The following is a 108,502-nucleotide window of genomic DNA, read 5'->3' as shown; positions in this document are numbered from 1 at the left end:
GCATCGGCATCCATCACGAGCGGCTGCCGCCCGGGCGCCGCACCTCCTACCCGCATGCCGAGAGCCATGAAGAGGAGTTCGTCTACGTCATCGAGGGCACGCCCGATGTCTGGCTCGACGGCGTGCTGCACCGCCTCGAGCCCGGCGACGCGGTCGGCTTCCCGGCCGGCACCGGCCAGTGCCACACCTTCATCAACAACACCGAGTCCGAGGTGCGGCTGCTGGTCGTCGGCGAGACGTCGAAGCCGGAGAACCGCATCTATTATCCGCGCAACCGGGAACGGAAGCCGATGCGGACCGACTGGTGGGACGACGTACCGCCACGCCCGATGGGCGACCATGACGGCCTGCCGGACAAGGTCCGGGCCCGGAAGGCAGGCAAGGCATAGGCCGCCGGCTCTCCGCTCACCGTACGGCGACCTGCACCCTGTGGATCGCGTTGCGCGCCCCCTCTTCCGGCTGTGTCGCCCCCTCGGCGTCGAAGGCGCGGGCACAGAGCTGCAGGGTGCCTCGATCGGCGGGCTGCCACGGCAACGAAAAGCGCTGCCAGGCCCAGCCGCGCCTCGGCTCGAGGGCCGCCTGCCGATAGCTCGTGCCGCCATCGACGCTGATCTCGACGCGCGCGATGCCGCGGAAGGACCAGCTCCAGCCCCAGATCTCGGCGGGCTCGTCCGCCGCAACCACCGTGTCGGGCGCCGGCGCCACGATGATCGCCTCCGGTGCGATCGCCCAGACCGGGCGCCGCGCAGGCCTGCCGGCGGCGATGTCCGCCGCGTCGCTCGCATCGTTGTAGAGGGTGGTCGCGAAGAGACCGTCCGCCCGATCCTCGGCGAGGTGCAGCCGCCACAGCCATTTGACGCTGTTGGTGCCGTAATAGCCGGGAATGACGAGCCGCGCCGGACACCCGTGCTCGGCGGGCAATGACGCGTCGTTGAGCTCATAGGTGATGAGGACACCGCCTGCCGACAGCCGCTCGAGCGGCAGGTCCTTGAGGTACCAGTCGCAGGCGGTTCCCGCGAAGTCGCCGCCGTCGAGCCCGTAGGACCAGAGAAACCGTGCCCTCGGGTCGACACCGATCTCGTCGAGCAGCGAGGCGAGATCAACGCCGCCCCAGCGGACATTGGCGACGCGGCGGGTCGGCACGTGCGGCTCGAAAGGGCTGCCGCAGCATTGGTGCACCGCCTCCACCACCGTCTTCGGGCGGGCCTTCAGATCGTCCAGACCGAGCGTGAGGGCCCGTCCGACCAGCCCGTCGATCCGGAGCGACCATGACTGGGGCTCGATATGGGGAATGCCGAGATGAGCGATGACCGGGAGGTCGTCCGTGGAGGTCACCGGATCCGTCATCCCGTGCGGCGGGAGCTTGATGCGACGGACGCCCTCCGCCGGCTCCATCGGCGGTCGCGCCGGCGCGGCGACATGGGTGTGATTGCGGTTCGGGGGCATGGCTCGCCTGCTTCAGTTGATGCGAGTCATGCGAATTGTAGTCTGCGATCAGCGAACCCGCTGTGACCTCGGTCTCTCGGGCCGTCGCCGCGGCGCCCGCTCACCCCATCGGCGGCTGCTCGCGCACCTCGATGCTGCCCATGGCGGCCATCGGCGATTTCGCGGCGATGGCGACGGCCTCGTCCATGTCGCGGGCCTCGAGCAGGATGAAGCCGCCGAGATGCTCCTTGGTCTCGGCATAGGGGCCGTCGGTGACCGAGAGTTTCTCGTCCCGGCGGCGAACGATCCGGCCGGTCTCCGGCGCGGCCAGCGGGCCGCAGGCGATGATGTGGCCGCTGCGGCGGTATTCGTCGTCATAGGCCATGCAGCGGCGCGTGAGGTCGCGGCCTTCCTCGGGCGACAGCCGGCCGGTCAGGGCGGGGTCGACATGGACAATCAGCAGATAGCGCATCCCGGGCCTCCGTTGGTTCCGCCCCCTGGTCGTCCGGCAGACGCGAACATCGACATCGCGCCGTGTTCCGCGAGCCGACACCTCCGGTGATGCGAAGGCAAGGATTCAAACGAAATGATATTAATATATTGTCGCCGAAACCTTTAAATGATATTCTAAAGGTTACGATAACACTATATGCACAGATCGGATCTCCCGTTGTGCGCTCGAAATCTGCGCGCTCCGCGGCCGGATCTGTTGCATCCGCGAAACACGATCCCACAAACCGGCGAGTTTTGTTCGCCCATCAGATCGTGCTTCGCGCAATGAGGCGGGCTGAGGGCCTGCGCGGAGCAATCACGAGTCGTTGAGGGGGCATACCCCCTTTTTGTCTGCGCGGATCCACTCGCGCGGCTGCCGAGGTCTGTATCGCCCGGACAGCGAACCGCGTGGTCGCGCCGGTGAGACATCCGCCATTCATCGAAGTGATTGAATGGGAGGAAACCATGGTTGCCATCTTCGGCACTCTCGGAAACGACGTCCTCTTCGGATCGGCCGTCGCCGACATCATCTGGGGGCGCGGCGGCAACGACAGCATCTTCGGCCTCGCCGGTAATGATGTCCTGATCGGCGGCGCCGGCAACGACACCCTCAACGGTGGTCTCGGTGCCGACACCCTGATCGGCGGCGACGGCAACGACACCTATATCGCCGACAACGGCGCGGACGATGTCATCGAAGGCGGGACCGGGATCGATACGGTCAACGCCTCAGTCTCCTTCAGCATCGCGGCCGATGCGCTGGTCGAGAACCTCACCCTGCTCGGCGGCGCGCTGGTCGGTGTCGGCAACGCCCTCGGCAACGTGATCCAGGGCAATGCCGCGAACAACACGCTGAGCGGCCTGGGCGGCAACGATACCCTTCTCGGCCTCGGCGGCAACGACAACCTGAACGGGGGCGAGGGCAATGACCGGCTCAATGGTGGCGCCGGAGCCGACCTGATGACCGGGGGCAACGGCAACGACACCTATGTCGTCAATGCCGCCGGCGACAATGTGAACGAGACCGGCACCGGGATCGATACGGTCGAGAGTTCGATCAACTTCAGCCTGGCCGGCGACGCACTGGTCGAGAACCTGACCCTGCTCGGCGGCGCGTTGGTCGGCATCGGCAACGGCCTCGGCAATGTGATCCGGGGCAATGCCGCGAACAACACGCTGAGCGGCCTGGGCGGCAACGATACCCTTCTCGGCCTTGGCGGCAATGACAGCCTGAACGGGGGCGAGGGCAACGACCGGCTCGACGGCGGCGCCGGCGCCGACCTGATGACCGGGGGCAACGGCAACGACACCTATGTCGTCAATGCCGCCGGCGACAATGTGAACGAGACCGGCAGCGGAATCGACACGGTCGAGAGCTCCATCAACTTCAGTCTCGTCGGCGACGCACTGGTCGAGAACCTGACCCTGCTCGGCGGCGCGCTCGTCGGCACGGGCAACGGCCTCAGCAACGTGATCCGGGGCAATGCCGCGAACAACACGCTGAGCGGCCTGGGCGGCAACGACACCCTCCTCGGCCTCGGCGGCAATGACAGCCTGAGCGGAGGCGAGGGCAGCGACCGGCTCGACGGCGGCGCCGGTGCCGACGTCATGACGGGGGGCAACGGCAACGACACCTATGTCGTCGACGCCGCCGGCGACAATGTGAACGAGACCGGCACCGGAATCGACACGGTCCAGAGCTCGATCACCTTCAGCCTCGTCGCCGATGCGCTGGTCGAGAACCTGACCCTGACCGGCGGCGCCGCGATCAACGGTACGGGCAACACCCTGAACAACACCATCCTGGGTAATCTCGCCGACAACGCGCTCAGCGGCGGTCTCGGAAATGACGTCCTGTCCGGTGGCGCCGGCGACGACGACCTGCTGGGCGGCGCCGGAAACGACACCCTGTCGGGAGGTGCGGGGGTCGACGTGCTCACGGGCGGCTTCGGCTCCGACCTGATGACCGGAGGGGCGGGGCCTGACAGCTTCGTGTTCACCAGCATCGCGGACTCGCCGGTCGTCGGCTTCGACGTGATTACCGACTTCGTCGAAGCCGGCGACGTCGATTTCGTCGACCTCTCACAGATCGACGCCAACACCACGGTCGCGGGCAACCAGGCGTTCACCTTCGTGGGACTGGCCTTCCCGAACGATCCGGGCGAGGTGGGATTCGTCCAATCCGGCGGCAACACCTTCGTCCGCGGTAATGTAAACGGAGGCGCCGCGGACTTCCTGATCCGGCTGAATGGCCTGCACACCCTCACGGCGGCGGATTTCATCCTCTAACAGCCTGGTGAGTGCCCTTTGCGGAGGCCGGCGTTGCGGCCGGCCTCCTGAAGCGGGAAAGGCCCGCTCTCCTCGCCCTACTCCGGCAGCCCCGCCCGGCGCAGCGCGTCGAGATAGCGCTGCATCACCTCAGGCGGCTTCCACGGCACGCCGGCGCGGGTGCTGGCGATGGTGGCGCCGGGCGCCACGGCCAGCAGGCCGGCCAACGCCGCCTTCGCCTCCTCGGTCCGGCCCAGCGCCGACAGCGCCGCCGCCAGCAGCCGGTGGGCCACCGGGAGGGCCGGGTACAGGTGGAGCGCTTGGCGCGCCTGCTCGGCCGCTCGCTCGTCGTCGCCCTCAGCGAAGGCGGCCAGGCCGAGGAAGGCGTAACACCAGTGGTTGGCGGGGTCGCGCGGGCTCAGCCGCAGCGCCGTGTGCAGCGCCTGCCGCGCCTTCTCGCTCTCGCCCGACAGGGCGTAGTGGCCGCCGCCCAGCATATAGGCGAAGGCCAGGTTCGGGTTGATCGCCAGCGCCGTCTCCAGCCGCCGCTCGGCCTCGTCGAAGCGGCGCAGGAACAGGGCGACCATGCCCAGCACCGTCTGCGCCTCCGCGTCGCGCGGATCCAGGTCCACCGCTTGGCGCGCCATCGCGTCGGCCGCAGCCAGCGACCGGCCGGGATCGGCGCTGCGCCCGAACAGCACGTCCCAGACGTCGCACATGGTCTGGATGGAGCGGGCCCGGGCCAGGCCGGGGTCGAGGGCGATCGCCTGGGCGGCGAAGGTGCGGGCCTGGGCGCCGTCCTCCGGCGTCAGGCGCCAGGTGTGCCAGGCGGCGCGCATGACGCAGTCCCAGGCGTCCATCGCGGCCGGGTCCAGCCGCCGGGCGCGGCGCATCTCGGCGCCGATCAGCTCCGGCGCCACCACGCCGACGATGCTGTCGGTGATTTCGTCCTGCACCGCGAACAGGTCGTCGATCCGGCGGTCGTAGCGCTCGGCCCAGACATGGGCGCCGGTCACGGCGTCGATCAGCTGGGCGGTGATCCGCATCCGGTCGCCGCCCTTGCGCACGCTGCCCTCCAGCACGTAGCGGACGCCCAGCTCCGCCCCCACCTGCTTCACGTCGACCGCCCGGCCCTTGTAGGTGAAGGAGGAGTTGCGGGCGATCACCAGGAAACCGTGGTGCCGCGACAGGCCGGTGATGATGTCCTCGGCGATGCCGTCGGCGAAGTATTCCTGGTCGCGCTCGGCGCTCATGTCCTGGAATGGCAGCACCGCGATCGATGGCCGGGCCGGGGCGCCGACCGCCCCCGGCGCGGCCTCCGCGGCCCCACCCGCCGGCTCCAGCCGCACCCGGTACACCCGCACCGGCTTCTGGATGTTCTTGAGGTGCTGCTGGCCGAGGTCGTCGAAGGCCAGGTCCAGCTTGCCGATCACCTGGTCAAACACGCTGGCGGTGATCGAGATGCCGCCGGGCTCGGCCATGCCTTCCAACCGGGCGGCGATGTTGACGCCGTCGCCCAGGATGTCGTCGCCGTCGATGACGATGTCGCCCAGATTGATGCCGGCGCGGTACTGGATGCGGCGCTCGGGCGGCTGCCCGGCCTCGGCCTCGGCGACCGCGCGCTGGATCCGGACCGCGCTGTCCAGCGCGTCGACGACGCTGCCGAACTCGACCAGCATGCCGTCGCCGGTGGTCTTGACCACGCGGCCGCCATGGCTGCGCAGCGCCGGCTCGATCAGCTCGCGGCGATGCGCCTTCTGCCGGGCGATGGTGCCGGCTTCGTCGGCCTCGACATGGCGGGAATAGCCGACCATGTCGAGCGCCAGGACGGCGGCAAGCCTGCGGGTCACGCGATCGGTGCTCAAGACGGGTCTCAGCCTGGTGCGCGCGCCCGAACCTTACCGCCCGGCCCCTCAATCCGCCACCCCGTCCCGGCCCTCGATCGCCATCAGGGTCGCGGTGAGAAGCGCGACCAGCTTCTGGGTCCCGGCCGTCTCGGCGAAGACCTCCGTCTGCGCCACGGTCAGCGTCCGGCCGGCCTTGACGACGCGCCCCCGCGCCACGATGCGCTCGCCCGCCGCGGGGGCCAGGAGGTTGATCTTGAACTCGGTGGTCAGCACCCCGGCGCCCGGCGGCATGAGGGTGAGCGCGGCATAGCCTGCGGCGGTGTCCGCGATGGCCGACACCGCGCCGGCATGGATGAAACCATGCTGCTGCGACACCGAAGGGCTTGCCGACAGCGCGATGTCGACCACCCCCGGCGCGATGTGCAGGATCGATGCACCGAGGGTGCGCATCAGCCCCTGTTTTTCGAAGCTCGCCTGGATGCGGGCCCGAAAGGCCGGGTCCTTCGGGATCAATGGGCTCAAGACGGATCCGCCTTTCAGTCCTTGTTGCTGACCCCGGCCTGGGCGAAGGTCGCCATCCCCTCGTGGCAGGCCAGGGCGCCGCGCACCAGGCCGATTGCCAGCGCAGCGCCGGACCCCTCGCCGAGCCGCATGCCGAGGTCCAGCAGCGCGCTGCGGTCCAGCCGCTCCAGCAGCCGGCGGTGCCCCGGCTCGGCCGAGACATGGGCGATCTGGCAATGGTCCAGCGCGTGCCGGTCGGCAGCCCACAGCACCGCCGCCGCGGCGGTGCAGGTGTAGCCGTCCAGCAGCACCGGGATGCGCGCCATCCGCGCCGCCAGCACCGCGCCCACGATCGCCGCCAGCTCCAGCCCGCCGAGATGGCGCAGCACCTCGAACGGGTCGGTCATCGCCTTGCCGTGGGCGGCGATGCCCTTGGCCACCACCTCGGCCTTGCGCGCGAGGCCGGCGGCGTCGACGCCGGTGCCGGGGCCGACCCAGTCCGCCGGGTCGCCGCCGAAGAGGGCGCAGGCCAGGGCGGCGCCGGAGGTCGTGTTGCCGATCCCCATCTCGCCCAGGCACAGCAGGTCGATGCCCGGCTCCACCGCCATCATGCCGTAGGCCATGGCGCGGACGCAGTCGGCCTCGCTCATCGCCGGGGCGATGGTGAAGTCGGCGGTCGGGTGCTCCAGGTCCAGCTCGTAGACGCGCAGGTCGCTGTCCGCGGCCTGGCACAGCTGGTTCACCGCGGCCCCGCCGGCGATGAAGTTCTTCACCATCTGCGCCGTCACCGCGACCGGGTAGGCGGAGACGCCCTGGGCCACGGCGACGCCGTGATTGCCGGCGAACACCGCCACCCGCGGCCGGCGCAGCTGCGGCGGGTGCCGGCCCTGCCACACCGCCATCCACTCCGCCAGCTCCTCCAGCCGGCCCAGCGATCCGGGTGGCTTGGTCAGCTGGCGGTCGCGCTCGCGCACCGCCGTGCCGGCCTCCAGGTCGGGGCCCGGCAGGTGGCGCAGCAGGGCGCGGATCTCGTCGAGGGTGTCGGGCGGGGCCGAAGGCGTCTGGATTTGGCTCATAGCGGGCGTCCGGTTGCGGAAGCGCGGACCCTGCCACCAAAGCGCCCCGCCGTCAAAACCGCCTCGGTCCGAGCCGGCTGCGGCTCATTCGGCGGCCTTGGGCGCCGCCAGCCGGCGGACGAAGCCGGCGACCAGGTCGCGCAGGCCCGGCTCCTCCAGCAGGTCCAGCGCCTCTTCGGGGGCGAGCCACCGGGTCTCGCGCTCGTGGTGCTCGGGCCAGGTTCTGTGCTGCCGCTCGACCTTCAGGGGGAAGACGCTGACCTCGCAGGGCACGCTCACCCCCTCCTCCAGCCATTTGTCGTAGACGAAGCTGCCGATCGGCTTCGACCCGACCGCGCCGCGCACCCCGGCCTCCTCATAGGCCTCGCGGGCGGCGGATTTGGACGGCTTCAGCCCCTTGATCGGCCAGCCCTTCGGGATGATCCAGCGCCGCGTCTCGCGCGAGGTGACGAGCAGGATCTCGATCACGCCGTCCGGCCCGACCCGGTAGGGCAGGGCCGCGTGCTGTACGCGGACGGCTTTCCTCTTGCCCGGCATCACCTTCCTCCGCCACCGCGCCCGGCCTTGATCGGCCCGACCAAATCGGGAACCATCCAAATGTTCCCGCCGTTCCGATCATCCGGCCTCGACGCGGCCCGCCCGATCCAAGCTATGTGAAGACAAGAACGGAGGCGACTGCCTTTCGAGGCCCGAGGATGGTCCGCGGATGAGTCTTCCCATCACCCTGATCGACCTGGCCGGCTTCATCGCCCTGCTGCTGTGGGGCACGCATATGGTGCAGACGGGCATCCAGCGCACCTTCGGTCCGAAGCTGCACGCCATCCTCGGCAGCGCCTTGAAGAACCGGTTCCGGGCCTTTCTCGCCGGCATCGGCGTCACCGCGGTGCTGCAGAGCAGCACGGCCACCGGGCTGATGGTGGCGGGCTTCGCCGCCGGTGGCCTGGTGGAGCTGGTGCCGGCGCTGGCGGTGATGCTGGGCGCCAATGTCGGCACCACGCTGATCGTGCAGATCCTGTCCTTCGACGTGGCGGCCGCCGCGCCGGTCCTGATCCTGATCGGCTTCCTGCTGTTCCGCCGCGACAGCAGCACCCCGACGCATGACCTCGGCCGGGTCTTCATCGGGCTCGGCCTGATGCTGATGGCGCTGCACCAGCTGCTGACGCTGATGACGCCTTATGAGGACGCGCCGAATCTGCGCCTGCTTGTGGCCGCGATCTCGAGCGAGCCGGTGCTCGACGTGCTGCTGGCCGCCGCCTTCACCTGGGCGGTGCATTCCTCCGTCGCCACCGTGCTCCTGGTGATGTCGCTCGCCGCCAACGGCGTGGTGCCGCCGGAAGCGGCCTTCGCCCTGGTGCTGGGCGCCAATCTCGGCACCGCGATCAACCCGGTGATCGAAGGGGTGTCGGGCGACGATCCCGCCGCCCGGCGGCTGCCGGTGGGCAATCTCGTCAACCGCGCGATCGGCGTGGTCGCGGCGCTGGCCCTGCTGGGCCCGATCGGCCAGCTGATGGCGATGATCGATACCGACAGCGTCCGCGCCGTGGCCGATTTCCACACCCTGTTCAACCTGGCGCTGGCGGTCGTCTTCTTCCCGTTGCTCACGCCCTACGCGGCGCTGCTGCAGCGCCTGCTGCCGCGCCGTGTCGACCCGGCCGACCCGTCGCGGCCGCTCTATCTCGACGCGGCGGCGCGGGAGACGCCGATCGTCGCCCTCGGTGGCGCCGCGCGCGAGGCGCTGCGCCTGTCCGACGTGCTGGAATCGATGCTGCACGGCGCCCGCGACGCGCTGCACAAGGGCAACCGCAGGCTGATCGCCGAGACGCGGCGGATGGATGACGTGCTCGACCACCTCAACACCGCGATCAAGACCTATCTCACCTCGATCGACCCGGAATCGCTCAGCGAATCCGACCACCGCCGGCTCGACGAGATCCTGAACTTCGCGATGAACATGGAGCAGGCGGGCGACGTGGTCGACAGCAACCTGCTGCCGCATGCGGCGAAGCGGCTGAAGCGCGGGCTCATGTTCTCGCCCGAGGGGGAGGCGGAGCTGCTGGCGATGATGGAGCGCCTCGTCACCAATCTGCGCATCGCGGCGTCGCTGTTCATGACCGACGACCGCCGCGCCGCACGCCTGCTGGTCGATGAGAAGGTGGCGTTCCGCGACCTCGAGGCGGCGGCGACGCAGTCGCATTTCGAGAGGCTGCGCGCCGGCCGCCGCGACACGGCGGAAACCAGCGCGCTGCATCTCGACATCCTGCGCGACATGAAGCGGATCAACGGCCATATCGTGGCGGCCGCGGCCTATCCGGTGCTGGAGCGCGCGGGCGAGCTGCTGCCCAGCCGGGTCGCCGACGGCAACGGCGGCGGCGCCTGATGGCGGCCGATCGGGGTTCTGATACCAGCCATTCTTGGCTATCCGACGGCATTGCCCGGATCCCCCTCACCCTCCCGCCGCCTTCGGCGTCGGGCCCCTCCCTCTCCCCGAGGAGAGGGGAATCGACGCGGCGCCTCATACACCTCTCCTTGGGGAGAGGTCGAAATCGCGCCAGCGATTTCGGGTGAGGGGGCGGCTCCGGCCCGTCTGCTGGGCTCGGTGTCTATGCGAGATCCGACCGCCCGGCACCATTCCTCCAGCTCCGCCGACACCGCCTCGGGCAGCCGGCGGCCGCGCTCGAAGCCCCACCACAGCACCGCGCCCTGCCACTGCGCCGCCATCAGCCGGCCGAGATCCGGCCGCGGGCCGGAGCCGTCGGCCAGGCGCCGGCCGAGCGCCGCCGCCAGCGCCTCGCCCCAGGCGGCGCCGCGGCGGCGCAGCGCCGGGTCGCGCAGATCCTCGCGCAGCACCAGCAGCCCCTCGGCGTAGGCGTCGCCCTCGCCGTAGTCGCCGGACAGCGCGACCAGCAGCTCGACCGCCCCAAGCGGGGTCGGTGGCGCCGCCGCATCGGCCGCGGCGGTGCGGGCGTCCAGCAGGTCCCAGGCACGCAGCAGCGCCGCCTGGACCATCGCCGCCTTGCTGCCGAAGCGCTGCACCAGCGTCGCCGCCGACAGCCCGGTCTCGGCCGCCACCGCGGCGAAGGTCATGCCCTCCGGCCCGGCCCGGCGCATCACCGCCAGGGCGCCGTCGAGCAGGGCTTCGTCGGGAATGGTGCGGGGCCGGGGCATGGGCTCGTCTTTGTAAGTGAACGGCTATTTATATAAGCGCAGAGCCCGGCGTCACCGAAACCCGAATGCGACGATTTTTACCCGGGTGGAATTGACGAGCCATTTTCACCCGGGTATAAAGCGCCGCTTCCATCGCGCCGCAGGGAGGGGCGCCGTGACCCAGAACACCGATCCGTCCGTCCCGACCTGCACCGCCTTCCAGGGCGTCCGCCGCATCGCCTCCGGCCCGCTGGCCGAGGTGGCGCTGGCGGTGAAGCGGGCCGCCGATCGCGACGATGCCATTCCGGTCCTGGTCTTCGACGACGCCACCAGCCGGCCGGTCGAGCTCGACCTGCGCGGCAGCGAGGCCGAGGTGCTGGCCCGCCTGCCGCGGGCGGCGGAGCCCGAGGCGCCGCGCGGCCCCGGCCGGCCGAAGCTCGGCGTCGTCGCCCGCGAGGTGACGCTGCTGCCGCGGCACTGGGACTGGCTGGCCCGCCAGCCCGGCGGCGCCTCGGTGACGCTGCGCCGCCTGGTGGAGGAGGCGCGGCGGGCCGGCGAGGGGCAGGACCGCAGCCGCCGGGCTCAGGAGGCCGCCTATCGTTTCATGGCGGCGATGGCCGGCGACCGGCCCGGCTTCGAGGAGGCGGCGCGCGCCCTGTTCGCGCCGGACCGCGACCGCTTCGTCGCGCTGACCGAGGCGTGGCCGGCCGACATCCGCGACCATGCCCGGCGCTTGGCCGTCTCCGCTTTCGACGCCGCGAAGACGGCCTGAAGGGGATCATCATGTCGAACGCGACTGGCCGCGGCGCGGCCGCCACGGGCCCTGTCGCCGCGGCGCCGCCCCTGTGGAGGGCGTTCCTGCTGTTCCTTGGGCCGATGATGCTCAGCAACGTGCTGCAGGGGTTGTCCGGCACCGTCAACAACATCTATCTCGGCCAGATGATCGGGGTCGGCGCGCTCGCCGCCGTCTCGGCCTTCTTCCCGATCCTGTTCTTCTTCATCTCCTTCATCATCGGCCTCGGCGCCGGCGCCTCGGTGCTGATCGGCCAGGCCTGTGGCGCGCGGGAGCCGGAGAAGGTCAAGGCGGTGGCCGGCACCGCGCTCACGGTCACCATCCTGGCCGGTCTCGTCGTCGCGCTGTTCGGCGGCGCCTTCACCCGGCCGCTGCTGGCCGCGGTCGGCACGCCGGCCGACATCCTGGCCGACGCCACCGAATATGCCCGGATCATGCTGATCGCCATGCCGGGGCTGTTCGTGTTCATCCTGATGACCTCGATGATGCGCGGCGTCGGCGACACTGTGACGCCGCTCCTGGTGCTGGCGCTGCAGACGGTGATCGGCCTGGTCCTGACCCCGGCGCTGATCCGCGGCTGGGCCGGGCTGCCGCAGGTCGGGGTGCTCAGCGGCGCCTACGCGTCGATCGTCTCCTTCCTCGCCGCCCTGGTCTGGCTGGCCTTCCACCTCCGCCGTCGCGGCCACGCCCTGGCGCCGGACGCCGTCCTGCTGCGCCATCTCTGGATCGACCCCCGTATCCTCGCCGGTGTGCTGCGCATCGGCCTGCCCTCGGGCGTGCAGCTGGTGCTGGTGTCGCTGGCCGAGGTCGCGGTGCTGTCCTTCGTCAACGGCTTCGGCTCCGACGCCACCGCCGCCTATGGCGCGGTCAACCAGGTGGTCAGCTACGTCCAGTTCCCGGCGATCTCGATCGCCATCACCGCCTCGATCTTCGGCGCCCAGGCGATCGGCGGCGGGCATGTCGACCGGCTCGGCGCCATCACCCGCACCGGCCTGCTGCTCAACCTGGCCGTCACCGGCGGGCTGGTGGCGGTCTGCTACCTGTTCTCGCGCACGCTGATGGGGCTGTTCCTGACCAGCCCGCCGGTGATTGATCTGGCGCAGAACCTGCTGCACATCACGCTGTGGAGCTACATCGTCTTCGGCGTCGCCGGCGTGATCGCTGCGGTGATGCGGGCCAGCGGCACGGTGCTGGCGCCGACGGCAATCTCGCTCTTCGCCATCCTCGCCGTCGAGGTGCCGGTGGCCTGGCTGCTCAGCCGCCGGATCGGCATCGACGGCATCTGGATCGCCTATCCGGTCGCCTTCATCGTCATGGCCGCGGGCCAGGCCGCCTTCTACCGGCTGGTGTGGCGGAAGCGGGCGATCCGCCGCTTGGTATGAACGGGCGGCTTGCCGCACGCCGTGCGGCGGGCTAACCCGGTCCGCATGGACGATCTGCTGCGCGACCTGCGCATCGCCGCCTGCTTCCTGACCCGGCTGCCGATCCGCTGGCCGCAGGACGCGCCGGCCGACGCGCTGGCCCGGTCGATGCGGATCTTTCCGCTGGCCGGGGCCGGCATCGGCGCCGCCGCCGGCCTGGTCTGGGCGCTGGCGCTGTGGCTCGGCGCGCCGCCGCTGGTCGCGGCGCTGCTGGCGCTGGCGGCGCAGATGCTGCTGACCGGGGCGTTGCACGAGGACGGGCTGTCCGACGTCGCCGACGGCTTCGGCGCCGGGCGCGACCGCGACCGCACGCTCGAGATCATGCGCGACAGCCGCATCGGCAGCTACGGCACCCTGGCCCTGGTGCTGTCGGTCGGGCTGCGCGCCGCGGCGCTGGCGGCGATGGCCGTCCCCCCAGCTGGCGCCCCCTGGGCCGGGATGGCTGCGCTGGCCGCGGCCGGGGCGGTGTCGCGGGCCACGGCGCCGGCCCTGTTGGCTTGGCTTCCCGCCGCCCGGACCGACGGGCTCGGCGCCGGCGCCGGCCGGCCGCCGCCGGAGGCGGTCCTCACCGCCCTCGGCCTCGCTGTCTGCTTCGCCCTGCTGCTGCTCGGGCTGCGGCACGGCCTGGCGGCGCTGGCCCTGGCGGCGCTGGCCAGCTGGGCGCTGGCCGGACTGGCGCGGCGGCGCATCGGCGGCCAGACCGGCGACGTGCTCGGCGCCGCGCAGCAGCTGGCGGAGGCCGCGGTGCTCTGCGCCGCGGCGGCGGCATGAGCACGACCCGCTGGTGGTGGATTCGCCACGCCCCGGTGGCGAATCCGGACAAGCTGCTCTACGGCCGGCTCGACCTTCCGGCCGACACCGCCGACGCGGCGGCGATCGCGGCCCTGGCCGCCCGGCTGCCGCACGGGGCGGTCTGGCTGCGCACGCCGCTGCGGCGCACCGGCGACACCGCGGCGGCGCTGCTGGCGGCGATGGGGGAGGCGGCCTCGCCCACGATCGAGACCGAATTGATCGAGCAGGATTTCGGTACCTGGCAGGGGCGGCCGAGCCGCGAGGTCTATGGCGCGCTGCCGCCGGACGACCCGTTCTGGTCCGATCCGGCCGGCCATGCCCCGCCTGGCGGCGAAAGCTTCGACGCGATGCTGCGCCGGGTGCAGCCGGCGATCCGGCGCCTCTCCGAGACCCATGCCGGCCGCGACGTCGTCGCTGTCGCCCATGCCGGCACGATCCGCGCGGCGGCGGCGCTGGCCCTCGATCTCGACGGCGATCGCGCGTTGCGGCTCGCCATCGACATGCTGTCGCTGACCCGGATCGACCGCATCCGGTCCTCGGTCGGCGCCGAGGCCTGGCGGGTCGTTGCCCTGAATCTGCCATTTGGAACGGAAAAGATGTATTGATTGTTGTGCGCTACACCGCGATTCTTCATGCGGAATCTGAGGAGAGGCCCGGCCATGATCGACCGCCGCATGTTCCTTCGCCTGACGGGCGCATCGGCCGCCGGGCTGACGCTGTCGGGTGTCCTCGCCGGCTGCGGCTCGAACACCGCGACGCCGAGCGAGGCGCAGCTGCTGGTCGATGAGAGCCGGATCGCGCTGCAGACGCTGCTCGCCTCGCGGGAGCTGACGCAGCTGCCGCGCTACATCCGCGGCGCCAAGGCCGTGCTGATCGCGCCGGAACTGCTGCGCGGCGGCTTCATCGTCGGCGGCCGCGGCGGCAATGCGGTGATGCTGGTCCGGCTGCCGGATGGGAACTGGAGCTACCCGGCTTTCTACGGCATCGGCGGCGGCACCCTCGGCCTGCAGATCGGCGGCCAGGTCTCGCAGCTGGTATTGACGATCATGACCGACAAGGGCCTGCGGGCGGTGGAGCAGAGCAGCTTCACCGTCGGCGCCGACCTGTCGGGCTCGCTGTTCACCCTCGGCGCCGGCGTCGGCGCCTCGACCGGCCTGAACACCAACGCCGACATGTACGCCTTCTCGCAGAACAAGGGGCTGTTCGCCGGCGGCACGCTGGACGGCACCGTGATCAGTGAGGACCAGGGCATGAACGACGCCTATTACGGCTTCGGCACCCCGGCCCGGATCATCTTCCAGGGGCAGAAGAGCAACCCGGGCGCCGAGCCGCTGCGCAGCCTGCTGCCGCGGTGAGGCCGCCGAGGCATCACCTTTTCCTGTCATGCCCGGGCTTGACCCGGGCATCCAGAAGGTCTCGACGCTCTCTGGATTGCCGGGTCAAGCCCGGCAATGACAAGAGGAGGAGTGGCGCGGAGGGATCACCCGTAGCGCTGCTCCCGCCAGGGGTCGCCTTCGTTGTGATAGCCGCGCTCCTCCCAGAAGCCCGGGCGGTCGGCGGCGGTGAACTCGATCCGCTTCACCCATTTGGCGCTCTTCCAGAAGTACCATCGCGGCATGATCACCCGCAGCGGCCCGCCATGCTCGACCGAGATCGGCTCGCCGTCGTGATGCGTGGCCAGCAGCACGTCCTCCTCGGCGAAGGCGTCGAGGGTGACGTTGGTGGTGTAGGTGTCGTAGCTGTGAAAGACGACGTGCCTCGCCTCCGGCTTCGGCCGCACGACCGACAGCAGGTGCCGGGCCGAGACGCCGCGCCAGCGGTTGTCGAAGCGCGACCAGGCGGTGACGCAATGGATGTCGGAGACGTCCTCGAACTCCGGCTGGGCCAGGACGTCGTCCCAGCGCCACACCGTCGGGGCCTCGACCAGCCCGTCGATGGTCAGCCGCCATTTGTCGAGCGGAATCTCCGGCTGCACGCCGAGATCGAGCACCGGCCAGTTTTCCACCAGGCGCTGGCCCGGCGGCAGCCGGTCCCGCTCCGGATCGCCGGCGGCGCCGGTCAGCAGCCGGCCCTCGCGCGCCCAGCGCCGCTTGCTCTCGACCAGCTTCGGCCGGACCGAGCCGAGGTCACCGTCATCCGCCATCTTCGCCTTCCCTTGCCCGGCCGCCGTGGCCGCCTGCCGTTCCGCGTGAGGACGTTTCCAAGATGGCCTCGACGGATGGGTTGATCCAGAGGGCCAGGAAGGGAAGGATCGGATCGGCCGTCCAGCGCGACGCCGATCCGGACCGCCGCCCGTCCACAACTGGCCCGAGCCGATGATCCGCCTTCTCCGCCCGCTGCTCCTTCTCCTTCTGCTGCTCGCGCCCGGCCTCGCCGCCGCCCAGGTGCCGGGAACATCCACCACCGCCCCGGAGACCGCGGCCGATCGGCCGGCGGATCCCGAGCGGGTCAAGGCGCTGATCGCCACGCTGCAGGACGACAAGGCGCGGACCGAGCTGATCGACCGCCTGCAGCTGCTGCTGCAGGCCCAGGCGCCGCAGCCGGAGGAGCGCAGCGCGCTGGAGACGGTCGGCAGCCAGGCCCTGGTCGTGGTCTCGGACAAGGTGCAGGACGTCACCGGCGCCGTTGCGGCGATCGGCGCCACCCTGGCACGGCTGCCGGAGCTGGCGACCTGGACCCAGGACCAGCTCTCCGATCCGGCGGCCCGGTCGCGCTGGGCGGCCGTCTTCCTCAACGTGGCTGGCGTCATCCTCGCCGGTGTCGCCGCCGGCTGGCTGGTCCGCCTGGTGCTGCGCCGGCCGATCGCGGCGCTGGACCGGCGGGCTCCGACCACCCTCTGGGGCAAGATCCCGCTGCTTCTGGCCCGGGCGGTGCTCGAATTCCTGCCGCTCCTCGCCTTCGTGCTCGGCGCCTATGCGATGGCGGTTGTGCTCGACCCGCCCTGGTTCGTCCGCACCGTGGTGCTGGCGCTGGTCAACGCCGTGATCATCAGCGGCCTGGCCTTGATGCTGATCCGCCTTGTGCTGACGCCGGAGTATCCCGGCCTGCGGCTGCTGCGGGTCGGCGACGAGACCGCCGGCTATCTCTATGTCTGGGCCAAGCGGCTGATCTACCTCCTGGTCTTCGGCTATCTCGCGGTCTCCACCGCCGTGGTGCTGGGCCTTCCCGCCGGCAGCCTGGCCGCGCTCAAATACCTGATCGGCCTGGCCGTCGCGGCGATGGTGGTGGTGCTGATCCTGCAGAACCGGCAGCCGGTCGCCGACTGGCTGCGCGGGCGCCGTCGCCGGGCGGCGGAGGGCGAAGAGGCCGGCGTGACCCGCGCGGTCGGCTCCGCCCGACGGCGCTTCGCCGAGGTCTGGCATCTCGTCGCCATCGCCTATGTCATTGTCACCTTCGCGATCTGGGCGCTCGGTATCAATGGCGGCTTCGTCTTCATCCTCCGGGCCACGCTCCTGACCCTGCTGGTCCTGGCCCTGGCGCGGCTCGTCTCGGTCTACGGGCCGCGGCTGATCCACCGCGCCTTCTCGATCGGGCCGGAGCTGAAGGACCGCTTTCCTGGCCTCGAACAGCGCGCCAACCGCTACCTGCCGATGCTCGATACGGCCTGGAGGGTCCTGGTCGCGGTGCTCGTGGTCCTGGTGCTGCTCGAGGTCTGGCAACTCGGCGGCATCGCCTGGATGGAGACCGAAACCGGCCGGTCCATCCTCTCCAGCGGCGGCTCGATCCTGTTCATGGTCGTGGCCTCGCTGGTGGCGTGGGAGGTGGTCAGCCAACTGATCGAGCATCAACTCAACCGCTACGACGCCTCCGGCAACCTGGTCCAGCGCAGCGCCCGCGTGCGCACGCTGCTGCCGCTCCTGCGCAACGCCTTCCTGGTGGTGCTGATCACCGTCGCGACCCTGATGATCCTGTCCGAGATCGGGCTCAACATCGCGCCGCTCCTGGCCGGCGCGGGCGTGGTCGGCCTGGCCATCGGCTTCGGCGCCCAGACCCTGGTGAAGGACGTCATCACCGGCCTGTTCATCCTGTTCGAGGACACGATCTCGATCGGCGACGTGGTCCAGATCGGGTCCGACAGCGGCGTCGTCGAGGGGATCACGATCCGCACCATACGCCTGCGGGACCAGACCGGCGCGGTCCACACCCTGCCGTTCAGCTCGGTCACCTCCATCGTCAACATGACCAAGGATTTCTCCTTCGCCGTGTTCCGGGTCGGCGTCGCCTACAATCAGGACGTCGATCACGTGATCGAGGTGCTGCGCGACCTCGGCCGGGAAATGCAGCTCGATCCGGAATGGGCGCCGAACATCCTGGCGCCGATCGAGATCATGGGCCTCGACAGTTTCGGCGACAGCGCCGTGACCATCCTGGCCCGGATCAAGACGCCGCCGATCAAGCAGTGGGGGGTGATGCGGGAGTTCAACCGTCGGATGAAGCGGCGCTTCGACGAACTCGGGATCGACATCCCGTTCCCGCACCGGATGGTGCTGACCCGCAGCCTCGACCAGCCGGAGGCCGCGGCCGCCGCCGCTCAGGGCGCGTCGTCGTCGGGGTCGTAATGGGAATCGTGCTTCTTGCGGGCGAGATGCATCAGCCCGAGGTTCAGGGCGATGATGCCGACCACGGCGATGCCGAGCGCGATCCAGCCGTGGATGCTCATCTCCATCGCCGTCCTCCCGCTGCGCTGCGGCGCATTTTCGGATGCCAAGCGCCGCGCCGATCTGTAATCTCTCTAAATCCGCCAATGGTTCCGCGGCTAAAGAGGGCTTGAGCCATGACGCTCGAGGAGAGGTGCATCTCCGCCGGCCTGAAGATGACCGATCAGCGTCGCGTCATTCTGCAGGTGCTGACCGAATCGCTCGACCACCCGTCGGTCGAGACCGTGTACCACCGGGCACGCGAGATCGATCCGTCGATCAGCATCGCGACCGTATACCGCACCCTGCACCTGCTCGATGAGCTGAATCTGGTGCAGCGGCACGATTTCAACGAGAACTACTCCCGTTTCGAGGTCAATCTCGAGCACCACCACCACCTGATCGACCTTGAAACCGGTGAGGTCATCGAGTTCAAGGATCAGGAGCTGGAGGCGCTGAAGGAAAAGATCGCGCGGCGGCTCGGCTACGAACTCGTCGATCACAGGCTCGAACTCTATGGCCGGAAAAAGAAGGCCTGAGGGCTGCGGCTTCGGCGACCAGCCCTTTTCCGACGGCGCCTCGGACTGCCGCTGCCAGCAGGCGGTGACTCGCGCCTATAGCGAGCTGGTGGCACGCGGCGCGCCGCGCTCGGTGGCGCTCGAGGCGGCGGTCCGCGTCTTCGTCTATCATCATCCCGAGGTCCCGGCCTTCCGCGCCCATGACACGGTGGAGACCTGGGTCTATTCCGGTCCCTTGAACTGACCGACGTCCTTCGCAGCGTTGAGGCACCCGGACTGCGGGCCGGGGCATTGCTGCAAAAGCTGCGGCTGCCGAGCGGGCTGGTCCTGCTCGCCTTCCTCGCCACCCATCTGATCAACCACGCCGCCGGCCTGGTCTCGCTGGACGCGATGGAACGCGGCCTCGGTCTGTTCATCCTGGTATGGGAGAAGCAGCCGGGCCTGACCGTTCTCGCGGCCGCCTTCCTGATCCATGCCGCCAACGCGCTGGTGTCGATCTGGCAGCGGCACAACTTCCGGCTGAAGCCCTGGCAGGCGGTGCAGCTCGGGCTCGGCCTCGCCGTGCCGCTGCTGCTGGCGGCGCATGTCTTCGGCACCGTGGTCGCCTTCGAACGGTTCGGCGTCGGCACGCCCTACCGCTACGTGCTGTCAGCGATGTGGACCGGGAACGGGCTGATCGCCCTGCAGCAGACCGTGCTGGTGCTGGTCGCCTGGGGCCATGGCTGCATCGGCGTGCACTACTGGCTGCGGCTCAAGCCCTGGTACCCGAAGGCGCTGCCCTATCTCTACGCGGCCGCCCTGCTGATCCCGGCGCTCGGCCTGGCCGGCTTCGTGTCCGCCGGGCTGCAGGTCCGGGCGCTGACGATGCAGCCGGGCTGGCTCGAGGACCTGCACCGTTCGATCAAGCTGACGCCGGAGGCGCAGGCCTTCGCCGCCCAAGGGGCGCTGTGGACCCGGGTTGCGATCCTGGCGCTCGTCCTCGCCGCCTTCGCCGGGCCGGCCCTGCGCGCGGCCCGGGCCCGCCGCGGCGGGCCCAAGCTGTACTACCGCGACACCAGGGTGCTCGACATCATCCCCGGCGCCACGGCGCTGGAGATCATCCGCGCCGCCGGCATCCCGCAGGCCATGGTCTGCGGCGGCCGCGGCCGCTGCTCGACCTGCCGGGTGCGGGTCGGGCTGGGGGCCGAGCACCTGCCGCCGCCCGCCGCCGACGAGGCGCGCGTGCTGCAGCGGATCGGCGCGCCGGAAGGGGTACGGCTGGCCTGCCAGATCCGGCCGGTGACGGATCTCGAGGTGACGCCGCTGCTGCCGCCGACGGCGACCGCGCGCGACGGCTTCCACGGGCCGGGCCACCGCCACGGCCAGGAGCGCGAGGTCGCGGTGCTGTTCGCCGATCTGCGCGGTTTCACCCGGCTGTCGGAGCACCGCCTGCCCTATGACGTGGTGTTCCTGCTGAACCGCTATTTCGCGGCCATGGGCCAGGCGATCGAGGGGGCGGGCGGCCGGGTCGACAAGTTCATCGGCGATGGGGTGATGGCCCTGTTCGGGGTCGAGGCCGGGCGCGACGCCGGCAGCCGCCAGGCGCTTGACGCCGCCCGACGCATGGCGGCGCGGCTGGCCGAGCTGAACGAGGCCCTGGCCTCCGACCTCAAGGAGCCGCTGCGCATGGGCATCGGCCTGCATGTCGGTCCCGCCATCGTCGGCGAGATGGGCTATGGCGGGGTCAAGGGCCTGACCGCGGTCGGCGACACGGTCAATACCGCCAGCCGGCTGGAAGGGCTGTGCAAGGGCTATGCGGCGGAGCTGGTGGTCTCGCAGGACCTGCTCGACCATGCCGGCGCCGACCTGTCGGCCTTCCGGGCCGAGCGGGTGGTGATCCGCGGTCGGCGCGAGCCGCTGTGCATTCGCGTCGTCACCCGGATCGCCGACCTGCAGGAACAGACGGCTTGGGTACCGCGCCGGGCCATTTGAGCCGCATGCCTCTTTGTTGTCATTGCCGGGCTTGACCCGGCAATCCAGAGGGTCTCGACAATCTCTGGATGCCCGGGTCAAGCCTGGGCATGACAGTTTGGGTACTGACGAAGCCAGAGTCGCTGCCTCAGGTCTACGCCTGGGTTCACATCAGATCGTCACGCCCAGCAGCGTCTCCAGGAAGGCGCGCAGCGCGGCCCAGAGGGCGGCGGAGACAGCGGCGAGGATGCCGGCCGTGATGGCGGCGGCGGCCCAGCCGACCGAGACGGCGATGCCGTCGCGCTCGATCAGGCCGATGGCGAAGGCCGAGATCGCCAGAGCCGGCACCATGTTGCCGAGCGGGATCGGCATGAACAGGACGATGGCCAGCAAGAGGCAGGCGGCGCCGATGAAACGGTCCGGCACCGGGCCGATCAGGATCGACAGGCGCGGCCGCAGCAGCCTTTCGGCCTTCGCCAGCCACGGCACCATGCGTGCGACCAGCCGGGCGAAATCGGCCCGCGCCACCGACCTTTGGGTGATCAGCCGCGGCAGCCACAGCACGGGCCGCCCGATCATCAGCTGCGCGGTGATGAACAGCAGCGGCGCGCCGAGGATGGAGGAGGTGCCGGGCGGCGTCGGCAGGATGTTGGGCGCGGCGAAGACCAGCATCAGCGCGCCGAAGGCCCGGTCACCAAAGGCGGTCAGGATGTCGGCAATGGCGATGCGCTCGCGGTCGCCTGCTGCCAGGTCCTGCAGCACCTCCGAGAAACGCCGACGGCGTTCGGCGCCGGCGATCGGCACCGCGCCGGGTTCGTTTTTGTTCTCGGGCTGGCGGGCGTCGGGCAAGGGGCTCGTCCGGCGTGGTGGGTCCGCCCTCGTGTTACCGATTCCCTCGTGACAGGCGCAAGCGCGCGGTTGTCTCAGCCCTCCCGCGCGGCCCACAGCAAGCCGCGATGCAGGATGGTCCGCATCGACCGGTTCTCGAACTCCTCCACCCGGTGGCCGAGCGAACTGTAGAACACCCGGCCGGCGCCGTGCCGGCGCTTCCACACCACCGGCATGGTGTGGCCGGCGATCCAGGGCGCGTGCTCGCCGGTGAAGGTGGTCTCGGCCAGCACCTCGTTGTTCGGGTCGACATGCATGTAGTACTGCTCGGACCGGTAGTCGAAATCCTCGATCCCCTGCATCACCGGGTCGTCCGGCCGGGTCACCCGCACCCGATAGTCGATGATGTTGCCGGGATGGGCGACCCATTGGCCGCCGGTCATGAACTGGTAGGCCACCTCGTTGCGGAAGGCGTCGCACATGCCGCCGTGGAACCCGCCGAGGCCGACCCCGCTTTCGACCGCGGCGCAGAGGTTGGTCACCTCCTCCTTCTCCATGGTCGACATGGTGTAGATCGGCACGATCAGGTGCATGTCCTTCAGCGCCGGGTCGGCAAAGGCCTCGGTGGTGTCTTCGATGAACACCTCGAAGCCGTCGCCGCGCAGCATGCCGGCCACCAGCTCCGCGCATTCCTTCGGGGTGTGGCCGTTCCAGCCGCCCCAGACGATCAGCGCCTGTCTCATCTTCCGTCTCCCTCTCGCGTCTCAGGCGGCCCGGCCGAAGGCGGGCTCCACCGGCATCGGCTGCGGCCGGTCGCAGCGGCTCTCGATCTCGATCGGCCGGCCCTCGCGGCCGGACCGCTCCACCGCCTCCATCACCTCCAGCACATGGAAGGCCAGCTCGGCATTGGCGCGGTGCGGACGGCCGGCGCGGATGGCCTGGGCCAGGTCGGCGACGCCGATGATCCGGTAGTTGCCGTCGCCATAGGCGTGGCCGGTCGCCTCGGCTTTCCACTCGGTGCGGTCGAGCGAGACCAGAACCTCGCCGCCGAAGGTGTTCGGGTCGGGCACGCTCAGCGACGCCGTCTCGCCATAGATCTCGATCGGCGCGTGGCGGTGGGCCGGGATGTCGAAGCTCATCACCATCGTCACCACGGCGCCAGAGGCGAAGACCAGCGTGCCGGTGATGTGGGTCGGGGTATCGACCGGCACCACCTGGCTGGCGCGCGGCCCGCTGGCGATGCGGCGCTCGGTGTAGGCGGCGGCGACCGTGCCGGTCACCCGCGCCACCGGTCCCAGCATGTTGACGAGAGTGGTCAGGTAGTAGGGGCCCATGTCGAACAGCGGCCCACCGCCGCGGGCGTAGTAGAAGTCCGGGTTCGGGTGCCAGCGCTCATGCCCCGGCACCATCATGAAGGCGGTGCCGGCGACCGGCCGGCCGATCCGCCCGGCATCGATCAGGGCGCGCGCCGTCTGCTGTCCGGCACCGAGGAAGGTGTCGGGGGCGCAGCCGACGTGCAGGCCCTTGGCCCTGGCGGCCTCCAGCAGCGTGCGGCCCTCGGCGACGCTGACCGCCAGCGGCTTCTCGGAATGCACATGCTTGCCGGCGGCGATCGCCTGCAGCCCGACCGGCACATGCGCCTGCGGCGTGGTCAGGTTCAGCACGATCTCGATCTCGGGGTCGGCCAGCAGCTGCTCGATGCTCAAGGCCGCGATGCCGAACTCGGCGGCCCTGGCCTGCGCCGCCTCCGGGTTCAGGTCGGCGCAGGCGCGCATCTGCAGGATCGGGAAATGCGCCGCCGCCTTCAGATAGGCGCCGCTGATCACGCCGCAGCCGATGATGCCGATGCCGACGGGTTTGTCGCTCATCCGGGTGTCCTCTCCGCTATCGGGGCATGCCCTGGCCGTTCCAGGGCGCTTCGTAGAGCTGACGCAGCACCAGGCTGGCCGCGCCGCGGGCCCAGGCGTCGTCGCTCCATTCATGCAGGATGATCTCGGTGCCGCGCCGGATCGGGGGCGGCACGACCCGTTCGATCGCGGCCAGGAGGGCCGGCTCCATCAGGTCGCGGGCCTGGATAGCGCTGCCGGCCACGATCACCTTGGGCGGACTGTGCAGCGTGATCAGGTTGCCGACAGCAAAGCCCAGGATCGCGCCGGCCTCCTCGAACAGGGCGCGGATCTCGGCCCGACCGGACCGCGCCATCTCGCGCAGCCGGCCGATGGCGCGCGGGTCGTCCGGCGTGACCGCCGCGGCCTCGGCGCCCAGCAGGGCGCGGGCGCGGGTGACGATGCCGTGGTCGGAGACATAGGCGTCGATGCAGCCACGCTGGCCGCAGCGGCAGGGCAGCCCGTCATCCGGCGCGTATTTGGTGTGGCCGAACTCCGTCCCCATCCCGGCGGCGCCGCGATGCACGTCGCCGTTCAGGAACAGGCCGAGGCCGACCGAATCCTCGACCGCCACCACGGCGAAGCTGTCGCTGTCGCGGCCGTGGCCGAACCAGTGCTCGGCCAGGGTGACGAGATGGACGTCGTTCTCGACCGTGGTGCGGACGCCCAGCCGGTCGCGGATCATCCCGGCCAGGGGCACGTCCGGCGCCCCAAGGATCGGGGTCCAGACGCAGATGCCGTTGCGGCCGTCGATGAAGCCGGGCAGGCCAATGCCGATGCCACCCAGCCGGTCGAGGGCGAGATCGGCGTCGGCGACGCAGCGGCGGATTCCGTCCTCCAGGATGTCGGCCACCACCTCCGGCGCCTGGCGGGCGACGCGGATCGGCAGCGACAGCGTCTTCACCACATCGGCCATGTAGTCGGTGACGGCGATGCTGATCTGGTGCGGCGCCAGCTTGACGCCGCAGACATAGGCGGCCTCGCGGTTCAGCTCCAGCATCACCCGCGGCCGGCCGCGCGCGGCGGTGCCGACGCCCTCGACCGCGCGGGCCAGGATCAGGTTCTCCTCGATCAGCCCGCCGGTGATGGCGGAGATGGTGGCGGGGGCCAGCTCGGTGCGCTGCACGATCTCGACCCGCGAGATCGGCCCGTAGCGCCGCACCACGTCCAGCACGTGGAAGCGGTTGATCGCCCGCATCAACTCCGGATCGGCGGTCTTCATGGCCGGATCCGCCGATGGGAAAGGTCGGTCGTCATTCCGTCATGATCCGAATTTTATGGTGCGGCGCACCATGGCCGGGATGCCGATGCATCGTCTGCCGTGCGGCCTCGTCTCGTCTCGATTCTGCGTTTCCATCCCATCCGCCCAGCCATATTGTTTCGATTTCTCGGCAATCATCCGATTTTTCGGCCTTGACAGGGTCCACCCTAGCCGGTCTGATAAATTCGTAAAACGAAAAAATTATCGCTGTTCCCCTTGGACCCGGCGATCAGGGAGAAGACGCATGGACAGGCTGCGCTTCATCAGCAGCAGCGACCTGACCTCGGCGGCGACGGTGGTCATGACCATCCGGCCGGTGGCAATGTGCCTCCCGACGCAGCGCCGCTTCATCGCCGGCCCGACCACGGGGGCGGTGAAGGGGCGATGACCCTCTCGACACACGGAAAGACAAGCATGGGAACGGAAGCGAAGCTGCGCTGGGGCATTCTCGGGCCGGGGCGGATCGCCCAGGCCTTCGCCGGAGGGGTGGCCCGGTCGCGCACCGGGCGGCTGGTGGCGATCGGCACGCGCGATGCGACCAGGCCGGGCCTGGCGGACGCCTTCCCCGGCGCCCGGATCCATGCCGGATACGAGGCGCTGCTGGCCGACCCCGAGGTCGATGCCGTCTACATCGCCACGCCGCATCCGGCCCATGTGGCCTGGGGCGTGCGCGCCGCCGCGGCCGGCAAGCATGTGCTGTGCGAGAAGCCGATGGGCATCAATGCCGGCGAGGCGGCGGTGCTGGTCGACGCGGCCCGCCGCGCCGGGGTGTTCCTGGCCGAAGGCTACATGTACCGCGCCCATCCGCAGACCAAGCGGCTGGCGGAGCTGGTGCGGGGCGGTGCGATCGGCGAGGTGCGCATGATCCAGGCCAGCTTCGGCTTCGCCGCCAAGTTCAACCCCGATCACCGCCTGTTCGCCAACGACCTCGCGGGCGGCGGCATCCTCGATGTCGGCGGCTATCCGGTGTCGATCGCGCGCCTCGTCGCCGGCGCGGCCGCGGGCAAGCCCTTCCTCGATCCGGTGAAGATCGTGGGTGCCGGGCATCTCGGCCGCAGCGGGGTCGACGAATGGACGGCGGCGGTGCTGGAGTTTCCCGGCGGCGTCGTCGCCCAGGTGGCGACCGGGGTTTCGCTCGCCCTGGAGAACACGGTACGGATCTTCGGCACCGAGGGGCGGATCGAGGTCGCCTCGCCCTGGTTCTGCAGCGGCAAGGAGGGCGGCACCAGCACCATCGTCGTCACCCGCCCCGACGGCACGGCCGAGACGGTGACGATCGAGGAGCCGGGCTGGCTCTACGCCTTCGAGGCCGACGCCGTGGGCGACGCCGTGGCGGCGGGAGAGAGGGAATCCGCCTTCATGAGCCTGGCCGACAGCCTCGGCAACCTGAAGGCGATGGACGCCTGGCGGGCGGCGATCGGCCTCGAATACGGCATCGAGACGTCGGCGCGGCGCGCCGGCACAGCGGGGGGCTGATCGTCCCCCGTTCGGATCAACCCGCCGCCGATCAAGGCGGCGGGACGGGGAGGAGAAGACCATGAAGAGGATCCTGTCGGGCCTCGCGGCCCTCACCACCGCCGGTCTCCTGTCCGGCGCCGCCATGGCCGAGGTCACGGTCAAATGGCTGCACATCGAGCAGGCGCCGGCGACGGTGGCCTGGATGGAGGGCGTCGCCCGCGCCTATGAGGCGGCGCATCCCGGCGTCACCATCCAGATGCAGTATCTGGAGAACGAGGCCTACAAGGCCAAGCTGCCGACCACGCTGCAATCCGCCGACCGGCCGCACATCATCTACAGCTGGGGCGGCGGCGTGCTGCGCGACCAGATCAAGGCCGGGGTGATCGAGGACCTGACCGACGCCATGAAGGGCGAATGGGCCGACCGGATCAGCCCGGCCGCGCTCGAGGCCTTTACCGTCGACGGCCATGTCTGGGGCGTGCCGGTGCTGGCCTCGCAGGTCGGTCTCTGGTTCAACAAGCCGCTCGTCGCCAAGGCCGGGGTCAAGGTCGAGGACATCAAAACCTGGGACGACCTGCTGGCCGCGGTGAAGACGATCAAGGCCGCCGGCATCGTGCCGCTCGCCACCGGCGGTGCCGACAAATGGCCGATCCACTTCTACTGGACGCTGCTGGCCATGCGGATCGGCGGCAAGGCGGCGTTCCAGGCCGCCTACGACCAGTCCGGCGACGGCTTCGACGGGCCGGTCTTCGTCAAGGCCGGCGAGCATCTGAAGGAGCTGGCGGCGCTGGAGCCGTTCGAGCCCGGCTATCTCAGCCTGACCAGCCCGCAGGCCTCCGGCTATTTCGGCGACGGCAAGGCCGCGATGCATCTGATGGGCAACTGGGACTACCTGATCAGCAAGAAGAACAGCGCCTCGGGCAAGGGCATCCCGGACGAGGAGCTGGGCTGGATCCCGTTCCCGGTCGTCGAGGGCGGCGCCGGGCAGCCGACCGACGTGCTCGGCGGCGTCAATGGCTGGCTGGTGACCAAGGGGGCGCCGCCGGAAGCGGTCGACTTCCTGAAGTTCCTGACCAACAAGGAGAACCAGGAGAAGGCTGCGGAGCTCGGCCTCTACATCCCGGTGAACAAGGGCACGGCCGAGAAGCTGAAGAACCCGTATTTCCGGCAGATGGCGGAGAACATCGCCAAGGCCGGCTACTTCCAGGTGTTCTACGACCAGATGCTGGGCGCCAATGTCGGCCGGGTGGTGAACGACGTCACCACCGACATCGCCTCCGGCGCGACCGATCCCGAAGACGCGGCCGCCCAGGTCCAGGAAGCCTGGGAAATGCGGTGAGCTGGTTGGAGGCGATGGTGGGTTTTCGCGAGACGGGGCAGCGCCGCCCCCTCACCCTCCCATCGCCGTGCCGGCGATGGGCCCCTCCCTCTCCCCGAGGAGAGGGGATCCGGATGCCGCTCCCTCACCTCTCCTTGGGGAGAGGTCGAAATCGCGCAGCGATTTCGGGTGAGGGGGTGGCGCAGGCCGCGAAGGTCGAGCATCGATGACCGTCGCCGCGACAGCCCCGGCCTTCGACCGCGCTGCGGTTGCCCGGCGGCGCCGAATGGCGCTGCGGTCGCGGGTGGCGCCGGTGGTGCTGATGCTGGTGCCGGCTCTCGTCCTGTTCACGACCTTCGTGATCCTGCCGATGGGCGAGGCCGGCTTCTACAGCCTGTTCAAATGGAACGGCTATGGCAGCCCGCAGGACTTCGTCGGGCTCCGGAACTTCGAGCTGCTGCTGCGCAACCGCACCTTCTGGTCGGCGCTGACCAACACCGGGCTGATCATCCTGGTGTCGCTGGCGGTCCAGCTGCCGCTGGCGCTCGCCATGGCGCTGCTTCTGGCCGAGAAGCTGCGCGGCCGGGTGGCCTTCCGCATGGTGTTCTTCCTGCCCTACATCCTGGCCGAGGTGGCGACCGGGCTGATCTGGCAGTTCCTCTATGACGGCCGGTACGGCGCCGTGGCCCTGATCTGGAGCTGGTTCGGCGCCGGCACCGAGGCGCCCTTCGTCCTGGCCGACCGCGACCTGGCCATGGCGGCGGTGCTGCTGCTGGTGGTGTGGAAGTATTTCGGCTTCCACATGATGATCTACATCGCCGGCCTCCAGAACATTCCGCACGAGATCATCGACGCGGCCCGGATCGACGGCGCCTCTCCGTGGCAGATCGTGCGCCGGATCAAGATCCCGATGCTGTTCCCGACCATCCGCCTGTCGGTGTTCTTCGCCGTGGTCGGGGCGTTGCAGCTGTTCGACCTGGTGATGTCGCTGACCCGCGGCGGCCCGTCCAACGCCACCCATTCACTGGTCACCTATCTCTTCACCTTCGGCGTGATGCGGATGGAGGTCGGCTTCGGCAGCGCCGTCGGGGTGGTGCTGTTCCTGATCTGCGTCACCTTCTCGCTCGTCTACCGCCGCACCCTGATGCGGGGGGACTAGGAGGTTCCGAATGGCCGCGCCTGCGATCCGCCCTTCCGTCCTGCCGCAATACCTGGTCCTGCTCGCGGTCGCCGGCCTCGTGCTGGTGCCGCTGGTCGCGGCGGCGCTGGGCGGCTTCAAGACGCTGGGCGAGCTGCGGGTCAACCCGCTCGGCCTGCCGACCAGCTGGGACGGCGGGGTCTATTGGGAGATCCTGAGCTCGCAGCGGCTGTGGCGGATGCTGTTCAACTCCGCCGTCATCGCCGCCCTCACCGTCGGCCTGGTCCTGATCGTCGGCTCGATGGCGGCCTTCATCTTCGCCCATGTCGTGTTCTTCGGCAGCCGCATGCTGCTGAACTACCTGCTGCTGGGGCTGATGTTCCCGGCCGCGACGGCGATGCTGCCGCTGTTCATCCGGGTGCGCGACCTCGGCCTGCTCGACACCTATTGGGGCGTGGTGCTGCCGCAGGTGGCTTTCGGCCTCGGCATGGCGATCCTGATGCTGCGCGGCTTCTTCCGCCAGTTGCCCTACGAGCTGTGGGAGGCGGCGCGGGTCGATGGCTGCGGCTACTTCCAGTTCTACCTGCGGGTGACGCTGCCGCTGTCGCGCCCGATCCTGGCGACCGTGGCGGTCTTCTCTCTCGTGGCCAGCTGGAACAACTACATGCTGCCGCTGATCATGTTCAACGCGCCGGAGATGTATCCCTGGCCGCTCGGGATCATGAACTACCAGGGCGAGTACTCGACCGAATGGCACAAGATCCTGGCCTTCGTCACCCTGACCCTGGCGCCGGCGATCGTGTTCTTCCTGGTGGCCCAGCGCCACATCGTCGCCGGCCTGGCCAAGGGCGCGGTGAAGGGATAGGACGGCAGGCTCGGAGACCGTTTGGAAATGCGCTGGCGTGAGTCGGCTGGCGGTGGTTTCGAGAACCGGAGCGCAGCGGACGTGAAAGTCCGTGAGCACCGGAAGCGGAGGAACCGCCGCCAGACGGCCGCGCCAGTAGCATTTACAGACGGTCTCACACCGGCCGGTCGCCCAGGATGGTGGCCCGGTGCATCACGCGGCGGTGCGGCAGGTAGTCGGCCAGGGCGTAGTGCTGGGTGCAGCGGTTGTCCCAGAAGGCGACGTCGCCCGGCTTCCAGCGCCAGCGCACGGTGAATTCCGGCCGGGCGACATGCTCGAACAGGAAGCGCAGCACCGTGTCGCTCTCCCGGGTCGAGAAGCCGGTGATCCGGATGGTGAAGCCTTCGTTGACGAACAGGCCCTTGCGGCCGGTCACCGGATGGGTGCGCACCACCGGGTGGATCACCGGCGGGTTCCGGTCGCGCGCGATCTGCCAGCGCTCGCGCTCTTCCGGCGCCGTGAACCGCTCCGGCGGGAAGGATCTGGCGAAGTCGTGCAGCGCGGTCAGGCCGGTCAGGAAGCTCTGCCAGGGCGGCGACAGCGCCTCGAAGGCGGCGATGCTGCTGGACCAGGTGGTGTCGCCGCCGGAGGGCGGCAGCTCCTTCGCCGCCAGCACCGCGCCGAGGGGCGGGGTCTCGATGAAGGTGACGTCGGTGTGCCAGTTGTCATTGTCCGGCTGATTGCCCGGATGGGTGTCGAGGATGATGATCTCCGGCACCTCCGCGACATGCGGGTAGACTGGATGAACGTGCAGCGGGCCGAAGCGGGCGGCGAAGTCGCGTTGCGCCGCCGGGGTCAGCTCCTGGCCTTCGAAGAACAGCACATGGTGCTGCAGCAGCGCGCGGTTGATCGCGGCGATGGTGGCATCGCTCAGCGGCTGCGCCAGGTCGATGCCGCGCACCACGGCGCCGATGGCGGGGTTCAGGGGCTGGATCGAGAAGAGAGTCGACAGGCTGTCGGGCATGGCGGGCCTCTCTGTTTGCGTTGGTGTCGGATGGGTCTCAGACGCGCCCGTGCCAGGGCGTCAGCCGGCGCTGCAACAGGCGCAGCAGGACTTCCAGCAGGAAGGCGATCGCGGCGATCACCAGGATGCCCAGCACCACCACGTCGGTGACCAGGAACTGGGCCGCGCTCTGGATCATGAAGCCGAGGCCGCTGGTGGCGGCGACCAGCTCGGCCGCCACCAGGGTGGACCAACCGACGCCGAGGCCGATGCGCACCCCGGTCAGGATCTCCGGCAGCGCGTTCGGCAGGATGACGTGGCGCAGCAGCTGCGCCCGGGTGGCGCCGAGCGCGCGGGCGGCGCGCAGCCGGTCGGGCGGCACCCCGCGCACGCCGGCCGCGGTCGAGATCGCGATCGGGGCGAAGATGGCGAGGAAGATCACCAGCACCTTCGAGGTCTCGCCGATGCCGAACCAGATCACGATCAGCGGCAGATAGGCGAGCGGCGGAATCGGCCGGTAAAACTCGATCAGCGGGTCCAGCACGCCGCGAACCACCCGGCTGGCGCCGATGGCGATCCCGACCGGCACCGCGACCAGGATGGCCAGCGCCAGGGCGGCGAAGACGCGGCCCAGGCTGGCCGCCAGATGCTGCAGAAGGGTCGCGTCGGCAAAGCCGTTGACGGCGACGGTGACGAGCTTGCCGAGCACCGCCTGCGGCGTCGGCAGGAAGAGAGGCGGGACGAGGCCGAGATTGGAGACGAGCCCCCATGAGAAGAGGAGGCCCGCCGCCGTGGCGAGGCTGATCAGCCTCGTCCCGCGGCCCATTCGTTTCCTGGGGCGCCGCTGCCGCGGGATCGGCCCCTTGCTTGCAGCAGGGGACGGCGCCGGTTTCTGGAGCGCGAGATCCGCCAAGTCAGGCCGCCTCGCGCTCAAAGATCAGATCCATCACCCGCTCGCGCAGGGCGATGAAGCTCGGATCGGATTTGATCCGGCGGGCCGGCTCGCCGGTACAGTAGCGGCGGCCGAAATCGAGCCGCAGCTCCTCGACGATGCGGCCGGGCCGCGGCGACATCATGATCAGCCGGGTCGCCAGGAACAGCGCCTCCTCGATGCTGTGGGTGATCAGGAACAGGCTCTTGCCGGTCCGGTGCCACAGGTCCAGCAGCAATTCCTGCATCCGTTCCCGCGTCAGCGCGTCGAGCGCGCCGAGCGGCTCGTCCAGCAGCAGCACCTCCGGGTCGGCGGCCAGCGCGCGGGCCAGGCCGACCCGCTGGCGCATGCCGCCCGACAGCTGCCACAGCCGCTGCCGCTCGAAACCTTCGAGGCCGACCAGCCGCAGGATGCGGCGGGCGCGGTCGTCGCGTTCGGCCGGCGGCACGCCGCGCAGCCTGAGCGCGAAGCCGACATTGCCCAGCACGTCGAGCCAGGGGAACAGGGCGTCGTCCTGGAAGACGACGCCCCGCTCCACCCCGGGGCCGGTCACACGAACGCCGCCGAGTGTGACCGCCCCCGTCTCCGGCGCCAGGAAGCCCGCCATCAAGTTCAGCAGCGTGGTCTTGCCGCATCCCGACCGGCCGAGGGCGACGACGAACTCGCCCGGCTCGATCGCGAGGGTGAGCCGATCCAGCGCGCGGATGTCGCCATCCGCCGAAGGATAGGTCACCGAGACGGCCTCCACCGCCAGAACCGACATGGGTCCTCCTGCCGCCCTGTTCAGTTCGCCGCCGTCGTGGCGGCGACGAAATGGGCGTCGATGTAAGGCGCGTAGTCCGCCAGCGCCTGGTCAATCTTGCCCTGCTCCTCCAGAAATGCGGCCGTGGCCGCGATCGCCTTGGCCGTGCCGCCGCCCAGCAGGGCGGGGCCGGCCTGCTCCGCCTTCACCGGGAAGACGCTGCCCTGCAGCAGGGCCGGGATCTCCTCCGGCTTCGCCCCGGTCAGCCGGGCGATCTTGGCGACCTCCTCGGACTCCGCGCCCCAGGCCTGCGGGTCGGCGCGATAGGCGGCGTGCTCCCGCAGCGTCACGTCGACGAAGGCCTGCACCGCCTCGGGATGCGCCGCGATCAGGTCGGCCCGGGCGATCCAGGCGTCGAAGGTCGGCGCTCCCCAGGCGGCGACCTCGGCCGAGGTCGCGAGGACCTTGCCGCTTTCCTTGATCCTGCCCAGTGCTGGGGCCCAGACATAGGCGGCGTCGATATCGCCGCGCAGCCAGGCCGCCGCGATCTCCGGCGGCCGCAGGTTCAGGATCCGGACCGAGCCGGGGTCGATGCTCCAATGCTTCAGCGCCGCCAGCAGGCTGTAATGGGTGGTCGAGACGAAGGGCACGGCGACCGCCTTGCCGACCAGGTCGGCCGGCTTGCCGATGCCGGCGCCGTTGCGCACCACCAGCGCCTCGGCGGCGCCGATCTCGGCGGCGACCAGGATGGTGCGGATCGGCAGCTCGCGGCTGGCCGCGGCGGCCAGCGGGCTCGACCCGACATAGCCGATCTGGATCGCGCCGGAGGCGATGGCGGCGACGACGTCGGCGCCGCTGTCGAATTTGCGCCATTCGACCGGGCGGCCGATCGCCTTCTCGTACAGGCCGTCCGCCTGGGCCACCTTCGACGGCTCCGCCGTGCTCTGATAGCCGATGGTCAGCGCCTCCTCGGCGCGGGCGTGGCTGCCGATGACGATGGCGGCCGCACCGGCCAAAAGGGACCATCGCAGAATCTGGACGAGCATTCGGACTTGTCCTCGAACGGGCGGGCGCACGCTCAGGGCCGGTCGCGCATCGATACCGATCAGGGGGCGCGGATCAGACGGCCGGGGCGCCGTTATGGAACGGGCGAAAGGGGGAGACTCAGGCTTGGCCGCGACAGCCGACCGGGCAGAGGCAACGGACCGAGGGCCGGCCGCTGGGATCGCAGAAGAGAGGCATGGGCTTCGACTCCTCGAGACCACGAACCCGGTCGTGGCGCTTAGCGTTTGGTGACGCGGCGCAAGCTTCACGGAAAATTGCCGCGGTGCGATCCCGGACGGAACCGACGAGGATGAGGGTTTCACAGCTCCGCGAACGAAGTCAACATGTTTAACCATCAACATGAGTGATTCGTGGAATAAATTACTTGAAATCATGGTATTTATCGCAAGCACGATTCCCCTCCGGCTTCGGCCCGTCTATGGTCCGGCCATGCCCAGCCGGACCCGCACCAAGGCACCCCCCGCCCTTCTTGCCGTCACCGGCCTCGACCGGCCGGTGACGCTGCGCCGCAATGCCCGGGCGCGGCGCCTTTCGCTGCGACTCGACCCGGCTCTCGGCGAGGTGATCGTGGTGGCGCCACCGCGGGTGCCGGCGCAGGTGATCGCGGATTTCGTCAACCGCCACGCCGACTGGGTGCGCCGCCGCCGCGCCGCTATGCCGGGCCGGACATCGTTCCTGCCCGGAGCCGAGGTCCCGATCCTCGGTTCTCTGCATAAAATCATACATGACCCCATGGCCGGCCGCACCGTGCGAATCGGGCCCGGCGAGCTGCGGATCGGTGGCCCGGCCGAGCATGTGGGCGCCCGCCTCGCCGCCTGGCTGAAGGCGGAGGCGCGGCGCCAGCTCCTGGCCCGCAGCCGGGCGATGGCGCTCAAGCTCGGCGTCACTGTCACCGCGGTGACGGTGCGCGACACCCGCAGCCGCTGGGGCAGTTGCGCCTCCAGCGGCCGGCTCAGCTATTCCTGGCGCCTGCTGCTGGCGCCCGAACCGGTGCTGGACTATGTGGTCGCGCACGAGGTCGCGCATCTGGTCGAAATGAACCATTCGCCGCGCTTCTGGGCCGTGGTCGACCGGCTGCATCCAGAGGCAGACCGCTGCCGGGCCTGGCTGAAGGCCAAGGGACAGGACCTGCATCTCTATGGCTGACAGGGCCGTCGGGGGCATGCGGCCCTCCGCCATCATCGCCGTCGTCCTGACGCTCTTGACCGGCTTCGGGCCGATGTCGACGGATCTCTACCTGCCATCGCTGCCGGCGCTGGTGACCGCCTTCGGCAGCGACGTAGCCACGGTGCAGCTCACGCTGAGCGTGTTCCTGGTCGGCTTCGCCGTGGCGCAGCTGGTCTACGGCCCGGTCTCCGACCGCTTCGGCCGGCGGCCGGCGATCCTGGCCGGCGTCGTCCTGTTCACCATGGCCAGCATCGCCTGCGCCCTCGCGACCTCGATCGAGATGCTGATCCTGTGCCGCTTCCTGCAGGCGCTCGGCGCCTGCTGCGGCCCGGTGCTGGGCCGCGCCGTGGTGCGCGACCTGTACGGTCCGGACCGCGCGGCCCGCATTCTCGCCTATATGTCGATGGCCATGGCGCTGGCGCCGGCGATCGGGCCGATTATCGGCGGCGTGCTGCAGGAGGCCTTCGGCTGGCGGGCGAATTTCTGGGTGCTGGTCGGCTTCGGCGCCCTGATGCTGGCCTCGGTGCTGGCGCTGCTGGGCGAGAGCAACCGGCACCGCGACCCGCTCGCCACCAGCCCGACCCGCCTGGCCCGCAACTACGGCGCGCTGCTGCGGCATCGCCGCTATATCGGCTATGTCATGATCGTCGCCTGCGGCTACAGCGCGATCTTCACCTTCATCTCCGGCTCGTCCTTCGTGCTCTCCGGCATGCTCGGCCTGTCGCCGCCGGTTTACGGCGCCTGCTTCGGCGCGGTCGTCGCCGGCTACATGCTCGGCACCTTCGGCTCCGGCCGGCTGACGCTGCGGCTCGGCATCGACCGGATGATCGCGGCGGGCACGCTGGTGATGCTGGCCGGCGCCGCGGCCATGGCCGGTCTGGCCGGCGCCGGCGTCTTCACCGTCTGGGCGGTGGTCGCGCCCTTCTTCCTGGTCATGATCGGCGTCGGCCTGACCCTGCCCAACGCCATCGCCGGCGCGATCGGCCCGTTCCCGACCATGGCCGGCACCGCCTCGGCGCTGATGGGCTTCATCCAGATGACGCTGGCGGCCCTGGTCGGCATCGCCATCGGCCATGCCACCGGCAGCGACGCGCTGCCGATGGCGGCCGCGGTGCTGCTGACGACGCTCGGCGCGCTGGCGGCGTTCCGGCTGCTGGTCAGGCCTTCGATGGCACCGCCACCCGGAACGGCTTGATCTCAATGTCGCGCCACACCCCGCCGGTGACATAGGGGTCGGCGGCGAGGAGCGCGTCCAGCGCCGCCCGGTCCGGCAGATCGTAGATCACGGCGGAGCCGACCATTCGGCCCCCGTCGTCCAGGATCGCACCGCCGGCGATCATGACGCCGTCCTCCGCCTGCTTGCGGGCGCCGGCCAGATGCTGCTCGCGCACCGCCAGGCGCCGGGCCGGCGCTTCGGCGTCGGTGCCGTCCTTCGCGATCACCAGGAACTGCATCGCATTCTCCCCTTCAGCGGTTCAGGCGCATCATAGCGGCGTTCGGCCCGGTGCAACCAGCGCGGCGATCTGCTACCCAGGGATAGGACATTCGGGTGGAGGACGGCATGAAGGTCGAGGGGCTGGCGGCGGTGGTCACCGGGGCGGGGTCGGGCATGGGGGCGGCGACCGCCCGGGCCCTGGCCGCGGCCGGGGCGAAGGTGGCGCTCTTTGACCTCAACCGCGACGCGGCGGAGGCGGTGGCGCGCGAGATCGGCGGCCTCGCCATTGCCTGTGACGTCGGCGACGGCGAGTCGGTCGCCGCGGCGCTGGAGCAGGCCCGGGCGGCGCACGGCACGGCGCGGATCGCCGTGGCCTGCGCCGGCATCGCCCCGGGCGCCCGCCTGGTCGGCCGCGACGGGCCGCACGACCCGGCGCTGTTCGAGCGGGTGATCCGGGTCAACCTCCTCGGCACCTTCCATCTGCTGCGCCTGACCGCCGCGGCCATGGCGGCGGAGGATCCGCTGCCGGAGACGGCCAGCGCCTCGGGCGAGCGTGGCCTGTTCGTCGCAACAGCCTCGGTCGCGGCCTATGAGGGCCAGGTCGGCCAGGTCGCCTATTCCGCCTCCAAGGGCGGGGTGGTCGGGCTGACCCTGCCGGCGGCGCGCGAGCTGGCGAAGAGCAGCATCCGGGTGATGACCGTGGCGCCGGGGCTGATCGGCACGCCGATGATCCAGGCCATGCCGCAGCAGGTGCAGGACAGCCTGATCGCCACCACCTTGTTCCCGCAGCGTCTGGGCCGGCCGGAGGAGTTCGCCCAGCTCGTCCTCCACATCGCCGCCAACGAGATGCTGAACGGCTCGGTCATCCGCCTCGACGGCGCCGTGCGGCTGGCCCCGCGATGAGCGCGTCCCGGACACCGCCACCGGGCTTCACTGCCCCGCCGTCGATCGACGATCTGATCGAGCTGGCGGAGGAGGGGTTCGAGCGCATCCCGGCGCGGCTGCGCGCCATGGTCCGTGGCGTCGCCATCCAGGTCGTCGACTTTCCGGACGACGACACGCTGGACGAGATGGGTCTGGAAAGCCCGTTCGACCTGCTCGGCCTCTACACCGGCACGCCCTTCGGGCAGAAGACCTTCGCGATCGCGACCAGGCCCGACATGATCTTCCTCTACCGCCGCCCGATCCTCGACTACTGGTGCGAGACCGGCGAGGATCTGGGCCATGTCGTCCGCCACGTGCTGATCCACGAGATCGGCCACCATTTCGGCTTCTCCGACGAGGACATGGAGGCGCTGGAGCGGGAGGCGGACCAGGAGGGTTAGGGGTCTGGAAACCGCTTCTGAAGGTGGTCGCGGGCGGCGGCGTTCAGGCGGTTGAAATACTCCACGAGTTGGTCGCAATCCGGCGTTGTGCCGAAGCAGCTGACCTGCATCGTCATGAACCAGGAGCCGCTGCCGTCGCGGTATGCCTGGCGGCAGACCGCGGTCGGATAGGCCGGATGGGTGGGGGTGGTGAAGCTCCACAGCACCAGTCCCGTGGCATCGATGAATGTCTGATAGTCGCGAGTCCTGGGCACGAGCCGATACATCGGATCCCGCCGCATGCGATCGTGCAGGATCTTGATGGACTCTCCCAGCTGTTCGGAGGCGATGCGGTCCCCGGCTAGGCCGAAATCGATGAAAGACTGCTCGCAAAGCTGTTGGGCTCCCGCTGGGGAAGCGCAGAAAATGACGGCAGCGATGAGCCCGAATATCGAAACGCTCGTTCTCAACATTTCAAGAAATCCGTCGCAGCGAATGTCACGACGATATCAGGCTCCTGGGGCTCGTCAGAATCCAATCTTGAGGGCTACCCCTCCAGCAGATGGCCGAAGGCGCGCAGGGGGCGGACGCGGTCGCAGACGATCTTGATGATCGCCAGCATCGGCACCGCCAGGATGGCGCCGGGCACGCCCCACATCCAGTACCAGAAGATCAGCGCCAGGATCACCACCACCGGGTTGATGGTGAAGCGCCGCGCCAGCACGGTCGGGGTGATCCATTCGCCCTCGGCAATATGGATGCCGAGATAGAGCAGACCGGGCAGCGCCGCGATCCAGGCCGGTCCCTCGGCCACCAGCCCGACCGCCAGGAACAGCACGATCCCCAGGATCGGCCCGAGGATCGGCACGAAGTTGAGGCAGAAGGCGACGGCGCCCCACAGCACCGGCGCCGGGATGCCGCAGGCCCACATCACCAGCCCCGTTGCCACGCCGACCAGGGCGTTGATCACGGTCACGGTGAGGAGATAGGAGGACAGGTCGCGTTCGATCTGCAGCGAGATCGACACCGCCTCCCGCTTCTCCACGAAGGTCGGCAGGATCTCGACGAAGCGGCGCAGGAAGGTTTCGCCGAACACCAGCAGGTAGAACAGGATCAGCAGCGTCGCGAACAGATGCGAGGCGATCAGGCCGGTGCCGGCGAAGACCGCCGTGACGATATCGGTCGGGTGCTCCAGCAGCGTGCCGGCGTCACCGAAGCGCACGCCCATGTTTTCGAGCCGGGCCACGAAGGTCTGCAGCGGTTCGGCCAAAGAGGCGAGCTTCGCCCGCAGCGCCGGCCATTCATTCGGCAGGTTGCCGGCCCATTCCGCGGCCGGGCTGGTCAGCAGCGTGCCGACGCCGATCACGATCAGCAGCAGCACCGCGATCGCCGCCAGCGACGCGATGGCCCGCGGCACGCTCAGCCGCTCCAGCACGCGCACCAGCGGCTGCAGCAGCAGCTTCAGCACAACCGCCAGCACCACCGGCAGCACGATGTCGCGGGCGAGCGACAGCGCGGCGAGCACGGCGAGGAGGCAGAGGACCCCGAGGAACACCGTCTTCGGATCGTCCGGCAGCGGCATCTCCGGGATATGGCCGTTGCCGTTGCGGCTGTTCGGCGCCGGGGCTTCGGTCGGCACCTTCGGCTGGTCGAGATTCATCTGGGGTCGGTCCTGCGGCGAATCCGAGAACGGCGAAAGGATCGTCACCGTTCCCCCGCCAGCGCGGCAGCGATCCTAACCCGCAGCGCCGGCAGAAGTTCTGCCTCGAACCAGGGATTGCGCTTCAGCCAGGCGGTGTTGCGCCAGCTCGGATGCGGCAGCGGCAAAAACTCGGGCAGGTACTCGCGCCAGGCCGCGACCGTTTCCGCCACGCTCCGCCGGCGATGGGGGCCGAGATAGAAGGCCTGGGCCAGCCCGCCGATCAGCAGGGTCAGCCGGACCTCGGGCATCAGCGGCCGCAGCCGCGGATGCCAGGTCTCGGCGCAGATCCGCGGCGGCGGATAGTCGCCGCCTTTCGGGTTGGTGCCGGGGAAGCACAGCCCCATCGACATCAGCGCCACCCGGCTCTCGTCGTAGAAGGCGTCGCGGTCGAGGCCGAGCCATTGCCGCAGCCGGTCGCCGCTGGCATCGGTCCAGGACAGGCCGGAGGCGTGCACCCGCGCGCCCGGCGCCTGGCCGACGACGAGGAGCCGGGCGGTCGTGGCCGCGCGCAGCACCGGGCGCGGCGCATGCGGCAGCCGGCCGGCGCAGATCCGGCAGGCGCGCGCCGCCGTCAGGGCCTCGGCCAGGGACTCGGTCATTGCTCCGTGAGTGCCCGATCGGACAGCAATGCTTCGACGAACTCGGGCACCAGCCGCGTCGCCGGGCCGTGGCGGCGGATCTCGAACAGGTCGGAGACCTGGCCCGGCTCCAGGTTCAGCTCGACCGTCAGGGCGCCGGCGTCCAGCGCCTGGTGGACGAAGGCGGCGGCCGGGTAGACGGTGCCGGAGGTGCCGATCGACACGAACAGCCGGCAGCCGGCCAGCGCCGCCTCGATCTCCGCCATCGCCAGCGGCATCTCGCCGAACCAGACCACGTCCGGCCGCATCCCGCCGGCTTGGCCGCAGGACGGGCAGGGGGTGTCGACCGACAGGTCGCCGGCCCAGGCACAGCCGTGATCGCAGGACAGGCAGCGGATACGGCCCAGCTCGCCATGCATGTGGATCAGGCGGCGGCTGCCGGCGCGCTCGTGCAGGTCGTCGACATTCTGGGTGACCAGCAGCACCGGGCCGGGCCAGTCGCGCTCCAGCCGCACCAGCGCCGCATGCGCCGCGTTGGGCCGGACCGCGGGGTCGGCGAGGGTGCGGCGGCGGGCGTTGTAGAAGCCGTGCACCAGCTCCGGATCGCGGGCGAAGGCCTCGGGCGTCGCCACATCCTCCAGCCGGTACCGCGTCCACACGCCGCCGGCGTCACGGAAGGTGTCGAGGCCGCTCTCCTTCGAGATGCCGGCCCCGGTCAGGATCACGATCGGATCGCCGGGTTCGATGCGTTTCATGTCCGGATCATGGCGACGGTGCCGTCCCGGCTCAACGGCCCTTGTCGCCGCGCCTCGGCCCCCAATCTGTTGCCTATGACCACCGCCGCCGCACTCCCCGCCCCGCTTCCCCTGCCGTCCGAGGCCATGGCCGAGCTGGCCGAGGCGAAGAGGGTGCTCGATCACGACTCGCTGGTGGCGCGCCTGTCGGCCATGGCCGGGACGCCGGTCGAGGCGCTGAAGCGCAACCTGCCCGCCGGGGTGCAGAAGGTGCTGGACGGCGCTGTCCGCCGCGCCATCGCCACGGCGCTGAAGGCGGCCCTGCGTAGCGGTCCCGGCCGCCGGGTGCCGCGGGAATCCGAATCATGGCTGCATCGCGGCCTGGCGGCGGCCAGCGGCGCCGCCGGCGGCGGCTTCGGCCTGCCCGGCACGCTGCTGGAGCTGCCGGTCTCCACCGCCCTGCTGCTGCGCCAGATCGCGGCCGAGGCGAAGGCGGCGGGGGAGGACCCGTCCGCCCCGGAGACCGCGATCGAATGCCTCAAGGTTTTCGCCCTGGGTCGGCCCGATCCGGCGGACGACGCGGTCGAGACCGGTTATCTGGCGACCCGGATCGCGCTGGCCCGGGTGGTGCCGAACGCGACCGCGTCGGTGATGCCCCGGCTGGTCTCGGCCGTCGCCGCCCGGTTCAGCGGCCCGGTGCTGCTGAAGCTGTCGGCCCAGGCGGCGCCGGTGCTGGGCGCCGCCGCCGGCGCCGCGGTCAACCTGGCCTTTCTCGAGCATTTCCGGCGCCTGGCGCGGGCCCATTTCACCGTTCGGCGGCTGGAACGCACCCATGGCGCCGCGGCGGTCCGTCTGGCCTATGAGAGCCTGCGGCCGGTACCGCCGCCCGACCTGATGACGCTGCCGCGGAGGCGCGAATAAACCACACCGTCATCGCGAGCCCCGCAGGGGCGTGGCGATCCAGCGGCACCGCCCTTGGATCGCCACGTCGCTTCGCTCTTTGCGATGACGATAAATAACAATATTATTTCGCTGTATATGAATTGATGGCGATTGTGTATGTAAATTATCGGATTGCGCGATGCTGCGCCGTTGATAGCGTTCGCCCGAGGCTGCCATGACCACCGCCACCCTCGCCCTTCCCCTGCTTGACCTGTCGCAGCTCGATGCCGGGCCGGCGGCGCGCCAGGCCTTCCTGGACCGGCTGCGCGCGGCCGCCCGCGACGTCGGCTTCTTCTATCTGAGCGGTCACGGCGTGCCGGAGTCGCTGGTCGGGCAAGTGAAGGCCGAGGCGCGCCGCTTCTTCGCCCTGCCGGAGGCCGACAAGCTGGCGATCGAGATGGTGAACTCGCCGCATTTTCGCGGCTACACCCGCGCCGCCTGGGAGCGAACGCGCGGCGAGCCGGACTGGCGCGAGCAGTTCGACATCGGGGCGGAGCGGCCGGCGATCCCGCAGGGGCCGGGCGTGCCGCCCTGGCTACGGCTGCAGGGGCCGAACCAGTGGCCGGCGGCGCAGCCGGAGCTGAAAACGGTGCTGCTGCGCTGGCAGGCGGAGCTGACCCGGGTGGCGATCCGCCTGCTGGAGGCCTTCGCCGCGGCGCTGGGCCAGCCCGAGGATGCGCTGGAGCCGATCTACGGCGACACGCCGAACCAGCACATCAAGATCATCCGCTATCCCGGCCGCGACGCCACCGGCAGCGACCAGGGCGTCGGCGCGCACAAGGATTCGGGGTTCCTGACCCTGCTGCTGCAGGACACGCAGCGCGGCCTGCAGGTCGAGGGCGAGGACGGGCGCTGGATCGACGCCGAGCCGGTGCCGGGCACCTTCGTCGTCAACATCGGCGAGCTGCTGGAGCTCGCGACCAACGGCTATCTGCGCGCCACGGTGCATCGGGTGATCACGCCGCCGGCCGGGGCCGACCGGCTGTCGGTCGCCTTTTTCCTCGGCGCCCGGCTCGACGCCACGGTGCCGCTGCTCGAGCTGCCGCCGGACTTGGCGGCGGAGGCGCGCGGGCCCGCCAGCGATCCGCAGAACCCGCTGTTCCACGATGTCGGCCCGAACTATCTGAAAGGCCGGCTGCGCTCCCACCCCGACGTGGCGCAGCGCCACTACGCCGATGTCCTGGCGGCGCAAGCCGCCTCCGCCTGAACACGCCGCGCCAACCGAACCCATAGGTCCATCATGATCCGTATCCTGGCCGCCCGCCTGGCGCGGGCGGCGATCGCTGCCGCCTTGCCTTTCACCCTGGCCGGCGCCGCCCTGGCGCAGGACGCGCCGCTGAAGGTCGCCGCCGATGCCGTGCCGCATGCCGAGATCCTGGCCTTCGTGCAGAGCCAGGCGCCCGACCTGAAGCTCGACATCGTCGAGCTCTCGACCGCGGTCAATCCGAACGAGCTGCTGGCGCATGGCGACGTCGATGCCAACTACTTTCAGCACCTGCCCTATCTGCGCTCGCAGGAGGAGGTGCTGGACGAGACCTTCGCCGTGGTCGCGACCGTGCATATCGAGCCGCTCGGCGTCTATTCGCGCAAGGCGAGGAGCTTCGCCGATGTGCCGGACGGCGCCACCGTGGCGGTGCCGAACAACGTCACCAATCTCAGCCGCGCGCTCTACCTGCTGCAGGACCAGAAGCTGATCCGGCTGAACGACGGCTTCGCCGAGCCCGACAAGCAGCTGGCGACGCCGAACGACATCGCCGAGAACCCGAAGCATCTGAAGGTGCTGGAGGTCGAGGCGGCGCTGCTGCCGCGGGCGCTCGACGACGTCGACCTGGCGGTGATCAACGGCAACTACGCGCTCGAGGCGGGGCTCAGCCCGGCCAGGGATGCGCTGGGGCTGGAGAAGGCCGAGGGCAACCCCTACGCCAACATCCTGGTGACCACGCCGAAGCTGGCGGACGATCCGCGGATCAAGCGGCTGGCGGCGCTCCTGACCTCGCGGGCGGTGGCGAAGTTCATCCGCGACCGCTACCAGGGCTCGGTCATTCCGGTGAACGACTGACGGAGATAGTGAGTGGGTGCACTGCAGCTCCCCACAACATCGTCATGGCGAGCCCCGAAGGGGCGTGGCCATCCAAGCGGCGCCACCCTCTGGATGGCCACGGCGCTGCGCGCCTCGCCATGACGGTTTGGGAATCGGCTTGAACCGTTCAGCCTCGTCGGCCCATCAGCGTCGGCTGGCGGCCAGGTTGTCGGCGCGGATGAAGTCGACGAAGGCGCGCAGCGTGGCCGGCATCTGGCGCTGGCGCGGATAGTACAGGAAGAAGCCCGGGAAGGGCGGCGACCAGTCCTGCAGCAGCGGGATCAGCCGGCCGTCGGCCAGCTCGGCCGTGATCATGCCCTCGAAGACGAAGGCCAGGCCGGCGCCGTCCAGCGCCGCCTGGATCAGCAGCCGCTGATCGTTGACTATCAGCGGCCCCTCGGGGCTGACGGTCAGCTCCCGGCCGTCCTTCTCGAACTCCCAGGCATAGACCACGCCGCTCGGGAATCGGTAACCGAGGCAGAGATGCTCGGTCAGGTCGCGCGGCGTGCGCGGCGGCGTCCGTCCGGCGAGGTAGGACGGGGCGGCGACCACGATCAGCCGCTGTTCGCCGCCGAAGCGCACCGCCACCATGTCGCGCTCCAGCTGCTCGCCCAGGCGGACGCCGGCGTCAAAGCCGCTGGCGACGATGTCGATCAGGGCGCTGGTGACCGACACCTCCAGCCGGATCTCGGGATAGCTAGCCAGGAACCGCGCCACCATCGGCGCCAGGATCAGCGCCGCCGCCGGGATCGAGGCCGTGAGCTTGAGTGATCCGGCCGGCCGATGGCGGAACTGGTCGATCTCCTCGACCGCGCCCTCGATGTCGCGGAAGGCCGGCTCCAGCCGCGCCAGCAGCCGGTCGCCGGCCTCGGTCGGGGTGACGCTGCGGGTGGTGCGGTTCAAGAGGCGCACGCCCAGACGCTCCTCCAGCCCGCGGATCGCATGGCTGAGGGCGGAAGCCGACAGGCCCAGCTCGATCGCCGCCTTGCGGAAGCTTCGGTGCCGCGCCACCGCGGCGAAGGCGGCCAGGTCGGGAAGGTCGGGGCGGCGCATTGCTGAATCTCGCTCATCAGCTCGTGTCCATATCTACGGGTTATCGCATGATCGTCCAGCCCCCATTCTCCGGGCGTGCCGCGCCGGTCCCCTCGACCGGGCGGCAACGAGCAAGGAGAGAGACCATGGACAGACGCTCCCTCGGCCAGGACGGCACCACCGTCTCCGCCATCGGCCTCGGCTGCATGGGCATGTCCGAATTCTACGGATCGCGCGACGACGCCCAGTCGCTCGACACCCTCGCCGCGGCGCTGGAGCACGGCATCGACTTCCTCGACACCGCCGACATGTACGGGGCGGGGCACAATGAGGAGCTGATCGGCCGCTTCCTGAAGAACCGCCGCGACCAGGTGGTGCTCGCCACCAAGTTCGGCATCGTGCGTGAGCCCGGGCGCTACGAGCGGCGGGTCGACAACTCCCCGGCCTATGTCCGCGCCGCCTGCGACGCCTCGCTGCAGCGCCTCGGCACCGACGTCGTCGACCTCTACTACATGCACCGCCGCAACCCGGAGGTGCCGATCGAGGACACGGTCGGCGCCATGGCCGATCTGGTGCAGGCCGGCAAGGTGCGGCAGATCGGCCTGTCCGAGGTCTCGGTCGAGACGCTGCGCCGGGCCCATGCGGTGCATCCGATCGCGGCGGTGCAGAGCGAGTACTCGCTGTGGACCCGCGACCCGGAGGAGAACGGCATGCTCCAGGCCTGCCGCGAGCTGGGCACCACCTTCGTCGCCTATTCGCCGCTCGGCCGCGCCTTCCTGGCCGGGGCGGTGACCGACACCTCGTCGCTGGCGCCGGACGACTTCCGCCGCGTCAACCCTCGTTTCGCCGAGGAGGCGCTGGCGCAGAACCGGCGCCTGGCCGAAGCGCTGGCGGATTTCGCCTCCGGCCTCGGGGCCAAGCCGGCCCAGGTGGCGCTCGCCTGGCTGCTCGGCAAGCACGAGCACGTCGTGCCGATCCCGGGCACCAAGCGCCGTGCCTATCTGGCCGAGAACGCCGCGGCCGCGGCAATCCGGCTGAGCCCGGATCAGGTCGCCGTGCTCGACGCCCTGTTCGCGCCCGGCGCCGTGGCCGGCGCCCGCTACACCGAAGAGGGCATGAAGGGCGTCGGGCTGTAACGATCGGACGCGTTGCCGCCTGGATGCGCTCCGGTTATCCAGGCGGCATGCGCCTCCTGTTCGTCTGTACCGGCAACATCTGTCGCTCGCCGACCGCCGAGGCGGTGATGCGGGCGAAACTCGCGGCCGCCGGGCTGGACCATGCGGTCGACAGCGCCGGCACCCATGGCTTCCATGCCGGCGAGCCGCCGCACCCGCCGGCGATCCGGGCGGCGGCGGAGCGCGGCTACGACCTGCGCCCGCTGCGCGCCCGCAAGCTGGAACGGGCGGATTTCCGCCGTTTCGACCTGCTTCTGGCAATGGACCACACGCATCTCGGCCGGATGCGCCGGCTCGCCATCGCCGGCCCGGGCCGAATCGGTCTGTTCCTCGACCACACGCCGGGGCTGGAAGGGGGGGACGTGCCCGACCCCTATTACGGCGGCAGCGCCGATTTCGAGCATGTGCTGGACCTGATCGAGGCCGGCTGCGACGGGCTGGTGGCGGCGCTGCGCGAGGGACGGCTGGGCTAGGCGGGCCGTTCAGCCCGGCGTGCTGCCTGGGGCGTATTGCGCCGCGTATTCGGGCGCCGGTGGGATGGGCTTGATCACGTCGATCAGCACGCCGTTGGGGTCCTGCGTGATGAAGTGCCGCTGGCCGAAATCCTCGTCACGGAGGTCCAGCAGGATCGGCAGCCCGGCCGCCTTCAGCCGCGTGTATTCCGCATCGACATCCTCCACCTCGAAATTCAGCAGCAGCCCCGAAACGCGGCCGCGGCCGGCCGCGGGGATGGTGCCGTGGCTGCCGTCGAGGATGGCGAGGTTGACCTGCGCATCCTCGGCCGACTGCAGATGGACGTACCACTCGGCTTCGAACAGCGGCCGGAACCCGAAGTGCCGGACATAGAAGGCGGCGGTCGCGGCGACCTGCGGCGTCATGATCACGGGGTAGTAGCTCGTGGTCCTCATGGACTTTTCCTCCCGGGCAGATAAACATGCAGAGTGCATGTTTTTTTGAGATAACATACAGGCTGCATGTATGCAAGAACGGGAGCGCAGAACCAATCGGGAGCGGTCGGACCGGACGCAGGCCGCGCTGATCGCGGCCGCGCGCCGGCTGTTCGTCGAGCGCGGCTACGCCGAGACGGGGACGCCGGAGCTGGTGGCCGCCGCTGGTGTCACGCGCGGGGCGCTGTATCACCATTTCGCCGACAAGCAGGCCCTGTTCCTCGCCGTGATCGAGGCGGAGGCCGCGGCGGTGGCCGGGGAGATCGAGCGGGCCGCCCCGGCCGACCTGCCGCCGGCCGAGGCGCTGGCCCGGGGCGGCGACGCCTTCCTCCGGGCCATGGCGGTGCCGGGCCGGACCCGGCTTCTGCTGATCGAGGCGCCGGCGGTGCTGGGGCGCGAGACGCTGGACCGGATCGACGCCCGGCACGGCGGCCGGACGCTGCGCGAAGGGTTGGCGGCGGCGATGGCGGCCGGGGTGCTGCGCCCGCTGCCGCTGGAGGCCGCGGCGCAGCTCCTGGGCGCCGCCTATGACCGGGCGGCACTCGCCATCGCCAGCGGGGCCGACCCGGCGGAGTGGCAGACGGTGCTGGCGGCGCTGATCGACGGGCTCACGCCTCCGCGGTCTGCGCCCGGCACGACCGGGCGGGGCCGAAGATCGCGAAGCTGAGCGCGGCCAGGATCCAGGCACCGACGCCGCCATAGAGCATCACCCAGCCGAAGCCCTCGACCAGGGCCGCGTGCACGGCGGCTCCCGACGGGTCCAGCGCGGCCAGCGCCGGATAGGCCTGCGGCAGCGAGGCGAGGTTGCCGGCGGCGACCGCCGCGGCCAATACCTGCAGCTGCGACCCGTCGAAGACCTCGGCAAAGGCGCCGGGCAGGGACCAGCGGATCCCTTCCACCAGGATCAGCCCCATCACCGCGATGTTGATGGCCAGCGTGATCAGCCGGGCGCTGATGTCGATGCCGGACGCCATGCCCGCCCGGTTGCTCGGGACCGCGCCGGTGGTGGTGTTGGTGACCGGCGTGTTGGTCAGGCCGAGCCCGACCCCGGCCAGGAGGGCGCCGGGCAGCACGGTCAGCCAGCCGGCCTGGTCGAGGCCGGCACCGAGCCGCATCAAGAGGAAACCCGTCCCCATCACGGCCATGCCGAGCGGGATGACGAAGCGCGGGCCGCGGTGCTGCAGCAAGCGGTCGGCCACCAGTGGCATCACCAGGAACGGGATGGTGTAGGCCAGCAGCAGGAACCCGACGGTCCGGCTGTCGAGGCCGAGACCGCCCTGGAAGTAGATCGGCAGGTAGATCATGAACGGCCAGTAGCAGCAGTTCATGCCGATGCAGCCGATGATCGCCCCGCTGAACCGGCGGATCCGGAACACCGAGAAGTCGAACATCGGATGCGGGTTAATCCGCTCCGACACCAGGAAGGCGGCGAAGCTGGCGACGGTCAGGACGGCGAGCCCGATCGCAGCGATGGGGCCGAGCTCCGCCCCCTGGGTGATCAGATAGGCCAGGCCGAACACCGCCAGCGTCAAGGTCACGATGCCGGCGACGTCCAGCCGCTGGGCGTGCGGGTCGCGCGATTCGCGGATGCCGATCGCGGCCGGAATCAGGGCCAGGACGGTCAGCGGGACGTGGATCAGGAACACCCAGTGCCAGCTGGACCAAGAGACAATCAGGCCGCCGATGATCGGGCCGAAGCCCAGGCCGATGCCGCTGATCACGCCCCAGGCGGAGAAGGCCCGGCCGCGCTCCCGCTCATCCTGAAATTGGTGCGAGATGATCGCGACCACGCAGGTGAACATGGCGCCGCCGGCGAGGCCCTGGAGGAACCGGGCGGCAATCAGCACCGACGCGCTCTCGGCCAGGCCGCACATCAGCGAGGTGGCGCCGAAGGCGACCGTGGTCACGACGAAGACGCGCTTGCGGCCGTAGCGGTCGGCCAGAGTCCCGGTCGCCATCAGCACCGTGGTGCAGGCGATGGTGTAGGCGTTCATGATCCATTGCAGGCCCCGGAAATCGGCCGGCAGCGCCGTTTCCAGCGTCGGCAGGATCACCGGCACGCTGGAGATCTCGAGGCCGAACATCAGCGAGGCCAGGCAGACGCCGACCAGGGCGGCCATGTTCCGAGCGGAGGGTGAAAAAGCCATGATCCTTCTCTCGAGGCGACAGGCCGCGCCCTCGCGCAGCGGGTTGCGCGAGCCGATGCCGTTGCGGGGCGCGGCGAGGATGTCGGTGAAGGCCGCTCGAGCGGGCCGGGACCGTCACTCTGTCCAATCCTCGCTCATGATGGAAATGAATTAATTTTGTGGCGTCCATTTTCCGCCATCATATATTTGAGCCATGGATTTCGACCCTGCCCTGCTGCGCGCCTTCGTCGCCGTCCACGATGCCGGCGGGTTCACCCGCGCGGCCCAGCGGCTGCACCTGACCCAGTCCGCGGTCAGCCATCAGATCCGGCGGCTGGAGGAGCAGGTGGGCCGGCCGCTCCTGCACCGGACCACCCGCAAGCTGCTGTTGACCGAGGACGGCGAGGAGTTCCTGCGCCATGCAGAGCAGATCCTGCAGGCGCAGGACGCGCTGACCCGGCGCTTCCAGCCCTCCTCTGTCTCCGGCGTCGTCCGCTTCGGGGTGCCGGAGAACTTCATGGGCGACCGGCTGCCGCTGCTGCTGCGCCGCTTCGCCCGCGGCTTCCCGGCGGTGCGGCTGGAAGTGGCGGTCAGCGTCTGCCTCGACCTGCGCGCCAAGGTCGAGGCGGGCGAGCTCGATCTCGCCGTGGTGATGTCCCGGCCGGGCGAAACCGGCGGCACGGTGCTGCGGCGGACGCAGTTCGTCTGGGCCGCGGCCGAGACCTTCGAGTGGCCGCTCGGCGCCTCGCTGCCGCTCGCGCTCGCGCCGCCGCCCTGCCCCTGTCGCGCCATCGCGGTCGACGCCCTGGCTGGGTCCGAGGTCGAATGGCATGTCGGCTTCACCTCGGGGAACCAGCACGGCCTGCGCGCGGCGGTGCTGGCGGGGCTGGCCGCCTCGATCGTCGCCCGCGACGAGCTCGAGCCGGGGATGAAGATCCTCGACGGCCGCCACGGCCTGCCGCCGCTGCCGGAGGTGGAATTCACCCTGATCTGGCGGCCCGGCAATGCGGCACCCTGCGCCCGCGAGCTCGGCCGGCTAATCGTGGAGGCGGCGGAAGGCGCGCCCGCGCTCGCCAGGGCGGTCTAACCCTTGATCGCGCCCGCGGTCAGCCCGGCGACGATCTTGCGCTGGAATACGAGCACGAGCGCGATCAGCGGCAGCGTGACCACCACCGACGCCGCCATGATCGGGCCGAACGGGTATTCGTAGCGGCTGCCGCCGGCGATGGTGGCGATCGCCACCGGCACGGTGCGGTTCTGGTCCGACAGGATGAAGGTCAGGGCGAACAGGAACTCGTTCCAGGCCTGGATGAAGGCGAGCAGGCCGGTCGAGGCCAGGGCCGGGCCCATCAGCGGCAGCAGCACGCTGACCAGCACCCGGCCGCGGCCGGCGCCGTCCATCAGCGCCGCCTCCTCCAGCTCGCGCGGGATGTCCTGGATGAAGCCGGTCAGCACCCAGACGGTGAAGGGCAGGGTGAAGATCAGATAGGCGAAGGTCAGCGACCCCAGCCGGTTGTACAGGCCGAGCCAGCGCACCAGCTCGAACATCCCGGACAGCACCACGATCTGCGGGAAGATCGAGATCATCAGGATCACCAGCAGCACCGTCCGCCGCAGCGGGAAGTCCAGCCGCCCCAGCGCATAGGCGGCGCCGATGGCGAGCAAAAGCGAAATCCCGGTGGCTGATCCCGCGACGATCAGGGAGTTGACGATCGAGCGCAGGAACACCGGGTCCTGCAGCATCTGCCGGTAGTAGACCAGCTCGAAGGCGGGCAGCAGCGTCGCCTGGAACAGCGACACCCCGGTCTTCAGCGAGGAGACGATCGCCCAGTAGTAGGGGAACAGGGTGTAGAGCAGCACCAACGCCACGGCGACGCCAAGGCCGATCGAGCGCAGCAGCCGGCGCCGGCGGTGCCGGGCGGCGGTGCGGGCCAAAGCGAGGTCGGGGGCGGCCGCAATGGTCATCGGACGGTCGCCCGGTCCAGCCGGATCGCGCCGATGATGACGATGGCGATCAGGGCGATCAGCAGGAACACCCAGGTCGAGGCGGCGGAGCCGTAACCCAGCTCCTGGAAGCTGACCAGCTGGTTGCGGGCGTAGATCGTCATGGTCATGGTCGGCTCGCCATTGCCGCCGAGGACGTAGCTGAGGTCGAACATCCTGAGGGCATCGAGGGTGCGGAACAGCACGGCGACGCCGATCGGCACCCGCAGCATCGGCAGGGTGATCGAGACCAGGCGCTTCCACCAGGACACGCCGTCGACCCGCGCCGCCTCATGGATCTCGGACGGGATCAGCTGCAGTCCGGCCAGGATCAGCAGCACCATGAACGGCGTGGTGATCCAGACATCGACGAAGATGACGACGCCCAGCGCCAGCGACGGATCGGCGGTCCAGGCCACGCCCTTGTCGATCAGGTGTAGGTCGATCAGGAGGCGGTTGATGATGCCGAACTGGTCGTGCAGCAGCCATTCCCAGATCTTGGCCGAAACCACGACCGGGATCGACCAGGGCACCAGGATGGCGGCGCGCAGCACGCCGCGCCCGGGGATCGCCTCGTTCAGCAGCAGGGCGATGGCGAGGCCCAGCAGCGTCTCCAGCGCCACCGAGACCACGGTGAAGACCAGCGTGTTCTCCACCGCCCGCCACCATTGCGGGTCCCGGGCGACCTCGACGAAGTTGTCGAGCCAAACGAAGCCGTAATTGGTCGGGTTGTCGAGGAAGGCGTCGGTGGTGGAGAAGAACAGCGTGCGCAGCAGCGGCCACAGCGCCACCAGCACCAGCGCCGCCAGGGTCGGCGCCAGGAACAGCCACCCCGCCCGCCGATGCGACCGCGCCACCCGGCCCATCATGGCGCTGGCTTCCTTGGGCCGGCGCAGACCCCCTCACCCTCCCGCCGCCTTCGGCGTCGGGCCCCTCCCTCTCCCCGAGGAGAGGGAAAGGACGCCGCGGCGAGCGGTCGGGTCACCCCTCCTTGGGGAGAGGTCGAAATCGCATCAGCGATTTCGGGTGAGGGGGCCGGCACCGGCCTATCCCCGGCGAGCCATCACCACTTCGCCCGCTGCCGCAGCCGCTCCAGTTCCTTGGCCAGACCGGCGACCGCGGCGTCGGGCTTCTCGTCGCCGGTCAGCACCGCATGCACCGATTTGGAGAAGGCCTGCGACACCCGGTTGTAGCTGGCGCCGGTGACGGCGGAGGGCCGGGCGATGCTGTCGGCGAAGGCGGCCTGGGCGTCCTTCAGGAAGGGCAGCTTCTTCAGCACCTCCGGGTCCTCGTACAGCGCGACCACGGTCGGGTTGTAGGCGCCCTGGATCGCCCGGCGCTTCTGGTCGGCGGCCCCGGTCATGTAGCGGATCAGGTCGACCGCCGCCTCCCTGTTCTCGGAGTATTTCGACACGCCGAGATAGGCGGGGCCCAGGCAGCCGCTCGACTTCTCGCCCGCGGCGCCGACCGGCAGGGCTGAGACCCCGACCTTGCCGACCAGCGCGCCGCCCTCGGCCTGCGAGGTGCCCCAGACATAGGGCCAGTTGCGCAGGAACACGGCCTTGCCGCTCTCGAACACGGCGCGGGAGCCTTCCTCGTCGTAGTTCAGCACGCCCTGCGGGCTGATCGTGTCGATCCAGCCGCGGGCCAGGGTCAGCGCCTCGGCCGCCTTCGGGTTGTCGATGGTGACGTCGCCCTTGGCGTCGATGATGGTGCCGCCGCCATGGCTGGCGACCCATTCGATAGCGTCGCAGGTCAGCCCCTCATAGGACTTGCCCTGCCAGACGAAACCCCAGAGGTCGGCATTGCCGGCCTTGCGTTCGGCTTCCTGCACCGCCTTGGCGGTCTCGGTCAGCTCGGCCCAGGTCTTCGGCACCGGCTTGCCGTGCTTCTCCAGCAGGTCCTTGCGGTAGAAGATCAGCCCGGTGTCCATGTACCAGGGCAGGGCCAGCAGATGGCCGTCGATCGTCGCCGCGTCGATCGTGCTCGGGAAATGCGCCGCCACCTCCTCCTTCGGCACCATCGGGCCGAGGTCGAGCAGATGGTTCTTCAGCATGCCCATCCAGATCACGTCGATCACCAGCACGTCGATGTCGGTCGACTGCGCCGCCAGCATCTGCTGGTAGAGGGGCACGGCGTCGTCCCAGACCGCCGGCATCTTGTTGATGGTGACGGCGTTGCCGGTCTGCTTCGCCCAGGCTTCGGCGGCGCTGCTGCACAAATCGTAGTCGGTGGCGCCGCAGAACAGCTTCACGGTCGCGGCCTCGGCCCCGTTCGCGGCGAAGGCGGCCAGCGCTGCGGCCAACGATAAGGTTGCGATCTTCACGGTTCCCTCCGTTCAAGCCCCTGTCTGAACCATCTTGTCGTTGCGGGCGGGTTGGCCCCGCCGCTCTCAGGTGGAGGCCGGAGCCTCGAGCCGCGCCAGCGCCAGCAGCTCGGCCTCGCGCGGCAGCGCCCTGCCGCCGTAATCGGTGGTGGCGAGGGCGCCGCAGGTCGCGGCCAGGGCCAGGCTGTCGCGGAAGCCGAAGCCGCGCAGCCGGCCGTAGAGGAAGCCGGCGTTGAAGCTGTCCCCGGCGCCAGTGGTGTCGACCACCGTCACCGCCGGGGCCGGCACGGCGCAGCGCTCGCCGCGGCTGATGCCGACGGCACCGGCGGCGCCGCGCTTGACCAGCACAGTGGGCACCATCGCGGCCATCCGCTCCAGCGCCGCGTCGACATCCGGCGCGCCGGTGAAGGCGAGCGCCTCGGATTCGTTCGGGGCGAAGACGTCGATCTCGCGGAACAGCTCGGCCACGCCCGGCGTGTCGATCTTGTGCGGCACATGCTGGCAGTCGAGATAGACCAGCACGCCCCGCCGCTTCGCCGCCCGGGCCAGGGCCAGCAGCTCGGGCTGCAGCCGGAAGCTCTGCAGCAGCAGGGCCTTCGGCGCGACCTCGGCCAGCGCCTCCGGCGTCGGCGGCAGGTCGTCGCGCACGGCGTAGGTGACGAAGCCGCGATCGTGGTCGAAGGAGAAGGCGGCGCTGACCCGCTCCAGCGGCTGGTCCAGCCGGCGGAACAGGCGGTCATCCAGGCCTTCCGCCTGCGCCGCCTCCAGCGCCAGCCGGCTGAACAGGTCGGTGCCGAAATCGGCGGCCCAGGCCGTCTTGAGGCCCAGCCGGTGCGCCGCCGCGGCGGTGGTGAAGCTGGCGCCAGGCAGGGTGGCGAAGCCGCGGGCGAACAGGTCGGCGCCCAGCCGCGGCACCTCCGGCAGGCCGGTGAAGATCAGGTCCCAGTAGTATTCGCCGACCACGACGACGTCGCAGCCGCTGTGCTCCGCGCCGGTCATTGCCAGTTGCCGACATAAGGGGCGTGGGCGGCGAGATACTCGTCGACCAGCGCCTCGGCCCGGGAATAGGACAGCACCAGCGGATGCGCCACCAGCGCCTCGACCGCCAGATCGCGGTCGCGCTCGCGGATCGCCCGCACCGCCAGCCGCTCATAGCGCTTGACGCTGTGCACCAGCTGGGCCTGCGCCTCCGGCATCGCGCCGATCGGCAGCGGCCGCACACCGTCGCGGTCGATGACGCAGCTGACCTCGACCACATCCTCGTCGCGCAGCCCCGCGATCGCGCCCTGGTTCGGCACGTTCAGCCCGCTGTAGAGCGGCTTTCCGGTCTCCAGCGCATCGACCAGGTCGAGCGCGACGCCGGCATAGCCCTCGCCCTCGTCGCCCAGCGGAGCGTGGGCGCCGGCGGCCAGGGCCCGGTCCGCCTCCTCCATGCTCGGCGCCCCCTCCTGGGCATAGTGCATGTAGGTGGCGTTGCGGCGATGGGCATAGGCGTAATAGGCCTCCAGCGCCCGCTCCGGGCTGCGGCGCCAGTCCAGCGCGATCAATTGCTCGATCAGTCCGTGGTTCAGGTCGCGCACCTCCTCGCCGCGGGTGCGGGCGTCCGACCGGATCGCCTCCACCGCCTTCTCAGCATAGTAGAAGTAGTAGAGGTATTCGTTGATCCACATGCCGTGGCGGCGGACCACGCGCGGGCTGAACACGCGCTGGGCCGTGGCGGCCAGGAACGCGTCATCGGCCAGCAGGCGCGGCAGCACGTCCTCTCCGCCGATCTCGGCGCGGCGGGTGAAGGACAGGTGGTTCAGGCCGAACACCTCGGTGCGCACCGATTTCTCCGGCACGTCGAACCAGCGCGCCACCGCCGACTGGGCGGCGTTGGCGCCGTCGCAGATGCCGACGGTGCGATCGAATCCGGCGTCGCGCAGCGCCTGGGTGACGAGGCCGGCCGGGTTGGTGAAGTTGAACAGCCAGGCGTCGGGGCTGACCCGCTTCAGCAGCTCGGCATAGCCCAGGATCGTCGGGATGCTGCGCAGCGCCATGGCGAAGCCGCCCGGCCCGGTCGTTTCCTGGCCCAGCACGCCATGCGCCAGCGCGATCCGCTCGTCCTTGATCCGGCCTTCCTCCAGCCCCGGCCGGACCGTGGTCACGACATAGGCGGCGCCGTCCAGCGCACGCTCCGGGTCCAGGCTGGTGGTGATCCTGACGGGCGACTGCATCCGCCGGGCGATCTCGGCCCCCAGCCCGCCGAACAGCTCCAGCCGCGGCCCGTCGATATCGAGCAGGCACAGCTCGGTGAGGTTGCTCCACTCCGCCCGGCGCAGCGCCGATTCGATGAACAGGGGCGCACGGACTCCGCCGCCGCCGACCAGGGTCAGTTTCATGCCGCCTCCCACGAGCTGACCAAAGTTATGACTGGATATAACCAGTCATGTCAATTGTGGCCGGGCCGCGGATTTGCGTGTATGCAGCGGGGAATATCCGCTTCGCGGAGATGCCTTTGCACGCCATGACCGACGGCCTGAAACGCGACGATCCGCAGCCCCTCTATCGCCAGATCAAGCAGCGCATCCGCGAGCAGATCGAGCAGGGCCGGCTCGGCACCGACGCCAAGCTGGAGTCGGAACGCGAGCTGGAGAAGCGCTACGGCGTCAGCCGCATCACCGTGCGCCAGGCGGTGCGCGAGCTGGTCCAGGAGGGTTGGCTGCTGAGCCATCCCGGCAAGGGCTTCTTCGTGGCGCGGCGGGAGGAGACCTACGAGCTGCACCTCTTGCGCAGCTTCACCGCCATCGCCGAGGCGCATGGCCGGACGCCGACGAGCCGGCTGATCGAAGGCCGGCTCTGCCCGGCGCCGGCGGAGATCGCACGGCCGCTGTTCCTGCCGGCCGGGGCCGAGGTGGTGATGCTGAAGCGGCTGCGCTGCCTCGACGGGCTGCCGATGGTGCTGACCCAGGACTGGTTCGCGGCCGGGCTGGTGCCGGGGATCCTCGAGCTCGACTGGTCGACCGGCAACCGCTCGCTCTACGCCGAGATCCGCGACCGCTACCGGCTGCGGCCGGACCGCGGCCGCACCACGCTGAGCGCCCGGCTGGCCAATGCGGAGGAGGCGGAGCTGCTGGAGTTGACCCCGCCGGCCGCGGTGCTGACGGTCGAGCAGATCGCCTATGACCGGCAGGGGCGGCCGGTGAACATGACCTTCTCCAGCCACCACCCGCTGCGCTACCCGCTCAGCCTCGATCAGCGGGGAGGACGGCGCGACCATGGCTGACGGACTCGATCCCGTCCTCGCCGACCGGATCGCCGCGGCGCTCGGGGTGCGGCCGGTGGCGGCGGAGCCGCTGGCCGGCGGGTCCACCGTCGCAGTGCTCCGGGTCGATCTCGCCGATGGCGGCCGGGTGGTGGCCAAGGCCGGGCCGGGGCCCCTGCTGCTGGAGGCCTGGATGCTGGGCGAGCTGGCGCGGCACTCCGCCCTGCCGCTGCCGGCGGTGCTGCACGCGGCCGAGGACCTGCTGCTGCTGGATTATGTCGAGCACGAGCCCGGGCCGCCGTCGGAGCCGGCGCAACTGCATGCGGCGGAGCTGCTGGCGGCGCTGCACGCGCCGGCCTGGCCGTGCTTCGGCTACGACCGCGACACCACCATCGGCAAGCTGCCGCAGCCGAATCCGCCGGCCGACCGCTGGATCCCGTTCTTCCGCGACCACCGCCTGCTGCACATGGCCCGCGCCGGCCATGAAGAGGGTACGGTCGATGCCGATCTCCTGCGCCGCCTCGAAACCTTGGCCGGACGGCTGGATGAGCTGCTGATGGAGCCGCACCATCCGGCGCTGCTGCACGGCGACATCTGGACCGGCAACCTGCTGCATCGCGGCGGGCGAATCGTCGCCTTCATCGACCCCGCCATCTCCTGCGGCCATCCGGAGATGGAGCTGACCTATCCGACCCTGTTCGGCACCTTCGACGAGGGCTTCTTCCGCCGCTACGCCGAGCTCGCGCCGCTCGACCCCGGCTTCTGGGACGACCGGCGGCCGATCTACCTCCTGTATCCGCTGCTGGTGCATGTCCGGTACTGGGACCCGGCCTATGCCGGGCCGATCCGCCGGATTCTCGACCGCTACGGCGCCTAAGCGTCGGAAAGGTCTTACGATTCATTGCGATTGTAACGGTGCATTTTCTTCGCCATAGTCGCGCCAATCCGACGCTGACGCGGAGCTTGAACAGAGAAACGCCCTCGGTCTAAACGGCGAGCGAACAGAGAGGCGACCATCCCGGCGGATGGTCTGTGGAGGCATATCGGCGCGAGCATGGAATATTTCCTGCAGCAGCTCATCAATGGGCTGACGCTGGGCGCGATCTACGGTCTGATCGCGATCGGCTATACGATGGTGTACGGCATCATCGGCATGATCAATTTCGCGCATGGCGAAATCTATATGATCGGCGCGTTCATCGCGGTGATCGGATTCGTCGTGCTCGGCGCCTTCGGCGTGCCCGGCATGTCGGTGGCCCTGGCGCTGGCGATCGTGCTGGTCGCGGCCGTGGTGGTGACCGCCGCCTATGGCTGGACGGTCGAGCGGCTGGCCTACCGGCCGCTGCGCAACTCCACCCGCCTGGCGCCGCTGATCTCGGCGATCGGCATGTCGATCTTCCTGCAGAACTACATCCAGCTGCTGCAGGGCGCCCGGCGCAAGCCGGTGCCGCCGCAGATCCCGGGCGGCTTCCAGCTGACCTCGGGCGGCGGCTTCGACGTCAACCTGTCCTATCTGCAGATCGTCATCGTGGTGATGACCGTGGCCCTGATGCTGGGCCTGACCTGGGTGATCAACAGCACCTCGCTCGGCCGGCAGCAGCGCGCCTGCGCCCAGGACCGCACCATGGCGGCGCTGATCGGCGTCGATGTCGGCCGCACCATCTCGATGACCTTCGTCATCGGCGCGGCGCTGGCCGCCGTCGCCGGGGTGATGGTGACCCTGTATTACGGCGTGATCGACTTCTACATCGGCTTCCTGGCCGGCATCAAAGCCTTCACCGCGGCGGTGCTGGGCGGCATCGGCTCGCTGCCCGGGGCGATGCTGGGCGGCGTGCTGATCGGGCTGATCGAGGCCTTCTGGTCCGGCTACTTCTCGTCGGAATACAAGGATGTCGCCGCCTTCACCATCCTGGTGCTGGTGCTGATCTTCCGTCCGTCCGGCCTGCTCGGCCGCCCCGATATCGAGAAGGTCTGACGCCATGGCGACGATCGCGCAATCCGACGCGGCCGCCGGGCGCCGCTTCGACCTCATCGCCATGGTGAAGGAGGCGGGGATCACCGGCCTCATCGCCCTGGTCCTCACCGCGCCCCTGATCGGCATCCGCACGGTCGAGCAGAGCGGCGTCCTGACCTACCTGACCGATTTCACCGCCGTCGCCATCGCGGTAGCGCTGGTCTTCCTCGGCCGCATCGGCATCGTCCTGAACCGCGAAAGCATGCCGCGGCCGGTGTTCTGGGGCAGCCTGCTGTTCCTCGTCGTCTTCGCCCTGCCGCCGGTCTACGAATATCTGCGGCCGTCGATCTCGGACGCCCTGCCGCCCCTGCCGGTGCAGGAGCTGCACTCCGTGCCGCTGCTGCTGATCGGGGTGTTCGGCGCGGCCTGGCTCCTGATCCAGTCGGTCCTGGTGCAGCGCCGCGCGCGGACCAGCCTGTCGCGGCAGGAGCGCGACCGGGCGATGGACCGGATCGGCGCCCGGGTTCAGCGGCTCAGCGTCTATGTCGGGCCGATCCTGGCAGTGCTGGCGATCATCTTCCCCTTCACCGACCTCGCCACCCGCAGCACGCTGGGCGTCGCCATCATCGTGCTGACCTACATCATGCTCGGCTGGGGGCTGAACATCATCGTCGGCCTCGCCGGGCTGCTCGACCTCGGCTACGTCGCCTTCTATGCTGTCGGCGCCTACTCCTACGCGCTCTTGTCGACCACCTTCGGCTTCAGCTTCTGGCTCTGCCTGCCGCTGGCCGGCCTGCTCGCCGCGAGCGCCGGCCTGATCCTCGGCTATCCGGTGCTGCGGCTGCGCGGCGACTATTTCGCCATCGTCACCCTCGGCTTCGGCGAGATCATCCGCATTATCCTGATCAACTGGGCGCCGGTGACCGGCGGGCCGAACGGCATCAACAACATTCCGCGGCCCAGCTTCTTCGGCTTCCCGTTCGACCGCAGCCCGGAGGAGGGGGTGACCGCTTTCCACCAGCTGTTCGGCATCGACTACGACCCGACGCACCGGATCGTCTTCCTCTACCTGCTGATCCTGGCGCTGGCGCTCCTGGTGAACTTCATCAGCGTGCGGCTGCGCCGGCTGCCGGTCGGCCGTGGCTGGGAGGCGCTGCGCGAGGACGACATCGCCTGCCAGTCGCTCGGCATCAACCGCACCAACCTGAAGCTGGCGGCCTTCGCCACCTCGGCGATGTGCGGCGGCTTCGCCGGCAGCTTCTTCGCCACCTACCAGGGCTTCATCAGCCCGGAGAGCTTCTCCTTCATCGAATCCGCGATCGTGCTGGCGATCGTCGTGCTCGGCGGCATGGGCAGCCAGCTCGGCATCGTCGTCGCCGCCTGCCTGATCATCGGCCTGCCGGAGGCGTTCCGCGGCCTCGACCTGTACCGCATGCTGGTGTTCGGCCTGTGCATGGTCGGCATCATGGTGTGGCGCCCCCGCGGCCTCCTGGCGCATCGCGACCCGACCATCCTGCTGCACGGCAAGAAGGGAGCCTCGTCGTGAGCGCGCTCCTGACCATCGAGCACGTCTCGATGCGCTTCGGCGGCCTCGTCGCCATCGACGACGTCTCCTTCGACATCCGGGCCGGCGACATCACCGCCGTGATCGGCCCGAACGGCGCCGGCAAGACCACGCTGTTCAACTGCATCACCGGCTTCTACCGGCCGACCGCCGGGCGGATGACGCTGCGCGCCGATAGCGGGGAGTTCCTGCTGGAGCAGATCCCGGGCTACCTCATCGCCCAGCAGGCGCGGGTCGCCCGCACCTTCCAGAACATCCGCCTGTTCGCCGGGATGAGCGTGCTGGAGAACCTGATGGTGGCCCAGCACAACAAGCTGATGAAGGCCTCGGGCTTCTCGATCGCCGGCCTGCTCGGGCTGCCCGGCTACCGGAAGGTCGAGCGCGAGGCGGTGGAGAAGGCCAGGTTCTGGCTCGACCTTGTCGGGCTCACCGACCACGCCGACCATCTCGCCGGCAGCCTGCCCTATGGCGGCCAGCGCCGGCTGGAGATCGCGCGGGCGATGTGCATCGACCCGGTGATCCTGTGCCTGGACGAACCGGCCGCCGGCCTCAACCCGCGCGAATCGCAGGAGCTGAACCACCTGCTGCGCGCCATCCGCGACGAGCACAAGACCAGCGTCCTCCTGATCGAGCACGACATGAGCGTCGTCATGCAGATTTCCGACCACATCGTGGTGCTCGACCACGGCAAGAAGATCGCCGACGGCACGCCCGAGGCGATCCGCAGCGACGAGGCGGTGATCCGCGCCTATCTCGGCCAGCCGGAGGAGGCGGACCACGAGCTGCCGCCGGAGGTCGCAGCCGATCTCGCGGCCGTCAGCGGGGAAGCCCGTTCGTGATGCTGTCGCTGCAGGGCGTGCACACCTTCTACGGCGCCATCGAGGCGCTGCGCGGCGTCAATGTCGACGTCAAGGAAGGCGAGATCGTCACCCTGATCGGCGCCAACGGCGCCGGCAAGTCGACCCTGCTGATGACCATCTGCGGCAACCCGCAGGCGCGGCAGGGGGCGGTGCTGTTCGACGGGAAGGAGATCACCCGGCAGCCGACCTTCGAGATCGTGCGCCGCGGCGTCGCCATCTCGCCGGAGGGCCGCCGCATCTTCCCGCGCATGACGGTGATGGAGAATCTGCAGATGGGGGCGCTGACCGCCGATCCGGCAGTGTTCGGCCGCGACCTCGAGCAGATCTTTACCCTGTTCCCGCGGCTGAAGGAGCGGCAGAACCAGCGTGGCGGCACCCTGTCGGGCGGCGAGCAGCAGATGCTGGCAATCGGCCGGGCGCTGATGAGCCAGCCGCGCCTGCTGCTGCTGGACGAGCCGTCGCTCGGCCTGGCGCCGATGGTGGTGAAGCAGATCTTCGAGGCGATCAAGGCGATCAACAAGGAGCGCGGCATGACCGTGTTCCTGGTCGAGCAGAACGCCTTCCACGCGCTGAGGCTGGCGCATCGCGGCTACGTCCTGGTCAACGGCCGGGTGACGATGAGCGGCACCGGCCGGCAACTGCTGGCGAATCCGGAGGTCCGGGCCGCCTATCTCGAAGGCGGGCATTGAGGGGGCGGGCGATGGAACAGATCCTCGGAACCTCGGTCGGCGACTTCATCTTCGTCAGCCTGATCCTGGGCGGCGGGGCCGGCTTCCTGACCGGGCAGGGCCAAGCCCAGAACTGGGCGCCGATGCGCAAGGTGATCCCCTTCGTGGTGCTGCTGGCCTGCGCGACGCGGTTCCTGCACTACGCGCTGTTTCACGGAACGCTCTTGTCCGCGACCGGCTTCGTCATCGATCTTGTGTGGATCGGCCTGTGCGCCACGGTCGCCTACCGGATGACCCGGGCGGCGAAGATGGTGCGGCAGTATCCGTGGCTGTACGAGCGGGCCGGCCTGTTCGGCTGGCGCGACCGGCGGCCGGCCGCACGGTAAGACGCCGGTCCTCCGGGCCGGCGGAAAGCAAGGCCCGGCGGGGTCGTCCCGCCGGGCGATGAACTGGGAGTGCGATCTGATGACGAGATTGAACCGAGTGCTCATGGTCGGCGTGGCGCTGGCCGCGCTGGCGTCGGCCCCGGCCTGGGCCGATGTGAAGATCGGCCTGGGCGCGCCGCTGACCGGCCCGAACGCCGCCTTCGGCGAGCAGATGAAGCGCGGCATTGACGCCGCGGCAAAGGCCCTGAACGACGCGGGCGGGGTCAACGGCGAGAAGATCGTCGTGGTCTATGGCGACGACGCGTCCGACCCGCGCCAGGGCGTGGCTGCGGCGAACGAGCTGGTCGGCCAGGACGTGGTGGCGGTGATCGGCCACTTCAACTCCTCGGTCTCGATCCCGGCTTCGGCGGTCTACTCCGAGGAAGGCATCGTCCAGATCACGCCGGCCTCGACCAATCCGCAGCTGACCGAGCAGGGGCAGAAGACCACCTTCCGCACCTGCGGCCGCGACGATCAGCAGGGCGACATCGCCGGCGCCTTCATCGCCGAGAAGTTCAAGGGCCGCAACATCGCCATCATCCACGACCAGACCACCTACGGCAAAGGCCTGGCCGACGCCACCAAGGCGGCGATGAACAAGGGCGGTCTGACCGAGAAGATGTATGAAGGCATCACCGTCGGCGAGCGCGACTTCTCGGCCATTGTCTCGAAGATGAAGCAGGCCGGCATCGACGTGATCTATTTCGGCGGCCTGCACAACGAGGCCGGGCTGATCCTGCGCCAGGCACGCGAGCAGGGGATGAACGCCCAGTTCATCTCCGGCGACGGCATCGTCACCCAGGAGTTCTGGGGTATCACCGGCAACGCTGGCGAGGGCGTGCTGATGACCTTCGGCGCCGACCAGCGCAACAGCCCGGCCGCGAAGGACGTGGTGGCCAAGTTCCGGGCCGAGAACTACGAGCCGGAAGGCTACACCCTCTACAGCTACGCAGCGCTCCAGGCCTGGGCCCAGGCGGCAACCAAGGCCAAGACCTTCGACGGCCCGAAGGTGGCCGAGGCGCTCCACGACGGCACCGAGTACAAGACTGTCCTGGGCGATCTGGCCTTCGACGCCAAGGGCGACCGGGTGAAGACCGACTACGTCTTCTACATCTGGAACAGCGGCAAATACGCCGAGGCCAGCCCGGGCGAGCTGGCCAAGGTCGGCGGCAAGTAACACCTGCGGCCGGGAGATCGACTTCTCCTTTGGGAGAAGCCGGACTGATCGGCAGGTGCCATCATCAAGGGCCGTTGGTATAAGCCATCGGCGCCGACATCATCGACCCGGCGGAACACTCCGCCGGGTCTTTTCGTCATATGATTTGATTGCCGTGCCCATTCCGTGGTGTAAGGAACGGCTCTATACCGCAGTGCAGCATTTTGGGGGTCAGCCGATGGACCTGCCAGCCTCCCAGATCGCCATCGAGCCGCGCGGGCTCGACCGGGAAGCGCTGAAGCGCGACATCCTGGAATGGCTGGTCTACGCCGTCGGGCGCGAGATCCATCGCGCCACCCGTCACGACTGGTTCGCCGCCACGGCGCTGGCGGTGCGCGACCGCCTGGTCGATCGCTGGATGGCCTCGCAGCACCGCGAGGAGGCGACCGACGGCAAGCGGGTCTACTATCTCAGCCTGGAGTTCCTGGTCGGCCGGCTGATGGCCAACGCCCTGACCAATCTCGGGATCTACGACACCTGCCGCGAGGCGCTGGCCGATTTCGGCGTCGACCTCGGCGCCGTGCTGGAGGTCGAGCCCGACGCGGCGCTCGGCAATGGCGGCCTCGGCCGCCTGGCCGCCTGCTTCCTCGACAGCATGGCCACGCTCGGCATCGCCGGCACCGGCTACGGCATCCGCTACGAATACGGGCTGTTCGAGCAGCAGTTCGACCGCGGCTGGCAGGTCGAATATCCCGAGGACTGGCTGAAATTCGGCAATCCCTGGGAGTTCGAGCGGCCGGAGGTGGCCTATCCGATCGACTTCTACGGCAAGGTCGAGCCGGGCGAGCCCGGGCCGGACGGCCGGCCGCGGGCGCGCTGGCACGGCAGCCAGCGGGTGCTCGCCGTCGCCTACGACACGCCGGTGGTCGGCTGGGGCGGGGCCACGGTCAACACGCTGCGGCTGTGGTCGGCCAAGCCGGTGCGGGAGTTCGACCTCGCCCCCTTCAACTCCGGCGACTATATGAAGTCGGTCGAGGACAAGATCCTGTCCGAGACGCTGTCGCGTGTCCTGTACCCCAACGACAACACCCCGGCGGGGCAGGAGCTGCGGCTCAAGCAGGAATACTTCTTCACCTCGGCCTCGCTGCAGGACGTGCTGCGCCGCCACCGGATGCATCACGACGGCTATGACGACCTGCCGGAGAAGGCGGCGCTGCAGCTGAACGACACCCATCCGGCGATTGCGGTGCCGGAACTGATGCGCCTCCTGATCGACCGGCACCGGCTGGACTGGGATCGGGCCTGGGCGATCACCACCGGCTGCATCAGCTACACCAACCACACGCTGATGCCGGAGGCGCTGGAGACCTGGCCGGTGGCCCTCCTGGAACGGGTGCTGCCGCGCCACCTGCAGATCGTCTACGAGATCAACGATCGCTTCCTCAAATCCTCGCGCGTGGTGGCAAAGGACCCGAGCCGCCTATCCAGCCTGTCGCTGATCCAGGAGGGCTGGGACCGGCGCGTGCGCATGGGCCCGCTGGCCTTCCTGGGCAGCCATCGGGTCAACGGCGTCTCGGCGCTGCACACCCAGCTGATGCGCGAGACGGTGTTCCGCGACCTGCACGAGGAATTCCCCCAGCGCATCACCAACAAGACCAACGGCATCACCCCGCGCCGCTGGCTGGTGCAGGCCAATCCGAACCTGGCGCAGCTGATCCACAACATGATCGGCACCGGCTGGGAGGACGAGCTGGAGCGGCTGTCGGCGCTGTCCGGCAAGATCGAGGACACCGCCTTCCGCGAAGCGTTCTGGGCGGTGAAGCGCCGCAACAAGGCCCTGCTGGCGCATCATATCGGCGAGGTCGCCGACCTCCGCGTCTCCGGCGACGCGATGTTCGACGTCCAGGTCAAGCGCATCCACGAATACAAGCGCCAGCTGCTGAACATCCTGCACGCGGTGGCGCTGTGGCAGGAGATGCGCGACACCCCGGACGCGGCCTGGACGCCGCGGGTCAAGATCTTCGCCGGCAAGGCCGCCCCCGGCTACGCCATGGCCAAGCTGATCATCAAGCTGGCCAATGATGTCGCCAAGGTGATCAACGCCGACGCCGAGATCCGCGACCAGCTGAAGATGGTGTTCCTGCCGAACTACAACGTCACGTTGGCGGAGCGCATCATCCCCGCCGCCGACCTGTCGGAGCAGATCTCGACCGCCGGCATGGAGGCGTCGGGCACCGGCAACATGAAGTTCGCGCTGAACGGCGCGATCACCATCGGCACGCTCGACGGCGCCAATGTCGAGATCGCCGAGCGGGTGGGCGCGGACAACATCCTGATCTTCGGCCTGACCGCGGCCGAGGTGGCGGCGAAGCGGGCCCAGGGCTACGACCCGGCGGCGGTGATCGCGGCCGATTCGCGCCTGGCCCGCGCCGTGGCGGCGATCGAGGACGGCACCTTCTCGCCCGACGATCCGGGCCGGTTCCGGGCGATCACCGATGCGCTCAGGCACAGCGACTGGTTCCTGGTGGCGGCCGATTTCGCCGCCTATTGGGATGCCCAGGCCCGCGCCGCCGCGCTCTACCGCGACCGGGCCGCCTGGACCCGCATGGCGATCCAGAACACCGCCCATGTCGGCTGGTTCTCCTCCGATCGCACCGTGCGCGACTATGCCGAGGAGATCTGGGGCGTCTGGCCGCCCTTGGCCCGGGCCGCGGAGTAGCGCCGGCGCTACCTGGGTCGGGCTATGCTTTCCATCCTCCCCCTCCCCTTGCGGGAGGGGGCAAGGGGGAGGGGGTTGGCGCCGCCGAAACCAATGTCGAACATCACTGCGACCCGGCAGAAATACTGATTGATCCCACGCCGGCTCCCTTCGATCGGCACCCCCTCCCCCTACCCCCTCCCGCAAGGGGAGGGGGAGGATAAAAAATCCATGCCGGAAGGCGCAGGTCACTCTGAAAAGGTCTCGCAAGCGGGAGAGGCATATCTGTGCTCGCGACGGCGATGAGTTCATCGACTCGCTGACCTCACCCCTTCACCGCCCCCAGCGTCAGGCCGCGCACGATGTAGCGCTGGGCGAACAGGGCCAGCAGCACCGGCGGGATCATCGCGATCAGCGCCCGGGTGGCCATGAACCAGAACTGCACGCCGCGGGTGTCGACCGCGCCGGCCATATGGGCGGGCATCATCTTGGTCTCGGTGATGCCGAGCGAGGAGGAGAACAGGAACTCGTTCCAGGCGAAGGCGAAGATGATCATGGCGGTGGCAGCCACCGCCGGCGCCGCCAGCGGCAGGGCCACGCGCCAGAAGGCGCCCCAATGCGACGCGCCGTCGACCAGCGCCGCCTCCTCCAGCTCGACCGGCAGGTCGAGGAAGGTCTGGCGCAGGATGACGACAACGAAGGGCAGGATGAAGGTCGCGTTGCACAGGATCAGCGCCGTCTTGCTGTCCAGCATGTCGAGCGACCGGAACACGAGATAGAAGGGCAGCAGCGTCGCGACCGGCGGCAGCACGCGCTGCGACAGGAACCAGATGGTGATATCGCTGTTGCTCCAGAACTTGAACCGGGCCAGCGCATAGGCCGCCGGCAGGCCCAGCGCGAGGGCCAGGACGACGGCGCTGAGCGAGACGATCAGGCTGGTCCGCATCGCCCGCCAGCCCTCGGGCGTGCTCAGCTCCAGCGCGAAGTTGCGGAGCGTCGGCTGGAAGTCGAGCCAGGGCACGCCGAGGCCGGCGACGGTGAACGTGTCGGCCGGGTTGCGCAGCGCGGTCGAGACCGCCCAGTAGAGCGGGAAGAAGAACAGGATCGCGGCGGCGATCGCGACCAGCGACCAGAGCGCGTCGGCCATGCCGCTGCGCCGGCCGAGCGGCTTCACCCGATCGGCGGCGGGCTCGTGGATCGCTGCGGCGGCCTCAGGCGCGGACACTTCAGGCGTAGACATTGCGCACCCGCTTGAAGAACAGGGTGACGATGGCCATCACCACCGCCAGCAGGGTCAGGGCCAGGGCCGAGGCGTAGCCGACGTCGAAGAAGCGCAGGCCGGTGCGGAAGGCGAGGTAGGAGACCGACTGCGTGGCGTTGCCCGGGCCCCCCACGGTCAGCGACGCGACGACGTCGAACACCTTGATCGCCTCGGCCAGGCGCAGCAGCAGCACGATCACGATCACCGGCGTCATCAGCGGCAGCACCACCCCGGTCCAGATCCGGAGGCTGGAGCTGGTGTCCAGCCGCGCCGCCTCGATCAGGTCGTCGGGGATGCCCTGCAGCCCGGCCAGCAGGACCAGAAAGCAGAACGGCGTCCACTGCCAGATGTCGACGATCATCACCGACACCAGGGCCCAGCTCGGGTTCGACAGCCAGGGGATGCCGGTCCAGCCCAAGGGCCCGCCCGCCTCGTAGAAGATGGTGAAGAACAGATAGCCGGCCGCCACCGGGGTGGCGAAGATCGGCAGGATCATGATCGTGCGCAGCACGCCGCGGCCCGGGATGCTGCGGTTGAACAGGAAGGCCAGCAGCAGGCCCAGCCCCATCTCGATGCCGACCGAGACGATCACGAAGATCGCCGTCACCCGCGCCGCCTCGCGCACCTGCGGGTCGGTGAAGACGCGGGCGAAATTGCCGAGGCCGGCGAAGGTCCAGGTGTTGACCGTCTCGCGCTTGACCTCGGTCCGGGTGCGCGGCGTGCCGTCCGGCTTCAGCACCGGGTTGCCGCTGGCGTCCAGCCGCGGCACCTCGGTCCGGGTCATCACCGTCTCGGTCTTCACCGTGTGGAAGGCGGCATAGACGGTGTAGAGCGTCGGGAAGATGGTGAACACCAGCACCCAGGCCACCGCCGGGGACAGGAACAGCAGGCGGATTCGTCCGGTCCAGCGCATCGTGCCGTCTCGGCCCCCTTCCGGTCATGCGTCGGGCACGGGATCGTGCCCGGCTTATTCTCCCTTCCAGCCGATCGCCGCCTGGTAGTTCTTCAACTGCTGGTCGCGGCCGAGTCGGTCGGTGATCTGCTCCCAGGCCGCCGCGGTGTCGTCCAGCGCCTGCTGCGGCGTCTTCGACCCGCTCATCGCCGCCGACAGGTTGCTGTCCAGGGCGTCGTAATACTCCTGCGTGCCGGTGATCCGCAGATACGGCAGTGTGGTCTTGGCGTTGTAGGTCTCGTAATAGGCCTGCAGGTACTCCTTCACGTCCTGCTCGTCCCATTTCAGGCTGGATTCGGTGTAGTCGGTCAGCTTCGCCTCGCCGGTCGGTTCCAGCCACTGGTAGCTGTAGCCGGGGTCGACGCCGTCCCAGCCGATCGTCGCCAGGAACTTCTGCGACGGCTTGATCGCCATCAGCGCCAAGAGGCTGTAGGCCGCCTCGGGAGACTGGCTGAGCGACGAGACCACGCCGTGCCACGACCCGCCGGTGTTGTTGCCGACCTGCCGCGGCCCCTCGGCCTTGACGAAGTCCTTCTTCTCCATGTCCCAGTAGGTGTCGGACGCCGGCAGGACGGTGGAGCCGAGCTTGCCGCGGATCTTCGACCGTTCCGGGTCCTGCGCCAGCGCGCCGACATCGCCGTAGGAGAAGTTGAACACCGCCTTGCCGCGCAGGAAATAGTCCCATGCCTCACCCAGGCTCCAGCTGACCTGGGCCGGGGGGCCGTAGGACGCCAGCTCCTTCAGGAACTCCAGCGCCCTGACGTGGCCCGGGCTGTTGATCAGCGGCTTCATGTCGACCGGGTCGAACCAGTAGACATTGTGGGTCCGGTCCAGCTTGTCGCCCGGCGTCATGGCGAAGGAGGTGGCGAGGGTGGTGAAGTGGTACAGCCCCTGCTCGCGCACCTTCAGATGCAACACCACGCCCGAATCGGGGTCCGGGTCGTTGGTGTCGAAGTTCTTGCCGTTGAAGTATTTGGCGATGTCGCGGACCTGCTGCGCCGTCTTCGGCGGCACCGGCATATCGTAGCCGTATTCCGCCTTGAACGCCGTCTGATGCTGCGGGTCGGTCAGCAGGTCGCGGCGGTAGTACAGGATCTGGCCGTCGACATCGCTCGGCACGCCGTAGCCGACGCCTTCCCAAGTGTAGATGGCGTGCACCGACGGGGGCATCACGCCGTAATCCCATTTGGGATACTCGCCGCTCTTGTTCCAATCATCGACTGGCAGGATGTACTTGCCGGCGATCAGGTCGCCATAGAAGAAGGCGCCGACGATCATGGCGTCGTATTCGCCCGTGCCGTTGCGCAGGTCGAGGAAGGTCTTGGTGTAGAGCTCGGAGATCGGGGTCAGCGCGATGTTCAGCTTGCCGCCGGTCAGCTCCTCCCAGATCGGGCGGAACATGTAGAGCGGGCCGGAGATGCCGCCCTTGGGTCCGGAATCGAGGGTGAGGACCGTCACCGTCTCGCCTTCGAACGGCTTCTGGTCGGGACCGAAGAGGGAGCCCAGCTCCTCCTTCGTCGTCTTGATCTCCATCCCGTATTCGGGATCGGATTTCAGGGTCACCGTCCCGTCATCGTGCCAGGTGACGTGTGGCGTGTTCTGCGCAACGGCGGCGGCACCGCCCAGGACGATCAGCGCCGCCGACAGCAGTAGAGCCCTGCTGATGGCCATGGCTTTCCTCCCCCTGTCACATCGCCGGACTGCATCCGGTCAGCTTCGATCCGTGGAGTCGCGCTGAGCGCAATTCACGTTCGTTATGTCTGGCGAAATCGTGCGATGGTTGCGAGAAGCTTGTCAAGTCAGCCGCCCGGCGCATCGGCCTTGCACCGAGGCCCTTCGGCGGGAAGACTGCGCCCCATCCGAATCCGACCCGGACAAGCCGCATGCGCGTCGCCCGCCTTCTGCTCCGCCTCGCCCTCGCCGCCCTGCTGCCCGGCGCCCTGCCGGCGGCCGCCCAGACACAGGCCGAGACACCGGCGGCGGCCGGGGGCGGCATCGCCATGCATGGCCAGCCGAAATACCCGCCGGGATTCGACCATTTCGCCTATGCCAATCCGGATGCGCCGAAGGGCGGAGAGCTGCGCCAGGCGCTGATCGGCAGCTTCGACAGCCTGAATCCATTCATCGTCGGCGGCCGGCGGGACCAGATCATCTCCATCGTCCCGCCCTATCACTTCGCCCAGCTGATGGCGCGCAGCTATGACGAGCCGTTCAGCCTCTACCCCTATGTCGCCGACCGGGTGGAGATGCCGGACGACCGGCGGTCGATCACCTTCCACATCAACCCCAAGGCGGTGTTCCACGACGGCACGCCGATCACCGCCGACGATGTGATCTTCACGGCGCAGGCGCTGGGCACCAAGGGGCTGCCGACGTCTCGCGCCCTGTACGACCGGATCGCCTCGGTCGACCGGCTCGACGACCGCACCGTGCGCTTCACCTTCAAGGAGGAGGCGTCGCGCGAGGCGCCCCTGGTCGTGGCCCTGCAGCCGGTGCTCAGCAAGGCCTGGTACACGACCCATCCCTTCGACCAGCCCAGCCTCGACATCCCGCTCGGCGCCGGGCCGTACAAGATCACCCAGGTCGACCCCGGCCGCAGCATCGTGCTGGAGCGGGTCAAGGACTGGTGGGGCGCCGACCTGCCGGCGATGCGCGGTCAGCACAATTTCGACGTGATGCGCTACGACTTCTACCTCGACGACGACGTGGCGCTCGAGGCGTTCAAGGCCGGCGCCTACACGCTCCGGCGCGAATGGAACGCCGAGAAATGGGTCGGCGGCGCCTACGACTTCCCGGCGGCCCAGGACGGGCGGGTCACGCTCCTGACCCTGCCGCACTTCCGGCCGGCCGGCATGATGGGCTTCGCCATGAACAGCCGGAAGCCGCTCTTCGCCGATCCGCGGGTGCGTCGGGCGATGATCCTGGCCTTCGATTTCGAATGGGTGAACAAGACCCTGCTGGGCGGCCAGTACAAGCGCGACGACAGCTTCTTCGCCAACTCCCCGCTCGCTGCCACCGACACGCCGAAGGGAGCGGAGCTGAAGCTGCTGGAGCCGTTCCGCGACCAGCTGCCGCCGCAGCTCTTCACCGAGCCCTACACCCTGCCGCCCAGCGACGGCAGCGGCCGCAACCGCGAGAATCTGCGGGCGGCGCAGGCGCTCCTGGCCGAAGCCGGCTGGACCATCCGGGACAACACCCTGATCGACGGCAGCGGCGCCCCGTTCCGCTTCGAGATCCTGCTGCAGGACAAGACATATCAGCGCATCGCACTGGCCTATGCCGACCAGCTGCGGCGCCTCGGCGTCGCCGCCTCGGTCCGGCTGGTCGACAGCGCCCAGTACCGTAACCGGACCGAGACCTACGATTTCGACATGCTGCTCAACAAATGGCTGGTGACGCTGTCGCCCGGGTCGGAGCAGATGGTCTACTGGGGCAGCCGGTCGGCCGATGCGCCCGGCACCCGCAACTATGCGGGGGTGAAGAGTACGGCGGTGGACGAGCTGATCGAGACCGTCACCAACGCCCGCAGCCAGGAGGAGCTGGAGGCCGCGGTGCACGCCCTCGACCGGGTGCTGCTCTGGGGCAACTACGTGGTGCCGCTCTACTACCTCGACCGCGATTACATCGCCTATTGGGGCAATCTTGGCCGTGTCACCACCGTCAACCCGACCTACGGCACGGTGCTGGAGGCCTGGTGGGCTAATTCGAAGTAGCGGTTCCTAGCGGCCTCGCGGATCGGCGCAATTCTTCGCAATTGCTGGGAACATGGTCCGCAGCCGCGGGTTCTCTCGGCGCCGCTTCGGCTCGGTCCGCTGCGGCTCGTCCCAGAAGCCCAAGGAGCTTTTCGTGAAGCGCATTCCCTTCGCCGCCGCCATTGCCACCCTGGCGGCGTCGCCGGCCTTTGCCGCCTGCACCAGCGACGCCCAGACCCAGTCGCAGAAGGTCATGACCCTGTCGCAGGCCCTGGCGGGCAAGGCTCAGGCCTCGAAGGACGAGCAGTGCTCGGCCATCAAGGAGGTCATGGCCGAAACCAAGAAGCTCAACGAGCTCTACAAGACCTGCAAGGCCGAGCTGAACCTGACCGACGCGCAGATCCAACAGATCGATCAGCAGGTGACCTCGGGCGATCAGGCCTATGCCGCGCAGTGCGGCGGCTGATTGGGCCGTCCTCGCAGAGAAAAGCCCCAGCCGCCGGCCGGGGCCTTTTCCCATCAGATCTCCCGCGTCAGCGCTGCCCGCAGGATCTCAACCCTGAGCGCGCTGGACAGGTTGCCCTCCGGGTCGCGGGCGGCGTCGACCTGCTCGACCAGGCGGTTGACCGCCAGGCCCCGTACGGCGGCCAGGCGGGTGAGGGCGTCCCAGAAGGCCGGCTCCAGCGATACGCTGGTGGCATGGCCGGCGATGCTGACCGACCGCTTGCGGACGCCGCTCACCGCTGTCGGATCAGGCGTGCGGGCCGACCATGGTCTCGGGCCGCACCCACTGGTCGAACTGCTCGGCGGTCAGGAGGCCGAGCGCGATCGCCGCCTGCTTCAGCGTGGTGTTCTCGGCATGCGCCTTCTTCGCCACCTTGGCGGCGTTGTCGTAGCCGATATGCGGGTTCAGCGCCGTCACCAGCATCAGCGATTCGTGCAGCAGCTGCCCGATCCGGTCGGTCCGGGCCTCGATGCCGATGACGCAGTTGTCGGTGAAGCTGCGGCAGGCATCGGCCAAGAGGCGGATCGACTGCAGCAGGTTGTAGATGATCACCGGCTTGAACACGTTCAGCTCGAAATGCCCGGTGGCGCCGGAGATGGTAATGGCGACGTGGTTGCCCATCACCTGGGCGCAGACCATGGTCATGGCCTCGGACTGGGTCGGGTTGACCTTGCCCGGCATGATCGAGGAGCCGGGCTCGTTCTCCGGCAGGTGGATCTCGCCGATGCCGCAGCGCGGGCCGGAGCCCAAGAGGCGGATGTCGTTGGCGATCTTCATCAGCGACGTGGCCAGCGTGTTCAGCACGCCCGAGGCCTCGACGCAGGCGTCATGCGCGGCCAGCGCCTCGAACTTGTTCGGCGCGGTCCTGAACGGGAAGCCGGTGATGCTCGCGACATGCGCCGCGAAGGCCTCGGCGAAGCCCTCCTTGGCGTTCAGCCCAGTGCCGACGGCGGTGCCGCCCTGGGCGAGGTCGAGCAGATGCGGCAGGCAGCCCTTGACCCGGGCGATGCCCAGCTCGATCTGCCGGGCATAGCCGGAGAACTCCTGGCCCAGCGTCAGCGGCGTCGCGTCCTGCAGATGGGTGCGGCCGATCTTGACGATGTCCTTGAACTCCGACGCCTTCTGGGCCAGGGCGCGATGCAGGTGCTCCAAGCTCGGCAGCAGCTCGTGGCCGATCTGCTCGACCGCGGCGATGTGCATCACCGTCGGGAAGCTGTCGTTCGAGGACTGGCCGCGGTTGACGTGGTCGTTCGGATGCACCGGCTTCTTCGAGCCGATCTCGCCGCCCAGGATCTCGATCGCGCGGTTCGAGATCACCTCATTGGCGTTCATGTTGGTCTGGGTGCCCGACCCGGTCTGCCACACCACCAGCGGGAAATGGTCGGCCAGGGTGCCGTCGATCACCTCCTCGGCCGCGGCGACGATGGCGTTGCCGACCGCCGGGTCCAGCTCGCCCAGCGCGATGTTGGCCTGGGCCGCGGCCTTCTTCTGGATGCCCAGGGCCCGCACCAGCGGGGCCGGCATGCGCTCGCCGCCGATCTTGAAGTTCTGCAGGCTGCGCTGGGTCTGCGCGCCCCAGTAGCGGTCGGCCGGCACCTCGACGGCGCCCAGGCTGTCGGTCTCGGTGCGGAATGCGGTTTCGGCGGCCATCGAACGGCTCCGGTTGCTGTCAGTTTTCGGCTGGCCGGCTTGCTAGCACGAAAGCGCCGGGGGCGGTAGGCTGGGCTGTCCCCGACGGAATCCCAGAGGCGGAGCAGGCCATGTCCGGGCATCACCACGACCATGACCACGAGGGCAGCGCGCTGCCCGAGATCGCGCTGCGGGTGAAGGCGCTGGAATCGATCCTGGTCGAGAAGGGCTATGTCGACCCGGCCGCGCTCGACGTGCTGATCGAGACTTATGAGACCAAGGTCGGCCCGCGCAACGGCGCCCGGGTGGTGGCGAAGGCCTGGGCCGATCCGGCCTATCGCCAGCGCCTCCTGGACGACGCCAGCGCCGCGATCAGGGAGTTCGGCTTCGTCGGCCGCCAGGGCGAGCACATGATCGCGGTCGAGAACACGCCCGACACGCACAACCTCGTCGTCTGCACCCTGTGCTCCTGCTACCCCTGGCCGGTGCTGGGGCTGCCGCCGGTCTGGTACAAATCGGCGCCCTACCGCTCGCGCGCGGTGATCGACCCGCGCGGCGTGCTGGCCGAATTCGGCGTCACCCTGCCGGAGTCGACCCGCATCCGCGTCTGGGATTCGACGGCGGAGACCCGCTACCTCGTGGTGCCGATGCGCCCGGCCGGCACCGAAGGCTGGGACGAGGCGGCTCTGGCCGATCTCGTCACCCGCGACAGCATGATCGGCGCCGGGCTGGCCCGCGAGCCGGGAGACGCACGATGAACGGCGCTCAGGATCTCGGCGGCATGATGGGCTTCGGCCCGGTGGTGCCGGAGCCGGAGGACGTCCGGTTCCATGCGGAATGGGAAAAGCGGGCGCTCGCCATCACCCTGGCGGCGGGCGCGCTGGGGCATTGGAACATCGATGCCGGCCGGCATGCGCGCGAGTCGCTGCATCCGGCGGACTACCTGTCCTCCAGCTACTTCGAGATCTGGACCAAGGGTCTGGAGAAGCTGCTGCAGGGCGCCGGGCTGGTCTCGGCGGCGGAGCTGAAGGCCGGGCGCGCCATCGATCCGCCGGTCCCGAACCAGCGCGTGCTGCGGGCCGACCAGGTCCCGGCGGTGCTGGCGCGCGGCACCAACTACGAGCGGCCGGCCGAGGCGCCGGCCCGCTTCGCCGTCGGCGATGCGGTGCGGGCCCGCAACATGCACCCGGCCGGCCACACGAGGCTGCCGCGCTACGCCCGCGGCAAGGTGGGCGAGATCGAGCGCGTGCACGGCGTCTTCGTGCTGCCCGACACCAACGCCCATGGCCGCGGCGAGAACCCGCAATGGCTCTACACCGTGCGCTTCGGCGGGCGGGAGCTGTGGGGCGAGGCGGCCGACCCGACCCTGACCGTCTCGATCGACGCCTGGGAGGGCTATCTTGAGCCGGCATGAGGCGGTGATCGACGCCCTGCGGGACGCGGCGCCGCTGCCGCGCGACGCCGAGGGGCCGGTCTTCGCCGAGCCCTGGCAGGCCCAGGCCTTCGCCATGGCGGTGGCGCTGCACGAGCGCGGCGTCTTCACCTGGATGGAATGGGCGGCAGCGCTGGCGGCGGAGATCGCCCGTGCCCGGGCGGCCGGCGATCCCGATGACGGCAGCCGCTACTACGAGCACTGGCTGACGGCGCTGGAGCGGCTGGTGGCGGCCAAGGGCGTCGCCGATCCCGAGGCTCTCGGGCGGCGCAAGGCGGCCTGGGACCGCGCGGCCCGGGCCACGCCGCACGGCGCGCCGATCCTGCTGGAGAACGATCCGCTGTCCGGACGCTAGGCTGTGCCCGGTCTCCGTTCCACTCACCGATATCGGGAAGGACCATGACCATTCAGCTGCACAACCCGGCCGGCGTCGCCGCGCCGTTCTCCCGCTACAGCCACGGCGCCTCGGCCCCGGCCGGGGCGCGCTGGCTGCACATCTCCGGCCAGGTCGGCGCCGGGCCCGACGGCGCCGTTCCGGACGAACCGGAGCGGCAGATGGAGCTGGCCTGGGACAACCTGCTGGCCGTGCTGGCCGATGCCGGAATGACCGTGACCGATCTGGTCAAGGTCGACGGCTTCATCACCCGGCCCGATCTGGTGCCGCTCTATCGCAGCGTGCGCGAGCGGCGGCTGGCCGGCCACGCCTCGGCCTCGACCCTGGTGGTGGTCGCCGGCCTGGTGCTGCCCAGCCTGCTGGTGGAGATCCAGGCGGTCGCGGCGCGGTAGGCGTCATCCCTCCGGCAGCCCGGCGCGGCGCAGCCCGTCGAGATAGCGCCGCAGCAGGCCCGGCTCGAAATAGTGCAGCGCATCGGCCACGGTCGACAGCGTGATCCCGGGCCGGGAGGCGGTGAACTGCGCCAGCGCACCGCGCGCGGCCTCGATCTGCCCGGCATGGGCGAGGAAGGTGGCGAGGTCGCGGAACATCCAGGTCGCGGCCGGCTTCTGGTGCAGCGCCTTCCGCGTCCAGCCGGCGGCCTCCTCGGGGCGGCCCTCGGCGAAGGCGGTGAGGCCCAGGCCGATGAAGCAGTTGAAGCTGAAGGGGTCGAGGGGGCTCAGCCGGATCGCCCGTTCGAAGCAGGGGCGACCGGCGCCCGGATCGCCGCGATAGACATGCAGGAAGCCGCGGCGGGTCCAGGCCCAGGCGTGGTTCGGGTCGAGCGCCAGGGCCCGATCGACGAACTGCTCGGCCCGGGCGACATCGCCGAACAGCAGCATGGTCGCGGTGGCCAGGGCGCTGAGCGCCGTGGCGTCGTCCTGGGCGCCCTCCGACGCCTGCTTGATCAGGCGATCGCCCGTGGCCCGTTCGGCGGCGAAATTCGAGGACCAGTTGTAGGTGACCTGCTGCCCATGCGCCCAGGCGGCGAGGGCGGCGGCGCGGCTGTAGCCCGGATCCAGCCGCAACGCCTCGCCCAGCAGCCGGATCGCCTCGCTGTTCTCCGATTTCCGGTGGGCCCAGAGATGCGGCAGCGCCCGCAGCATCAGGTCGTAGGCGGCGAGGCTGTCCGGCCGCTTGCGCAGCGCCAGCGTGATCTCCGCCGCCCGGATCGAGGGGTGCAGCGCCCCGGCGACGCCCTCGGCGATCCGGTCCTGCAGGTCGAACATCTCGTCGACCGTCCCGTCGAAGCGGCCGGACCAGAGATGCAGCGCGCTGGCCGCTTCGACCAGCTGGGCCGTGATCCGCACCCGGTCGCCGGATTTCCGCACGCTGCCTTCGAGCAGATAGCGGACCTTGAGCGTGCGGGCGATCTCACGGGGATCCATCGGCCGCCCCGCGGCCCGATAGGCCTCGGCCGAATGGCGGGCGATCACGGTGAAATCCCGGATGCGGGACAGCGTCGCGGTGATCTCCTCCACCGCGCCTTCGGCGAGGGCGGAGACAGCGGGATCACCCGACAGATTGTCGAAAGGCAGGACGACGATGGACGGCAGATCGTCATCGTCCAGCGCACTGGCGACCCCGGCCGGTCCCTCGGCCTCTGGAGGCGTCGTGCCCGGAGGGCCCCAGACCCAGACCTCCATCGGTTCGGCGATATCCTTCAGCGTCGTCATGACCCGGACGAATGGCGTCGCCAGCGCCTTGCCGAGCTGCCAGCGCACGGAATGGGTGATGGCGATCCCGCCGGGCGGCGCCACCTGCTGCAGGCGGACGACGAAGGCGACGGCGGCCCCGAAGCGGTCCTCCCCCTCGACGAAGACATCGGCCAGCCCGATGCCGGCGCGCACCAGAATCGGCCGCCCCGGCCGGCGTGCGTTGCGGGCCGCCATCGCCTCCTGGAACTCGACCGTCCAGGACACGGCGTCCTCGATGCTGGAGAACTCGATCAGCACGCCGTCGCCCATGGTCTTGAACACATGGCCGTTGCGGGCCTGGAGCTTCGCGCCCAGCAGCTCGCGGCGGATGGCGGCGAGCGCCGCGAGCGTGGCACGCTCGTCCTCCTGCACGAGGCGGGTGAAGCCTGCCACATCGAGAGAGACAATGACGGTCAGCCGGCGCTGGGCTCGCATCTGTGATGATCTTCGGCGGTTACATCAGCTTGCGGCGCGCCCCGCGATCCTGCAATGCCGTAACGTCGATCGTGCCTCGCCGCGCGCTCATCCTTTTGGGGGCGATACCGGCGGGACCGTGAATCCATCGTTATGCCGACTCGCCACGGTGCGCAAGACCGGGCCCGAGGGCGTGATCAGTCCTTCGGCACCAGCCGGTTGACATGGCCCATCTTGCGGCCGGGGCGGGGGGCGCCCTTGCCGTAAAGATGCAGCCGGGCGCCGGGCTCGGCCAGGAATTCGGGCCAGCGCAGCACGTCGTCGCCAATCAGGTTGTGCATCACCGCGTCGGAATGTCGCGCGGTCGAGCCCAGCGGCAGGCCGGAGACGGCGCGGACCAGCTGCTCGAACTGGTCGCAGGCGCAGGCGTCCTGGGTCCAATGGCCGGAATTGTGCGGCCGCGGCGCCAGCTCGTTGACCAAGAGGCCGCCGTCACGCGCCTCGAACAGCTCGACCGCCAGCAGGCCGACCATGTCGAGCGCGGTGATCAGCGTCCGGGCGATCTGCTCCGCCTCGGCCGCACGCTCCGGCGCCAGGTCGGGGGCCGGGGCGATCGTCTCCGCCAGGATGTGGTCGCGGTGCCGGTTCTCGACCGCCGGATAACAGACGACCGACCCGTCGACGCCGCGGGCGGCGATCACCGACAACTCGCGGGCGAAGTCGACGAAGCCCTCCAGGATCGCCGGGCGGCCGCCGAGTCGTTCCCAGGCCGCCGCGGCGTCCGCAGGGGTGCGGATCACCGCCTGGCCCTTGCCGTCATAGCCCTCGCGCCGAGTCTTCAGCACCGACGGCGTGCCGATCGCGGCCACGGCCGCCGCCAGCTCCTCGGCCGAGCCGACGGCGCGCCAGGGCGCGGTGCCGATGCCGTTGCGGTTGCAGAAATCCTTCTCCGCCACCCGGTCCTGGCACATCGCGAGGCCGTCCGGCCCCGGCCGCACCGGCACGCGGGCGGCCAGGTGCAGCACGGTCTCGTAGGGGATGTTCTCGAACTCGTAGGTGACGACGTCGACCTGGGCGGCGAAGGCGTCCAGCGCCGCATGGTCGGTGTAGGAGGACAGGGTCGAGCGGTCGGTCACCTGGGCGCAGGGGCTGTCCGGGTCCGGGCACAGCACATGGGTGCGGTAGCCGAGGCGGGCGGCGGCCAGGGCGGTCATGCGGCCGAGCTGGCCGCCGCCGAGCATGCCGATGACGCTGCCGGGAGGAAGGGGAGAAACGGTGCTGGTCATTCGTCCTTCGGATGCTCGGCCACGGCCTCGGTCTGGCGCCGGCGCCAGTCGTCCAGCGCATCGGCTATGGCCGGGTCGCCCAGCGCCAGGATCGAGGCGGCCAGGAGGGCCGCGTTGATCGCCCCGGCCCGGCCGATGGCCAGCGTGCCGACCGGGACGCCGCCCGGCATCTGCACGATCGACAACAGGCTGTCCATGCCCTTCAGCGCCTTGCTCTCGACCGGCACGCCCAGCACCGGCAGCGGCGTCATCGCCGCCGCCATGCCCGGCAGATGGGCGGCGCCGCCGGCGCCGGCGATGATCACCTTGACGCCGCGGCCGCGCGCCTCGCGGGCGAAGTCGTACAGCCGCTCCGGCGTGCGGTGGGCGGAGACGATGCGCGCCTCATGGCCGATGCTCAGCAGCGACAGCGTCTCGGCGGCGTGGCGCATGGTCTCCCAGTCGGACTGGCTGCCCATGATGATCGCCACAGGCGGCGCGGCGGGTTCGGCCATCGGTCGGGATCCTCGCGGCTGCGGGCGCTCAGGCGATGATGTCGGGCAAGAGCTTGCTCTCGATCATGGTGATCTGATCCTTGAGCAGCAGCTTGCGCTTCTTCAGGCGCTGGATCTGAAGCTGGTTGACGGGGCCGTCCGCGGTCAGCCGGTCGATGATCTCGTCGAGGTCGCGGTGCTCGACCCGCAATGCGGCCAGCTTCTCCTGCATCGACTCGATGTCGATCATTCCCTCCAACGACCTTTCCTGCGGATCCGGGTGCAGCGGTGCCTGATCATAGCAAAGGGAGCGGCCCGACCGGAACGCGTTTGACGCGGGGGTGGGGCGCATGGCGCTCTTACAGCACCGGCCGCTTCCCGGTACAAGAGGGAACCGCAACCGACAGGGAAACTAAGGCACGGCATGGCGGGAGAGAAGCGCATCGGGATCCTGACCAGCGGCGGCGACTGCGCCGGGCTCAACGCGGTGATCCGGTCGGTGGTGTGCCGGGCCGACGGCCTGGGCTGGACCGTGATCGGAATCAAGGAGGGCACGTCGGGCCTGCTGGCCCGGCCGCTGCGCTACGAGGTGCTGACGCCGGACAAGATGACGACCGCGGTGATGCGCCAGGGCGGCACCATTCTCGGCACCACCAACAAGGGCGACCCCTTCGCCTTCCCGATGTCCGACGGCACGGTCAAGGACCGTTCGCGCGAGATCGTCAGCGGTTATCACGAGCTCGGCCTCGATGCCCTGATCGGCGTCGGCGGAGACGGCAGCCACACTATCCTGCGGCGCCTGGCGCAGCAGGGCGGGTTCAACTATGTCGGCATCCCGAAGACGATCGACAACGATGTCGGTCTGACCGAGGTCTCGGTCGGCTTCGACACCGCGGTGGCCGTGGCGACCGAGGCGCTGGACCGGCTGCAGCCGACCGCGGCCAGCCACGCCCGGGTGATGGTGCTGGAGGTGATGGGCCGCGACGCCGGCCACATCGCGCTGGCGGCCGGCGTCGCCGGCGGCGCCGACGTGATCCTGATCCCGGAGATCCCGTTCTCGATCGACTCCGTCGCCCACAAGATTCGAGAGGTGCGCCGGGCGGGCCGCAACTTCGCCCTGGTCGTGGTCTCCGAAGCGGTGAAGACGGCGGAGGGGACGACCGTGCACAAGGAGTACCATGGCGGCGAGAAGCGCCTCGGCGGCATCGGCGACTATGTCGCTTCCAAGATCGCCAACGCCACCGGGGCGGACGCGCGGGTGACGGTGCTGGGCCATGTCCAGCGCGGCTCGATGCCGAGCTGGCGCGACCGGCTGATCGCCTCGGCCTTCGGCGCCCATGCCGTCGACCTGATTGCCGAGGGCAAGTTCGACCGCCTGGTCGCCTGGTCCGACCGCCGCGTGATCGACGTGCCGCTGGAGGCCGCGATCGCCGAGTACCAGGACGTCAAGCTGGACGACCCGCTGGTCAAGACCGCCCGGGCGCTGGGGATCTGCCTGGGGGATTGAGGCCGGACTCTCCGGTTTCATCGTCATTGCCGGATAGCGGAGCAATCCATCGGGCCGCCCGCAGCGGCGCCACGCGCGCCTTCTGCACAGAAAAGTTTGCAAATATCTCTTTGCAAAGATAAATTTGGGGAATGAAGGCGCCTCGCCCCCAGCCTGTTGCCGCTGCGTCCCGCAATGTTCGTCGGGTCGTCCCCGATCCAACAGCTCTCAAGGCGCTGGCGCATCCGGTGCGGCTTCGGATGCTGGGCATGCTCAGGGTCGATGGCCCTGCCACCGCGACGCAATTGGCGGCGCGGCTGGGCCTCAACAGCGGCGCGACGAGCTATCACCTCCGCCAGCTGGCCGCGTACGGCTTCATCGAGGACGCGCCAGGGCCGTCGCGCCGCGAACGCTGGTGGCGTGCCAGCCATGAACTGACATCCGTGCCCGAGACGGAAGCCGAGGGCGAGGGGCTGGAGGCGGGTGTCGCCTTCACCCAGGCGGCGCTGTCCTTGCAGGTCGGCCAGATGCAGCAGGCTGTCGAGGAATATGCCGAGCTGCCGGCGCCGTGGCGCAAGGCCAGCACGGCCAGCGATGTCACCATCCCGCTGACGGCGGAGCAGGCCGAAGCCCTGACCAGGCGGCTGACCGACATCATGCTGGAGGCGATGCGGGACGCCCCGCCCCTGGGGGAACCGATGCCCCCGGGCACGGCGCCCTTCTCGATCATGCTGCACGCCTTTCCCTATCCGGGCCGCCTCCCGCACCGTGAGGAGGATGCGGAGCCGTGAGCGCACGCGCGCCCTTTCTCGCCCTGGTCGTCGCCGAAACATTCTCCATTTCCGGCACGAGACTGTCGGCGATCGCCATTCCCTGGCTGGTGCTGACCACGACGGGCAGCCCCGTGTCGACCGGGCTGGTGGCCATGACGGAGATGCTGCCCTATGTCGTCGCCAAGGCGCTGGGCGGCCCGCTGATAGACCGCGTCGGTCCCAAACGCATCGCCATCCTCTGCGATACCGCCTCGGTGGTCGCGGTGGGGCTGGTGCCCCTGCTGCATCTGCTGGGCATGCTCACCATCCCGGTCCTGCTCCCCATCGTCTTCGCCATCGGCGTGCTGCGCGGTCCGTCGGATGCGGCCAAGCAATCGATGGTTCCGGACGTCGCTGAGTTGGCGGCCATGCCGCTGGAACGGGTGACCGGCGTCGTCGGCACTATCGAGAGGCTGGCATCGACGGTGGGGGCGGCCGGCGCCGGTGCGCTGATCGCCGTGGTCGGTCCGGCGCAGGCCCTCGTCTTCAATGCCGTCACCTTCGCCGCTGCCGTCCTGATCGTCGGCGCGGGCATTCCCGTACTGCGCCATGCCTCCGTCGCCGGGACGGCCGGTGTGGCTTCCTATGGCCGAGAGCTGCTGGAAGGGTGGACCTTTCTGCGCCGGGACGCGGTGCTGATGGGCATCGTCGTCATGGTGGCGATCACCAATCTTCTGGATCAGGCGTTTCACGCCGTTCTGCTGCCGGTCTGGACTCAGGATGCGGGCCATGGTCCCGAACTGCTGGGCGCGATGCTGGCGGTCTTCTCCGGAGCCTCCATGGCGGGCGCGGCCATCGCCGCCTCGATCGGCGAGCGGATGCCGCGTCTCGTCGTCTACACGGTCGCGTTCCTCCTGACCGGATTTCCGCGCTTTCTCGTCCTCGCGGTGGACGTGCCGCTCGCCCTCGTTTTCATGACCCTGGCGGTCGGCGGGTTTGCCTCGGGTTTCCTCAATCCGATCGTACTCGCCGTGATGTTTGAGCGGATACCCGTGCCCTTGATCGGCCGCGTCACCTCGATGAGCACAGCACTCTTCTGGACGCTGATCTCCTTCGGCGGGCTCTTCGGCGGCGCGTTGATCAGCGGCGTCGGCCTTCCCGCCGCTCTGCTGCTGACCGGGCTGGCCTATCTGGCGGCAACGCTCCTTCCGCTGGCGCGCAAGAGCTTCCGTGAGTTCGGGAAGAGACGGATTGCAGTCTGATCGCGGTCGGGCTTCGAGCCTAGCCCAGCACCCGTACCGCATCCCCGACCCGGATCCCGCCCGGCGTCTCGACCGTGCACAGCACGCCGAAATGGGTGGCGTTGCGCTTGGCGATCGCCATCAGCACCGCGGGATCGAGCGGCAGGTCGCCCTGGGCCAGGGTGGTGAAGGCGCAGCGCACGCAACGCTCGACGATGCGGATGCGGACGTCGCCGATCGCCATCAGCCGGCCGGTCCAGCCGGTCTCGACGAAGCCCTCCGCCCCCGGCAGGTCGAGCACGAGGTTCGGCCGGAACCGGCGCTCGTCGATAGCGCTGCCCGGCAGGATCTCCCGCAGCGCCGCCAGCGATGCCGTCGTTACCAGATGGATGGGGTGGCGCTCGTAGCGCGGCTTGAGCGGGCCGGCGGTCGCCGTCTCGGCCGCATCGGCGGCATGCGGGCGCAGCGCCACCGGGAAGCCGAAATGGGCAGCCAGGGCGTCGCCGGAAGCTTCGGCCGGCAGGCTGCGCCCATCCGGGAAGTCCAGCCGTAGCCCGTCGGCGGTGGTGCGGGCCCGGATCTGCGGCGCCGGCCGCCAGCGGCGCTTGGTCTCCGGGAAGGCGGTCTCGCCGCTGTCCCCATCGGCCAGGCCCCAGGCCCGGTCGCCGGCCAGGCCGGTCGCGTCGACGGCGCAGGCGTCCAGGGCCTCGCCGCCGAGCGAGCTGACCGGATAGCGCCACAGCGCCGCGACCCGTCCCTCCATCGCATCCCCCGCTCTCTGTCCCGGCATTATCGCGAATGCGGGGGCATCCACAATGCCGGTCTCGGGCCGGCTACCGGTCCTCCCGGTGCACGTCGTGGGTGACCACGCCGACCTCCGGCGGCGGCCGGTCCAGCCGGCGCGGATCGGCCAAAGTGCGGCGGATGTCGTCGAGGCCGCTCTGCCAGTGCTCGCGCATCGCGTCCAGGCCGAACTCATAGTCCTTGGAATGGCCCTCATAGGCCTTCGACTGGTAGATCAGGTGCACGATGTTGTAGGCGCGGTGGCAGGCCAGCTCGGCGATCGCCTGCATCTCCGGGTCCTGCTCGGCCGCCTCCGGCAGCCGGTCCAGCACCCGCTGCAGCGCCTGGCGCATCTTCTGCATCTGCAGCATGTAGGTGGTGATGGCGCGGGTGCGGCTGGAATACTGGATGTCCTTCTGCCGGCTGCTGACCTCCATCAGATCGTCCGGCAGCCTGCCCTTGGCCGACCACAGATCGACCTGGAAGGCCAGCGTGTCGCGCCGCGGCTCGGTCGACAGCACATAGGACAGGGGCGTGTTCGAGACCACGCCCCCGTCCCAGTAGTATTCGCCGTCGATCTCGACCGCCGGGAAGCCGGGCGGCAGCGCGCCCGAGGCCATGAAATGCTCCGGTCCCAGCCGCCGCTCCGCCGTGTCGAAATAGACGAAGTTGCCGCTGCGGACATTGACCGCGCCGACGCTGACCCGGATCTCGCCGGAGTTCAGCCGGTCGAAATCGACCAGCCGCTCCAGCGTCTCGCGCAGCGGGCTGGTGTCGTAGAAGCTGGTGGCGGCGTCGCCGGCGAAGGGCGAGAGATAGGGCGGCGGGAAGCGCGGCTTGAAGAAGCCGGGCTGCCCCTGGAACAGCGCCCGCATCGCCGCGGCGGCGTTGTGCACCGAGCGCAGGTCGAAGGCGAAGGGCAGCGCGTCCGCCAGGCCTTCGGCCGCCGGCCACTCGACCGGGGCGGCGCAGATCGTCTCCCAGAACTCGCGCAGGCGGTCCACCCGCTCGGCTTCGGGCGATCCGGCGATGATCGCGGTGTTGAGCGCGCCGATCGAGATCCCGGCCAGCCAGCCCGGCCGGATGCCGGCCTCGTGCAGCCCTTCGTAGACCCCGGCCTGGTAGGCGCCGAGCGCGCCGCCGCCCTGCAGCACCAGGGCGACGACGTCGTAGGGCGGCAGTTCGATCCGCCCCGGGGCGCTGCGCGCCTGCTTGCGTTTCACGCCACGCATCCCGTGTCTCCCCGGGGCCGGATGTCCGGCCCCAAACTATAGGTTGGGGTGCGGTCCACCGCACCACGGCGGCGCTCAGGCGAGATAGTCGTGCACCACGGTGCCGAGGCCGAGCGTCAGGTCGGCGACGAGATGCTTGGCCGACAGCACCTCCAGCACCGGCAGCTCGGCCACCGGGGCCAGGGCGTGCGGATACAAGTCGAGCGCCGCGGGGCCGGTCCAGGCGCCCCTCACGGTCACATCCTCGAGGTAGTAGCGCACCAGCTCGCAGATCCGCGGGCTGCCGTCGACATGCGGGATGATCTTCAGGAGGAAGTTCGGCGCCGCCAGGCTCCTGGCCTCGGCTGCCAGGTCCAGGGTGCGGTGCTTGTAGCCCATGGTGCCGGTGGCGATGCGGACCGAGCCGTAGTTCAGCGTGCCGACCAGCGTGTCGGTCTCGACCGCCAGCGTCGGCTGCGCCAGCTTCTTCGGGAAGCCCCACAGCTCGCGCCCGCCGGCGATCGGCGGATGGTCGTTCAGGAACATCTGGTGGGTGTAGCCGCCGGTCTGGCCCTGCCAGCGCACCGGGATCACCTGGCCGCTCTCGGTGTAGTCGCCGAAGCCGGTCGAATCCGGCATGCGGATGAACTCGTAATTCACCACCGGCTCGACGATCTCCAGCGGCTCCGGCACCACCCGGCGCAGCGCCTCAGGGTCGGTGCGGTAGCGGATGATGAAATACTGCCGGTCGACGAAGCGGTAGGGCCCGGGCGGGAAGGCCGGGCTGGTCAGCGGCATGGCGAAAGCGGTCCGCCGGACGGTCTCGCGATCCATCGCACTGCATCCTCGCTGTTGTGCACCGCACAAGGTGAACCGAGCGAAGCGGTGCGGGAAGGCGGAATCAAGTCCGTTAAGGAAATTTCACGTCCGAGGCAGGATTATTGCAGGGGCGACCAATTGTCTCGCCCCGGAACAGGAATAGAAGCCGCGTTGACTTGCAGCCGCCACCGGGGCGTAACATATCAGACAAAGGAGGGGCTGAACCAACGTCCAGCTTTCAACAGAGGAGCGAGAGATGGCTGTTGCAGAGCGTATCGAAGCGCTTCGGACAAAGCACGCCGCCCTGGATCGCACGTTGGAAGAGGCGATCCACCGCCCCCAACCCGACGAGCTCGAGATCGTGCGGTTGAAAAAGGAAAAGCTGAGACTCAAGGATGAGATGGCCCGTCTGGGCCACGCTTGACGGAGAGACCACGGTTTTCGGAATCCTAAAGGGCGGTGCCGGGGGGCGCCGCCCTTTTGACATCGGTGCTCCCGAGTCGCGCCTCAGTCCTCCTGGGCTTCCTCGGCCTCCTCGTCGAAGCTGACGGTCGGGGTCGGCACCGCGCCCGGCGGCAGATTGGCGCGGGCCTTGGTCAGGGCAGCATCCAGCTCCGCATAGGAGCACAGGCCCAGCATCACCGGGCTGCGGGGCTTCAGGTTCGGCGAATTCCAATGGGTCTTGTCGCGGATCGCCTGGATGGTCGGCTTGGTGGTGCCGATCAGCTTGCAGATCTGGGCGTCCGACAGCTCCGGATGCTCCTTCAGCAGATAGGCGATGGCATCTGGCTTGTCGCCGCGCTTGGTCACCGGGGTGTAGCGCGGACCCTTGGCGCGGACGACGGGCTGTGGGATGTCGGACACCGCCATCCGCAACCGGGCGTTCGGATCGGCCTGGCAGCGGTCGATTTCAGCCTGGGTCAGCTGGCCGTTGACGATCGGGTCCAGCCCGACCATGCCGATCGCGACCTCGCCGTCGGCGATCGCCCGGATCTCCAGCTCATGCAGGCCGCAGAAGGCGGCGATCTGCTCGAAGCTCAGCGACGTGTTCTCGACAAGCCAGACAGCGGTCGCCTTCGGCATCAGCGGTTGTTTGGTCATCCTTCTCGGTCTCCTCTGCGCAAAGCGATCCCGCCGCGACCGGCCGGAGCGGCCGACCTGTCCTCTCGCACTCGCGCGTAAGGGAGGGGAGCGGGGTCGGCGCGGCGCCGCCCACGGTGCTCGACCTAGGGATGTCGCGCGCTCAAGTCAAGCGAGGAGTACGATCTTGCCGACATGGGCGCTCGATTCCATCAGCGCATGCGCCTCCGCCGCCTGCGCCAGCGGGAAGGTGGCGTGCAGCACCGGCCGAATCCGCCCGGCCTCGATCAGCGGCCAGACCTCGGCCTTCAGCGCCGAGGCGATGGCGCCTTTCTCGGCGACGCTGCGCGGCCGCAGGGTCGACCCGGTCAGCGTCAGCCGCTTGGCCATCACCTTCTGCAGGTCGATCTCGACCTTCGAGCCCTTGAGGAAGGCGATGCTGACCTGCCGGCCGTCCACCGCCAGCGCCTCGATGTTGCGGGCGACGTAATCGCCGCCGACCATGTCGAGGATCAGGTCGACGCCGCGGCCGCCGGTCTTCTCCCTGACCACGGCCAGGAAGTCCTGCTCGCGATAGTCGATCGCGACATCGGCGCCGAGATCGCGGCAGGCGCGGCACTTCTCGGCGCTGCCGGCGGTGGCGAAGACGATGGCGCCCCAGGCCTTGGCCAGCTGGATCGCGGTGGTGCCGATGCCGCTCGACCCGCCATGCACCAGGAAGCGCTCGCCGGTCTGCAGCCGGCCGCGCTCGAACACATTGGTCCAGACGGTGAAGAAGGTCTCGGGCAGGCCTGCCGCCTCGGCCGCGGACAGGCCCTTCGGGATCGGCAGGCATTGCGGCGCCGGGGCGACGCAGTATTCGGCGTAGCCGCCGCCGGCGACCAGGGCGCAGACCGGGTCGCCGACCCCCCAGCCGGCGACCTCGGGCCCGACCGCGGCGACGGTGCCGGCGACCTCGAGCCCCGGCAGCGGGCTGGCGCCCGGCGGCGGCGCGTACATGCCGCGGCGCTGCAGCACGTCGGGCCGGTTCACCCCGGCGGCTTCGACCTTGATCAGGATCTCGTCCATGGCCGGCACCGGGCATGGCTGCAGGCCCGGCTTCAGCACCTCGGGCCCGCCGGGGGCCTCGATCGCGATCGCGGTCATGGTCTCGGGAAGGACGCTGGTCATCGGCTCTCGCCCTGTCTTCGGGTGGGCCGGATCATGGCCGAATTGTCACGCGGCCGTCATCCGGTGGTGGGATGGAGCGGCCTAAGGTCGCCCGACGCTGCGGAGGACCCGGGCGTATCGCGCTCCGGGCTTGCCGATCCTCGCGCCGCCCGCGAGGATTGTCCATCCGCAGCCGAAGGAGATGGGCGATGGATCCAGAGGACCTCGAACCGCGCCAGCGCAAGGTGCAGCCGAAGCCGCTCGACAGCCTCTCGGTCGCCGAGCTCGAAGAGTACATCGCCGAGCTGGAAGCCGAGATCGCCCGCGCCCGCGGCGTGATCGCCGGCAAGCAGAGCCACAAATCCGCGGCGGATGCGCTGTTCAAGCGCTAGGGACCCGGAACGCCCTCGAAGACTTCCCCACCCGTCATCGCAAGGAACGGACCCATGTTGAAGGGCAAGGTTGCGATCGTCACCGGATCGACCAGCGGCATCGGCCTCGGCATCGCCAAGGTGCTGACCGGCCAGGGCGCCGACATCGTGCTGAACGGCTTCGGCGACGCCGCGGAGATCGAGGCGATTCGCAGCGGCATCGAGCGCGAGCACGGGGTGCGCGCGGTCTATGACGGCGCCGACATGTCGAAGGGCGACGCGGTGCGCGGCCTGGTGGCGGCGACGGTCGAGAGGCTCGGCCGGGTCGACATCCTGGTGAACAACGCCGGCATCCAGTTCACCGCCCCGGTCGAGGAGTTCCCGGCCGAGAAGTGGGACGCGATCCTGGCGATCAACCTGTCGGCCGCGTTCCACGGCATTGCCGCCGCGGTGCCGCAGATGAAGAAGCAGGGCTGGGGCCGGATCATCAATATCGCCTCCGCCCACGGCCTCGTCGCCTCGGCCCACAAGGCGGCCTATGTCGCGGCCAAGCACGGCCTCGTCGGGCTGACCAAGGTGGTCGGGCTGGAGACGGCGGGCACCGGCGTCACCTGCAACGCGGTCTGCCCCGGCTGGGTCCGCACCCCGCTGGTGGAGAAGCAGATCAGCGCGATCGCGGCGGAGAAGGGCATCAGCCAGGAGGAGGCGGCGCGGCAGCTGTTGGGCGAGAAGCAGCCCTCGATGACCTTCGTGACGCCGGAGCAGCTCGGCGGCACCGTCGCCTTCCTGTGCTCGGCCGCGGCCGACCAGATCACCGGCACGAGCGTGTCGGTCGACGGTGGTTGGACCGCTCAGTAAGCCCGACGGACCGCAACGGCCGGGGCTCTTGAACCGGCCGACAGTCCTTCCCAGATCGTACGGCGTGGCGGTGCCCAGCCGGGGCCGCCACGCCCGCAAACCACGGCGCGACCATCCGGTGCGCCGCCCAGGTATCGCTCATATGGAGGATATCCATGCGCAGTCTTGACCTGTCCCCGCTGTTCCGCTCGACCATCGGCATCGACCGCATGTCGCGGCTGCTCGATTCCGCGCTGCAGTTCGACACCGCGGCGCCGTCCTACCCGCCCTACAACATCGAGAAGACCGGCGAGGACGCCTACCGCATCACCATGGCGGTGGCAGGCTTCGGGGAGGACGACCTGGAGGTCGTGACCTCCGAGAACAGCCTGATCGTCCGCGCCAAGTCGACCGCCGACGAGGAAGACAAGAACCGGATCTTCCTGCATCGCGGCATCGCCGGCCGGGCCTTTGAGCGGCGCTTCCAGCTCGCCGACTACATCAAGGTCACCGGCGCGACGCTGGTGAACGGCCTGCTGAACATCGATCTGGTCCGCGAGGTGCCGGAGGCGCAGAAGCCCCGAACCGTGAAGATCGCCGTCGGCCAGGCCGAGGCGCCGAAGCAGATCGCCGCCTGACGGGTTCGGACGGGGCGCCGCCATGGCCGGCAGCGCCCCGATTCCCGAGCCGGGAAGACAAAAAAGAGGGCCGCTTTCCGCGGCCCTCGTTTTTTGAAGCCTCGCCTGCTCAACTCGAGCATTGCGCGACGATAAGAGCCATTTTGCCGCGGCGTCAAGCACTCGTTTGGGTCAGAAAAAGCCTTTGTTTTGAAGGGTTTTCAGGTGTTCGCCGGGCATCTGATGGTATGGGCTGAATCGCAACCGCGCTAAATGATCTTAAAAATGTAATATTTCTGAGGGCTTGCCGTTTCGGGCTTAGACCGGGTGGAAACGGGAACGTTACCCGCGATCATAACCCGATCGCCGCAAGGTCGCGCGAATTTCGTCGAGAATCGCCGGATCGTCGATCGTCGCCGGCACGGCGACGGGAAGCGAATCGGCGATTCTCGCCATGGTGCCGCGCAGGATCTTGCCCGAGCGGGTCTTCGGCAAGCGGTCGACGATCATCGCCGTCTTGAAGGCCGCGACCGGTCCGATGCTGTCGCGCACCCGCTGCACCGCCTCGGCCGCGATGACCTCGTGCGGGCGGGTCACCCCAGCCTTCAGCACCAGGAAGCCCAGCGGCACCTGGCCCTTGAGATCGTCCGCTGCCCCGATCACGGCGCATTCGGCGACGTCGGGATGGCCCGCCAGCACCTCCTCGATCTGCCCGGTCGACAGCCGGTGGCCGGCGACGTTGATGACGTCGTCGACGCGGCTCATGACGAAGACATAGCCGTCCTCGTCGATCAGCCCGGCGTCGCCGGTCTTGTAGAAGCCCGGATAGTCCTCGAGATAGGCGCTGCGGAACCGCGCATCGGCCCGCCACAGCGTCGGCGCGGCGCCGGGCGGCATCGGCAGCCGACAGGCCAGCGCGCCGATCTCGCCGCGCGGCGCCTCCTGCCCGTCCGGCCCCAGCACCCGCACATCCCAGCCCGGCATCGGCTTGGTCGGAGAGCCGGGCTTGACCGGCATCGCCTCCAGCCCCAGCGGGTCGGCGCAGATCGGCCAGCCGGTCTCGGTCTGCCACCAATGGTCGATCACCGGCGCCTTCAGCAGCCGCTCGGCCCAGCCCAGCGTGTCGGGGTCGCAGCGTTCCCCGGCCAGGAACAGGGCACGGAACCCGGACAGGTCACGGCCGGCCAGCAGTCGGCCGTCCGGATCCTCGCGCTTGATGGCGCGGAAGGCGGTCGGCGCCGTGAACAGCACCGAGACGCCGTGCTGCTCGATCACCCGCCAATAAGCGCCGGCATCGGGCGTGCCGACCGGCTTGCCCTCGTACAGAACCGTGGTGCAGCCGGCCAGCAGCGGCCCGTAGACGATGTAGGAGTGGCCGACCACCCAGCCCACGTCGGAGGCGGTCCACATCACCTCGCCGGGCTTCACGCCGTAGATCGCGCCCATGCTCCAGGCCAGGGCCACGGCGTGGCCGCCCTGGTCGCGGACGATGCCCTTGGGCTGGCCGGTGGTGCCGGAGGTGTAGAGGATGTAGAGCGGGTCGGTCGCCGCCACCGGCACGCAGGCCGCCGGCTGGGCCGCCGCCTCCAGCGCCGCCCAGTCGTTATCGCGGCCGGCGGTCATCGCCGCCTCGCATTGCGGCCGCTGCAGGATCACCGTGGCCGGCACCTTGTGCTTTGCCAGCCCAAGGGCGGCGTCGAGCAGCGGCTTGTAGGCGACGATGCGGCTGACCTCGATGCCGCAGGAGGCGGAGACGACCAGCCTCGGCTCGCAATCGTCGATCCGCGCCGCCAGCTCGGGCGCGGCGAAGCCGCCGAACACCACGGAATGAACGGCGCCCAGCCGGGCGCAGGCCAGCATGGCGATCGCCGCCTCCGGCACCATCGGCATGTAGATCACCACCCGGTCGCCCGGACCGACGCCGAGGCCGCGCAGCACGCCGGCGAAGCGGGCGACGCGGTCGTTCAGCTCGGCATAGGTGAAGCGCCGCACCGCGCCGGTGACCGGGCTGTCATAGATCAGGGCGATGCGGTCGCCATGGCCGGCGGCGACGTGGCGGTCGAGCGCGTTGAAACAGGTGTTGAGCCGGCCGCCGGAGAACCAGCGGAAGAAGGGGGCGCTGCCATCGTCCAGCACCCGGTCCCAGCGCCGGTCCCAGTCGATCGCGGCGGCGGCCTCGCCCCAGAACCCCTCGGGATCGTCGAGCGCGCGGCGATAGGCCTCGGCATAGGCTCCCATGGCGTTCCTCCCGTGTTTTGCGAAGCCTAGCGCCGCCGCGCCGTCGGCGCGAGGGGCTGTCCCGCTTTCCGCCCGGGCCGGGGCGGTGCCAGAATATGCCGGACAGGGAGTCCCAACCGATGCCGCACGCCTACGACACCGATCTCGACCGCAACCCGGCCAATTACGTGCCGCTGACGCCGATCTCCTTCCTCGGCCGCACCGCGCTGGCCCATCCGGACCGAACCGCCGTGATCTATGGCGACGTGAAACGCAGCTGGCGCGAGACGGCGGAGCGCTGCCACCGCCTGGCCTCGGCCCTGTCCCGTCGCGGCATCGGCAAGAACGACACGCTGGCGGTGATGGCGCCGAACGTGCCGGAGGCCTTCGAGGCGACCTTTGGCGTGCCGATGGCCGGCGCCGTGCTCTGCGCCCTCAACATCCGGCTCGACGCCGCGGCCATCGCCTTCCAGCTGCGCCATTCCGAGACCCGGATCCTGCTGGCCGACCGCGAATACGCCGCGGTGGTGAAGGCGGCGCTGGCGCAGCTGGAGGCGCCGCCGCTGGTGGTCGACATCGTCGATCCTGCGGTGACGGGCGAGCCGATCGGCGGCCTGACCTATGAGGAGCTGCTGGCCGAGGGCGACCCGGCCTACCAAGGCGTGAGGCCCGGCGACGAGTGGGACGCGATCGCGCTCGGCTACACCTCCGGCACCACCGGCGACCCGAAGGGCGTGGTCACCCATCACCGCGGCGCCTATCTCAACGCGCTCGGCAACGTCGTCACCTGGGGCATGCCGCACCACCCGGTCTATCTCTGGACCTTGCCGATGTTCCATTGCAACGGCTGGTGCTTCCCCTGGACGATCACGGCCATGGCCGGCACCCATGTCTGCCTGCGCCGGGTGGCGGCGCGCGAGATCTACGCCGCCATCGCTGAGCACGGCGTCACCCATCTCTGCGGCGCGCCGATCGTCATGAGCATGCTGCTGAACGCCCCGGCCGAGGAGCGGCGCGACTTCCCGCAGGCCGTGCAGATGATGACCGCGGCCTCGCCCCCGCCGGCGGCGGTGCTGGAAGGCATGGCCCGGCTCGGCATCAAGGTCACCCATGTCTACGGCCTGACCGAGGTCTACGGCCCGGCCGTGGTCTGCGACTGGAAGCCGGAATGGGACTCGCTGCCGGCCGAGGAGCAGGCCCGGCTGCAGTCGCGCCAGGGCCTGCCCTATGTGGTGCAGGAAGGGCTGATGGTGGCCGACCCTGAAACCCTCGTCCCGGTGCCGGCGGACGGGCAGACGCTGGGCGAGGTGTTCATGCGCGGCAACATCACCATGAAGGGGTATCTGAAGAACCCGGCGGCGACCGAGAAGGCCTTCGCCGGCGGCTGGTTCCACACCGGCGACCTCGGCGTCATGCACCCGGACGGCTATATCGAGCTGAAGGACCGGTCGAAGGACATCATCATCTCCGGCGGCGAGAACATCTCGACCATCGAGGTCGAGGGCGTGCTGTACCGCCACCCGGCGGTGCTGGAGGCGGCGGTGGTGGCGCGGCCGGACGAGAAGTGGGGCGAGACGCCCTGCGCCTTCGTCACGCTGCGGCCAGGGGCAGAGGCGACGGCGGAAGAGATCATCGCCTTCTGCCGCCAGCACCTGGCGCATTTCAAATGCCCGAAGACGGTGGTGTTCGGCGAGCTGCCCAAGACCTCGACCGGCAAGATCCAGAAATTCGTGCTGCGGGATCGGGCGCGGGCGCTGTAGATGCCGGCTAACGCGGCTGGCGCAACGCCTGTAGCGCAGGGCGGCCGGCATCCTCCTCCACCGCCGCCAGGTCCGCGCCGCGGGTCTCGCGCGACAGCAGCACGCACAGGATCGCCGGCACCGCCATCAGCGCGGCATAGACGGCGACCGCCTGCGGCGTGCCGGTCCAGTCCAGCAGCAGCGTGCCGATCAGCGGCGCGACCGACCCGCCGACCACCGAGGCAACCTGGTAGCTGACCGACATCGCGGTGTAGCGCACCCGGGTCGGGAACAGCTCAGTGAAGTAGGCCGACATGCTGCCGACGATGATGCCGTGGCAGGTCAGGGTCAGCAGCGTCACCTGCAGCACCGTCTCCGGCGCGGCCCCTTGCGGCAGGGTGAACAGCAGGACGCCGGCGGCGATGCCGCCGATGAGGCCCAGCAGCATCACCGGCCGCCGCCCCACGACGTCCGAGACATAGGCCGCTGCCATGATCACCGCGACCTCCAGGATCGAGCCCCAGAACAGCGCGTCCGACCCGACGCCGCGGGCGAGGCCGAGGAACTTGACCACCAGCACCAGGAAGAAGGTGGTGAACAGGTAGAACAGCGTGTTCTCCGCCGCCTTCACCAGGAACACCTGGCCCATCGGCCGCCAGTGGCTGCGGACGGCCTCGGCCAGCGGCGCCGCCGGCACCTGGCGGCGCTGCGCCGCCAGCTCGGCGAAGACCGGCGATTCCTCGACCCGCCGCCGCACCCACAGGCCGAGCAGCACCAGCACGATCGAGAACAGGAAGGGCAGGCGCCAGGCCCAGTCGGCGAAGGCAGCCTCGCCGAACTGCGCGGTGAGGACGCCGATGGTGGCCGCCGCCAGGACGTTGGCGGCCGGGCCGCCGATCATCGGGAAGCTGGTCCAGAAGCCGCGCCGCTTGCCCGGCATGGATTCGGCGACGATCAAGAGGGCGCCGGTGGCCTCGCCGCCGACGGCGATGCCCTGCAGGACGCGCAGCGTCACCAGCAGGATCGGCGCCAGCACCCCGGCCGCGGCGTAGGTCGGCAAGAGACCCATGGCGAAGGTGGCGGCACCCATCATCAAGAGGCTGACCACGAGGGCGTTCTTGCGGCCGATCCGGTCGCCGAGCGCGCCGAACAGGATGCCGCCCAGCGGCCGGGCCAGGAAGCCGATAGCGAAGGTGCCGAGGCTCAGCAGCACCCCGGCCAGCGGATCCTCGGTCGGGAAGAAGGCCCGGTCGAACACCAGCGTGGCGCAAAAGGCGAAGATGAAGAAGTCGTACCATTCGATGATGGTGCCGACGGCGCTGGCGAACAGCAGGCGCACGCGCTCCGCGATCGAGGTCGTCTGGGCCATGGATCCTCCCCTCGTTCTTTGGTCTGGTCGCCCGGGCGTCCGCCCAGCACCGGGCTTGCCGCGCCCGCGCCCTCGCGTATGGTCGGGCGGGCCCGTCTTGATGGGCAGCCAATCTCGTTTCATATGAAACGAATGTCAAGCGGCGGGGAGGCCGGACGATGCGGGACCAGGCGGTGCGAACGGCGGCGGGCTTCGATCTGGAAGCGTTCCTGCCCTATGAGCTGTCGGTGGTCAGCAACCGGGTCAGCCGCACCTTCGCCCGGCGCTACGCCGACACCTTCGGGCTCAGCATCCCGGAATGGCGGGTGATGGCGATGGTCGGCCGCTACGCGCCCCTGTCCTCGAACCAGATCTGCGAGCGCACGGCGATGGACAAGGCCAAGGTCAGCCGGGCGGTCAGCCGGCTGATCGCGGCCGGCTATCTCAGCCGCGGCACCCATCCGGCCGACCAGCGGCTGATCCAGCTCGACTTCACCCCGGCCGGCCGCCGGGTCTATGACGCCATCGTGCCGCTGGCGCAGGAGATCGAGGCCGAGCTGATGGCGGCTTTCGAGCCGGGCGAGCGCGAGATGCTGCGGCACCTGCTGCGCAAGCTCGACACCCGTGTCTCGAGCCTCGGCACGCCGCCCGATGCGGGCGGGGAGGATTAGGGACGCGGATCGTCTCGAACGTGCGCAGCAGCAGCTTTCGATTATCCTGGAAGGAACTCCGGATCATTGCGACCGTGCGGCGATGGAACCTCACCACGTCAACGGATCGATCCGCCGCGTGCTGGAGTCGATGGCGGGTGGACCGGGCCGGGATGCAGCCATCGAGATCAAGCCGCTCCACGGCGGCCTGGAGGCGACTGCGGTCGCACTGGTCACAGCCCGGTACCGCGACCATGGAGGGCGCTCTCAAACCACGCGATTCGTGGTCAAGCAGCTCACCGGGCGGCCCGTCCGCGAGGCGTTGATCTACGAACGCCTGGTGTCGGCCCACGCCGCTCATATGTCGCCGCGCCTCCTGGCCGTCGACCGGCCGTCCCCGGATCTCACTCTGCTGTATCTGGAGCGGATCCGGCGGGTCAGCGCATGGGCCTGGCGCGACCTCGCGACCGGCCGGAAACTGCTGGCCCAGCTGGCGGAGTTCCACCACAAGGCGGCAGAGGCACCGGAAAGCGTCCGCGACTGGGACTATGAGGCGGAGCATCGCGATCTCGCGGTGGAAACGAGAGATGCGCTCGATCGCTGCCGGCAGGATGCGGATCTTTCGATGCTCGCGCGGGCCCTTCCGGCGACGGATCGCATCGTGCGCGCCCGGGACAAGCTCCGGTCGCAGCTCCGATCGGAGCGGTACTTCCAGGCGCGCCCGATCCATGGCGACGTCCACCCTGGAAACGCCGTCGTCCGCCGGCACCAGCGCGCCGATCAGCCCGTCCTTCTCGACTGGGCTCGGGCCCGGATCGGGTCGCCGCTCGAAGATGTCGGCTCCTGGCTCCAGTCGCTGAGCTTCTGGGAGCCCGAGGTCCGCCGCCGTCACGATGCCCTCCTGCGCAGCTATCTGACGGCCTACGGCATGGACGATCGGCTGCTGCCGCATATCCGGGCCGCCTATTGGCTCGCCGGCGCCTCGAACGCCTTGTCGGGCGCCCTGCTGCACCATCTGCAGACAGCCGGCGACACGACGCAGAGCCTGAAGCAGCGATCGCTCTCATTCGACGCCGCGCAGGCATGGCTGCGCGTCATCCGTCGCGCTGATGCGTATTGGAGCTGACGGTCCGGCTTCGGCGATGGCCGTCACGGATGCAGCGACAGGCCCTTCAGGACCTTGTCGATATCCTTCCGCTCCTCGTGCAGGGCGAAGCCGACCAGGTCCAGCGCCTCGGCCGGAACCGCCTTCACCGCGGCGCGGTTGGCCTCGTCGTAACCGGTGGCGAAGAGATCGGCGGTGTAGATCGCCATCCGCAAGTTGCGGGCCAGGGCCCGGGCATGCGCCGCCTTCAGCGCCTCGGCCGGGCCGGCGAAGATCAGCACCGGCTGGCGGAACATCGGCAGGTACAGGTTGCCCGAGCCGTCCCGGTAGGGCTCGCCGATCAGCTCCGGCCTGGTGCCGGCGAGACCGGCGACGGTGAAGGCGGTGACGTTCAGCTTCTGCCACACCGGCAGGTCCTCGCGCAGGACGACGGTGATCTTGGTGTCGAACCGCATGCTTCCTCCTGGTGACCGGCTGGATGCTAGGGACGAGGCTGCGGACCGGCTTGTACGATCGTGCTGTGGCGACGGCGGCCGGGGCGGCCTAACATGGCGCCATGGACAGCGACGAATGGGTCACGGTCGGGCTGGACCAGCGCTTCGGCGTCGAGCGGTTCCGCGCCCATTTCACCGCCCATTGCTACGAACGGCACGCGCATGAGACCTACGCCATCGGCCTGACCGAGGCGGGGTCGCAGAGCTTTTATTGCCGCGGCGCCACGCACCGCACCCGCCCGGGATCGGTCATCACCTTCAACCCGACGGAGATCCATGACGGGCATGCGACCAATGCCGAGGGCTTCCTCTACCGCATGCTCTACGTCGAGCCGGGGACGGTGGCGGCCGTGCTGGACGATGCCGGCATCCGCCTGCCCTGGGCGCTGGGCTTTCCGGCCATCTTGTCCGAGGACCCGACGCTCGCGGCGCTGATCGCCCGCGCCGTCGACGCCTTCGCCGAGCCGGGCGCGACCCTGGCGCGGTCTGAGGCGTTGGCGGCGATGGTGGTGGCGCTGGCCCGCCGCCTGGCCGGGGCGCCGACGCCGTCCCTGGACCACCCGGGCGATGCCGCCCTGGCGCGGGTTCGGGAGCATCTCCATGCCCATCTCGGCGAGGACGTCACCGTGGACGACCTCGCCGCCGTGGCGGGGCTGAGCCGCTTCCACATGTCCCGGGCCTTCGCCCGGCGCTACGGCGCCCCGCCCGCGACCTATCTGCGCTGGATCCGGCTGGAGCGGGCCAAGCGCCTCCTGGCCACGGGCGAGGCGCCGGCCCAGGTGGCGGCCGCCACCGGCTTCACCGACCAGGCGCATCTGACCCGCCGCTTCAAGGGCGCCTATGGCGTGACCCCGGCGAAGTTTCAGCGTGCAGCGCGGATGGCGGCCTAGGCTCTCCCCCTCACCCTCCCGCCGCAAGCGGCGGGCCCCTCCCTCTCCCCGAGGAGAGGGGAATATGAGCCGCGGCCCAACACCTCTCCTTGGGGAGAGGTCGAAATCGCGTCAGCGATTTCGGGTGAGGGGGCGGGGCCTCTCCATTAACCGCGTTGGAGCCCCAGCCGCTCCACCACCTCCTCCGCGATCGAGAGGCAGGAGGTCAGGCCCGGGCTCTCGATGCCGAACAGGTTGACCAGGCCGGGCACGCCATGCCCCTCCGGCCCCTGGATCACGAAATCCGCAGCGACGGCGCCGGGCGGGGTGATCTTCGGGCGGATGCCGGAATAGTCCGGCTGCAGCGCCCCGTCCGGCAGCGCCGGCCAGTAGCGGCGGATCGCGGCGTAGAAGCTGTCGCCCCGCGCCGGGTCGACCCGGTAGTCCAGCGTGTCGACCCATTCCACGTCCGGGCCGAAGCGCACCCGGCCGGCCAGGTCGATCGTAGCGTGGGTGCCGAGGCCGCCGGGCACCGGCACCGGATAGACCAGGTGGCGGAAGGGCGGCCGGCCGGACAGGCCGAAATAGTTGCCCTTGGCCAGGTAGGGCTGCGGCACCGATGCCTCCGGCACCCCGGCGATGCGGCGGGCGACGGCCGGCGCCGACAGGCCGGCCGAGTTCACCACTCGGCGGGCCAGCAGCTCCATACCCCCGTCTTCGGTCGCGATCTCGAGATGCAGCCCGTCGGGCGTGACCGAAGCGGCCTCCAGCCGGCTGTGATACGCGATCATCGCGCCACGCGCCTCGGCGTCGCCGAGCAGCGACAGCATCATCCCGTGGCTGTCGACGATGCCGGTCGAGGGCGAGAACAGCGCCGCGGTGCAGGCGACCTCCGGCTCCAGCGCATGCGCCTCGTCGGCCGTCAGCGGCCGCAGCGCGTCATCCTCACCGGTCAGGCCGTTGGCCCGGGCGGATGCCTCGATCCGGGCCAGCGTCGCCGCCTCGGCCTCGTCGGTGGCGACGATCAGCTTGCCGCAGCGGCGATAGGTGACACCGTGCTCCTCGCAGTAGCGGTAAAGGGCCCGCCGGCCGGCGACGCAGTGCCGGGCCTTCAGGCTGCCCTGCGGGTAGTAGATGCCGGCGTGGATCACCTCGCTGTTGCGGGCCGAGGTCTCGGTGCCGAAGGCGTCCGCCGCCTCCAGGATGATCACCTCCTGCCCGGCCAGGGCCAGCGCCCGGGCGACGGCCAGGCCGACCACCCCGGCGCCGACGACGACGGCGTCGACAGTGTCCGTCATGTGCGCAGCTGGCTGATGGCCCGGGCCACGCCGCGCAGCTCGGCCAGCCCCTTCAGCCGGCCGATCAGCGAATAGCCGGGGTTGGTCTTCTTGTGAACGTCGTCGGCCAGGAGATGGCCGTGGTCGGGCCGCATCGGGATCTCCCAGTCCTCGCGCCCCGCCGCCTTGCGCGTCCGCTCCTCCGCCATCAGCGCGTCGATGATCGCCACCATGTCGGCGCCGCCCTCGAGATGCTCGTCCTCGAAGAAGGAGCCGTCGGGCTCGACCGTGACGTTGCGCAGATGGGCGAAATGGATGCGCGGCGCGAATTCCCGCGCCATCGCCGCCAGGTCGTTGTCGGGCCGCGAGCCGTAGGAGCCGACGCAGAGCGTCAGCCCATTCGCCGGGCGGTCGACCATGGCCAGGATGGCGCGGGCGTCGGCCGGGGTGGAGACGATGCGCGGCAGGCCGAACAGTGGGAAGGGCGGGTCGTCCGGGTGGACGGCGAGGCGGGCGCCGACCTCCTCCGCCACCGGCACGACGGCGGAGAGGAAGGCCTTGTAGTTCGCCCGGAAGTCGTCGGCGGTGATGCCGTCATAGAGGGCGAGGCGGCGCTCGAACCCAGCCCGGTCGTTCACCGCGCCGGCGACGCCCGGCAGCCCGGCGATGATGGTCTTCTCCAGCTCGGCACGCTCGCTCTCGCTCATCGCCGCCACGCGGTCGCGGGCGCGGGCCAGCACCTCGGGCTTGTGGTCGGCCTCGGCGCCCTTGCGCTTCAGGATGAAGGCGTCATAGGCGGCCATGTCGACCGCGTCGAACCGCAGGGCGTAGCCGGTGGTGGGCAGCCGCCACATCAGGTTGGTGCGGGTCCAGTCGACCACCGGCATGAAGTTGTAGCAGACGGTCTTCACCCCGGCCTTGGCGACGTTGCGCAGCGACTGGGAGAAATGGGCGATCGCCTCGGCCGCGCCGGCGCCGCCAGTCTTGATCACGTCGGGCAGCGGGATGCTCTCGACCACCGACCAGACCAGGCCTGCGCGCTCGATCACCGCGCGGCGCTCGGCGATCTCGGCCTCTGGCCACACGCTGCCGTCCTGGCGGTGGTGCAGGGCGGTGACGATGCCGCTCGCGCCCGCCTGCTTGACATGATCCAGCGTCACCGGGTCGTCCGGACCGAACCAGCGCCAGGTTTCCTTCATCGTCTCCTGCCCCTTGTCGCCTGTGGATCTCAGCGTCCTCTGTTCATAGCGGCATCAGAGGGCCTTCCGAAAGGTCAGGTTTATCCGCTGCCGGCCGAGCAGCGCATGGCTGCCGTCGGGCAGCGGCGCCACGCCGTGGAAGGCCAGCCGTGCCGGGCCGCCCCAGACGGCGACGTCGCCATGCTCCACCCGCACCCGGCGGGTCGGGTCGCTGCGCTTGAGCCCGCCGAACAGGAAGGTCGCGGGCAGGCCCAGCGAGACCGAGACGATCGGCGCGCCGATGTCGCGCTCGTCCCGGTCCTGGTGCAGCGACAGCTTGGTGCCGGGCTCGTAGCGGTTGATCAGGCAGGCGTCGGGCGCAAAGGGGCCGAAGCCGGCCCTGACCGAGGCGGCGTTGGCCAGCTCGGCGAAGATCTCCGGCATCTCCGGCCAAGGCCGGCCGCCGATCGGATCGATCGGGTCGTAGCGGTAGCCGCTGCGGTCGCTGACCCAGCCGACCCGGCCGCAATTGGTCATCGCCACCGACATGCGGTAACCCCCGGGCGTGACCAGGTGGCGGAACGGCGCCTGGGCCTCGACCGCCCGCACCGCCGCGACCAGCGCCTCGGCCCGGCCGCGGGCAAAGCCGCGCAGCAGCACCGCGCCTTCGGCCAGCGCCTCTTCGGCCGGTCCCGGGGCGGGAAGGCTGTCGAACAGATCGGACATCATGCTTCGGCTTTCGTCATGCGCGGCCGCCATTCTACCGGCGGGGGCGGAAATGGCCGAGCCGTCCGTTGCGGCCGAATTCCACCCGGGACGTGGCGCCTCACTCCGTCGACCGGAACCAGCGCTCGCCGGTGTCCTCGGCCCGGCGCCGCTCCAGCTCCTCGTTGTAGCGGCGCAGGGCATAGGCCTCGCTGACATAGCCGATGATCCGCCGCTCCTGCGCGTCGCTGACCACCGGCAGGGTCTCCGTCTCCGCCGCCTGGAACAGCTCCAGCGCCGTGCGGATGGTCTGGCCGGGCAGCAGCATGTAGGCGGCGGCGTGGCGCAGGGCGCCGATCTCGGTCGTCTCCGCCTCGGCGTCGTAATCGGCGCTGTGCGCGTCCGACACCGGCACCACCCCGGCGGCGCGGCCGGCGGCGTCGGTGACGAAGACGCGCTGGGTCGACCCGACCGGGAACTGCCGGCGGAAATCGGCCACCGTCGTCGTCTCCGGCACGCTGCGGGCGTCGCGCCGCATCAGCCGGGCGACGGTCAGGTCGCGGATCCAGCCGATGTCCTGGGCGCCGCGGATCGCCTCGCCGCGCAGATGGAAGCGCCAAGTGGCGAAGGAATAGCCGAACAGGTGCCGCACCACCGCGGCGGCCACCACAACCCCGACCATGACGCCGATGGTGACCGAGAAATCGCTGCTCAGCTCCAGCGCCAGGAAGGTCATGGTCAGCGGTCCGCCGATCACCGCCGCCGCCATCGACGCCATGCCGACCAGGGAATAGGCGAGATGCTCGACCGGATGGCCGGGCAGGGCGAGGGCCGTCAGCTGGGCCAGGATGCCGCCGAACAGCGCCCCGGTCAGCAGCGAGGTGAAGAACAGGCCGCCGCGGAAGCCGGCGCCGAGCGAGATCGCCGCCGCGGCGGTCTTGGCGACCAGCAGCAAGGCCAGCGCCGCGAGGGGCGGCGCCAGGGTCAGATCGGCGTAGAGCGCGCCGTGGCCGGAGCTCAGCACCTCCGGGAATCGCAGCGCCATCAGCCCGACCACCAGCCCGCCCACGGCCGGGCGCAGCACCTGCGGCAGGGACAGGCGCCGCATCGCCCGCTCGGTCCAGGTGACGCCCTGCATCATCAGGATGCCCAGGCCGGCACAGGCCAGGCCAACCAGGACGAAGAGCGCGTAGTCGGTGGCGTGCAGGCCGGTGGTCCAGGTCACGGTCAGGAACGGACCCTCGTTCAGCAGCACGCGCGAGACCGCCGTGGCCGCCAGTGCCGCCGCCACCACCGGCGCCAGGGTCGCCGCGGTATAGGCGCCCATGATCAGCTCGAAGGCGTAGAAGGTGCCGGCCAGCGGCGCGTCGAAGGCGGCGGCGATGGCGGCCGCGGTGCCGCAGCCGACCATGGTGCGCAGATCGGCCCGGCGCAGCCGGAAGATCTGGCCGATGCGCGAGGCGAAGCCGCCACCGAGCTGGGCATAGCCGGCCTCCATCCCGACCGAGGCGCCGACGCCGCTCGACATCAGCGTCGCGCCGGCGACGACGAAGCCGTCGCGCAGCGACATCCGGCCGCCATAGAGGGCGTTGGCCTCAATCGGGTCGACCGGCGGGCGGGGCCGCCAGCGGCCGATCGCCCACATCGCCGCCCCGAAGCAGAGGCCGCCCAGCACCGGCACCAGCACGGTCAGCACCGGATCGGTACTGGTGCTGGCGCTGAGGCGCTGACCGCCCGGCAGGTCGAACAGCAGCTCATGCGCGATCTGCAGCGCCCAGCGCAGGGCGACGACGGCGAGGCCGACGATCACGCCGATCGCCACGGCCAGCAGCGGCAGGGCGATGTCGTTGGCGCGCACGGCGCTGCGCAGCCGGGTCCACAGATGCAGGCGCAGCAGCTGCCGGCGCAGCCCCGGGCCGCGCCGGGGCGGGGAGGTGATCGCGTCTTCGGCCTGGGGCCTAGCCCGCATTTCTAGAACCCCTTGCGCCCTGCGTCGCCTTGCAGCGAATCGGATGCGGGGGCGGGACGCGAAGAGCGTATCGGGCCATACGGTCGAGCGGCCCGCCCCCGCAGGCGGCCGCTGCAAGGCGACCCTCCGGGCTGACGCCCCATGCCGACAGGGTGTGTCGCCACGCTTGCCCGATGTCCCGCATCGCGCTGCGCGCGGCTCCTGCCCTGTCGGCATGGGGCGTCGGCGCAGGGCACAACGGGTTCGAGAAATGCGGGCTAACCATGGTCGCCGCCGTGTCGGGAGGTTCCGTCCTTGTGGCCGAGGCAGACCGGCGGCGCAAGGGATCGGGGCTCGACGAATGGTCGCAACTCGGACGAGGTAGGAACTTAAATTTCTCGATCGCTATTGAGAGAATCAGCGCGAACAACGGCGTGGAGCGCCGTCATGACCCTCGGAACCATCCTGCTGATCCTCCTGATCATCCTGCTGATCGGCGCCTTCCCGTCCTGGCCCTACAGCAGCGGCTGGGGCTATGGCCCGAGCGGCATCCTCGGGGTGATCGTGATCGTTCTGCTGATCCTGGTCCTCACGGGCCGGTTATAGCCGGGGCCGCTGTGGCCTCAGGTGCCGCGCGGCTTGGCCCGTGCGGTGGCCGGGGCCGCCAGCGGATCGTCCGGCCAGGGGTGGCGCGGATAGCGGCCGCGCATGTCGCGGCGCACCTCGGCATAGCTGCCGGCCCAGAAGCCGGCAAGGTCGCGCGTCACCTGCAGCGGCCGCCCGGCCGGCGACAGCAGGTGGATCGCGACCGGTACCTTGCCGTTGCCGACGCGCGGCGTCTCGGCCTGGCCGAACATCTCCTGCAGCTTCACCGCCAGCACCGGCTGGGCCGGGTCGGAATAGTCGAGCGCGGCGCGCCGGCCGCTCGGGATCGGGATCGCCGCCGGCGCCAGGGCGTCAAGCGCCCGCTGCCGCTCCCAGCCCAGCGCCGCCGACAGGATCTGGGCGAGGTCCAGCCGGTCGAGATCGCTGCGCCGCCGCATCCCGGCCAGATGCGGCCCCAGCCAGTCCTCCAACGTTTCCGTCAGCGCCGTGTCCGACCAGTCGGGCCAGGCGTCGCCCTCCAGCGCCCGGGCGAAGCCGACCCGCTGTCGCAGCGCCACCGCGGCGTCGCGCCAGGGCAGGGCGGCGAGGCCGAGGCGACGCACCCCCTCCAGCAGCGCCGCCGCCACCGCTGCGGGATCCGGGTTCGGCAGCGCCGCATCGGCCAGCACCAGCGCCCCCAGCCGGCGCTGGCGGCGGGATGCCACGGCCTGCTCCGCCGCGTCCCAGGCGACGCTGTCGATCATGGCGATGCGGTCGCCCAGCACCGCCTCCAGCGTCGCTTCGTCCAGCGGCGCCGCGGCCAGGATGCGGGCCTCACGCCCGGCATCGTCGGTCTCGGCGATGGCCAGATACTCCGCTGCGGCCAGCGGGTCGCCCTCCCGCAGCGCGGCGCCGCGGCCATTGGCCAGCAGGAAGCTGCCGCGCCCGCCCGCCCGGCGCTTCGCCACGCGGTCGGGATAGGCCAGCGCCAGCAGGCCGCCAGCGTCCTCCGGCCCGCCGCCGGTGCCGAGGTCGAAGCGCCTTGCGATGTCGCGTGCCGCCTCGCGCAGCCGGGCGACCGCCGGGTCGCCGCGGTCCCCATTCTTTGAATGATGCCGCAGCGCCTCCATCGAGGCGCGCAGATCGGTCTCGGAGGACGGCCGACGGCCCTCCAGGATCGCCGCCAGATCCGCCGCCGCGCCGCCGATGCCCTCCGCCTTGGCGCACAGCACCATATGGGCCAGGCGCGGATGCAGCGGCAGCCGGGCCATCGCCTTGCCATGCGCTGTGGGCCGGCCGTTCGCATCGATGGCGCCGAGATCGGCCAGGAGCGCCCGCGCCTGGGCCAGCGCCGCGGCCGGCGGCGGGTCCAGCCAGGCCAGGTCGCCGCCGCCACCCACACCCCATAGGGCCAGCTCCAGCGCCAGCGGCGCCAGGTCGGCGACCAGGATCTCGGGCGGGTCGAAGGGCGCCAGGGCGCCCTCCCCGGCCCTGGCCCACAGGCGCCAGCACACCCCGGGCTCGGTGCGGCCGGCGCGGCCGCGGCGCTGGTCGGCGGCGGCGCGGGCGATGGTCACCGTCTCCAGCCGGCTCATGCCGGTGCGCGGGTCGAAGCGCGGCGCGCGGGCGAGGCCGCTGTCGATCACCACCCGCACGCCCTCGATGGTCAGGCTGGTCTCGGCGATATTGGTCGCCAGCACCACCTTGCGGGTGCCGGCCGGCGCCGGGCGGATCGCCTGGTCCTGCGCCGCCGCCGGCAGGTCGCCGTAGAGCGGCGCCACGATCACTCCGTCGCCCAGCCCGCCCAGCTTCGCCTGCACCCGCCGGATCTCGCGCGCGCCGGGCAGGAAGACCAGCAGGCTGCCCGTTTCCTCCGCCAGCGCATCGCGCACCGCCCGAGCCACCGCATCCTCGATGGCCTCGCCGGGGCGGGGTGGGAGGTGGCGGGTCTCGACCGGGAAGGCGCGGCCTTCGGAGGTGACGATCGGCGCGTCGCCCAAGAGCCGCGCCACCGGCCCGCCTTCCAGCGTCGCCGACATCACCAGGAGGCGCAGATCCTCGCGCAGCGCCGCCGTCTCCAGCGCCAATGCCAGGCCGAGATCGGCGTTCAGGCTGCGCTCGTGGAACTCGTCGAAGATCACGGCGCCGACGCCCTCCAGCGCCGGATCGTCCTGCAGCATCCGGGTCAGGATGCCCTCGGTCACCACCTCGATCCGGGTCTTCGGGCCGACCCTGCGGTCCATGCGGATGCGGTAGCCGACGGTGTCGCCGACCTTCTCGCCCAGCAGCGACGCCATGTGGCCGGCGGCGGCGCGGGCCGCGATCCGCCGCGGCTCCAGCATCACGACCTTGCCGCCGCCCAGCCAGGGCTGTCCCAGCAGCGCCAGCGGCACCCGCGTGGTCTTGCCGGCACCGGGCGGCGCCTGCAGCACGGCGCGGCCGCGCTCCGCCAGGGCCGTGCGCAGATCCGGCAGCACCGCATCGATCGGGAGAGGGGGCAAGGGCGGGGTCACGGGGCGAAGGGCCAGACGATCGGGATCAGGAGGACCGAGACGATGATGATGATGGCGTCGAGCGGCAGGCCGACGCGCCAGAAGTCCGACACCTCGTAGCCGCCCGGCCCCATGATGAGGGTGTTGTTCTGGTGGCCGAACGGGGTCAGGAAGTCGCAGCTGGCACCGATCGCGACGGCGATCAGGAACGGGTCGGGGCTGAGGCCCAGCTGCTGGGCGATGCCGATCACGATCGGCGCCATGATCACCACCGTCGCGGCGTTGTTCAGCATCGGGGTGACGGCCATGGTCGCGGCCAGCACCACCGCCAGGATCATGTGCGGCGGCAGGCCCTGGGTCAGGGCGGCGATGCCGTCGGCCAGAAGCTGCGCCGTGCCCGTGGTCTCCAGCGCGCCGCCCACCGGGATCATGGCGCCGAGCAGCACCACGATCGGCCAGTCGATCGTGCTGTAAAGGTCGCGCAGCGGGATGGCGCGGCCTGCCAGCATGCCCATCACCGCCAGCGCGAAGGCGATGGTGGCCGGGAGCAGGCCGGCCGCGGTGGCGGCGATGGCGGCGACGAACAGGCCGAGCGGCAGCCACAGGTTGCGGCTGCGCAGGGTCAGCCGGCGCTGGGCCAGCGGCAGACAGCCCAGCGCCTGCAGCGTGTCCGGCAGGGTCTCGGGGTCGCCCTGCAGCAGCAGGACGTCGCCGGCCTCGATCGCTAGGTCGCGCAGCCGCTGCTTCACCGTATGGCCGTGACGCGAGACGGCCAGGAGGTTGACCCCGTGGCGGCGGCGCAGATCGAGATCGGCCGGGCTGGCCCCCCGGATCCAGGCATTGGTCGGCACCACCACCTCGGCGGTGACGAGATCGCGGAGGCCCCCCGTTTCCGGCGGGTGCTCGGCCGCCAGCACGATGTCGCCTTCGCCGAGGGCCTGCTCCAGCGCTTGGGTTTCGGCCTGGACCATCAGCAGGTCGCCGGGCTCCAGCCGCTCCAGCCGGATCAGCCCGGCGACGCGGCGCTTCCCGCGGACGATGCCGAGCACGACGATCCGGCCCTTCTGCGCCTCCTCGAAGGCCATCACCGAGCGCCCGGCCATCTTCGACTTCGCGGTGATCTCGACCTCGGTGGCGTAGCGGCTGATCTCGAAGCTCTCCTCGGCCCGGCGGCCGTGCCGGCTGGCCGGGATCAGCCGCCAGCCGAGCAGCAGCATGTAGGCCAGGCCGGCGACGGTCAGCACCAGGCCGACCGGCGTGAAGTCGAACAGGTGGTAGGGCTCGCCCAGCGCCTGCTCCCGGAAGGCGGAGATCAGCAGGTTCGGCGGCGTGCCGATCAGCGTGACGGTGCCGCCCAGAAGCGTGGCGAAGGACAGCGGCATCAGGATCGCGGAGGGCGAGTAGCCGGCACTGCGCGCGCCCTGGATCGCCACCGGCAGCACCAGCGCCAGCGCGCCGACATTGTTCATGAAGGCCGAGAGAAAGGCGCCGAAGCCGCACAGCACGGCCATCTGGGCGAAGCGGCCGCGCGCCACGCGCGCCAGCGCCGCGACCATCCGGTCGACCGCGCCGGACAGGGCCAGGGCCCGGCCGATCACCAGCACCGCGGCCACGGTGATCACGGCGGGGTTGCCGAAGCCGGAGAAGGCTTCGTCGGCCTCGACCAGGCCCAGGAGAACGGCGGCGAGCAGCGCCCCGACCGCCACCAGGTCGAAGCGGATGCGATTCCACACGAACAGGGCCAGGGCCACGGCCAGAAGCCCGACGATCGCGATCTGGTCCTGGGTCATCCGGCCTGTGGTCCGTTCCGGCGGCTTCGGGATTCCATCGACACCCCGACGCGCCGGATCGTGCCTGTCCTTCGCGGCGGGCGGCTATTCCTGCACCAGAAGGAACGACGGTTCCAAGACCGAATTGGTGCCGTCAGTAGCCGAGCGTCACCATCGAATAGATGTCGGTGCCCATCTCGACCGCGTTCAGCACGGGGGTCCTGCGGCCGCCCGAGACGGTGCCGCGCACCACGATCGGCCGGCCGGGGGCCAGGCGGCTGCGGTCGGGGTCCATCGCCGCGGCGAAGGCCGGGGAGAAGCGGATCACCGTCTTGTCCTTCAGGATCACGCCGTCGGGCCGGCCGGAGCTGTCGGACAGCACGAAGTCGATCAGGCCGCTCTTCTCGGTCAGCATCGGCCGGGCCGGGACATAGACGGTGGTCGCGGCCGGAGCCGAGACCACGGTGGTGGCCGCAGGCGCGGGGGTTGCCCGTGCCGGCGGCAGCGGCTGGACCGGGCGTGGCGGCGCTGCCGCGGCGGCCACCGGCGGCGCGGCCCCGACCACGCG

General features: G+C 70.1%; 109 protein-coding genes (1 of these 109 cut by a window edge). 55 read left to right on the top strand and 54 right to left on the bottom strand.

Annotation, left to right across the window (positions count from 1 at the left end; genetic code table 11):
* Positions 1-389, top strand: the 3' portion of a protein-coding gene (locus KXR53_RS24340; protein WP_437377875.1) for a cupin domain-containing protein. Its footprint begins 133 nt before the window's first position; the window shows 389 of its 522 coding nt (coding positions 134-522); its start codon lies off the left edge, out of view; the stop codon is at positions 387-389.
* Positions 390-405: 16 nt separating this feature from the next.
* On the opposite strand, the gene KXR53_RS24335 is transcribed toward KXR53_RS24340, so the two are convergent.
* Positions 406-1,446 carry a molybdopterin-dependent oxidoreductase gene (locus tag KXR53_RS24335; RefSeq protein ID WP_437377874.1) on the bottom strand — a complete coding sequence of 347 codons (1,041 nt, stop codon included), beginning with the start codon at positions 1,444-1,446 and terminating at the stop codon, positions 406-408.
* 100 nt (positions 1,447-1,546) lie between these two features.
* Entirely contained in the window at positions 1,547-1,897 is a 351-nt protein-coding gene (locus KXR53_RS24330; RefSeq protein WP_437377873.1) for a YciI family protein, read from the bottom strand.
* A gap of 485 nt (positions 1,898-2,382) precedes the next feature.
* On the opposite strand from KXR53_RS24330, the gene KXR53_RS24325 reads away from it, so the two are divergent.
* On the top strand, positions 2,383-4,206 hold the full coding sequence (locus KXR53_RS24325) for a calcium-binding protein (RefSeq protein ID WP_437377872.1): 1,824 nt from the start codon (positions 2,383-2,385) through the stop codon (positions 4,204-4,206).
* Between the two features lie 77 nt (positions 4,207-4,283).
* Here KXR53_RS24325 and KXR53_RS24320 read toward each other — a convergent pair whose 3' ends face one another.
* The 4 genes from KXR53_RS24320 to KXR53_RS24305 all read right to left on the bottom strand — a co-directional run bounded on the left by KXR53_RS24320 (position 4,284) and on the right by KXR53_RS24305 (position 8,146).
* Positions 4,284-6,050, bottom strand: a complete 1,767-nt coding sequence (locus KXR53_RS24320) for an adenylate/guanylate cyclase domain-containing protein (RefSeq protein ID WP_437377871.1) — start codon at positions 6,048-6,050, stop codon at positions 4,284-4,286.
* Between the two features lie 48 nt (positions 6,051-6,098).
* On the bottom strand, positions 6,099-6,554 hold the full coding sequence (locus KXR53_RS24315; RefSeq protein ID WP_437377869.1) for a PaaI family thioesterase: 456 nt from the start codon (positions 6,552-6,554) through the stop codon (positions 6,099-6,101).
* A 14-nt stretch (positions 6,555-6,568) separates the two neighbouring features.
* The gene (gene cobT, locus KXR53_RS24310) at positions 6,569-7,609 is read right to left on the bottom strand and encodes a nicotinate-nucleotide--dimethylbenzimidazole phosphoribosyltransferase (RefSeq protein ID WP_437377868.1); all 1,041 of its coding nucleotides are present in this window, start codon (positions 7,607-7,609) and stop codon (positions 6,569-6,571) included.
* An 84-nt stretch (positions 7,610-7,693) separates the two neighbouring features.
* The gene (locus KXR53_RS24305) at positions 7,694-8,146 is read right to left on the bottom strand and encodes an NUDIX hydrolase (protein WP_437377866.1); all 453 of its coding nucleotides are present in this window, start codon (positions 8,144-8,146) and stop codon (positions 7,694-7,696) included.
* Between the two features lie 169 nt (positions 8,147-8,315).
* Between KXR53_RS24305 and KXR53_RS24300 the strand changes: the two genes are divergently transcribed.
* Positions 8,316-9,986, top strand: coding sequence for a Na/Pi cotransporter family protein (locus tag KXR53_RS24300; RefSeq protein WP_437377865.1), 1,671 nt, complete (start codon positions 8,316-8,318; stop codon positions 9,984-9,986).
* A 38-nt stretch (positions 9,987-10,024) separates the two neighbouring features.
* Here the strand turns inward: KXR53_RS24300 and KXR53_RS24295 are convergent, their stop codons facing one another.
* A complete protein-coding gene (locus tag KXR53_RS24295) occupies positions 10,025-10,774 on the bottom strand; it encodes a TetR/AcrR family transcriptional regulator (protein WP_437377864.1) in 750 nt (249 codons plus the stop codon).
* A 154-nt stretch (positions 10,775-10,928) separates the two neighbouring features.
* Here KXR53_RS24295 and KXR53_RS24290 point away from each other — a divergent pair, with 154 nt between their 5' ends.
* The 5 genes from KXR53_RS24290 to KXR53_RS24270 are packed head-to-tail and all read left to right on the top strand — an operon-like array spanning position 10,929 to position 15,114.
* On the top strand, positions 10,929-11,525 hold the full coding sequence (locus tag KXR53_RS24290; protein WP_437377863.1) for a DUF2239 family protein: 597 nt from the start codon (positions 10,929-10,931) through the stop codon (positions 11,523-11,525).
* Between the two features lie 11 nt (positions 11,526-11,536).
* Entirely contained in the window at positions 11,537-12,928 is a 1,392-nt protein-coding gene (locus KXR53_RS24285; RefSeq protein WP_437377862.1) for an MATE family efflux transporter, read from the top strand.
* Between the two features lie 45 nt (positions 12,929-12,973).
* Positions 12,974-13,738 carry an adenosylcobinamide-GDP ribazoletransferase gene (gene cobS / locus KXR53_RS24280; RefSeq protein ID WP_437377861.1) on the top strand — a complete coding sequence of 255 codons (765 nt, stop codon included), beginning with the start codon at positions 12,974-12,976 and terminating at the stop codon, positions 13,736-13,738.
* The gene (locus KXR53_RS24275; RefSeq protein ID WP_437377860.1) at positions 13,735-14,364 is read left to right on the top strand and encodes a histidine phosphatase family protein; all 630 of its coding nucleotides are present in this window, start codon (positions 13,735-13,737) and stop codon (positions 14,362-14,364) included. Before cobS ends, KXR53_RS24275 begins: the two co-directional genes overlap by 4 nt.
* 54 nt (positions 14,365-14,418) lie before the next feature.
* A complete protein-coding gene (locus KXR53_RS24270) occupies positions 14,419-15,114 on the top strand; it encodes a YSC84-related protein (protein WP_437377859.1) in 696 nt (231 codons plus the stop codon).
* Positions 15,115-15,239: 125 nt separating this feature from the next.
* Here the strand turns inward: KXR53_RS24270 and KXR53_RS24265 are convergent, their stop codons facing one another.
* Positions 15,240-15,902 carry a sulfite oxidase-like oxidoreductase gene (locus tag KXR53_RS24265; protein ID WP_437377858.1) on the bottom strand — a complete coding sequence of 221 codons (663 nt, stop codon included), beginning with the start codon at positions 15,900-15,902 and terminating at the stop codon, positions 15,240-15,242.
* A 172-nt stretch (positions 15,903-16,074) separates the two neighbouring features.
* Here KXR53_RS24265 and KXR53_RS24260 point away from each other — a divergent pair, with 172 nt between their 5' ends.
* The gene (locus tag KXR53_RS24260; protein WP_437377857.1) at positions 16,075-18,318 is read left to right on the top strand and encodes a mechanosensitive ion channel domain-containing protein; all 2,244 of its coding nucleotides are present in this window, start codon (positions 16,075-16,077) and stop codon (positions 18,316-18,318) included.
* On the opposite strand, the gene KXR53_RS24255 is transcribed toward KXR53_RS24260, so the two are convergent.
* Positions 18,291-18,425, bottom strand: coding sequence for a hypothetical protein (locus tag KXR53_RS24255; protein WP_437377856.1), 135 nt, complete (start codon positions 18,423-18,425; stop codon positions 18,291-18,293). The genes KXR53_RS24260 and KXR53_RS24255 overlap by 28 nt on opposite strands.
* 108 nt (positions 18,426-18,533) lie before the next feature.
* Between KXR53_RS24255 and KXR53_RS24250 the strand changes: the two genes are divergently transcribed.
* The 3 genes from KXR53_RS24250 to KXR53_RS24240 are packed head-to-tail and all read left to right on the top strand — an operon-like array spanning position 18,534 to position 20,885.
* On the top strand, positions 18,534-18,935 hold the full coding sequence (locus tag KXR53_RS24250) for a Fur family transcriptional regulator (protein WP_026869519.1): 402 nt from the start codon (positions 18,534-18,536) through the stop codon (positions 18,933-18,935).
* Positions 18,913-19,158 carry a hypothetical protein gene (locus KXR53_RS24245; protein WP_437377855.1) on the top strand — a complete coding sequence of 82 codons (246 nt, stop codon included), beginning with the start codon at positions 18,913-18,915 and terminating at the stop codon, positions 19,156-19,158. The genes KXR53_RS24250 and KXR53_RS24245 overlap by 23 nt, the downstream gene beginning before the upstream one ends.
* 47 nt (positions 19,159-19,205) lie before the next feature.
* Positions 19,206-20,885, top strand: coding sequence for an adenylate/guanylate cyclase domain-containing protein (locus KXR53_RS24240; RefSeq protein WP_437377854.1), 1,680 nt, complete (start codon positions 19,206-19,208; stop codon positions 20,883-20,885).
* A 150-nt stretch (positions 20,886-21,035) separates the two neighbouring features.
* On the opposite strand, the gene KXR53_RS24235 is transcribed toward KXR53_RS24240, so the two are convergent.
* The 4 genes from KXR53_RS24235 to KXR53_RS24220 all read right to left on the bottom strand — a co-directional run bounded on the left by KXR53_RS24235 (position 21,036) and on the right by KXR53_RS24220 (position 24,800).
* Entirely contained in the window at positions 21,036-21,713 is a 678-nt protein-coding gene (locus KXR53_RS24235) for an exopolysaccharide biosynthesis protein (protein ID WP_437377853.1), read from the bottom strand.
* Between the two features lie 74 nt (positions 21,714-21,787).
* Positions 21,788-22,435, bottom strand: a complete 648-nt coding sequence (locus tag KXR53_RS24230; RefSeq protein WP_437377852.1) for a ThuA domain-containing protein — start codon at positions 22,433-22,435, stop codon at positions 21,788-21,790.
* Between the two features lie 21 nt (positions 22,436-22,456).
* Positions 22,457-23,560 (bottom strand): Gfo/Idh/MocA family protein, encoded by a 1,104-nt coding sequence (locus KXR53_RS24225; RefSeq protein ID WP_437377851.1) that lies wholly within the window; start codon positions 23,558-23,560, stop codon positions 22,457-22,459.
* 16 nt (positions 23,561-23,576) lie between these two features.
* Positions 23,577-24,800: an ROK family protein gene (locus KXR53_RS24220; RefSeq protein ID WP_437377850.1), complete on the bottom strand. Its 1,224-nt coding sequence runs from the start codon at positions 24,798-24,800 to the stop codon at positions 23,577-23,579.
* A 283-nt stretch (positions 24,801-25,083) separates the two neighbouring features.
* Here KXR53_RS24220 and KXR53_RS24215 point away from each other — a divergent pair, with 283 nt between their 5' ends.
* The 5 genes from KXR53_RS24215 (at position 25,084) to KXR53_RS24195 (ending at position 29,618) form a co-directional block, all read left to right on the top strand.
* Entirely contained in the window at positions 25,084-25,227 is a 144-nt protein-coding gene (locus KXR53_RS24215) for a hypothetical protein (RefSeq protein WP_437377849.1), read from the top strand.
* Between the two features lie 26 nt (positions 25,228-25,253).
* On the top strand, positions 25,254-26,315 hold the full coding sequence (locus KXR53_RS24210) for a Gfo/Idh/MocA family protein (RefSeq protein WP_437377848.1): 1,062 nt from the start codon (positions 25,254-25,256) through the stop codon (positions 26,313-26,315).
* A gap of 61 nt (positions 26,316-26,376) precedes the next feature.
* Entirely contained in the window at positions 26,377-27,636 is a 1,260-nt protein-coding gene (locus tag KXR53_RS24205) for an ABC transporter substrate-binding protein (protein WP_437377847.1), read from the top strand.
* A 205-nt stretch (positions 27,637-27,841) separates the two neighbouring features.
* Positions 27,842-28,774, top strand: a complete 933-nt coding sequence (locus tag KXR53_RS24200) for a carbohydrate ABC transporter permease (RefSeq protein ID WP_437377846.1) — start codon at positions 27,842-27,844, stop codon at positions 28,772-28,774.
* Between the two features lie 10 nt (positions 28,775-28,784).
* The gene (locus KXR53_RS24195) at positions 28,785-29,618 is read left to right on the top strand and encodes a carbohydrate ABC transporter permease (RefSeq protein WP_437377845.1); all 834 of its coding nucleotides are present in this window, start codon (positions 28,785-28,787) and stop codon (positions 29,616-29,618) included.
* 154 nt (positions 29,619-29,772) lie between these two features.
* Here KXR53_RS24195 and tauD read toward each other — a convergent pair whose 3' ends face one another.
* Genes tauD through tauA form a run of 4 tightly spaced genes read right to left on the bottom strand, consistent with a single transcriptional unit; the run spans position 29,773 to position 33,319 of the window.
* A complete protein-coding gene (gene tauD / locus KXR53_RS24190) occupies positions 29,773-30,621 on the bottom strand; it encodes a taurine dioxygenase (RefSeq protein ID WP_437377844.1) in 849 nt (282 codons plus the stop codon).
* A gap of 37 nt (positions 30,622-30,658) precedes the next feature.
* On the bottom strand, positions 30,659-31,513 hold the full coding sequence (tauC, locus tag KXR53_RS24185) for a taurine ABC transporter permease TauC (protein ID WP_437377843.1): 855 nt from the start codon (positions 31,511-31,513) through the stop codon (positions 30,659-30,661).
* Position 31,514: 1 nt separating this feature from the next.
* Positions 31,515-32,294 (bottom strand): taurine ABC transporter ATP-binding subunit, encoded by a 780-nt coding sequence (tauB, locus tag KXR53_RS24180; RefSeq protein WP_437377842.1) that lies wholly within the window; start codon positions 32,292-32,294, stop codon positions 31,515-31,517.
* 20 nt (positions 32,295-32,314) lie between these two features.
* Complete coding sequence (gene tauA / locus KXR53_RS24175; RefSeq protein WP_437377841.1) at positions 32,315-33,319, bottom strand: taurine ABC transporter substrate-binding protein; 1,005 nt, start codon at positions 33,317-33,319, stop codon at positions 32,315-32,317.
* A gap of 448 nt (positions 33,320-33,767) precedes the next feature.
* Between tauA and KXR53_RS24170 the strand changes: the two genes are divergently transcribed.
* Positions 33,768-34,484, top strand: a complete 717-nt coding sequence (locus KXR53_RS24170; RefSeq protein ID WP_437377840.1) for a M48 family metallopeptidase — start codon at positions 33,768-33,770, stop codon at positions 34,482-34,484.
* On the top strand, positions 34,477-35,700 hold the full coding sequence (locus KXR53_RS24165) for a multidrug effflux MFS transporter (protein WP_437377839.1): 1,224 nt from the start codon (positions 34,477-34,479) through the stop codon (positions 35,698-35,700). The genes KXR53_RS24170 and KXR53_RS24165 overlap by 8 nt, the downstream gene beginning before the upstream one ends.
* Here the strand turns inward: KXR53_RS24165 and KXR53_RS24160 are convergent.
* Positions 35,663-35,959 (bottom strand): YciI family protein, encoded by a 297-nt coding sequence (locus KXR53_RS24160; protein WP_437377838.1) that lies wholly within the window; start codon positions 35,957-35,959, stop codon positions 35,663-35,665. The two genes, KXR53_RS24165 and KXR53_RS24160, sit on opposite strands and share 38 nt — an antisense overlap.
* A gap of 107 nt (positions 35,960-36,066) precedes the next feature.
* On the opposite strand from KXR53_RS24160, the gene KXR53_RS24155 reads away from it, so the two are divergent.
* Positions 36,067-36,843 (top strand): SDR family NAD(P)-dependent oxidoreductase, encoded by a 777-nt coding sequence (locus KXR53_RS24155; RefSeq protein ID WP_437377837.1) that lies wholly within the window; start codon positions 36,067-36,069, stop codon positions 36,841-36,843.
* Positions 36,840-37,265: a metallopeptidase family protein gene (locus tag KXR53_RS24150; RefSeq protein ID WP_437377836.1), complete on the top strand. Its 426-nt coding sequence runs from the start codon at positions 36,840-36,842 to the stop codon at positions 37,263-37,265. The genes KXR53_RS24155 and KXR53_RS24150 overlap by 4 nt, the downstream gene beginning before the upstream one ends.
* On the opposite strand, the gene KXR53_RS24145 is transcribed toward KXR53_RS24150, so the two are convergent.
* From KXR53_RS24145 to KXR53_RS24130, 4 genes are all read right to left on the bottom strand, one after another.
* Entirely contained in the window at positions 37,262-37,717 is a 456-nt protein-coding gene (locus tag KXR53_RS24145; protein ID WP_437377835.1) for a hypothetical protein, read from the bottom strand. The genes KXR53_RS24150 and KXR53_RS24145 overlap by 4 nt on opposite strands.
* A gap of 74 nt (positions 37,718-37,791) precedes the next feature.
* Positions 37,792-38,904 carry an AI-2E family transporter gene (locus KXR53_RS24140; RefSeq protein WP_437377834.1) on the bottom strand — a complete coding sequence of 371 codons (1,113 nt, stop codon included), beginning with the start codon at positions 38,902-38,904 and terminating at the stop codon, positions 37,792-37,794.
* A gap of 44 nt (positions 38,905-38,948) precedes the next feature.
* Positions 38,949-39,545 carry a uracil-DNA glycosylase family protein gene (locus KXR53_RS24135; RefSeq protein WP_437377833.1) on the bottom strand — a complete coding sequence of 199 codons (597 nt, stop codon included), beginning with the start codon at positions 39,543-39,545 and terminating at the stop codon, positions 38,949-38,951.
* Positions 39,542-40,279, bottom strand: a complete 738-nt coding sequence (locus KXR53_RS24130; RefSeq protein WP_437377832.1) for an NAD-dependent deacylase — start codon at positions 40,277-40,279, stop codon at positions 39,542-39,544. Before KXR53_RS24130 ends, KXR53_RS24135 begins: the two co-directional genes overlap by 4 nt.
* A gap of 75 nt (positions 40,280-40,354) precedes the next feature.
* Here KXR53_RS24130 and KXR53_RS24125 point away from each other — a divergent pair, with 75 nt between their 5' ends.
* The 3 genes from KXR53_RS24125 to KXR53_RS24115 all read left to right on the top strand — a co-directional run bounded on the left by KXR53_RS24125 (position 40,355) and on the right by KXR53_RS24115 (position 43,259).
* A complete protein-coding gene (locus KXR53_RS24125; RefSeq protein WP_437377831.1) occupies positions 40,355-41,179 on the top strand; it encodes an EcsC family protein in 825 nt (274 codons plus the stop codon).
* A 196-nt stretch (positions 41,180-41,375) separates the two neighbouring features.
* On the top strand, positions 41,376-42,407 hold the full coding sequence (locus KXR53_RS24120) for an isopenicillin N synthase family dioxygenase (protein ID WP_437377830.1): 1,032 nt from the start codon (positions 41,376-41,378) through the stop codon (positions 42,405-42,407).
* 33 nt (positions 42,408-42,440) lie between these two features.
* Complete coding sequence (locus KXR53_RS24115; RefSeq protein ID WP_437377829.1) at positions 42,441-43,259, top strand: MetQ/NlpA family ABC transporter substrate-binding protein; 819 nt, start codon at positions 42,441-42,443, stop codon at positions 43,257-43,259.
* Positions 43,260-43,424: 165 nt separating this feature from the next.
* Here the strand turns inward: KXR53_RS24115 and KXR53_RS24110 are convergent, their stop codons facing one another.
* Entirely contained in the window at positions 43,425-44,333 is a 909-nt protein-coding gene (locus KXR53_RS24110; protein ID WP_437377828.1) for a LysR family transcriptional regulator, read from the bottom strand.
* A 125-nt stretch (positions 44,334-44,458) separates the two neighbouring features.
* Here KXR53_RS24110 and KXR53_RS24105 point away from each other — a divergent pair, with 125 nt between their 5' ends.
* Both KXR53_RS24105 and KXR53_RS24100 read left to right on the top strand, forming a co-directional pair.
* Entirely contained in the window at positions 44,459-45,448 is a 990-nt protein-coding gene (locus tag KXR53_RS24105; RefSeq protein ID WP_437377827.1) for an aldo/keto reductase, read from the top strand.
* A gap of 23 nt (positions 45,449-45,471) precedes the next feature.
* Positions 45,472-45,960 carry a low molecular weight protein-tyrosine-phosphatase gene (locus KXR53_RS24100; RefSeq protein WP_437377826.1) on the top strand — a complete coding sequence of 163 codons (489 nt, stop codon included), beginning with the start codon at positions 45,472-45,474 and terminating at the stop codon, positions 45,958-45,960.
* Between the two features lie 9 nt (positions 45,961-45,969).
* Here the strand turns inward: KXR53_RS24100 and KXR53_RS24095 are convergent, their stop codons facing one another.
* Complete coding sequence (locus KXR53_RS24095) at positions 45,970-46,395, bottom strand: VOC family protein (RefSeq protein WP_437377825.1); 426 nt, start codon at positions 46,393-46,395, stop codon at positions 45,970-45,972.
* Between the two features lie 70 nt (positions 46,396-46,465).
* Between KXR53_RS24095 and KXR53_RS24090 the strand changes: the two genes are divergently transcribed.
* Positions 46,466-47,101 carry a TetR/AcrR family transcriptional regulator gene (locus KXR53_RS24090; protein ID WP_437377824.1) on the top strand — a complete coding sequence of 212 codons (636 nt, stop codon included), beginning with the start codon at positions 46,466-46,468 and terminating at the stop codon, positions 47,099-47,101.
* Here the strand turns inward: KXR53_RS24090 and KXR53_RS24085 are convergent.
* Positions 47,043-48,581 (bottom strand): MFS transporter, encoded by a 1,539-nt coding sequence (locus tag KXR53_RS24085; RefSeq protein ID WP_437377823.1) that lies wholly within the window; start codon positions 48,579-48,581, stop codon positions 47,043-47,045. The genes KXR53_RS24090 and KXR53_RS24085 overlap by 59 nt on opposite strands.
* 193 nt (positions 48,582-48,774) lie before the next feature.
* Between KXR53_RS24085 and KXR53_RS24080 the strand changes: the two genes are divergently transcribed.
* A complete protein-coding gene (locus KXR53_RS24080) occupies positions 48,775-49,647 on the top strand; it encodes a LysR family transcriptional regulator (protein ID WP_437377822.1) in 873 nt (290 codons plus the stop codon).
* On the opposite strand, the gene KXR53_RS24075 is transcribed toward KXR53_RS24080, so the two are convergent.
* From KXR53_RS24075 to KXR53_RS24055, 5 genes are all read right to left on the bottom strand, one after another.
* The gene (locus KXR53_RS24075) at positions 49,644-50,525 is read right to left on the bottom strand and encodes a carbohydrate ABC transporter permease (protein ID WP_437377821.1); all 882 of its coding nucleotides are present in this window, start codon (positions 50,523-50,525) and stop codon (positions 49,644-49,646) included. The genes KXR53_RS24080 and KXR53_RS24075 overlap by 4 nt on opposite strands.
* Positions 50,522-51,412 (bottom strand): carbohydrate ABC transporter permease, encoded by an 891-nt coding sequence (locus KXR53_RS24070; RefSeq protein WP_437377820.1) that lies wholly within the window; start codon positions 51,410-51,412, stop codon positions 50,522-50,524. The genes KXR53_RS24075 and KXR53_RS24070 overlap by 4 nt, the downstream gene beginning before the upstream one ends.
* A 194-nt stretch (positions 51,413-51,606) precedes the next feature.
* Positions 51,607-52,869, bottom strand: coding sequence for an ABC transporter substrate-binding protein (locus tag KXR53_RS24065; RefSeq protein WP_437377819.1), 1,263 nt, complete (start codon positions 52,867-52,869; stop codon positions 51,607-51,609).
* A gap of 66 nt (positions 52,870-52,935) precedes the next feature.
* The gene (locus KXR53_RS24060; protein WP_437377818.1) at positions 52,936-53,868 is read right to left on the bottom strand and encodes a carbohydrate kinase family protein; all 933 of its coding nucleotides are present in this window, start codon (positions 53,866-53,868) and stop codon (positions 52,936-52,938) included.
* On the bottom strand, positions 53,865-55,250 hold the full coding sequence (locus KXR53_RS24055) for a 6-phospho-beta-glucosidase (protein WP_437377817.1): 1,386 nt from the start codon (positions 55,248-55,250) through the stop codon (positions 53,865-53,867). The genes KXR53_RS24060 and KXR53_RS24055 overlap by 4 nt, the downstream gene beginning before the upstream one ends.
* A 125-nt stretch (positions 55,251-55,375) precedes the next feature.
* Between KXR53_RS24055 and KXR53_RS24050 the strand changes: the two genes are divergently transcribed.
* The 9 genes from KXR53_RS24050 (at position 55,376) to KXR53_RS24010 (ending at position 65,459) form a co-directional block, all read left to right on the top strand.
* Positions 55,376-56,134 carry a GntR family transcriptional regulator gene (locus KXR53_RS24050; protein ID WP_437377816.1) on the top strand — a complete coding sequence of 253 codons (759 nt, stop codon included), beginning with the start codon at positions 55,376-55,378 and terminating at the stop codon, positions 56,132-56,134.
* Positions 56,127-56,990 carry a fructosamine kinase family protein gene (locus tag KXR53_RS24045; protein WP_437377815.1) on the top strand — a complete coding sequence of 288 codons (864 nt, stop codon included), beginning with the start codon at positions 56,127-56,129 and terminating at the stop codon, positions 56,988-56,990. The genes KXR53_RS24050 and KXR53_RS24045 overlap by 8 nt, the downstream gene beginning before the upstream one ends.
* 177 nt (positions 56,991-57,167) lie before the next feature.
* The gene (locus KXR53_RS24040) at positions 57,168-58,088 is read left to right on the top strand and encodes an ABC transporter permease subunit (RefSeq protein WP_437377814.1); all 921 of its coding nucleotides are present in this window, start codon (positions 57,168-57,170) and stop codon (positions 58,086-58,088) included.
* Between the two features lie 4 nt (positions 58,089-58,092).
* On the top strand, positions 58,093-59,613 hold the full coding sequence (livM, locus tag KXR53_RS24035; RefSeq protein ID WP_437377813.1) for a high-affinity branched-chain amino acid ABC transporter permease LivM: 1,521 nt from the start codon (positions 58,093-58,095) through the stop codon (positions 59,611-59,613).
* A 29-nt stretch (positions 59,614-59,642) separates the two neighbouring features.
* Entirely contained in the window at positions 59,643-60,470 is an 828-nt protein-coding gene (locus KXR53_RS24030; RefSeq protein WP_437377913.1) for an ABC transporter ATP-binding protein, read from the top strand.
* Entirely contained in the window at positions 60,470-61,180 is a 711-nt protein-coding gene (locus KXR53_RS24025) for an ABC transporter ATP-binding protein (RefSeq protein ID WP_437377911.1), read from the top strand. The genes KXR53_RS24030 and KXR53_RS24025 overlap by 1 nt, the downstream gene beginning before the upstream one ends.
* A gap of 11 nt (positions 61,181-61,191) precedes the next feature.
* Positions 61,192-61,545, top strand: a complete 354-nt coding sequence (locus tag KXR53_RS24020; protein WP_437377812.1) for a DUF6867 family protein — start codon at positions 61,192-61,194, stop codon at positions 61,543-61,545.
* 79 nt (positions 61,546-61,624) lie between these two features.
* Positions 61,625-62,761, top strand: coding sequence for a branched-chain amino acid ABC transporter substrate-binding protein (locus tag KXR53_RS24015; RefSeq protein ID WP_437377811.1), 1,137 nt, complete (start codon positions 61,625-61,627; stop codon positions 62,759-62,761).
* A 217-nt stretch (positions 62,762-62,978) separates the two neighbouring features.
* Positions 62,979-65,459: a glycogen/starch/alpha-glucan phosphorylase gene (locus tag KXR53_RS24010; RefSeq protein WP_437377810.1), complete on the top strand. Its 2,481-nt coding sequence runs from the start codon at positions 62,979-62,981 to the stop codon at positions 65,457-65,459.
* A 304-nt stretch (positions 65,460-65,763) separates the two neighbouring features.
* Here the strand turns inward: KXR53_RS24010 and KXR53_RS24005 are convergent, their stop codons facing one another.
* The 3 genes from KXR53_RS24005 to KXR53_RS23995 are packed head-to-tail and all read right to left on the bottom strand — an operon-like array spanning position 65,764 to position 69,322.
* Complete coding sequence (locus tag KXR53_RS24005) at positions 65,764-66,663, bottom strand: carbohydrate ABC transporter permease (RefSeq protein ID WP_437377809.1); 900 nt, start codon at positions 66,661-66,663, stop codon at positions 65,764-65,766.
* A 1-nt stretch (position 66,664) separates the two neighbouring features.
* Positions 66,665-67,612 carry a carbohydrate ABC transporter permease gene (locus tag KXR53_RS24000; RefSeq protein WP_437377808.1) on the bottom strand — a complete coding sequence of 316 codons (948 nt, stop codon included), beginning with the start codon at positions 67,610-67,612 and terminating at the stop codon, positions 66,665-66,667.
* Positions 67,613-67,666: 54 nt separating this feature from the next.
* Positions 67,667-69,322: an extracellular solute-binding protein gene (locus KXR53_RS23995; RefSeq protein WP_437377807.1), complete on the bottom strand. Its 1,656-nt coding sequence runs from the start codon at positions 69,320-69,322 to the stop codon at positions 67,667-67,669.
* Between the two features lie 212 nt (positions 69,323-69,534).
* On the opposite strand from KXR53_RS23995, the gene KXR53_RS23990 reads away from it, so the two are divergent.
* Positions 69,535-71,364, top strand: a complete 1,830-nt coding sequence (locus tag KXR53_RS23990) for an extracellular solute-binding protein (RefSeq protein WP_437377806.1) — start codon at positions 69,535-69,537, stop codon at positions 71,362-71,364.
* A 133-nt stretch (positions 71,365-71,497) separates the two neighbouring features.
* The gene (locus KXR53_RS23985; RefSeq protein ID WP_437377805.1) at positions 71,498-71,809 is read left to right on the top strand and encodes a hypothetical protein; all 312 of its coding nucleotides are present in this window, start codon (positions 71,498-71,500) and stop codon (positions 71,807-71,809) included.
* Positions 71,810-71,862: 53 nt separating this feature from the next.
* Here KXR53_RS23985 and KXR53_RS23980 read toward each other — a convergent pair whose 3' ends face one another.
* Together KXR53_RS23980 and fumC are read right to left on the bottom strand one after the other, a co-directional pair.
* Complete coding sequence (locus KXR53_RS23980) at positions 71,863-72,084, bottom strand: ribbon-helix-helix domain-containing protein (RefSeq protein ID WP_437377804.1); 222 nt, start codon at positions 72,082-72,084, stop codon at positions 71,863-71,865.
* Positions 72,085-72,094: 10 nt separating this feature from the next.
* The gene (gene fumC, locus KXR53_RS23975; protein ID WP_437377803.1) at positions 72,095-73,498 is read right to left on the bottom strand and encodes a class II fumarate hydratase; all 1,404 of its coding nucleotides are present in this window, start codon (positions 73,496-73,498) and stop codon (positions 72,095-72,097) included.
* Positions 73,499-73,608: 110 nt separating this feature from the next.
* On the opposite strand from fumC, the gene nthA reads away from it, so the two are divergent.
* Genes nthA through KXR53_RS23955 form a run of 4 tightly spaced genes read left to right on the top strand, consistent with a single transcriptional unit; the run spans position 73,609 to position 75,695 of the window.
* Entirely contained in the window at positions 73,609-74,235 is a 627-nt protein-coding gene (gene nthA / locus KXR53_RS23970; protein ID WP_437377802.1) for a nitrile hydratase subunit alpha, read from the top strand.
* A complete protein-coding gene (nthB, locus tag KXR53_RS23965; RefSeq protein WP_437377801.1) occupies positions 74,232-74,891 on the top strand; it encodes a nitrile hydratase subunit beta in 660 nt (219 codons plus the stop codon). The genes nthA and nthB overlap by 4 nt, the downstream gene beginning before the upstream one ends.
* Positions 74,878-75,264: a nitrile hydratase accessory protein gene (locus KXR53_RS23960; RefSeq protein WP_437377800.1), complete on the top strand. Its 387-nt coding sequence runs from the start codon at positions 74,878-74,880 to the stop codon at positions 75,262-75,264. Before nthB ends, KXR53_RS23960 begins: the two co-directional genes overlap by 14 nt.
* A gap of 44 nt (positions 75,265-75,308) precedes the next feature.
* Positions 75,309-75,695 (top strand): RidA family protein, encoded by a 387-nt coding sequence (locus KXR53_RS23955; protein ID WP_437377799.1) that lies wholly within the window; start codon positions 75,309-75,311, stop codon positions 75,693-75,695.
* Between the two features lie 3 nt (positions 75,696-75,698).
* Here KXR53_RS23955 and KXR53_RS23950 read toward each other — a convergent pair whose 3' ends face one another.
* The 4 genes from KXR53_RS23950 to KXR53_RS23935 all read right to left on the bottom strand — a co-directional run bounded on the left by KXR53_RS23950 (position 75,699) and on the right by KXR53_RS23935 (position 79,462).
* A complete protein-coding gene (locus tag KXR53_RS23950) occupies positions 75,699-77,474 on the bottom strand; it encodes a CadC-family transcriptional regulator (protein ID WP_437377798.1) in 1,776 nt (591 codons plus the stop codon).
* A 176-nt stretch (positions 77,475-77,650) separates the two neighbouring features.
* Positions 77,651-78,739: a 5-(carboxyamino)imidazole ribonucleotide synthase gene (locus KXR53_RS23945; protein ID WP_437377797.1), complete on the bottom strand. Its 1,089-nt coding sequence runs from the start codon at positions 78,737-78,739 to the stop codon at positions 77,651-77,653.
* The gene (purE, locus tag KXR53_RS23940; RefSeq protein ID WP_437377796.1) at positions 78,736-79,233 is read right to left on the bottom strand and encodes a 5-(carboxyamino)imidazole ribonucleotide mutase; all 498 of its coding nucleotides are present in this window, start codon (positions 79,231-79,233) and stop codon (positions 78,736-78,738) included. Before purE ends, KXR53_RS23945 begins: the two co-directional genes overlap by 4 nt.
* 28 nt (positions 79,234-79,261) lie before the next feature.
* Positions 79,262-79,462, bottom strand: a complete 201-nt coding sequence (locus tag KXR53_RS23935) for a YdcH family protein (protein ID WP_026869463.1) — start codon at positions 79,460-79,462, stop codon at positions 79,262-79,264.
* Positions 79,463-79,636: 174 nt separating this feature from the next.
* Between KXR53_RS23935 and KXR53_RS23930 the strand changes: the two genes are divergently transcribed.
* The 3 genes from KXR53_RS23930 to KXR53_RS23920 all read left to right on the top strand — a co-directional run bounded on the left by KXR53_RS23930 (position 79,637) and on the right by KXR53_RS23920 (position 82,712).
* Complete coding sequence (locus tag KXR53_RS23930) at positions 79,637-80,719, top strand: ATP-dependent 6-phosphofructokinase (protein ID WP_437377795.1); 1,083 nt, start codon at positions 79,637-79,639, stop codon at positions 80,717-80,719.
* Positions 80,720-80,850: 131 nt separating this feature from the next.
* Positions 80,851-81,489: an ArsR/SmtB family transcription factor gene (locus KXR53_RS23925; RefSeq protein ID WP_437377794.1), complete on the top strand. Its 639-nt coding sequence runs from the start codon at positions 80,851-80,853 to the stop codon at positions 81,487-81,489.
* Positions 81,486-82,712: an MFS transporter gene (locus KXR53_RS23920; protein ID WP_437377793.1), complete on the top strand. Its 1,227-nt coding sequence runs from the start codon at positions 81,486-81,488 to the stop codon at positions 82,710-82,712. Before KXR53_RS23925 ends, KXR53_RS23920 begins: the two co-directional genes overlap by 4 nt.
* Positions 82,713-82,731: 19 nt before the next feature.
* Here KXR53_RS23920 and KXR53_RS23915 read toward each other — a convergent pair whose 3' ends face one another.
* The 3 genes from KXR53_RS23915 to KXR53_RS23905 form a co-directional block, all read right to left on the bottom strand.
* On the bottom strand, positions 82,732-83,454 hold the full coding sequence (locus KXR53_RS23915; RefSeq protein ID WP_437377792.1) for an MOSC domain-containing protein: 723 nt from the start codon (positions 83,452-83,454) through the stop codon (positions 82,732-82,734).
* 70 nt (positions 83,455-83,524) lie between these two features.
* Positions 83,525-84,706 (bottom strand): DUF3734 domain-containing protein, encoded by a 1,182-nt coding sequence (locus tag KXR53_RS23910; RefSeq protein ID WP_437377791.1) that lies wholly within the window; start codon positions 84,704-84,706, stop codon positions 83,525-83,527.
* A gap of 75 nt (positions 84,707-84,781) precedes the next feature.
* Positions 84,782-85,519, bottom strand: a complete 738-nt coding sequence (locus KXR53_RS23905; RefSeq protein WP_437377790.1) for an acetoacetate decarboxylase — start codon at positions 85,517-85,519, stop codon at positions 84,782-84,784.
* Positions 85,520-85,760: 241 nt separating this feature from the next.
* Here KXR53_RS23905 and KXR53_RS23900 point away from each other — a divergent pair, with 241 nt between their 5' ends.
* Entirely contained in the window at positions 85,761-85,928 is a 168-nt protein-coding gene (locus KXR53_RS23900) for a YdcH family protein (RefSeq protein WP_437377789.1), read from the top strand.
* Positions 85,929-86,011: 83 nt separating this feature from the next.
* Here KXR53_RS23900 and KXR53_RS23895 read toward each other — a convergent pair whose 3' ends face one another.
* Positions 86,012-86,605 (bottom strand): DUF1013 domain-containing protein, encoded by a 594-nt coding sequence (locus KXR53_RS23895; RefSeq protein WP_437377788.1) that lies wholly within the window; start codon positions 86,603-86,605, stop codon positions 86,012-86,014.
* Positions 86,606-86,752: 147 nt separating this feature from the next.
* On the bottom strand, positions 86,753-87,754 hold the full coding sequence (locus tag KXR53_RS23890; protein ID WP_437377787.1) for an NAD(P)H-quinone oxidoreductase: 1,002 nt from the start codon (positions 87,752-87,754) through the stop codon (positions 86,753-86,755).
* 188 nt (positions 87,755-87,942) lie between these two features.
* Here KXR53_RS23890 and KXR53_RS23885 point away from each other — a divergent pair, with 188 nt between their 5' ends.
* From KXR53_RS23885 to KXR53_RS23875, 3 genes are all read left to right on the top strand, one after another.
* Positions 87,943-88,125 (top strand): DUF1192 domain-containing protein, encoded by a 183-nt coding sequence (locus KXR53_RS23885; RefSeq protein ID WP_437377786.1) that lies wholly within the window; start codon positions 87,943-87,945, stop codon positions 88,123-88,125.
* Between the two features lie 54 nt (positions 88,126-88,179).
* Positions 88,180-88,962 (top strand): 3-hydroxybutyrate dehydrogenase, encoded by a 783-nt coding sequence (locus KXR53_RS23880; RefSeq protein WP_437377785.1) that lies wholly within the window; start codon positions 88,180-88,182, stop codon positions 88,960-88,962.
* A gap of 155 nt (positions 88,963-89,117) precedes the next feature.
* Positions 89,118-89,579: an Hsp20 family protein gene (locus KXR53_RS23875; RefSeq protein ID WP_437377784.1), complete on the top strand. Its 462-nt coding sequence runs from the start codon at positions 89,118-89,120 to the stop codon at positions 89,577-89,579.
* Positions 89,580-89,900: 321 nt separating this feature from the next.
* Here the strand turns inward: KXR53_RS23875 and KXR53_RS23870 are convergent, their stop codons facing one another.
* A complete protein-coding gene (locus KXR53_RS23870; RefSeq protein ID WP_437377783.1) occupies positions 89,901-91,796 on the bottom strand; it encodes a propionyl-CoA synthetase in 1,896 nt (631 codons plus the stop codon).
* Positions 91,797-91,915: 119 nt separating this feature from the next.
* Between KXR53_RS23870 and KXR53_RS23865 the strand changes: the two genes are divergently transcribed.
* Positions 91,916-93,535 carry an acyl-CoA synthetase gene (locus tag KXR53_RS23865; RefSeq protein ID WP_437377782.1) on the top strand — a complete coding sequence of 540 codons (1,620 nt, stop codon included), beginning with the start codon at positions 91,916-91,918 and terminating at the stop codon, positions 93,533-93,535.
* 7 nt (positions 93,536-93,542) lie between these two features.
* Here the strand turns inward: KXR53_RS23865 and KXR53_RS23860 are convergent, their stop codons facing one another.
* Positions 93,543-94,883, bottom strand: coding sequence for an MFS transporter (locus tag KXR53_RS23860; protein WP_437377781.1), 1,341 nt, complete (start codon positions 94,881-94,883; stop codon positions 93,543-93,545).
* A 158-nt stretch (positions 94,884-95,041) separates the two neighbouring features.
* On the opposite strand from KXR53_RS23860, the gene KXR53_RS23855 reads away from it, so the two are divergent.
* Positions 95,042-95,533 (top strand): MarR family winged helix-turn-helix transcriptional regulator, encoded by a 492-nt coding sequence (locus KXR53_RS23855; protein ID WP_437377780.1) that lies wholly within the window; start codon positions 95,042-95,044, stop codon positions 95,531-95,533.
* Between the two features lie 82 nt (positions 95,534-95,615).
* Positions 95,616-96,638, top strand: coding sequence for a phosphotransferase (locus KXR53_RS23850; RefSeq protein ID WP_437377779.1), 1,023 nt, complete (start codon positions 95,616-95,618; stop codon positions 96,636-96,638).
* Between the two features lie 23 nt (positions 96,639-96,661).
* Here the strand turns inward: KXR53_RS23850 and KXR53_RS23845 are convergent, their stop codons facing one another.
* Entirely contained in the window at positions 96,662-97,072 is a 411-nt protein-coding gene (locus tag KXR53_RS23845; protein ID WP_437377778.1) for a DUF2000 family protein, read from the bottom strand.
* A 101-nt stretch (positions 97,073-97,173) separates the two neighbouring features.
* Here KXR53_RS23845 and KXR53_RS23840 point away from each other — a divergent pair, with 101 nt between their 5' ends.
* The gene (locus KXR53_RS23840) at positions 97,174-98,001 is read left to right on the top strand and encodes an AraC family ligand binding domain-containing protein (RefSeq protein ID WP_437377777.1); all 828 of its coding nucleotides are present in this window, start codon (positions 97,174-97,176) and stop codon (positions 97,999-98,001) included.
* A gap of 146 nt (positions 98,002-98,147) precedes the next feature.
* Here the strand turns inward: KXR53_RS23840 and KXR53_RS23835 are convergent, their stop codons facing one another.
* The 4 genes from KXR53_RS23835 to KXR53_RS23820 form a co-directional block, all read right to left on the bottom strand.
* A complete protein-coding gene (locus tag KXR53_RS23835) occupies positions 98,148-99,278 on the bottom strand; it encodes an NAD(P)/FAD-dependent oxidoreductase (RefSeq protein ID WP_437377776.1) in 1,131 nt (376 codons plus the stop codon).
* Positions 99,275-100,456: a mannonate dehydratase gene (gene uxuA, locus KXR53_RS23830; protein ID WP_437377775.1), complete on the bottom strand. Its 1,182-nt coding sequence runs from the start codon at positions 100,454-100,456 to the stop codon at positions 99,275-99,277. The genes KXR53_RS23835 and uxuA overlap by 4 nt, the downstream gene beginning before the upstream one ends.
* A gap of 54 nt (positions 100,457-100,510) precedes the next feature.
* Entirely contained in the window at positions 100,511-101,164 is a 654-nt protein-coding gene (alkB, locus tag KXR53_RS23825; RefSeq protein WP_437377774.1) for a DNA oxidative demethylase AlkB, read from the bottom strand.
* A gap of 97 nt (positions 101,165-101,261) precedes the next feature.
* Entirely contained in the window at positions 101,262-103,109 is a 1,848-nt protein-coding gene (locus KXR53_RS23820; protein ID WP_437377773.1) for a chloride channel protein, read from the bottom strand.
* Between the two features lie 426 nt (positions 103,110-103,535).
* Between KXR53_RS23820 and KXR53_RS23815 the strand changes: the two genes are divergently transcribed.
* Positions 103,536-103,694: a DUF3309 family protein gene (locus KXR53_RS23815; protein ID WP_437377772.1), complete on the top strand. Its 159-nt coding sequence runs from the start codon at positions 103,536-103,538 to the stop codon at positions 103,692-103,694.
* A 17-nt stretch (positions 103,695-103,711) separates the two neighbouring features.
* Here KXR53_RS23815 and hrpB read toward each other — a convergent pair whose 3' ends face one another.
* The 3 genes from hrpB to KXR53_RS23800 form a co-directional block, all read right to left on the bottom strand.
* Complete coding sequence (hrpB, locus tag KXR53_RS23810) at positions 103,712-106,174, bottom strand: ATP-dependent helicase HrpB (RefSeq protein WP_437377771.1); 2,463 nt, start codon at positions 106,172-106,174, stop codon at positions 103,712-103,714.
* 8 nt (positions 106,175-106,182) lie between these two features.
* The gene (locus KXR53_RS23805) at positions 106,183-107,955 is read right to left on the bottom strand and encodes an SLC13 family permease (RefSeq protein ID WP_437377770.1); all 1,773 of its coding nucleotides are present in this window, start codon (positions 107,953-107,955) and stop codon (positions 106,183-106,185) included.
* Positions 107,956-108,088: 133 nt separating this feature from the next.
* On the bottom strand, positions 108,089-108,502 hold a 414-nt coding region (locus KXR53_RS23800), incomplete at its 5' end, for a hypothetical protein (RefSeq protein WP_437377769.1).

Source organism: Inquilinus limosus, assembly GCF_051487185.1.
Lineage (GTDB): Bacteria > Pseudomonadota > Alphaproteobacteria > DSM-16000 > Inquilinaceae > Inquilinus > Inquilinus limosus_F.
Note: the sequence above shows the minus strand (reverse complement) of the source record. Positions and strands in the feature narration are given on the sequence as shown.

Excerpts from the sequence above, each read along its gene's own strand:
- KXR53_RS24170 (WP_437377840.1), top strand. The coding sequence starts at position 33,768 with ATGCCCAGCCGGACCCGCACCAAGGCACCCCCCGCCCTTCTTGCCGTC.
- KXR53_RS23820 (WP_437377773.1), bottom strand. The coding sequence starts at position 103,109 with ATGCGGGCTAGGCCCCAGGCCGAAGACGCGATCACCTCCCCGCCCCGG.
- KXR53_RS24255 (WP_437377856.1), bottom strand. The coding sequence starts at position 18,425 with ATGGAGATGAGCATCCACGGCTGGATCGCGCTCGGCATCGCCGTGGTC.
- livM (WP_437377813.1), top strand. The coding sequence starts at position 58,093 with ATGGCGACGATCGCGCAATCCGACGCGGCCGCCGGGCGCCGCTTCGAC.
- KXR53_RS24095 (WP_437377825.1), bottom strand. The coding sequence starts at position 46,395 with ATGAGGACCACGAGCTACTACCCCGTGATCATGACGCCGCAGGTCGCC.
- KXR53_RS24335 (WP_437377874.1), bottom strand. The coding sequence starts at position 1,446 with ATGCCCCCGAACCGCAATCACACCCATGTCGCCGCGCCGGCGCGACCG.
- KXR53_RS23880 (WP_437377785.1), top strand. The coding sequence starts at position 88,180 with ATGTTGAAGGGCAAGGTTGCGATCGTCACCGGATCGACCAGCGGCATC.
- KXR53_RS23860 (WP_437377781.1), bottom strand. The coding sequence starts at position 94,883 with ATGGCCCAGACGACCTCGATCGCGGAGCGCGTGCGCCTGCTGTTCGCC.
- KXR53_RS24060 (WP_437377818.1), bottom strand. The coding sequence starts at position 53,868 with ATGACCGGCGCGGAGCACAGCGGCTGCGACGTCGTCGTGGTCGGCGAA.
- KXR53_RS24075 (WP_437377821.1), bottom strand. The coding sequence starts at position 50,525 with ATGACCATTGCGGCCGCCCCCGACCTCGCTTTGGCCCGCACCGCCGCC.
- KXR53_RS24140 (WP_437377834.1), bottom strand. The coding sequence starts at position 38,904 with ATGAATCTCGACCAGCCGAAGGTGCCGACCGAAGCCCCGGCGCCGAAC.
- KXR53_RS23840 (WP_437377777.1), top strand. The coding sequence starts at position 97,174 with ATGGACAGCGACGAATGGGTCACGGTCGGGCTGGACCAGCGCTTCGGC.
- KXR53_RS24160 (WP_437377838.1), bottom strand. The coding sequence starts at position 35,959 with ATGCAGTTCCTGGTGATCGCGAAGGACGGCACCGACGCCGAAGCGCCG.
- KXR53_RS23995 (WP_437377807.1), bottom strand. The coding sequence starts at position 69,322 with ATGGCCATCAGCAGGGCTCTACTGCTGTCGGCGGCGCTGATCGTCCTG.
- KXR53_RS23930 (WP_437377795.1), top strand. The coding sequence starts at position 79,637 with ATGGCGGGAGAGAAGCGCATCGGGATCCTGACCAGCGGCGGCGACTGC.
- KXR53_RS24045 (WP_437377815.1), top strand. The coding sequence starts at position 56,127 with ATGGCTGACGGACTCGATCCCGTCCTCGCCGACCGGATCGCCGCGGCG.
- KXR53_RS24285 (WP_437377862.1), top strand. The coding sequence starts at position 11,537 with ATGTCGAACGCGACTGGCCGCGGCGCGGCCGCCACGGGCCCTGTCGCC.
- KXR53_RS24125 (WP_437377831.1), top strand. The coding sequence starts at position 40,355 with ATGACCACCGCCGCCGCACTCCCCGCCCCGCTTCCCCTGCCGTCCGAG.
- KXR53_RS23915 (WP_437377792.1), bottom strand. The coding sequence starts at position 83,454 with ATGGAGGGACGGGTCGCGGCGCTGTGGCGCTATCCGGTCAGCTCGCTC.
- tauB (WP_437377842.1), bottom strand. The coding sequence starts at position 32,294 with ATGTCGGTTCTGGCGGTGGAGGCCGTCTCGGTGACCTATCCTTCGGCG.
- KXR53_RS23850 (WP_437377779.1), top strand. The coding sequence starts at position 95,616 with ATGGAACCTCACCACGTCAACGGATCGATCCGCCGCGTGCTGGAGTCG.
- KXR53_RS24275 (WP_437377860.1), top strand. The coding sequence starts at position 13,735 with ATGAGCACGACCCGCTGGTGGTGGATTCGCCACGCCCCGGTGGCGAAT.
- KXR53_RS24195 (WP_437377845.1), top strand. The coding sequence starts at position 28,785 with ATGGCCGCGCCTGCGATCCGCCCTTCCGTCCTGCCGCAATACCTGGTC.
- KXR53_RS24265 (WP_437377858.1), bottom strand. The coding sequence starts at position 15,902 with ATGGCGGATGACGGTGACCTCGGCTCGGTCCGGCCGAAGCTGGTCGAG.
- purE (WP_437377796.1), bottom strand. The coding sequence starts at position 79,233 with ATGGCCGAACCCGCCGCGCCGCCTGTGGCGATCATCATGGGCAGCCAG.
- KXR53_RS24205 (WP_437377847.1), top strand. The coding sequence starts at position 26,377 with ATGAAGAGGATCCTGTCGGGCCTCGCGGCCCTCACCACCGCCGGTCTC.
- KXR53_RS23905 (WP_437377790.1), bottom strand. The coding sequence starts at position 85,519 with ATGGATCGCGAGACCGTCCGGCGGACCGCTTTCGCCATGCCGCTGACC.
- KXR53_RS24230 (WP_437377852.1), bottom strand. The coding sequence starts at position 22,435 with ATGAGACAGGCGCTGATCGTCTGGGGCGGCTGGAACGGCCACACCCCG.
- KXR53_RS23835 (WP_437377776.1), bottom strand. The coding sequence starts at position 99,278 with ATGACGGACACTGTCGACGCCGTCGTCGTCGGCGCCGGGGTGGTCGGC.
- KXR53_RS24085 (WP_437377823.1), bottom strand. The coding sequence starts at position 48,581 with ATGGCTTTTTCACCCTCCGCTCGGAACATGGCCGCCCTGGTCGGCGTC.
- KXR53_RS23950 (WP_437377798.1), bottom strand. The coding sequence starts at position 77,474 with ATGCGAGCCCAGCGCCGGCTGACCGTCATTGTCTCTCTCGATGTGGCA.
- alkB (WP_437377774.1), bottom strand. The coding sequence starts at position 101,164 with ATGATGTCCGATCTGTTCGACAGCCTTCCCGCCCCGGGACCGGCCGAA.
- KXR53_RS23890 (WP_437377787.1), bottom strand. The coding sequence starts at position 87,754 with ATGACCAGCGTCCTTCCCGAGACCATGACCGCGATCGCGATCGAGGCC.
- uxuA (WP_437377775.1), bottom strand. The coding sequence starts at position 100,456 with ATGAAGGAAACCTGGCGCTGGTTCGGTCCGGACGACCCGGTGACGCTG.
- KXR53_RS24020 (WP_437377812.1), top strand. The coding sequence starts at position 61,192 with ATGGAACAGATCCTCGGAACCTCGGTCGGCGACTTCATCTTCGTCAGC.
- KXR53_RS24115 (WP_437377829.1), top strand. The coding sequence starts at position 42,441 with ATGATCCGTATCCTGGCCGCCCGCCTGGCGCGGGCGGCGATCGCTGCC.
- KXR53_RS24305 (WP_437377866.1), bottom strand. The coding sequence starts at position 8,146 with ATGCCGGGCAAGAGGAAAGCCGTCCGCGTACAGCACGCGGCCCTGCCC.
- KXR53_RS24325 (WP_437377872.1), top strand. The coding sequence starts at position 2,383 with ATGGTTGCCATCTTCGGCACTCTCGGAAACGACGTCCTCTTCGGATCG.
- KXR53_RS24250 (WP_026869519.1), top strand. The coding sequence starts at position 18,534 with ATGACGCTCGAGGAGAGGTGCATCTCCGCCGGCCTGAAGATGACCGAT.
- KXR53_RS23885 (WP_437377786.1), top strand. The coding sequence starts at position 87,943 with ATGGATCCAGAGGACCTCGAACCGCGCCAGCGCAAGGTGCAGCCGAAG.
- KXR53_RS24200 (WP_437377846.1), top strand. The coding sequence starts at position 27,842 with ATGACCGTCGCCGCGACAGCCCCGGCCTTCGACCGCGCTGCGGTTGCC.
- KXR53_RS23925 (WP_437377794.1), top strand. The coding sequence starts at position 80,851 with ATGAAGGCGCCTCGCCCCCAGCCTGTTGCCGCTGCGTCCCGCAATGTT.
- KXR53_RS24110 (WP_437377828.1), bottom strand. The coding sequence starts at position 44,333 with ATGCGCCGCCCCGACCTTCCCGACCTGGCCGCCTTCGCCGCGGTGGCG.
- KXR53_RS24130 (WP_437377832.1), bottom strand. The coding sequence starts at position 40,279 with ATGAAACGCATCGAACCCGGCGATCCGATCGTGATCCTGACCGGGGCC.
- cobS (WP_437377861.1), top strand. The coding sequence starts at position 12,974 with ATGGACGATCTGCTGCGCGACCTGCGCATCGCCGCCTGCTTCCTGACC.
- KXR53_RS24220 (WP_437377850.1), bottom strand. The coding sequence starts at position 24,800 with ATGAAGACCGCCGATCCGGAGTTGATGCGGGCGATCAACCGCTTCCAC.
- KXR53_RS23805 (WP_437377770.1), bottom strand. The coding sequence starts at position 107,955 with ATGACCCAGGACCAGATCGCGATCGTCGGGCTTCTGGCCGTGGCCCTG.
- KXR53_RS23935 (WP_026869463.1), bottom strand. The coding sequence starts at position 79,462 with ATGATCGACATCGAGTCGATGCAGGAGAAGCTGGCCGCATTGCGGGTC.
- KXR53_RS24100 (WP_437377826.1), top strand. The coding sequence starts at position 45,472 with ATGCGCTCCGGTTATCCAGGCGGCATGCGCCTCCTGTTCGTCTGTACC.
- KXR53_RS24210 (WP_437377848.1), top strand. The coding sequence starts at position 25,254 with ATGGGAACGGAAGCGAAGCTGCGCTGGGGCATTCTCGGGCCGGGGCGG.
- tauA (WP_437377841.1), bottom strand. The coding sequence starts at position 33,319 with ATGCTCGTCCAGATTCTGCGATGGTCCCTTTTGGCCGGTGCGGCCGCC.
- KXR53_RS23910 (WP_437377791.1), bottom strand. The coding sequence starts at position 84,706 with ATGCGTGGCGTGAAACGCAAGCAGGCGCGCAGCGCCCCGGGGCGGATC.
- KXR53_RS23870 (WP_437377783.1), bottom strand. The coding sequence starts at position 91,796 with ATGGGAGCCTATGCCGAGGCCTATCGCCGCGCGCTCGACGATCCCGAG.
- KXR53_RS23875 (WP_437377784.1), top strand. The coding sequence starts at position 89,118 with ATGCGCAGTCTTGACCTGTCCCCGCTGTTCCGCTCGACCATCGGCATC.
- tauD (WP_437377844.1), bottom strand. The coding sequence starts at position 30,621 with ATGCCCGACAGCCTGTCGACTCTCTTCTCGATCCAGCCCCTGAACCCC.
- KXR53_RS23945 (WP_437377797.1), bottom strand. The coding sequence starts at position 78,739 with ATGACCAGCACCGTTTCTCCCCTTCCTCCCGGCAGCGTCATCGGCATG.
- KXR53_RS24145 (WP_437377835.1), bottom strand. The coding sequence starts at position 37,717 with ATGTTGAGAACGAGCGTTTCGATATTCGGGCTCATCGCTGCCGTCATT.
- KXR53_RS24000 (WP_437377808.1), bottom strand. The coding sequence starts at position 67,612 with ATGCGCTGGACCGGACGAATCCGCCTGCTGTTCCTGTCCCCGGCGGTG.
- KXR53_RS23855 (WP_437377780.1), top strand. The coding sequence starts at position 95,042 with ATGCGGGACCAGGCGGTGCGAACGGCGGCGGGCTTCGATCTGGAAGCG.
- KXR53_RS24270 (WP_437377859.1), top strand. The coding sequence starts at position 14,419 with ATGATCGACCGCCGCATGTTCCTTCGCCTGACGGGCGCATCGGCCGCC.
- KXR53_RS24050 (WP_437377816.1), top strand. The coding sequence starts at position 55,376 with ATGACCGACGGCCTGAAACGCGACGATCCGCAGCCCCTCTATCGCCAG.
- KXR53_RS24090 (WP_437377824.1), top strand. The coding sequence starts at position 46,466 with ATGCAAGAACGGGAGCGCAGAACCAATCGGGAGCGGTCGGACCGGACG.
- KXR53_RS23900 (WP_437377789.1), top strand. The coding sequence starts at position 85,761 with ATGGCTGTTGCAGAGCGTATCGAAGCGCTTCGGACAAAGCACGCCGCC.
- KXR53_RS24015 (WP_437377811.1), top strand. The coding sequence starts at position 61,625 with ATGACGAGATTGAACCGAGTGCTCATGGTCGGCGTGGCGCTGGCCGCG.
- KXR53_RS23990 (WP_437377806.1), top strand. The coding sequence starts at position 69,535 with ATGCGCGTCGCCCGCCTTCTGCTCCGCCTCGCCCTCGCCGCCCTGCTG.
- fumC (WP_437377803.1), bottom strand. The coding sequence starts at position 73,498 with ATGGCCGCCGAAACCGCATTCCGCACCGAGACCGACAGCCTGGGCGCC.
- KXR53_RS24135 (WP_437377833.1), bottom strand. The coding sequence starts at position 39,545 with ATGACCGAGTCCCTGGCCGAGGCCCTGACGGCGGCGCGCGCCTGCCGG.
- nthA (WP_437377802.1), top strand. The coding sequence starts at position 73,609 with ATGTCCGGGCATCACCACGACCATGACCACGAGGGCAGCGCGCTGCCC.
- KXR53_RS24025 (WP_437377911.1), top strand. The coding sequence starts at position 60,470 with ATGCTGTCGCTGCAGGGCGTGCACACCTTCTACGGCGCCATCGAGGCG.
- KXR53_RS24080 (WP_437377822.1), top strand. The coding sequence starts at position 48,775 with ATGGATTTCGACCCTGCCCTGCTGCGCGCCTTCGTCGCCGTCCACGAT.
- KXR53_RS23955 (WP_437377799.1), top strand. The coding sequence starts at position 75,309 with ATGACCATTCAGCTGCACAACCCGGCCGGCGTCGCCGCGCCGTTCTCC.
- KXR53_RS24010 (WP_437377810.1), top strand. The coding sequence starts at position 62,979 with ATGGACCTGCCAGCCTCCCAGATCGCCATCGAGCCGCGCGGGCTCGAC.
- KXR53_RS24225 (WP_437377851.1), bottom strand. The coding sequence starts at position 23,560 with ATGAGCGACAAACCCGTCGGCATCGGCATCATCGGCTGCGGCGTGATC.
- KXR53_RS24155 (WP_437377837.1), top strand. The coding sequence starts at position 36,067 with ATGAAGGTCGAGGGGCTGGCGGCGGTGGTCACCGGGGCGGGGTCGGGC.
- KXR53_RS24105 (WP_437377827.1), top strand. The coding sequence starts at position 44,459 with ATGGACAGACGCTCCCTCGGCCAGGACGGCACCACCGTCTCCGCCATC.
- KXR53_RS24295 (WP_437377864.1), bottom strand. The coding sequence starts at position 10,774 with ATGCCCCGGCCCCGCACCATTCCCGACGAAGCCCTGCTCGACGGCGCC.
- KXR53_RS24260 (WP_437377857.1), top strand. The coding sequence starts at position 16,075 with ATGATCCGCCTTCTCCGCCCGCTGCTCCTTCTCCTTCTGCTGCTCGCG.
- KXR53_RS24165 (WP_437377839.1), top strand. The coding sequence starts at position 34,477 with ATGGCTGACAGGGCCGTCGGGGGCATGCGGCCCTCCGCCATCATCGCC.
- KXR53_RS23815 (WP_437377772.1), top strand. The coding sequence starts at position 103,536 with ATGACCCTCGGAACCATCCTGCTGATCCTCCTGATCATCCTGCTGATC.
- KXR53_RS24300 (WP_437377865.1), top strand. The coding sequence starts at position 8,316 with ATGAGTCTTCCCATCACCCTGATCGACCTGGCCGGCTTCATCGCCCTG.
- KXR53_RS24150 (WP_437377836.1), top strand. The coding sequence starts at position 36,840 with ATGAGCGCGTCCCGGACACCGCCACCGGGCTTCACTGCCCCGCCGTCG.
- KXR53_RS23865 (WP_437377782.1), top strand. The coding sequence starts at position 91,916 with ATGCCGCACGCCTACGACACCGATCTCGACCGCAACCCGGCCAATTAC.
- KXR53_RS24070 (WP_437377820.1), bottom strand. The coding sequence starts at position 51,412 with ATGATGGGCCGGGTGGCGCGGTCGCATCGGCGGGCGGGGTGGCTGTTC.
- KXR53_RS24215 (WP_437377849.1), top strand. The coding sequence starts at position 25,084 with ATGGACAGGCTGCGCTTCATCAGCAGCAGCGACCTGACCTCGGCGGCG.
- KXR53_RS24040 (WP_437377814.1), top strand. The coding sequence starts at position 57,168 with ATGGAATATTTCCTGCAGCAGCTCATCAATGGGCTGACGCTGGGCGCG.
- KXR53_RS24055 (WP_437377817.1), bottom strand. The coding sequence starts at position 55,250 with ATGAAACTGACCCTGGTCGGCGGCGGCGGAGTCCGTGCGCCCCTGTTC.
- KXR53_RS23895 (WP_437377788.1), bottom strand. The coding sequence starts at position 86,605 with ATGACCAAACAACCGCTGATGCCGAAGGCGACCGCTGTCTGGCTTGTC.
- KXR53_RS24030 (WP_437377913.1), top strand. The coding sequence starts at position 59,643 with ATGCGCTTCGGCGGCCTCGTCGCCATCGACGACGTCTCCTTCGACATC.
- KXR53_RS24120 (WP_437377830.1), top strand. The coding sequence starts at position 41,376 with ATGACCACCGCCACCCTCGCCCTTCCCCTGCTTGACCTGTCGCAGCTC.
- KXR53_RS24330 (WP_437377873.1), bottom strand. The coding sequence starts at position 1,897 with ATGCGCTATCTGCTGATTGTCCATGTCGACCCCGCCCTGACCGGCCGG.
- KXR53_RS23845 (WP_437377778.1), bottom strand. The coding sequence starts at position 97,072 with ATGCGGTTCGACACCAAGATCACCGTCGTCCTGCGCGAGGACCTGCCG.
- cobT (WP_437377868.1), bottom strand. The coding sequence starts at position 7,609 with ATGAGCCAAATCCAGACGCCTTCGGCCCCGCCCGACACCCTCGACGAG.
- nthB (WP_437377801.1), top strand. The coding sequence starts at position 74,232 with ATGAACGGCGCTCAGGATCTCGGCGGCATGATGGGCTTCGGCCCGGTG.
- KXR53_RS24245 (WP_437377855.1), top strand. The coding sequence starts at position 18,913 with ATGGCCGGAAAAAGAAGGCCTGAGGGCTGCGGCTTCGGCGACCAGCCC.